General features: G+C 57.8%; 112 protein-coding genes, 1 tRNA gene and 1 pseudogene (2 of these 114 running past the window's edge). 61 read left to right on the forward strand and 53 right to left on the reverse strand.

The annotated features are described in order from the left end of the window. Both ACPOL_RS27405 and ACPOL_RS27410 read left to right on the forward strand, forming a co-directional pair. On the forward strand, positions 1-74 hold the 3' portion of the coding sequence (locus ACPOL_RS27405; protein WP_114209867.1) for a peptidylprolyl isomerase. 691 nt of this gene lie to the left of the window's left edge; only the last 74 of its 765 coding nucleotides appear in the window; its start codon lies off the left edge, out of view; it ends in the stop codon at positions 72-74. A 20-nt stretch (positions 75-94) separates the two neighbouring features. After that, on the forward strand, positions 95-625 hold the full coding sequence (locus tag ACPOL_RS27410; protein WP_114209868.1) for a peptidylprolyl isomerase: 531 nt from the start codon (positions 95-97) through the stop codon (positions 623-625). Positions 626-769: 144 nt separating this feature from the next. Here the strand turns inward: ACPOL_RS27410 and mdh are convergent, their stop codons facing one another. Together mdh and ACPOL_RS27420 are read right to left on the reverse strand one after the other, a co-directional pair. Beyond that, a complete protein-coding gene (gene mdh, locus ACPOL_RS27415; protein WP_114209869.1) occupies positions 770-1,696 on the reverse strand; it encodes a malate dehydrogenase in 927 nt (308 codons plus the stop codon). Between the two features lie 39 nt (positions 1,697-1,735). After that, on the reverse strand, positions 1,736-3,136 hold the full coding sequence (locus ACPOL_RS27420) for an NADP-dependent isocitrate dehydrogenase (protein ID WP_114209870.1): 1,401 nt from the start codon (positions 3,134-3,136) through the stop codon (positions 1,736-1,738). Positions 3,137-3,388: 252 nt separating this feature from the next. Here ACPOL_RS27420 and ACPOL_RS27425 point away from each other — a divergent pair, with 252 nt between their 5' ends. After that, entirely contained in the window at positions 3,389-5,431 is a 2,043-nt protein-coding gene (locus ACPOL_RS27425) for a beta-N-acetylhexosaminidase (protein ID WP_114209871.1), read from the forward strand. Continuing rightward, a complete protein-coding gene (locus ACPOL_RS27430) occupies positions 5,428-6,552 on the forward strand; it encodes a Gfo/Idh/MocA family protein (protein ID WP_236657075.1) in 1,125 nt (374 codons plus the stop codon). Before ACPOL_RS27425 ends, ACPOL_RS27430 begins: the two co-directional genes overlap by 4 nt. Here the strand turns inward: ACPOL_RS27430 and ACPOL_RS27435 are convergent. Further along, positions 6,533-7,156 (reverse strand): HAD family hydrolase, encoded by a 624-nt coding sequence (locus ACPOL_RS27435; RefSeq protein ID WP_114209872.1) that lies wholly within the window; start codon positions 7,154-7,156, stop codon positions 6,533-6,535. The two genes, ACPOL_RS27430 and ACPOL_RS27435, sit on opposite strands and share 20 nt — an antisense overlap. Before the next feature lie 176 nt (positions 7,157-7,332). Between ACPOL_RS27435 and ACPOL_RS27440 the strand changes: the two genes are divergently transcribed. From ACPOL_RS27440 to ACPOL_RS27450, 3 genes are all read left to right on the forward strand, one after another. Continuing rightward, positions 7,333-8,190 carry an SCO family protein gene (locus tag ACPOL_RS27440; protein ID WP_114209873.1) on the forward strand — a complete coding sequence of 286 codons (858 nt, stop codon included), beginning with the start codon at positions 7,333-7,335 and terminating at the stop codon, positions 8,188-8,190. 70 nt (positions 8,191-8,260) lie between these two features. Next, a complete protein-coding gene (locus tag ACPOL_RS27445; RefSeq protein WP_114209874.1) occupies positions 8,261-8,629 on the forward strand; it encodes a GerW family sporulation protein in 369 nt (122 codons plus the stop codon). A gap of 246 nt (positions 8,630-8,875) precedes the next feature. Beyond that, a complete protein-coding gene (locus tag ACPOL_RS27450) occupies positions 8,876-9,679 on the forward strand; it encodes a MerR family transcriptional regulator (protein ID WP_114209875.1) in 804 nt (267 codons plus the stop codon). 75 nt (positions 9,680-9,754) lie between these two features. Here ACPOL_RS27450 and ACPOL_RS27455 read toward each other — a convergent pair whose 3' ends face one another. The 4 genes from ACPOL_RS27455 to ACPOL_RS27470 form a co-directional block, all read right to left on the reverse strand. Next, entirely contained in the window at positions 9,755-11,101 is a 1,347-nt protein-coding gene (locus ACPOL_RS27455; protein WP_114209876.1) for a BON domain-containing protein, read from the reverse strand. Positions 11,102-11,240: 139 nt separating this feature from the next. Then, a complete protein-coding gene (locus ACPOL_RS27460) occupies positions 11,241-12,728 on the reverse strand; it encodes a phosphoglucomutase/phosphomannomutase family protein (RefSeq protein ID WP_114209877.1) in 1,488 nt (495 codons plus the stop codon). A gap of 213 nt (positions 12,729-12,941) precedes the next feature. After that, positions 12,942-14,060 carry a mannose-1-phosphate guanylyltransferase gene (locus ACPOL_RS27465; protein WP_114211112.1) on the reverse strand — a complete coding sequence of 373 codons (1,119 nt, stop codon included), beginning with the start codon at positions 14,058-14,060 and terminating at the stop codon, positions 12,942-12,944. A 47-nt stretch (positions 14,061-14,107) separates the two neighbouring features. After that, positions 14,108-15,094: a type I phosphomannose isomerase catalytic subunit gene (locus ACPOL_RS27470; RefSeq protein WP_114209878.1), complete on the reverse strand. Its 987-nt coding sequence runs from the start codon at positions 15,092-15,094 to the stop codon at positions 14,108-14,110. A 195-nt stretch (positions 15,095-15,289) separates the two neighbouring features. Here ACPOL_RS27470 and ACPOL_RS33260 point away from each other — a divergent pair, with 195 nt between their 5' ends. Beyond that, the gene (locus ACPOL_RS33260; protein WP_150133150.1) at positions 15,290-15,748 is read left to right on the forward strand and encodes a hypothetical protein; all 459 of its coding nucleotides are present in this window, start codon (positions 15,290-15,292) and stop codon (positions 15,746-15,748) included. Here ACPOL_RS33260 and ACPOL_RS27480 read toward each other — a convergent pair. Further along, positions 15,740-16,600 (reverse strand): ABC transporter ATP-binding protein, encoded by an 861-nt coding sequence (locus ACPOL_RS27480; RefSeq protein ID WP_338026721.1) that lies wholly within the window; start codon positions 16,598-16,600, stop codon positions 15,740-15,742. The two genes, ACPOL_RS33260 and ACPOL_RS27480, sit on opposite strands and share 9 nt — an antisense overlap. A 193-nt stretch (positions 16,601-16,793) precedes the next feature. Here ACPOL_RS27480 and argJ point away from each other — a divergent pair, with 193 nt between their 5' ends. The 8 genes from argJ to ACPOL_RS27520 all read left to right on the forward strand — a co-directional run bounded on the left by argJ (position 16,794) and on the right by ACPOL_RS27520 (position 26,319). Continuing rightward, positions 16,794-18,017 carry a bifunctional glutamate N-acetyltransferase/amino-acid acetyltransferase ArgJ gene (argJ, locus tag ACPOL_RS27485; RefSeq protein WP_114209880.1) on the forward strand — a complete coding sequence of 408 codons (1,224 nt, stop codon included), beginning with the start codon at positions 16,794-16,796 and terminating at the stop codon, positions 18,015-18,017. Between the two features lie 219 nt (positions 18,018-18,236). Further along, positions 18,237-19,124 (forward strand): thiamine pyrophosphate-dependent enzyme, encoded by an 888-nt coding sequence (locus ACPOL_RS27490; protein ID WP_114209881.1) that lies wholly within the window; start codon positions 18,237-18,239, stop codon positions 19,122-19,124. Between the two features lie 183 nt (positions 19,125-19,307). Beyond that, a complete protein-coding gene (locus tag ACPOL_RS27495; RefSeq protein WP_236657076.1) occupies positions 19,308-21,164 on the forward strand; it encodes a capsule assembly Wzi family protein in 1,857 nt (618 codons plus the stop codon). Between the two features lie 105 nt (positions 21,165-21,269). Then, entirely contained in the window at positions 21,270-22,085 is an 816-nt protein-coding gene (locus tag ACPOL_RS27500; protein WP_114209882.1) for an alpha/beta hydrolase, read from the forward strand. 165 nt (positions 22,086-22,250) lie between these two features. Further along, the gene (locus ACPOL_RS27505) at positions 22,251-23,318 is read left to right on the forward strand and encodes a serine hydrolase (RefSeq protein WP_114209883.1); all 1,068 of its coding nucleotides are present in this window, start codon (positions 22,251-22,253) and stop codon (positions 23,316-23,318) included. Between the two features lie 114 nt (positions 23,319-23,432). Continuing rightward, on the forward strand, positions 23,433-23,765 hold the full coding sequence (locus tag ACPOL_RS27510) for an ArsR/SmtB family transcription factor (protein ID WP_114209884.1): 333 nt from the start codon (positions 23,433-23,435) through the stop codon (positions 23,763-23,765). After that, entirely contained in the window at positions 23,762-24,271 is a 510-nt protein-coding gene (locus tag ACPOL_RS27515; RefSeq protein WP_161557591.1) for an SRPBCC family protein, read from the forward strand. Before ACPOL_RS27510 ends, ACPOL_RS27515 begins: the two co-directional genes overlap by 4 nt. 287 nt (positions 24,272-24,558) lie before the next feature. After that, complete coding sequence (locus ACPOL_RS27520) at positions 24,559-26,319, forward strand: GMC oxidoreductase (protein WP_114209886.1); 1,761 nt, start codon at positions 24,559-24,561, stop codon at positions 26,317-26,319. 73 nt (positions 26,320-26,392) lie between these two features. Here ACPOL_RS27520 and ACPOL_RS27525 read toward each other — a convergent pair whose 3' ends face one another. Beyond that, positions 26,393-28,060: an alpha-keto acid decarboxylase family protein gene (locus tag ACPOL_RS27525; protein ID WP_236657077.1), complete on the reverse strand. Its 1,668-nt coding sequence runs from the start codon at positions 28,058-28,060 to the stop codon at positions 26,393-26,395. Positions 28,061-28,507: 447 nt separating this feature from the next. Then, positions 28,508-29,065, reverse strand: coding sequence for a TetR/AcrR family transcriptional regulator (locus tag ACPOL_RS27535; protein WP_236657078.1), 558 nt, complete (start codon positions 29,063-29,065; stop codon positions 28,508-28,510). Between the two features lie 498 nt (positions 29,066-29,563). Between ACPOL_RS27535 and ACPOL_RS27540 the strand changes: the two genes are divergently transcribed. The 7 genes from ACPOL_RS27540 to ACPOL_RS27575 all read left to right on the forward strand — a co-directional run bounded on the left by ACPOL_RS27540 (position 29,564) and on the right by ACPOL_RS27575 (position 39,611). Then, positions 29,564-30,205 carry a class I SAM-dependent methyltransferase gene (locus ACPOL_RS27540; protein ID WP_114209889.1) on the forward strand — a complete coding sequence of 214 codons (642 nt, stop codon included), beginning with the start codon at positions 29,564-29,566 and terminating at the stop codon, positions 30,203-30,205. A 1,399-nt stretch (positions 30,206-31,604) separates the two neighbouring features. Beyond that, a complete protein-coding gene (locus tag ACPOL_RS27550; protein WP_114209891.1) occupies positions 31,605-32,273 on the forward strand; it encodes a bifunctional 4-hydroxy-2-oxoglutarate aldolase/2-dehydro-3-deoxy-phosphogluconate aldolase in 669 nt (222 codons plus the stop codon). Positions 32,274-32,379: 106 nt separating this feature from the next. Further along, positions 32,380-33,633: a TolC family protein gene (locus ACPOL_RS27555; protein WP_114209892.1), complete on the forward strand. Its 1,254-nt coding sequence runs from the start codon at positions 32,380-32,382 to the stop codon at positions 33,631-33,633. Next, positions 33,630-34,706 carry an efflux RND transporter periplasmic adaptor subunit gene (locus ACPOL_RS27560; RefSeq protein ID WP_114209893.1) on the forward strand — a complete coding sequence of 359 codons (1,077 nt, stop codon included), beginning with the start codon at positions 33,630-33,632 and terminating at the stop codon, positions 34,704-34,706. Before ACPOL_RS27555 ends, ACPOL_RS27560 begins: the two co-directional genes overlap by 4 nt. Before the next feature lie 2 nt (positions 34,707-34,708). After that, complete coding sequence (locus ACPOL_RS27565) at positions 34,709-37,804, forward strand: efflux RND transporter permease subunit (RefSeq protein ID WP_114209894.1); 3,096 nt, start codon at positions 34,709-34,711, stop codon at positions 37,802-37,804. 365 nt (positions 37,805-38,169) lie between these two features. Next, positions 38,170-38,709, forward strand: a complete 540-nt coding sequence (locus ACPOL_RS27570; RefSeq protein ID WP_161557592.1) for a GNAT family N-acetyltransferase — start codon at positions 38,170-38,172, stop codon at positions 38,707-38,709. Between the two features lie 452 nt (positions 38,710-39,161). Next, a complete protein-coding gene (locus ACPOL_RS27575; RefSeq protein WP_161557593.1) occupies positions 39,162-39,611 on the forward strand; it encodes a DsrE family protein in 450 nt (149 codons plus the stop codon). A 207-nt stretch (positions 39,612-39,818) separates the two neighbouring features. On the opposite strand, the gene ACPOL_RS36595 is transcribed toward ACPOL_RS27575, so the two are convergent. The 4 genes from ACPOL_RS36595 to ACPOL_RS27595 all read right to left on the reverse strand — a co-directional run bounded on the left by ACPOL_RS36595 (position 39,819) and on the right by ACPOL_RS27595 (position 43,085). Continuing rightward, on the reverse strand, positions 39,819-40,469 hold the full coding sequence (locus tag ACPOL_RS36595; RefSeq protein WP_114209897.1) for an RNA polymerase sigma factor: 651 nt from the start codon (positions 40,467-40,469) through the stop codon (positions 39,819-39,821). Positions 40,470-40,567: 98 nt separating this feature from the next. Next, positions 40,568-41,977 (reverse strand): dihydrolipoyl dehydrogenase family protein, encoded by a 1,410-nt coding sequence (locus ACPOL_RS27585; RefSeq protein ID WP_114209898.1) that lies wholly within the window; start codon positions 41,975-41,977, stop codon positions 40,568-40,570. A 28-nt stretch (positions 41,978-42,005) separates the two neighbouring features. After that, positions 42,006-42,734, reverse strand: coding sequence for an alpha/beta fold hydrolase (locus ACPOL_RS27590; protein WP_114209899.1), 729 nt, complete (start codon positions 42,732-42,734; stop codon positions 42,006-42,008). Positions 42,735-42,791: 57 nt separating this feature from the next. Continuing rightward, on the reverse strand, positions 42,792-43,085 hold the full coding sequence (locus tag ACPOL_RS27595; protein WP_150133151.1) for a hypothetical protein: 294 nt from the start codon (positions 43,083-43,085) through the stop codon (positions 42,792-42,794). 142 nt (positions 43,086-43,227) lie between these two features. Between ACPOL_RS27595 and ACPOL_RS33740 the strand changes: the two genes are divergently transcribed. The 4 genes from ACPOL_RS33740 (at position 43,228) to ACPOL_RS27610 (ending at position 45,544) form a co-directional block, all read left to right on the forward strand. Beyond that, complete coding sequence (locus ACPOL_RS33740) at positions 43,228-43,383, forward strand: hypothetical protein (protein WP_161557594.1); 156 nt, start codon at positions 43,228-43,230, stop codon at positions 43,381-43,383. 413 nt (positions 43,384-43,796) lie between these two features. Further along, complete coding sequence (locus ACPOL_RS33745; RefSeq protein WP_161557595.1) at positions 43,797-44,210, forward strand: hypothetical protein; 414 nt, start codon at positions 43,797-43,799, stop codon at positions 44,208-44,210. A gap of 91 nt (positions 44,211-44,301) precedes the next feature. Next, the gene (locus ACPOL_RS33750) at positions 44,302-44,754 is read left to right on the forward strand and encodes a response regulator (RefSeq protein ID WP_161557596.1); all 453 of its coding nucleotides are present in this window, start codon (positions 44,302-44,304) and stop codon (positions 44,752-44,754) included. A 490-nt stretch (positions 44,755-45,244) separates the two neighbouring features. Continuing rightward, positions 45,245-45,544 (forward strand): putative quinol monooxygenase, encoded by a 300-nt coding sequence (locus ACPOL_RS27610; protein WP_114211116.1) that lies wholly within the window; start codon positions 45,245-45,247, stop codon positions 45,542-45,544. 550 nt (positions 45,545-46,094) lie between these two features. On the opposite strand, the gene ACPOL_RS27620 is transcribed toward ACPOL_RS27610, so the two are convergent. Together ACPOL_RS27620 and ACPOL_RS36600 are read right to left on the reverse strand one after the other, a co-directional pair. Beyond that, the gene (locus ACPOL_RS27620) at positions 46,095-47,015 is read right to left on the reverse strand and encodes an MBL fold metallo-hydrolase (RefSeq protein ID WP_114209904.1); all 921 of its coding nucleotides are present in this window, start codon (positions 47,013-47,015) and stop codon (positions 46,095-46,097) included. Positions 47,016-47,488: 473 nt separating this feature from the next. Beyond that, on the reverse strand, positions 47,489-47,599 hold the full coding sequence (locus ACPOL_RS36600; protein ID WP_114211117.1) for a helix-turn-helix domain-containing protein: 111 nt from the start codon (positions 47,597-47,599) through the stop codon (positions 47,489-47,491). A gap of 126 nt (positions 47,600-47,725) precedes the next feature. On the opposite strand from ACPOL_RS36600, the gene ACPOL_RS27630 reads away from it, so the two are divergent. After that, the gene (locus ACPOL_RS27630; RefSeq protein WP_161557597.1) at positions 47,726-48,016 is read left to right on the forward strand and encodes an N-terminal phage integrase SAM-like domain-containing protein; all 291 of its coding nucleotides are present in this window, start codon (positions 47,726-47,728) and stop codon (positions 48,014-48,016) included. 228 nt (positions 48,017-48,244) lie between these two features. Further along, positions 48,245-48,532 (forward strand): annotated as a pseudogene (locus tag ACPOL_RS36605) (tyrosine-type recombinase/integrase); the annotation flags it as partial. 100 nt (positions 48,533-48,632) lie between these two features. Here ACPOL_RS36605 and ACPOL_RS27645 read toward each other — a convergent pair. The 4 genes from ACPOL_RS27645 to ACPOL_RS27660 all read right to left on the reverse strand — a co-directional run bounded on the left by ACPOL_RS27645 (position 48,633) and on the right by ACPOL_RS27660 (position 50,083). Beyond that, a tRNA-Glu gene (locus ACPOL_RS27645) sits at positions 48,633-48,709 on the reverse strand. A gap of 112 nt (positions 48,710-48,821) precedes the next feature. Then, on the reverse strand, positions 48,822-49,097 hold the full coding sequence (locus ACPOL_RS35570; protein ID WP_114209907.1) for a DUF507 family protein: 276 nt from the start codon (positions 49,095-49,097) through the stop codon (positions 48,822-48,824). Further along, positions 49,094-49,372 (reverse strand): DUF507 family protein, encoded by a 279-nt coding sequence (locus ACPOL_RS35575; protein WP_114209908.1) that lies wholly within the window; start codon positions 49,370-49,372, stop codon positions 49,094-49,096. The genes ACPOL_RS35570 and ACPOL_RS35575 overlap by 4 nt, the downstream gene beginning before the upstream one ends. A gap of 48 nt (positions 49,373-49,420) precedes the next feature. Continuing rightward, entirely contained in the window at positions 49,421-50,083 is a 663-nt protein-coding gene (locus tag ACPOL_RS27660; RefSeq protein WP_236657597.1) for a (2Fe-2S) ferredoxin domain-containing protein, read from the reverse strand. A gap of 3 nt (positions 50,084-50,086) precedes the next feature. Here ACPOL_RS27660 and ACPOL_RS27665 point away from each other — a divergent pair, with 3 nt between their 5' ends. Both ACPOL_RS27665 and recJ read left to right on the forward strand, forming a co-directional pair. Beyond that, positions 50,087-50,500: a hypothetical protein gene (locus tag ACPOL_RS27665; protein WP_338026722.1), complete on the forward strand. Its 414-nt coding sequence runs from the start codon at positions 50,087-50,089 to the stop codon at positions 50,498-50,500. Next, on the forward strand, positions 50,500-52,413 hold the full coding sequence (recJ, locus tag ACPOL_RS27670; protein ID WP_114209910.1) for a single-stranded-DNA-specific exonuclease RecJ: 1,914 nt from the start codon (positions 50,500-50,502) through the stop codon (positions 52,411-52,413). Before ACPOL_RS27665 ends, recJ begins: the two co-directional genes overlap by 1 nt. A 206-nt stretch (positions 52,414-52,619) precedes the next feature. On the opposite strand, the gene ACPOL_RS27675 is transcribed toward recJ, so the two are convergent. Then, positions 52,620-53,075, reverse strand: a complete 456-nt coding sequence (locus ACPOL_RS27675; RefSeq protein WP_114209911.1) for a hypothetical protein — start codon at positions 53,073-53,075, stop codon at positions 52,620-52,622. A 296-nt stretch (positions 53,076-53,371) separates the two neighbouring features. Next, on the reverse strand, positions 53,372-55,294 hold the full coding sequence (locus ACPOL_RS27680; RefSeq protein ID WP_114209912.1) for a M61 family metallopeptidase: 1,923 nt from the start codon (positions 55,292-55,294) through the stop codon (positions 53,372-53,374). 354 nt (positions 55,295-55,648) lie between these two features. Between ACPOL_RS27680 and ACPOL_RS27685 the strand changes: the two genes are divergently transcribed. The 4 genes from ACPOL_RS27685 to ACPOL_RS27700 all read left to right on the forward strand — a co-directional run bounded on the left by ACPOL_RS27685 (position 55,649) and on the right by ACPOL_RS27700 (position 58,499). After that, positions 55,649-56,200: an ATP-binding protein gene (locus ACPOL_RS27685; protein ID WP_236657079.1), complete on the forward strand. Its 552-nt coding sequence runs from the start codon at positions 55,649-55,651 to the stop codon at positions 56,198-56,200. A 67-nt stretch (positions 56,201-56,267) separates the two neighbouring features. After that, on the forward strand, positions 56,268-56,615 hold the full coding sequence (locus ACPOL_RS27690; RefSeq protein ID WP_114209913.1) for an STAS domain-containing protein: 348 nt from the start codon (positions 56,268-56,270) through the stop codon (positions 56,613-56,615). A gap of 180 nt (positions 56,616-56,795) precedes the next feature. Next, entirely contained in the window at positions 56,796-57,668 is an 873-nt protein-coding gene (locus ACPOL_RS27695; RefSeq protein ID WP_114211120.1) for a Nif3-like dinuclear metal center hexameric protein, read from the forward strand. A gap of 66 nt (positions 57,669-57,734) precedes the next feature. After that, positions 57,735-58,499 carry an ion channel gene (locus tag ACPOL_RS27700; RefSeq protein ID WP_114209914.1) on the forward strand — a complete coding sequence of 255 codons (765 nt, stop codon included), beginning with the start codon at positions 57,735-57,737 and terminating at the stop codon, positions 58,497-58,499. 22 nt (positions 58,500-58,521) lie between these two features. Here ACPOL_RS27700 and ACPOL_RS27705 read toward each other — a convergent pair whose 3' ends face one another. Continuing rightward, positions 58,522-59,724, reverse strand: a complete 1,203-nt coding sequence (locus tag ACPOL_RS27705) for a threonine synthase (RefSeq protein ID WP_114211121.1) — start codon at positions 59,722-59,724, stop codon at positions 58,522-58,524. Positions 59,725-59,912: 188 nt separating this feature from the next. Between ACPOL_RS27705 and ACPOL_RS27710 the strand changes: the two genes are divergently transcribed. After that, entirely contained in the window at positions 59,913-61,262 is a 1,350-nt protein-coding gene (locus tag ACPOL_RS27710; RefSeq protein WP_338026723.1) for a dicarboxylate/amino acid:cation symporter, read from the forward strand. An 85-nt stretch (positions 61,263-61,347) separates the two neighbouring features. Beyond that, entirely contained in the window at positions 61,348-61,653 is a 306-nt protein-coding gene (locus ACPOL_RS27715; RefSeq protein WP_201758983.1) for a GIY-YIG nuclease family protein, read from the forward strand. Between the two features lie 314 nt (positions 61,654-61,967). Here the strand turns inward: ACPOL_RS27715 and pgi are convergent, their stop codons facing one another. Continuing rightward, positions 61,968-63,587, reverse strand: coding sequence for a glucose-6-phosphate isomerase (gene pgi / locus ACPOL_RS27720; RefSeq protein ID WP_114209916.1), 1,620 nt, complete (start codon positions 63,585-63,587; stop codon positions 61,968-61,970). Positions 63,588-63,783: 196 nt separating this feature from the next. Beyond that, positions 63,784-65,310 (reverse strand): phosphomethylpyrimidine synthase ThiC, encoded by a 1,527-nt coding sequence (thiC, locus tag ACPOL_RS27725; protein ID WP_414633324.1) that lies wholly within the window; start codon positions 65,308-65,310, stop codon positions 63,784-63,786. A gap of 222 nt (positions 65,311-65,532) precedes the next feature. Here thiC and ACPOL_RS27730 point away from each other — a divergent pair, with 222 nt between their 5' ends. The 15 genes from ACPOL_RS27730 to ACPOL_RS27800 all read left to right on the forward strand — a co-directional run bounded on the left by ACPOL_RS27730 (position 65,533) and on the right by ACPOL_RS27800 (position 81,753). Continuing rightward, the gene (locus ACPOL_RS27730; protein ID WP_114211124.1) at positions 65,533-66,006 is read left to right on the forward strand and encodes a cytochrome c maturation protein CcmE; all 474 of its coding nucleotides are present in this window, start codon (positions 65,533-65,535) and stop codon (positions 66,004-66,006) included. A gap of 70 nt (positions 66,007-66,076) precedes the next feature. Beyond that, positions 66,077-66,742 (forward strand): ABC transporter ATP-binding protein, encoded by a 666-nt coding sequence (locus tag ACPOL_RS27735; protein ID WP_114209917.1) that lies wholly within the window; start codon positions 66,077-66,079, stop codon positions 66,740-66,742. Then, on the forward strand, positions 66,739-67,236 hold the full coding sequence (locus tag ACPOL_RS27740) for an aminoacyl-tRNA deacylase (RefSeq protein WP_114209918.1): 498 nt from the start codon (positions 66,739-66,741) through the stop codon (positions 67,234-67,236). Before ACPOL_RS27735 ends, ACPOL_RS27740 begins: the two co-directional genes overlap by 4 nt. After that, positions 67,233-67,904: a heme exporter protein CcmB gene (locus ACPOL_RS27745; RefSeq protein ID WP_114209919.1), complete on the forward strand. Its 672-nt coding sequence runs from the start codon at positions 67,233-67,235 to the stop codon at positions 67,902-67,904. The genes ACPOL_RS27740 and ACPOL_RS27745 overlap by 4 nt, the downstream gene beginning before the upstream one ends. A 170-nt stretch (positions 67,905-68,074) precedes the next feature. After that, entirely contained in the window at positions 68,075-68,407 is a 333-nt protein-coding gene (locus ACPOL_RS27750) for a hypothetical protein (protein WP_114209920.1), read from the forward strand. A 132-nt stretch (positions 68,408-68,539) separates the two neighbouring features. After that, positions 68,540-69,250: a ribulose-phosphate 3-epimerase gene (gene rpe / locus ACPOL_RS27755; protein WP_114209921.1), complete on the forward strand. Its 711-nt coding sequence runs from the start codon at positions 68,540-68,542 to the stop codon at positions 69,248-69,250. 80 nt (positions 69,251-69,330) lie between these two features. After that, positions 69,331-70,947 carry an outer membrane protein assembly factor BamD gene (locus ACPOL_RS27760; RefSeq protein ID WP_114209922.1) on the forward strand — a complete coding sequence of 539 codons (1,617 nt, stop codon included), beginning with the start codon at positions 69,331-69,333 and terminating at the stop codon, positions 70,945-70,947. Positions 70,948-71,078: 131 nt separating this feature from the next. Beyond that, the gene (locus ACPOL_RS27765) at positions 71,079-73,847 is read left to right on the forward strand and encodes a valine--tRNA ligase (RefSeq protein ID WP_114209923.1); all 2,769 of its coding nucleotides are present in this window, start codon (positions 71,079-71,081) and stop codon (positions 73,845-73,847) included. Positions 73,848-73,855: 8 nt separating this feature from the next. Then, entirely contained in the window at positions 73,856-74,740 is an 885-nt protein-coding gene (nadC, locus tag ACPOL_RS27770; protein ID WP_114209925.1) for a carboxylating nicotinate-nucleotide diphosphorylase, read from the forward strand. An 83-nt stretch (positions 74,741-74,823) separates the two neighbouring features. Next, entirely contained in the window at positions 74,824-75,639 is an 816-nt protein-coding gene (locus ACPOL_RS27775; protein ID WP_114209926.1) for a biotin--[acetyl-CoA-carboxylase] ligase, read from the forward strand. 12 nt (positions 75,640-75,651) lie between these two features. Next, positions 75,652-76,491 (forward strand): type III pantothenate kinase, encoded by an 840-nt coding sequence (locus ACPOL_RS27780; protein ID WP_114209928.1) that lies wholly within the window; start codon positions 75,652-75,654, stop codon positions 76,489-76,491. Between the two features lie 2 nt (positions 76,492-76,493). Further along, positions 76,494-77,207: a hypothetical protein gene (locus ACPOL_RS27785; RefSeq protein WP_114209931.1), complete on the forward strand. Its 714-nt coding sequence runs from the start codon at positions 76,494-76,496 to the stop codon at positions 77,205-77,207. Between the two features lie 10 nt (positions 77,208-77,217). Continuing rightward, positions 77,218-78,531, forward strand: coding sequence for a 23S rRNA (uracil(1939)-C(5))-methyltransferase RlmD (gene rlmD, locus ACPOL_RS27790; protein WP_114209932.1), 1,314 nt, complete (start codon positions 77,218-77,220; stop codon positions 78,529-78,531). Positions 78,532-78,558: 27 nt separating this feature from the next. After that, positions 78,559-81,282 (forward strand): ComEC/Rec2 family competence protein, encoded by a 2,724-nt coding sequence (locus ACPOL_RS27795; RefSeq protein ID WP_114209933.1) that lies wholly within the window; start codon positions 78,559-78,561, stop codon positions 81,280-81,282. A gap of 159 nt (positions 81,283-81,441) precedes the next feature. Further along, positions 81,442-81,753, forward strand: a complete 312-nt coding sequence (locus ACPOL_RS27800; protein WP_236657080.1) for a hypothetical protein — start codon at positions 81,442-81,444, stop codon at positions 81,751-81,753. Between the two features lie 17 nt (positions 81,754-81,770). On the opposite strand, the gene ACPOL_RS27805 is transcribed toward ACPOL_RS27800, so the two are convergent. The 5 genes from ACPOL_RS27805 to ACPOL_RS27825 all read right to left on the reverse strand — a co-directional run bounded on the left by ACPOL_RS27805 (position 81,771) and on the right by ACPOL_RS27825 (position 86,727). After that, on the reverse strand, positions 81,771-82,499 hold the full coding sequence (locus tag ACPOL_RS27805; RefSeq protein ID WP_114211126.1) for a DUF3108 domain-containing protein: 729 nt from the start codon (positions 82,497-82,499) through the stop codon (positions 81,771-81,773). A gap of 157 nt (positions 82,500-82,656) precedes the next feature. Further along, complete coding sequence (locus tag ACPOL_RS27810; protein ID WP_236657081.1) at positions 82,657-83,211, reverse strand: methyltransferase family protein; 555 nt, start codon at positions 83,209-83,211, stop codon at positions 82,657-82,659. Then, positions 83,201-84,277 (reverse strand): glycosyltransferase family 9 protein, encoded by a 1,077-nt coding sequence (locus ACPOL_RS27815; protein ID WP_236657082.1) that lies wholly within the window; start codon positions 84,275-84,277, stop codon positions 83,201-83,203. The genes ACPOL_RS27810 and ACPOL_RS27815 overlap by 11 nt, the downstream gene beginning before the upstream one ends. 4 nt (positions 84,278-84,281) lie before the next feature. Then, a complete protein-coding gene (gene lpxK, locus ACPOL_RS27820) occupies positions 84,282-85,388 on the reverse strand; it encodes a tetraacyldisaccharide 4'-kinase (RefSeq protein ID WP_236657083.1) in 1,107 nt (368 codons plus the stop codon). A gap of 28 nt (positions 85,389-85,416) precedes the next feature. Further along, complete coding sequence (locus tag ACPOL_RS27825; RefSeq protein WP_236657084.1) at positions 85,417-86,727, reverse strand: 3-deoxy-D-manno-octulosonic acid transferase; 1,311 nt, start codon at positions 86,725-86,727, stop codon at positions 85,417-85,419. A gap of 77 nt (positions 86,728-86,804) precedes the next feature. Between ACPOL_RS27825 and ACPOL_RS27830 the strand changes: the two genes are divergently transcribed. Continuing rightward, the gene (locus tag ACPOL_RS27830; RefSeq protein ID WP_114209937.1) at positions 86,805-87,479 is read left to right on the forward strand and encodes a hypothetical protein; all 675 of its coding nucleotides are present in this window, start codon (positions 86,805-86,807) and stop codon (positions 87,477-87,479) included. 45 nt (positions 87,480-87,524) lie between these two features. Here the strand turns inward: ACPOL_RS27830 and ACPOL_RS27835 are convergent, their stop codons facing one another. The 5 genes from ACPOL_RS27835 to ACPOL_RS27855 all read right to left on the reverse strand — a co-directional run bounded on the left by ACPOL_RS27835 (position 87,525) and on the right by ACPOL_RS27855 (position 90,646). Beyond that, entirely contained in the window at positions 87,525-88,205 is a 681-nt protein-coding gene (locus ACPOL_RS27835; RefSeq protein WP_114209938.1) for a 7-carboxy-7-deazaguanine synthase QueE, read from the reverse strand. A 7-nt stretch (positions 88,206-88,212) separates the two neighbouring features. Beyond that, positions 88,213-88,590, reverse strand: coding sequence for a 6-carboxytetrahydropterin synthase QueD (queD, locus tag ACPOL_RS27840; protein ID WP_114209939.1), 378 nt, complete (start codon positions 88,588-88,590; stop codon positions 88,213-88,215). A 268-nt stretch (positions 88,591-88,858) separates the two neighbouring features. After that, a complete protein-coding gene (locus tag ACPOL_RS27845) occupies positions 88,859-89,377 on the reverse strand; it encodes a Spy/CpxP family protein refolding chaperone (RefSeq protein WP_161557599.1) in 519 nt (172 codons plus the stop codon). Between the two features lie 64 nt (positions 89,378-89,441). After that, entirely contained in the window at positions 89,442-90,047 is a 606-nt protein-coding gene (locus ACPOL_RS27850; protein ID WP_114209943.1) for a hypothetical protein, read from the reverse strand. After that, positions 90,044-90,646, reverse strand: a complete 603-nt coding sequence (locus ACPOL_RS27855) for an RNA polymerase sigma factor (protein ID WP_236657085.1) — start codon at positions 90,644-90,646, stop codon at positions 90,044-90,046. The genes ACPOL_RS27850 and ACPOL_RS27855 overlap by 4 nt, the downstream gene beginning before the upstream one ends. 198 nt (positions 90,647-90,844) lie before the next feature. Between ACPOL_RS27855 and ACPOL_RS27865 the strand changes: the two genes are divergently transcribed. Next, positions 90,845-92,230, forward strand: coding sequence for an MFS transporter (locus ACPOL_RS27865; protein ID WP_114209947.1), 1,386 nt, complete (start codon positions 90,845-90,847; stop codon positions 92,228-92,230). 42 nt (positions 92,231-92,272) lie between these two features. Here the strand turns inward: ACPOL_RS27865 and ACPOL_RS27870 are convergent, their stop codons facing one another. Next, positions 92,273-93,907, reverse strand: coding sequence for a lipase maturation factor family protein (locus ACPOL_RS27870; protein WP_114209949.1), 1,635 nt, complete (start codon positions 93,905-93,907; stop codon positions 92,273-92,275). A gap of 37 nt (positions 93,908-93,944) precedes the next feature. Further along, entirely contained in the window at positions 93,945-95,258 is a 1,314-nt protein-coding gene (locus tag ACPOL_RS27875) for an acyltransferase family protein (RefSeq protein ID WP_114209951.1), read from the reverse strand. Between ACPOL_RS27875 and ribH the strand changes: the two genes are divergently transcribed. From ribH to ACPOL_RS27900, 5 genes are all read left to right on the forward strand, one after another. Further along, positions 95,245-96,108, forward strand: coding sequence for a 6,7-dimethyl-8-ribityllumazine synthase (ribH, locus tag ACPOL_RS27880; protein WP_114209954.1), 864 nt, complete (start codon positions 95,245-95,247; stop codon positions 96,106-96,108). The genes ACPOL_RS27875 and ribH overlap by 14 nt on opposite strands. Next, complete coding sequence (gene nusB, locus ACPOL_RS27885; RefSeq protein WP_114209956.1) at positions 96,105-96,536, forward strand: transcription antitermination factor NusB; 432 nt, start codon at positions 96,105-96,107, stop codon at positions 96,534-96,536. The genes ribH and nusB overlap by 4 nt, the downstream gene beginning before the upstream one ends. Positions 96,537-96,579: 43 nt before the next feature. After that, complete coding sequence (locus ACPOL_RS27890; protein ID WP_114209959.1) at positions 96,580-97,362, forward strand: enoyl-CoA hydratase/isomerase family protein; 783 nt, start codon at positions 96,580-96,582, stop codon at positions 97,360-97,362. A 1-nt stretch (position 97,363) separates the two neighbouring features. Further along, a complete protein-coding gene (locus ACPOL_RS27895) occupies positions 97,364-98,032 on the forward strand; it encodes a hypothetical protein (RefSeq protein ID WP_114209961.1) in 669 nt (222 codons plus the stop codon). Between the two features lie 199 nt (positions 98,033-98,231). Further along, entirely contained in the window at positions 98,232-101,192 is a 2,961-nt protein-coding gene (locus ACPOL_RS27900) for an FAD-binding and (Fe-S)-binding domain-containing protein (RefSeq protein ID WP_114209964.1), read from the forward strand. Here ACPOL_RS27900 and ACPOL_RS27905 read toward each other — a convergent pair whose 3' ends face one another. The 10 genes from ACPOL_RS27905 to hisI all read right to left on the reverse strand — a co-directional run bounded on the left by ACPOL_RS27905 (position 101,193) and on the right by hisI (position 109,977). Further along, on the reverse strand, positions 101,193-101,978 hold the full coding sequence (locus ACPOL_RS27905; protein ID WP_114209966.1) for a hypothetical protein: 786 nt from the start codon (positions 101,976-101,978) through the stop codon (positions 101,193-101,195). Positions 101,979-102,049: 71 nt separating this feature from the next. After that, positions 102,050-103,225, reverse strand: a complete 1,176-nt coding sequence (locus tag ACPOL_RS27910) for a pyridoxal phosphate-dependent aminotransferase (protein WP_114209968.1) — start codon at positions 103,223-103,225, stop codon at positions 102,050-102,052. Between the two features lie 374 nt (positions 103,226-103,599). Continuing rightward, positions 103,600-104,301 (reverse strand): 1-(5-phosphoribosyl)-5-[(5-phosphoribosylamino)methylideneamino]imidazole-4-carboxamide isomerase, encoded by a 702-nt coding sequence (locus tag ACPOL_RS27915; protein ID WP_114209970.1) that lies wholly within the window; start codon positions 104,299-104,301, stop codon positions 103,600-103,602. Then, positions 104,295-105,074, reverse strand: a complete 780-nt coding sequence (gene hisF, locus ACPOL_RS27920; protein ID WP_114209972.1) for an imidazole glycerol phosphate synthase subunit HisF — start codon at positions 105,072-105,074, stop codon at positions 104,295-104,297. The genes ACPOL_RS27915 and hisF overlap by 7 nt, the downstream gene beginning before the upstream one ends. Before the next feature lie 4 nt (positions 105,075-105,078). Then, positions 105,079-105,690, reverse strand: coding sequence for an imidazole glycerol phosphate synthase subunit HisH (hisH, locus tag ACPOL_RS27925; RefSeq protein ID WP_114209975.1), 612 nt, complete (start codon positions 105,688-105,690; stop codon positions 105,079-105,081). Then, positions 105,687-106,319, reverse strand: a complete 633-nt coding sequence (gene hisB, locus ACPOL_RS27930; protein WP_114209978.1) for an imidazoleglycerol-phosphate dehydratase HisB — start codon at positions 106,317-106,319, stop codon at positions 105,687-105,689. The genes hisH and hisB overlap by 4 nt, the downstream gene beginning before the upstream one ends. After that, positions 106,316-107,434: a histidinol-phosphate transaminase gene (gene hisC / locus ACPOL_RS27935; RefSeq protein ID WP_236657087.1), complete on the reverse strand. Its 1,119-nt coding sequence runs from the start codon at positions 107,432-107,434 to the stop codon at positions 106,316-106,318. The genes hisB and hisC overlap by 4 nt, the downstream gene beginning before the upstream one ends. Further along, positions 107,427-108,728 carry a histidinol dehydrogenase gene (gene hisD / locus ACPOL_RS27940; protein ID WP_114209984.1) on the reverse strand — a complete coding sequence of 434 codons (1,302 nt, stop codon included), beginning with the start codon at positions 108,726-108,728 and terminating at the stop codon, positions 107,427-107,429. Before hisD ends, hisC begins: the two co-directional genes overlap by 8 nt. Next, a complete protein-coding gene (gene hisG / locus ACPOL_RS27945) occupies positions 108,728-109,603 on the reverse strand; it encodes an ATP phosphoribosyltransferase (RefSeq protein ID WP_114209986.1) in 876 nt (291 codons plus the stop codon). The genes hisD and hisG overlap by 1 nt, the downstream gene beginning before the upstream one ends. Further along, the gene (hisI, locus tag ACPOL_RS27950; RefSeq protein ID WP_114209990.1) at positions 109,600-109,977 is read right to left on the reverse strand and encodes a phosphoribosyl-AMP cyclohydrolase; all 378 of its coding nucleotides are present in this window, start codon (positions 109,975-109,977) and stop codon (positions 109,600-109,602) included. Before hisI ends, hisG begins: the two co-directional genes overlap by 4 nt. A 344-nt stretch (positions 109,978-110,321) precedes the next feature. Between hisI and ACPOL_RS27955 the strand changes: the two genes are divergently transcribed. Then, entirely contained in the window at positions 110,322-110,522 is a 201-nt protein-coding gene (locus tag ACPOL_RS27955) for a hypothetical protein (protein WP_114209993.1), read from the forward strand. Positions 110,523-110,623: 101 nt separating this feature from the next. Beyond that, positions 110,624-111,097: a YraN family protein gene (locus tag ACPOL_RS27960; RefSeq protein ID WP_114209995.1), complete on the forward strand. Its 474-nt coding sequence runs from the start codon at positions 110,624-110,626 to the stop codon at positions 111,095-111,097. On the opposite strand, the gene iscX is transcribed toward ACPOL_RS27960, so the two are convergent. The 6 genes from iscX to iscU all read right to left on the reverse strand — a co-directional run. Then, entirely contained in the window at positions 111,091-111,309 is a 219-nt protein-coding gene (gene iscX / locus ACPOL_RS27965) for a Fe-S cluster assembly protein IscX (RefSeq protein ID WP_414633325.1), read from the reverse strand. The two genes, ACPOL_RS27960 and iscX, sit on opposite strands and share 7 nt — an antisense overlap. A gap of 30 nt (positions 111,310-111,339) precedes the next feature. Further along, positions 111,340-111,768 carry a 2Fe-2S iron-sulfur cluster-binding protein gene (locus tag ACPOL_RS27970; protein ID WP_114209999.1) on the reverse strand — a complete coding sequence of 143 codons (429 nt, stop codon included), beginning with the start codon at positions 111,766-111,768 and terminating at the stop codon, positions 111,340-111,342. A 66-nt stretch (positions 111,769-111,834) separates the two neighbouring features. After that, positions 111,835-113,778, reverse strand: a complete 1,944-nt coding sequence (gene hscA, locus ACPOL_RS27975; protein WP_114210002.1) for a Fe-S protein assembly chaperone HscA — start codon at positions 113,776-113,778, stop codon at positions 111,835-111,837. 30 nt (positions 113,779-113,808) lie between these two features. Continuing rightward, positions 113,809-114,543 (reverse strand): Fe-S protein assembly co-chaperone HscB, encoded by a 735-nt coding sequence (hscB, locus tag ACPOL_RS27980; protein WP_114210005.1) that lies wholly within the window; start codon positions 114,541-114,543, stop codon positions 113,809-113,811. After that, positions 114,540-114,923, reverse strand: a complete 384-nt coding sequence (locus ACPOL_RS27985) for a HesB/IscA family protein (protein WP_114210007.1) — start codon at positions 114,921-114,923, stop codon at positions 114,540-114,542. The genes hscB and ACPOL_RS27985 overlap by 4 nt, the downstream gene beginning before the upstream one ends. A gap of 91 nt (positions 114,924-115,014) precedes the next feature. Continuing rightward, positions 115,015-115,343: the 3' portion of a Fe-S cluster assembly scaffold IscU gene (gene iscU, locus ACPOL_RS27990; protein WP_114210009.1), read on the reverse strand. It continues 94 nt past the right edge of the window; only the last 329 of its 423 coding nucleotides appear in the window; the start codon falls outside the window, past its right edge — the gene reads right to left on this strand; the stop codon is at positions 115,015-115,017.

The following is a 115,343-nucleotide window of genomic DNA, read 5'->3' on the forward strand; positions in this document are numbered from 1 at the left end:
AACCGCTTCCTCCACTGCCGGCCGCATCCACAACTCAATCCTCTTCGCCGTCGGCCACGCCCAAAACCAATTAGAGACTTAGCAGGAGAAACAGATGTCCCTTACTCCCGGAACTTACGCTGTCTTCAATACCACGGAAGGCAAGATCACCACCAAGCTTTTCCCTGAACAGGCACCGAAAACGGTCGCCAACTTTATCGAGCTCGCGGAAGGAACCAAGGACTGGGTTCATCCGACCGGCGGTAAGAAGAGTGGTGAAAAGTTGTATGACGGCACGATCTTCCATCGCGTCATTCCGAACTTCATGATTCAAGGTGGAGACCCGATCGGCGTCGGCACCGGTGGCCCAGGCTACCGCTTCGAGGACGAGACCAAAGGATCGCCGCATAAGTTCGATAAGCCGGGCAAGCTCGCGATGGCGAACGCCGGCCCGAATACCAATGGTTCTCAATTCTTCATCACCGTCGCGAATACGGATTGGCTGACCGGGAAGCACACCATCTTCGGCGAAGTGGTGGAGGGACAGGACGTTGTGGAGAAGATCTCTAATGTCGCCAGAAATGGCCAGGACAAACCGCATAAGCCGGTCGTGATCGAGAGCCTGGTGATCGAGCGGATCGCTTAGAGTTCTTTTCCATTTACGAATAGAAGAAAAGTAAGTGGAACCTGGTTGGGCTTGCCCGCCCTACCCCAGTTTGACTCAATTAGAAGACAAAGCCCGCTGAACAAGCGGGCTTTGTGCTGCAGGCTTGTACGCTCGACTAGTCGTCTAGACGCCAATCACGGCGCAGAGTTCCTTCACGGCATCGGCGCTCTTTTGCAGGGCGGACTGTTCTTCGGCAGTTAGCTTGATTTCAATGATTTGTTCGAGACCTCGCGACCCTAATTTGCAAGGCACGCCGACATAGAGGCCGTCGATGCCGTATTCTCCCTGGAGATAAGCGGCGCACGGCAGGATTTTCTTCTTGTCTTTGAGAATAGCTTCAACCATCTCGACGGCCGCCGCCGACGGAGCATAGTAGGCGCTGCCCGTCTTCAGATACTTCACGATCTCCGCGCCCCCATCGCGAGTGCGCTGCACCAGCCTTTCGATCGTCGCCGCATCGAGGAGATCGGTGATCGGTATGCCTGCCACTGTCGAATACCTGGGTAGCGGAACCATGGTGTCTCCATGGCCGCCGAGGACGAAAGCAGTCACGTTCTCGACCGAGACCTTCAATTCTTCGGCAATGAAGGTGCGGAAGCGCGCTGAATCCAGCACCCCAGCCATGCCAATTACACGTTCGCGATTGAAGCCCGCCTGCTTGAATGCCGCCTGCGCCATAGCGTCCAGCGGGTTCGAGACAATGATCAAAATACATTCGGGCGAATGCGCAACCACCTTGCCGACGACATCGGACATGATCTTGTAATTCGTGTTCAACAAATCGTCTCGGCTCATGCCTGGCTTGCGCGGAATGCCAGCCGTGATTACGACGATGTCCGAGTTGGCGGTATCCGCGTAATCATTCGAACCAAGAATATGGCTATCACGCTTCTCAATCGGCATCGCTTCAAGCAGATCAAGGCCTTTGCCTTGTGGAACGCCTTCGACAACATCAATCAGGACGACGTCCGCTAACTCCTTCGAAGCAATCCAGTGTGCCGCGGTCGCACCGACATTTCCCGCGCCAACGATTGTTACTTTCTTCCGCATACTTCTCCTTCTAGATATCGCTTATGCCTGAACGGCCACTCACATGTTCTCAATCATTCTTGTTGCGAATTCGCTGGTCTTGGCCTTGGTCGCCCCTTGCATCTGGCGTTCGAAGTCGTAGGTCACGAACTTCTGCTGGATGGTCTTTTCCAGCGAGGACTCAATCAGCTTCGCAGCCTCGCCCCAACCGAGAAACTCAAACATCATCACTCCGGAAAGCAAGACCGATCCCGGATTGATCACATCCTTGTCGGCATACTTTGGCGCGGTGCCGTGAGTCGCCTCGAAGACCGCGTAGCCGTCGCCGATGTTGGCTCCAGGAGCGATGCCAAGTCCGCCGACCTGGGCCGCGGCTGCGTCCGAAATATAATCGCCGTTCAGATTGGGCGCGGCGAGAACGCTGTAGTCTTCAGGACGAATAATAATTTGCTGAAAGATCGAATCGGCGATCCGGTCATTGATCAGGAGTTTCTGCTTCCATTTGCCGTTGCCATGGGTAGCGCCGATCGTCTCGAGCACGTGCTTCACTTCGGCGTAGAGTTCTTTACGAAAGTCGTCGGAGCCGAACTCGAGTCCGGGCTCGATCAAGGCGGCGTTCTGCTCGACGCTGAGGTCGGCATTCGCATCCTTGTTGCCGAGGATCCAGCTCTCTCGCTCGGTGACGACGGAATCACGGAACTCGTCGACCGCGACCTCGTATCCCCATTCACGAAAAGCGCCTTCGGTAAACTTCTGGATATTTCCCTTGTGGACCAGCGTCACGGTCTTCCGTCCGGACTCAAGCGCGTGTTTGATGGCGTAGCGAACCAGCCGCTTGGTTCCGAAGATGGAGATAGGCTTGATGCCAACCCCCGAATCCTCACGGACGCGCTTCTTGGTGTTTTTCAGCAGGTCCTTGTTGAGGAAATCGATGATGCGCTTGGCATCTTCGGTTCCCTGTTTGAACTCGATGCCGGCGTAAACGTCTTCGGTGTTCTCTCGGAATAGAACGATGTCGAGCTTCTCCGGATGTTTTACCGGGCTCGGAACGCCGGAGTAATACTTCACCGGCCGGACGCAGGCATATAAATCGAGAATCTGCCGAAGCGCCACATTCAATGAGCGAATGCCGCCGCCGACGGGGGTTGTGAGTGGCCCTTTGATCGAGACGCGGAGGTCGCGCGCCGCGTTCACTGATTCATCCGGAAGCCATGTTCCGAATTGCCGATAGGCCTTCTCTCCTGCGTAGATCTCGTACCACTTCACGGAGCGCTTGCCGCCGTAAGCCTTTTCGACCGCTGCATCGAAGACCCGCTGCGAAGCACGCCAAATGTCGCGGCCCGTTCCATCGCCTTCGATGAATGGAATGATCGGATGATTGGGTATTTGGAACTTGCCGCCGGCGTACTGGATGGCCTCGCCGCCTTCCGGCAAAGGGAAACCGTTATAACTGTTTTGCATGAATCGGGATGTCTCCGAAAAGAGAGGATTTGGCCAGCAAAAGCAGAACAGTTCGAGGCTAACATCTGTCCCTGATCTCTGCCAATGAAGGGTGCTAGATGGTGGCTCGTCCGGAGCGGACGGCGAGCCCCACATCGGTCAACGCTGGATCCAGTTCACTTTCGCGCAGCTGCCACTTACTCCAGCAAAATTCCATTTATACTCGGGAGTTCCTGATAAATCGAACTCTTACCCCCTGAAGGTGGCGCTCATTTGAAGCATTTTTCACTGCTGGCCTCGACTGCTCTCGCTCTCATGCTGACTTCTCACCTGGCGATCGCCGCTACCGAACTCCCCGCATTGATGCCGCTGCCTTCGACGATCAGCCAGGGCGATGGGAGTTTCCCGTTGACGGCCAGTTTCACGGTTGCGTATGCGACCCCGCCCGATGAGCGGCTGACTGCTGCAGTGAACAGGACGCTGACGCGGATGCAATACAGCTCAGGCGTCGCGTTGGCGCATGCGGCAGTAGTCCCGTCCGCGGGAAGTTTGACCATCAGCGTCAGTGGGCCTGATGCCGCCGTGCAAGGTGTCGACGACGATGAGTCCTATCACCTGGCGGTGACCGCACAAGGCATCCAACTCGCCTCAACAACGGTCGTTGGCGCGTTGCACGGCCTCGAAACGCTTCTGCAACTCGCAACATTTCGCGACGGCCACGCCATTATTCCTGCGGTGACTATCGATGATCAGCCGCGCTTTCGTTGGCGCGGCCTGATGATCGATGTCGCCCGTCACTTCGAGCCGGTCGAGGTCATCAAGCGCAATCTCGATGCTATGGCATTGGTGAAGCTGAATGTCTTTCACTGGCATTTGAGCGACGATCAGGGTTTCCGCGCCGAGAGCAAGCGCTTTCCGAAGTTGACCGCAGAGGGCTCGCATGGCGAGTTCTACACGCAGGAGGAGATGCGCGAGGTTGTCGCCTATGCCCACGCACGAGGCATTCGGGTGGTGCCGGAGTTCGATATGCCAGGCCACACATTAAGCTGGCAAGTTGCCTATCCGGATATTGGCAGCACCTCCGGACCGTTCTCGCTTCCCGACCGGTTCGGCATTCATGATGAGGCTCTCGATCCTACTCGCGAGAGCACTTACAAGTTCCTTGATGCACTTGTCGGCGAGATGGCAGCGATCTTCCCGGATGCTTATTTCCATATCGGCGGGGATGAAAGTAATGGCAATGCCTGGCGGTCCAATCCGAAAATCGTCGCCTTTATGAAATCGCACGATATTAAGGATACTGACGCCTTGCAGGTGTACTTCAATAGCAAGCTGCTGAAGATCGTCGCCAAGCATGGCAAGCACATGATCGGCTGGGATGAAGTCTTTACTCCCGGATTGCCGAAGGACATCGTGATCGAATCGTGGCGAGGCCAGGAGTCGCTCTCGAAGGCAGCCGCACAAGGGTATCAGGGCATTCTCGCCGCACCCTACTATCTCGACGGGATGGCCACGGCGGAAAAGCATTTCCTCGCTGACCCGGTTCCAGCCGACACCCAGTTAACGCCGGAGCAACAGAAGAGCGTGCTCGGCGGCGAAGTGGCAATGTGGGCCGAGCAGATCAATCCGCAAACCATCGACTCGCGTATCTGGCCGCGGGCAGCGGCTATCGCCGAACGATTCTGGTCCCCGCAGAGCGATCGCGATGTCGAAAGCATGTATACGCGGTTGTGGCCGGTTTCCTTGCAGCTGGAGACAGTTGGCTTGACCCACATCTCCGGCCCGCAGAAGATGCTGCGGAACCTCGCGCAGTCGCAACAGCCGGCCGATCTGGACACACTCGCATCAGTTCTCGAACCGGTCAGCTTTCATGAACGGTACCAGGGACAACATACCGATGCGCGAACCCCGCTCGACCGGCTAGTCGACGCCGTGGTGCCCGATCCGCCTTCGCGATTTGAGATGTCGCGGTCGGTCAATGAAGCGCTGGCCGACGGAGCAGCGGCAGGGTCAGCGCGAGAAGTATTGCGGCAACGTTTTCAGTCTTGGGTGGATGCGGCAGCGACACTGAATACGCTGATAAGCCTATCGCCCAGAATGGCCGACGCCGCCCCCAGGGTGCAGCAGCTTGCTCAGCTTGGCCAAACAGGCTTGCAGGCCCTCAAGGCGCTCCCCGGCAAGACCGCGCCTGCTGGCTGGAGGGAACAGCAGACGCAAATCATCAACGAAGCAGCCAAGTCCGTCGCGCTCACTCGCTTCACTTTCCTACTATCCCTTCAGAAACTCGTTGATGCAGCGGGAGGCGCAATCCAGTGACATTCCTTTCAATCCGTCGAAGAATATGCCTTTCCGCGATCGCGGCGGTGGGCCTCTCACTCCCCGCCGTTGCACAATCCACCACTCCCCTGCAGGTAGCGGTCGTCGGCCTTGAACATGGCCATGTGGCCGGCTTCCTGCACGATCTGCCGCATCATCCTGAAGTTCAACTCGTAGCTATCGTTGAGCCCGACGCCTCGCTCTCGGCCAAGTACGAAGCCCAATACAAGCTCGACGCTTCGATCTTCTATACGAATACGGACGCGATGATCGCGGCTCGGCACCCGCAGGCGCTGCTTGTCTATACCAGCATCGCCGGCCATCGAAAGGCGATCGAAGACGCTGCCCGCAACCACCTCACCGTCATGGTCGAGAAGCCGCTCACCATGTCTCTGGCCGACGCCATCGCCATTCGGGAAGCCGCGCGGAAAGCGAACATTCAGGTGCTGGTGAACTATGAAACGACCTGGTATTCCAGCAATCGCGCCGTGTATGAACTAATCCAACAGGGCAAACTTGGCGATCTGCGCAAGGTGGTCATTCACGACGGCCATGAGGGCCCAAAAGAAATTGGTGTTCAGCCAGAGTTCCTGAAATGGCTCAAAGACCCGGAAAAGAATGGTGAAGGCGCGCTCTACGACTTCGGCTGCTATGGAGCCGATCTGATGACCTGGTGGATGCATGGAGAAGCGCCGATTTCGGTGACCGCCGTCGGTCAGACCGACAAACCGGCAATTTATGGCAACGTCTACGATGACGCCACCATTATTTTGCGCTACCGCACCGCCCAGGCGGTTCTAATGCCGTCATGGGACTGGTCTTTCGCGCGTAAGGATTCAGAGGTCTACGGAGTGAAAGGTTATGCGATTACCGTAGGCCCCAGCCACCTGAAGCTCCGTTTTGCCGGAGAGGCGGACGAGACTTCTTCTGAGGCACCGCCTTTGAATCCTCCGGACGATAGTTCCATGCACTATCTGGAGGCGGTTGTCAGCGGCCAGCTTACCCCGAAAGGCGACCTGACCGCGCTCGACACGAATATGGTCGTAATGCAAATACTCGACGCAACCCGCGAGTCGGCGAAGACTGGAAAGACTATCGCTCTCAAGCCCCTGCCGCAGTGACCGAGACAGCTTTCGCTCTCTCCCACGGTTGGGGAATTTTCACGGACGCCATTCCCGCCGCAGTCGCCGCCTGGATGCCAATCTCCGTATCCTCAAAGACCAGGCAGTCCTCTGGAGCGATGCCAAGCCTCTTTGCGGCAGTGAGATATGGCTCGGGATGCGGCTTACTGTTCTGATAATCCTCCGCGCAGACCAGCGTCTCAAAGCGATCGAGGATTCCCAGAGTATTTAGCGACCTGGTCACCGAATCGCGGGTTCCGCCGGAAACGACGGCGAACGGAATTTTGCCATAGCTGGCATCGATATGCTCGATCACCTCGGGAACTGCCTCAAGCTGGTGGATGATCTCGTAGTAGTAGTCTTCCTTCTGGAGCGCGACAGCAGAGGGCGACATATCGAGACCCTGTTGCGTATTTAGCATCGCAACAATCTCTTCGGTCGGCATTCCGCCCAGCGAATAATGCGTGCGCTCACTGAACTCGCAGCCGTGTTCGGCGAAGATCCGCTTCCAGGCAAGGTAATGCAACGGCATCGAATCGACGATCGTTCCATCACAATCGAAGAGGTAGGCTTTGAATGGGCCTTCAGGCAGTTTCAGTGTCATAGGCTTATTTTCTCAAATGTGGATCCGGCAAACATCTTAGCTGTATATCTGACCCTCGAGATGAAGCGGCTTTGACTCGCCACAATTCCGACGCTTCAACTGGTCAGTAGCTTGACTGGTGAAATCAAGCGAGGCTGGACCATCCTCCGAACGCGGTATCCTGAAGAGTGAAGCAAATGCTACAGTTCGTTGCTGTATTTGTGGTCTGCACCTTTGGGCTCGGCACCGCCTACTCTCAGCAATACGCCGCTGATCGGAAGGCACTCGGCTCAGCGGCGCAGAATGCTCCCGAGTACCTCAAGCACGCCGGCATTGACCAGAACCTGAACCACCCCCTGCCCCTAGCCGACCGTTTCGCCGACGAGAGCGGCGTAGACATGCCGCTCGGGCACTATTTCGGCAAGCATCCAGCCATGCTGGCGCTGGTCTACTTCAAATGCAGAATGCTCTGCCCGCAGGTCTTGCGGGGCATGGCCGCCTCCCTGAAACAGACAGGATTTCATCCCGGACACGAATACAACATCATCGTTGCCAGCATCGATCCCAGCGACACTCCCGCCGATGCTACCCAGGCGAAACAGGAGTTCCTGCAAAAGCTGGGTGTCCCAGCCACTGATCCCGCCGCTGCCAGCATCCATTTCCTGACCGGCCCGCAGGCATCTATCAATGATCTTGCTGCGGCCACCGGTTTCCACTACATCAGGGTTCCCGGTCCAGACGGACAGATGAACCAGTTCGCTCATTCCAGCGTGATCATGATCGCGACACCAGATGGCCGGATGTCGAAGTACCTCAACGGCATCGACTACCAGCCGCGCGACGTTCGCCTGGCGCTGATCGAAGCCAGCAACGAACACATCGGTACGGCAACCGACGCGGTGCTGCTCTATTGCTGCAACTACACGCCTAGCGAAGGGCGCTATACTGTCTCCGTCTTGAGGATCATGGGATTAGCGGCCATGGGATCGGTACTGGCGCTGGGCACGGTAATATTCTTGCTGGGCAAAAAGCCAGCCTCGCAGCGTGCTTCCTGACGCCTTCTTTCGTTTTCTCGCTGACGGGGAAACTACACGGGTTGAGCTCATTGTTGTTTAGAGGTTTGAAATGGAATCAGACTCTTCCAAGTTCTTAGAACCTACCCGTGCCGAGGATGTCCTTCTTTCCTTAGGCGAGAGGCTGGCATTGACCGCCAGTGCGAGCAACGTATACGGAAATCCCATCCAGGCATACGACCGCACGATCATACCGGTCGCCAAGTTCGGATATGGTCTTGGAGCAACCTCGGGCGGCCGTGACGGCGAGAACGTTGGCGGCGGCAGCGGCGGCGGCGGAGTGGGCGCCAAGCCCGCGGGCTACCTTGAGATTAGCGAAGCAGGCACCCGCTATGTGGCCTTCTCTACGCCGCGGCAGGTGCTCCTTGCCGCCGTTGCCGGGTTAGCAGCCGGCTATCTGCTCGCCCGTCTCCGGAGCTGACCGAGATGGTGATGAACTATGGGAATGAATCGCTCGATTCCTGTAAGCTCCCTTGCGATGGAAAGTATCCCGGTATCGCATCGAGAATAGTCTGAGGTTGAAGGCGCTACGAGAAAGAAGCTGAACCGATTTTGGTTTGTCCCCAAAGCGCCATAGGAGAGTTCTGCGGGCTGCCAAGCCCTCGAAATAGTTTTTGACTCTCCCCTTATTTGACTCTCCCCTTAGAGGAGGCCTTACAACCACCTCATGCTCAGAATCGGCGATTTCTCCAGCCTCTCGCAGGTCTCCATCAAGACCCTCCGCTACTACGATGAGCAGGGATTGCTCCCACCGGCTAGTGTCGATGGCGTCACCGGCTACCGATATTATGCCGTTGCGCAACTGCCTCGCCTGCACCGCATTCTGGCGCTTCGTGACCTCGGTTTCTCGCTCGACCAGATCGCAAGCATCCTGAATGACGGCATCGGCGCGGAGCAGCTGCGAGGGATGCTGCTCCTCCGGCAGGCGGAGCAGCAGGCGAGAGTGGAGGAAGAGCAGGCACGCCTGGCGCGGCTGCAAGCACAACTGAGCCTTATAGAAAAGGAGCAGGACATGACCAATGAAGTGGTAATCAAACAAGTTCCCGCACAGTGGATTGGATCGGTGCGCGAGACCATCCCCAACTACCCCGCAGTCGGACGGCTCTACGGCGAAGTCGCGGAAGCGCTGCCACCCGGATCCTTTGGTATAAGCCTCGCCATCTGGCACGATCGCGAACATCGTGATAAAGATGTGGATGCCGAGGCCGGCTTCTTGCTGAAAGAGCCAATCACGGCTTCGGGTCGGGTTCGAGTGCATGAACTGCCGCCAGCCACGGTAGCCAGCACACTTCATCATGGCGCCTACAACCGCCTGTCCGAAGCCTATGACGCTCTATTGCGTTGGCTTGGCACCAGCGGGTATAGCGTCGTTGCGCCGGTGCGGGAGCTTTACCTGCAGATGTCGCGGCCAGTGCGTATGGATGACGAATCGTACATCACCGAGATCCAGTTGCCCGTAGCGAAGGCCTAAACAGACGGACGCCCAACAAGGCGATAGGGAGCCACGGTGGCTCCCTATCGGCAACAAGGATCAACGACGAAACGGTTAGTACCGGTAGTAGTAATACGGGTAGTACGCCGCCGGGTAACGATAGGGGTAGTAGTACCCCGGAGGCGGCGGAGGCGGATAGTACCCATACGGGTACGGACCGCGAGGGCGCAACTGCGGCTGTTGCGGATATGTGCTTGAGGCGAGCCGCTGAGCTTCCTGCGGAGACACTGGCGTCACCGTTACCGGAGCAGTGAGGTGGAAATTGACGACTGCCTCTGCAGGCAGGTACATGCGCGGGCCGGTGGTCGCGGCGGAGGCGCCGGCGCCGACTGCACCACCAACTCCAGCGCCGATCGCGGCGCCAGTACCACGTCCAGCGATGCCACCGATGATCGCACCTAGCGCAGCGCCGCCGATGGTATTTCCAGCGGTATACCCAGCCTTACCCGGGCCCTGCCCATTCCAGGTGTCGGTAGGCAATGGATAGGATTGCCCGCCGAGGTTTACGCTCGTCAACTGCAGGGATAGACCCTGCTTGCCGGCAAGGTCACCCTGGTTGGATTTCGTCGCCACGACTCTGCCGGTAATGACCGCGCCCCGCGGGATCACCAGAACATTGCCCTGGTAGATATCAGCAGCTAGCGTCGCTTGGAAGACCTGGCCGGGCTGCACCTTAGTGGCGTCCAAGGGCTCACTGGTTCTGACCTGGAGGAGTGTCCCCGACGGCACTGTCACCGGACCAGACGGAGCCTGGGGCGCATAATTTGGCTGCTGCTGTCCGTAAGACTGTTGTCCATACTGCTGCTGCGGCGGGTACGGCTGCTGCGACGGATATTGCTGCTGTTGCGACGGATATTGCTGTTGTTGCCCCGCTTGAGGAGGCGGCATCGGTTGCTGCTGATCTTGTTGCTGCTGGGCCTGATTCTGATCGTCTCCTGCGGCTGGCGGTCCGGCCGGAGCCAGGTTTTGCTGTGCCGGGTCGTAGTTCGGGTCCTGCTGCTGGCTGGCATTTGGATCGGCTGCCTGAGCGTCAGCCGAAGCCGGAGCCGCATCGCCAATGGTCAGGTTGTTCGTAACTGACCGTACACCGTTGACCCGGTAGACCAGCGACTCGGCAAGTTCCTTCGATGCCGCGTCCCTGACATGCCCGGAGATCGTGACGTCGCCTTCCACCGTCGCCGCGGTAATTGCCTGACCTTTCAAAGCAGCCGAATTAGATATGGCATAGGCCACATCACTCTGAATGTCGGCATCGGCACGGCTAGCGGCCTGTGCCGGTTGCCCCCATGCCTGAGGAGTAGCCACTGCGGCAGTAAGCCCGGTCGACAGCATCGCCGCCAGAGCCAGTCGCGCGCTCAGGCGCGTGAAATTGAATTCTTGGTTAACCCGTTCGCCCAACATAGTTTCTCTCCGAAATCCCTACTGCGACGCTCTGTCTGTTCTTCACGTCCAACTACATCTTTATAGACGTGCGAGGCGGCTTTGAGCGTCACTGAAGTAAACCCACGGGAGAGAAAAAAGTTATGGTGTTCCCTTTCGGTCAGGGCTTGCTTGAGAGAACAAAATCCTTCCCTGCCTGCAGTACCCGGGAGACCGACTCTGTGGAGCACGATTCGGAATAGACCCGGAGCAAAGGCTCGGTGCCAGAGGCACGAAGCAATAGCCAGGTCTCGGCCGGGTTTGACTTGCCTCGAGCCTCGGGATTGTCGAGAAAGAACTTGACCCCGTCCAGGGTTGAGGTCCGCAGTACTTTCATCCCGGCGATCGAGTCCACGCCTGCCAGCGCCCGGGCAATGGCGGCATTCTTGATGGCATCGTCGATGTGCAAGTCGATCCGGCCATACTGATGTTCGCCATACTCGGCCTGCAGGCTGGCAACCAGCTGGCCGAGGGTCTGCTTTTCTTCGGCCATGATGTTGGCCAACAGGAGGCAGTTCAGCAAGCCATCGCGTTCCGGCAGGTGCCGCTTGATGCCGATGCCGCCCGACTCTTCCCCGCCGATCAGAATGTCCTTGTCGGGCTCGAGCATGAGGTCGGCCACGAATTTAAACCCGATCCCATGTTCATAGAGTTTGCGACCGTGTTTCGCGCAGATGCGATCGATCATGCTGGTGGTGTTGAAGGCCCGGGTAACATCGCCGGGCCATTTCTTGCGCTCCAGCAGCCAGCGAAGAAGAATCGAGAATATCTTGTGAGGATCGACAAAGTTGCCATGCTCGTCGACCGCACCAAGCCGGTCGGCATCCCCATCGGTCGCGAGTCCAGCCTGGCACTGCTCGGCGACCACCGTGTCCTCGAGAGCGCGGATGTGGGGTTCGATCGGCTCCGGGTTAATGCCGGGGAACAGCGGGTTCACTTCCCCGCGAATCTCGACCAGATCCACGCCTAGCGGCTCGAGAATTCCCGCGATGACGCCGCGTCCGGAACCATACATGCAATCAACGGCAAACTTCAGCCCGGACTTTGCAATCAGGGCGAGGTCGGCGAAGTTAGAGATCGCGTGAACGTAAGGGGTCTGGAAATCGACTTCGGTAATGGCAGCCGGTTCTGCAACTGGGCGAATGGGCTTGCCGAGATAGCTCGCGATTTCCGTCATGATCGCGGGACTTCCGGAACCCCCGTAAGCCGCCTTGTATTTCACCCCGTTCCACTGCGCCGGATTGTGGCTTGACGTAATCATGATGCCGCCCGCGGCGCCACGATGGAGCACCGCATAGGAGAGCGCCGGCGTTGGTGTATACCGGTCGGCGAGAGAGACCGCAATTCCCATTGCAGCCAAGACTTTTGCAGCCGCCATGGCGAAGTCACGAGAAGCAAAGCGGGTGTCATACCCGATGCAGATGCCCTTTGAAGCATCCTCTTTTTCCAGAATGTAGCTGCCGATGGCTGCGGCGGCGATACGGACATTCTCAAAGGTAAAGTCTTCAGCAATGACACCGCGCCAGCCGTCCGTACCGAACTTGATGGGTGTCGCCGGAGGTTGCGTTTCCGCAGAATGTGATCCCAAGATCTGTGTTGAAGAAGCCATGCGTCATTCTCTCCTGAAATAGTCAACTACTGCCGGGAAAGTCCAAGATCTCTGCTGGACGAAGCTGCAGGGGCAATGAGCAGCAGTGTGCTACCGGTAACCGCGCGGGCAGACAAAGCACGGTTCGTCATGACTCGATTTCTTCGCAAAAGCTGAGTTGAGCGCTGTCCCTAGAGGAAACTGTCCGAGACCAACTGTCTTAGACCAACTGTCCTAGACCAACTCCGTCTTTCCAACGCTCGTCAGGTGTTTGACCACCTTGCCAACGTCCTGCGAATTGCTTCGCGTCGTGATGAGGATCGCATCCTCAGTTTCCACCACAACAAGATCCTTGACTCCTACGAGGGCGACGAACTTCTTCGGGCTGAACACGTAGTTGCCGGTAGCATTTACCGCAAGACTATCGGCTGTCTGAACTACGTTGTTGTCCGCATCGGTATGGGCGCCTTTGGCGAAAGTGTGATCGTACAGTGTGGTCCACGAGCCCAGGTCGTTCCAACCAAAATCAGCTGGAAAGCAGAAAATATTCGATTGGCCCTCACCTTTGGCCGATCGAGGTTCCAGTACAGCGACATCGACGCTGACGTTTTCACATTGAGGATAGAGCTCTTCGAACGTGCTCTCGAAGTCGGGTGTCCCGAAGGCCGCTGCTATCTTCTCGAGAATCTTCGCAGTGCTGGGAAGATGTTCACGAATGGCTTCGGCAAGGGTACGAGCGCTCCAGATGAAGATGCCGCTGTTCCAGTAGTAATTCCCTGCCGCCAGAAACGCGGTGGCACGCTCGAGGTCGGGCTTCTCGGTAAACCGGCGAACTCGCATGGCGCCGGTAGCATCGGGGGCGCCGGTTTCCACATAGCCATACCCGGTTTCCGGGCGAGTCGGAGTAACGCCCAGAACAACGATGTTTTCTCCCGTTGCTGCCAGTTGAATGGCCCGCGTCAGCGTCTCGACGAAAGCAGGTTCATCGCCGATAACGTGGTCAGCCGGAAACATGCCTAGCACGGCATGCGGCGACTCCCGCTCAAGCAGAAAGGCGGCTAGACCAGCAGCAGGGGCCGTATTTCGTGCCGCCGGTTCGCTCAGAATCTGCTCAGCGGGCAGGCCGCTTAGCTGATCAACGATGGTGTCTGAAAGCAAACTGTTCGTAATTACCCAGAATTTGTCTGCGGCAGCCAGCGGGGCCAGCCGGTCAACCGTCTGCTGAATCATGCTGCGGTCGCCGTCGAGGACCAGCACCTGTTTGGCGCGAGCGCGGCGGCTGAGAGGCCAGAACCGGGTGCCACTGCCCCCAGCCAGAATGATCGGGCGAAATTCCGTGTTCGCTTTCGTCAAGTCGTTCGGCTCCAAGTCAGAATGGTTAGCGATGCTCTTCGTTTCTACTACGATTCATCGCCGAGTTGAGGAACGATGCGGATAATTTCCGCCCGGTCTCTCGGCTCCAGACTCCAGCCGGATGCATTTGCTGGAACGATCGCGATCTGGCAACGATTCAGCGAAATTGGCTCGGCGCCAGCAACCTTCAGGTTGGCTGCTCCATCGGCGACAAAAAAGATCTGTACGCGATCGCGAAAGGGGCTTTCGAAGTCCGCTACCTTAGGGATAGACCCAGCCGCGTCCAGAGCAAACCGATCGAGCCGAAAGTATGGCTTGTCGATCAACTTAACGTGACCATTCTCGTTGACCGGCTTGATTTTTCCTGCTCCGGTCAGGAGGTTCATAGCCTCCATGGAACGGTCCAGATGCAACTCTCGCGGGCGGCCATAATCGTACATGCGGTAGGTCAGATCCGAATTCTGCTGGGTCTCGAGCAGCACCACACCAGGACCAATAGCATGGACGGTTCCGGCATCCACAAAGATCATGTCCTGCTTCACGACCGGCAGCCACTCCAGGAGATCTTCAAGGGTTGAATCTTCAATCGCACTGCGTACTTTTTCGGGCGGAACTCCGGGCTTGATGCCCAAAGCAACTTGCGCGCCAGGTTGGGCGTCGAGCGCATACCAGCACTCCGTTTTCCCGCGAGGGTCTCCATACTTTTGTGCCATGTCGTCGTCAGGATGCACCTGGACGCTGAGTTTCTCCTTCGGGAACAGGACTTTGACCAGCAGCGGAAACGCGCCTGTCGCGAACTGCTCGCCAAGCACCGCCGGACCGTAGTCGCTGACAATTTCACTCAGCGGCTTGCCCGACAAAGGACCTGTCTCGGCGGTGCACTGGTCCCCGGTAAGCCACACCTCGCCGATCGGCTCACCACTGGTTTGGAAGTCGAACCAGGGGGAAAGATCGTGGAACCCCCAGATACGGGTGCGAAAGTATGGGGCGACCCGGAAAGGCGCGACTGACTGTTCTTGTTTTGGCGGAGTCACAAACCAATTTAAGCATTTTCAGCAGGCTGGGTCGAGAGTCAAGCTTCTCGTGCCCGCCCGAATCGGATGATCCGAGGTTGTAGCTTGTCCAAGGGAAGACTCCGAACTGCTTGTCGATCCAACCGCAGGGGTCGGCGCCGCAGACCCGAACGCCAATCAAGTTGCGCGCACCGACGTAGAGCAAGCCCTGCAAAAATGGGGGCGCCTTATGCCCGTACAAATAGGATTTCCAGCCGATCTGATTGTCTTGGTCCGCAAGAGCAACGGGAAGATGGTCCAACCCACAATCGGCGGCACGCCTGCAACCGGAGTTCCTCCCGTGAACGTGGGCTCGACTACGACCCCGACGCAGACTACGACGCGGGCAGGCAGGCGTTGCCAGCGGGGGACCAACCGTCCAATCCTCAACCTCAGATCGAAGCCGGCCCGACCGAGGATACGTTCGTCGTGTATCGCGAAAATAAGGATGACCCGAACTGGTCGCCACTTGATGCGCCGGCGGTGTGGCGATACATGGCCAGGAATGCTCTGGAATCGCCATCCGTCCCTGCAGTGGATGCTTTTCGGAAAGCGATCGCAGAGTCGGAGAAGCAGCTGGCCTCCAATCCGTGGCTGCCAAATTTCCTGGCTACACTCCTCTCCCTTTCACCATGAGTGGAAATAGCCGTGCCGGACGGTGAGATCGAGATCGACGCCAAAGAGTTCGCTCAACGTTTCGCGGGTGATCAGTTCCTCCTTCGCGCCGTCGGCATAGATCCTGCCGGCTTTCATGAGGATCACTCGATCAATCTCGGGGAGAATGTCGGCCAGATGGTGCGTGATCATCAGGATGCCGGTTCCCTGCCGGGCGACATGCCGCAAGGCTTCGCGCAGTTCACGCTGCGCGGCGATATCGAGCGCATTCGAGGGTTCATCGAGCAGCAACATCTGGGGGCGATGCACCAACGCGCGAGCGATCATGATGCGGCGCTGCTCGCCGGCGGACATTTGGCCGACGAACTTGGCTGCCAGGTGCTCCGCCTGCATCAACTCCAACGCTTCCGAGGCCGCCACGCGCATGTCGTCGGTCACCTGCAGGTTAGGCCAAAGTGTCGAGGCGGAAAAGAAGCCGGAGACGACGACGTCTCGTCCTACAGTCAACGGCGTTCGCTCCCCCGGAAGATCCGCCGAGACGACGCCCAAACGGCGCCTCAACTGCGAAACGTCCCAGCGCTCACGGCCAAAGAGTCGAAGGACGGTTTGCGGTTGCACGATGGGGTAGCATTCGCAAGTCAGCGTTTTGATGAGCGTGGACTTGCCGCATCCGTTCGGCCCAAGAATCGCCACATGCTCGCCGAGCCCGATTTCAAGGCTGACGTCATGCAGGACGATGGTCTCGCCGCGGGCCACTTCCACATGCTGCATGGTCAGGAAGGTTACCGCCTCCTGCTGTCTGATCCCCGCCTGAATGCGACCCGATTTCTCCTTCGGCGGCATTGTTTTCGCCAACGCCTTTTTGGCCTTCAAGGATTCTGCCCTTTGCACTTAGATTTGAAATTTCTTTCGAAGTTCACGGCTTCGATAGCAGGACTAGTCGAGCCTTTTCTTCCATTTTGCTGCACTTCTTCGTAACTTTCCTGACCCACTCTTCCTCACTTCCCTGCCCCACTCTTTCCCAGTACCGCAACCCTCGCTATCTATTGATACAGTAAAGTTTGCGATGATTTCTTCCCCCCATATACCCGACTTTCTGCTTCCATCCGGATTTCAATTCACTGCCGTCTCTGCGGGCATCAAGCCCAGCGGGAAGCCCGACTTTGCCATCGTAGTCGCCGACGAAGCAGCCTCTGCGGCTGCCATGTTCACGAGCAACCGCGTGACCGCGGCGCCGCTGACGGTGGGACGCGAACATTTGCGGTCTTCCGGAGGGCGGGTGAAGGTCGTGGTCGTCAATGCTGGGAATGCGAATTGCGCCACCGGCGAAGCGGGTGTGGCAGTCTGCCGCGAGGTCTGCGCGCGAGCGTCGGCGACATTCGGTGGCGAGACGATGGAGGTATTTCCGTCGTCAACCGGCATCATCGGCGTCCCTTTACCCGGAGATAAATTGATCGCCGCGCTTCCCCTGGCGAAGAGCGATTTGGGCAGAACCAGCGGCCATTTCGACCGGTTCGCGCATGCCATTCTCACCACCGATACGCGACGCAAGGTAAGTGCCCGCCACTTTACTACTGCAGATGGCCAGCAGGTCAAGATTGTAGGTGTCTGCAAAGGCGCGGGCATGATCCATCCGCAATTGGTGCCTCACGCCACCATGCTCGCTTACATTTTCACCGATGCTGTTATTGCTCCCGAAGCATTGCAGGCACTTCTAGGCGAAGCAGTTGAAAGCAGCTTTAATCGAATCTCAATCGATGGCGATACCTCTACCAACGACACAGTCCTGTTGCTAGCTTCAGGGGCCGGGGGGGTGACGGTCGATGCAACCCACGCCGAATTTCGAGAGGCGCTGTACGCCGTCGCTACCGATCTTGCGAAACAAATCGTCGCCGATGGGGAGGGCGTCACCCACGTCATCGAGCTTCAGATTGAAGGAGCAACAAGCGACGCTGAAGCTCTCAAGGTGGCCAAAGCGATCGCGCATTCGCCGTTGGTGAAGACGGCCTGGGCTGGAACCGATCCGAACTGGGGCCGCATTCTCGCGGCGATCGGCTACTCCGGCGTCCACATCGACCCCGATCGCGTGAGCATCTGGTTCGGCGAGCATGAGATCTGCCGGAACGGCGGGCGCTCCGCCAGCTTCGACGAAGCAGCCGCCCATACCTACATCAGCCAACCCGAGTTTCGAGTGCGCATCGATCTCGGTGCCGGGCATGGATCCTGCCGCTTCTGGACCTGCGACTTAACTGCGGAATACGTAAGAATCAATGCCAGCTATTCGACCTGACGGGGACGCTCGAAGCCGACCCAAAAAAGTACGCCATCGAAAGAAAGCCAAGTCCTGATGGCATACGGAGAGATTCGCACCTCCCCACACGCAACGCCGCGAATTGCATAGATTTGGGCACGGAGATGCTGAAAGCTCAAAGAAGTTTGCAGCAGCATTCAAGCCGGTCTCGCACCGGCAGTGATTTACGACTTTGATCCTCGAGGGACAACACTACGGATGGCCACCAAAAGTAAGTCAGGGACGGTGACGACGACACCTCCATCGAAGGGCGCCTCGCTCATCAGTGATGCCAAGCTGAGACAGTTGCACGCGATGATGCTCCGGTGCCGGATGCTCGAAGGGTCGGCGCGCCGCTGGCGAGTCCGTCACGAAGACGGCAGAAGAGTTCCCTTGCCGAAAGCTTTCTGGTTGCGCGGTCGGGAGGCGACGCTGGTTGGGTCAGCTATCGATCTTCGCCGCGACGACTGGATCGGTACTTCGCAACCAAGTTTGCTGCCTGCCTTGATCAGGGGGGTTCCGCTCGTAGAAATTTTCTCTGGTGAGATTTCTGACCAACTGTCTCACCGGATCATCCCGGCAGCGGTCCCGAAATCGAGAGCGCTGCTCGACGCTGCTGCTGGCATCGCCTTGGGGATGCAGGCCGGTAATCGCGGCAGCGTGGTCATGGTCTTCTCGCTTGCCGATCGTGCTGAGGTTCTTGCCCATCGAGCCTTGAGCTATGCCGCGGACCATCAGCTTCCATTGATTGTGGTCTCGGTAAGCGCAGCTGCCAGGGACAAACGTGGCCCCCAGAGGAGTAGAGATGCCGCCTATCCCATCATTCCGGTCGACGGGGATGATGTCATTGCCATGTATCGCGTCGCCTTCGAATCCATTCATAAGGCGCGGCACAGCGGCGGCCCGACGCTCATCGAAGCGATCTCCTCGAGAACCTCGGGGCGAACAAAGCCGAATGCTATCCGACCGGAAGACCCGATCGTCAAGCTTGAAGGTTTCATGGCCGCTAAGAATCTATTCTCAGCGAAGTTGACGCAGCAAATCACTGCTAAATTCGACCAAGAGATCGCCCTCTCGATGAACACGGACGAGGCAAGAGCGAGATGACGGCAGCGGCGGCCGACTTCGATGCTGGATAGAGCTCAGGATATGAAAAAACGAGCATCGAAAAGGCTTCGCCGCCGAGCGGTATTAAACTGAAAGAGGTTTGCGCCGGGCCACGGCTGCTTTTCCAGGGGCAGGAGCCGATCATCCGCTTGCCTCTATTGTTCATATTTCCCTGAGGTGCATTTGAGCATCCGTATCCCGCGTTCCTTCTTTGCTGCAGGCAGCATACTTCTGCTGGGCCTGGCGGCAAACGCCCAGAATGCCGCGCTCCCCGCCGGACCGGATTTCCATTTCGTCGACTTGGCGGCCGTTAACTCAGCCCCCGTCTCTGAGCTCAGCCCGATGCTGGCGGAGGCGGATCCCGCAGGGCAAGCCGCGCCTGCAAGCACACCGGCTGCTCCGGCACGTTACCTTTCGCGTTCCGGATCCACTTACATTCCGGTCGACAGTTGGATCTATCCTGCCATCCTTCGGCTGTATTCCAAAGGGTTCGTCAGCTCTGCGTTCCTTGGCATGCGTCCCTGGACGCGGTTGAGCGTCGAGCACATTCTCGAACTCTCTGCCGACCAGATCAATGACAGCAGCGACGACGATGCGCGCGAGACGTTTGCCGCGCTGCAGAAGGAGATGGACTCGGACCTGGACGCCATCGCCGATGCGCCTCACGGCCTCGCAACGCTGGAGTCTGTTTATACGCGGCCCTTAGGAATTGCCGGAACTCCACTGCGGGACAGCTTCCATGTTGGCCAGACCATCATCAACGACTATGGCCGGCCCTACGAGTCCGGCTTTAATAACATCACCGGTTTCAGCAGCCGCGCGGCCGCGGGCAGGTTCTCCCTCTACTTCCGGGGCGAATACCAGCATGCGCCCTCCGCGACGGGTTATTCGATACCCGTGTCTCAGACGCTGTCGGCTGTGGACATCGTTCCATACGGCGCGAACCAGGCAACGATTCCGCAAGGCCCGATTGGTTCAGTCAACAGCTTTCGCATCGTCGAAGCCGATCTTGCTTACCATCTCATCGGCCATGAGATTTCCTTTGGCAAGACGGACGCATGGCTCGGTCCCGGGCAGGGCGGGGCCTTCGCCTGGAGCAACAATGCGGAGAACATTTACACCTTCCGCATCGATCGCGTCGAGCCCTTGCGCATTCCGGGCTTTGCCAAGCTTTTCGGGCCGATCCGGTATGAATTCTTTGTTGGCAGCCTAAAAGGGCATACCGAGCCGAACGACCCCTGGGTGCATGTCGAGAAGATCTCTCTCAAACCTACGCCAAACTTCGAACTTGGCTTTGAGCGGACGGTCATCTGGGGCGGAAAAGGCCACGTGCCTATCACGATTCATACCTTCCTCAGGAGCTTCTTCAGCACCGCGAGCGTTAACGGCTCGACGAAATTCAGCAGGGACGATCCCGGGGCCCGCTTCAGCTCCTTCGACTTCAATTACCGCTTGCCCTACTTGCGCAATTGGCTGACCCTGATCGCCGATTCCGAGGCCCATGACGACATCAATCCCATCGACGCTCCTCGCCGGGCCGCCTTTCGGACAGGGCTCTATCTCTCTCACGTCCCCGGGGTCCCGAAGCTGGACTTTCGCGTCGAGGTGGTCTCTACCGATCCCGATCAGGCGCGCAGCGTCGGTGGCAGATTCATGTACTGGGAGGCGGTGCAGGTGCAGGGCTACACCAATAAAGGCAACATTACGGGTGATTGGATCGGGCGCGAAGCCAAGGGAGGGCAGGCATGGCTGACCTATCATCTCAGCCCCGATGAGTGGGTTCAGATCAACTACCGGAACGCGAAAGCAGCGAAGGATTTCATTCCCGGCTCGACTGGACCCGCTCCAGTCGAGGGAGGCACGACCCAGAACATCTTCGGAGTCGACGCGGTGAAGCGCTTCGGCGAGGACCTCGAGGTCCACGCCTGGTTGCAGTACGAGCGCTGGAATGTGCCTCTCTTAAAGCCTGGCGTTCAAAACGACACCACGGCGGCCGTACAGTTCACCTGGTATCCGCAGAAGCGGCAAAAGAGTTTTTAGAGCAGAAGTATTGCACTTCTGCTCTGAGCATCGCCATTCAGGAAAGTCAGGGATCTTATAGGCACCCCGCTTTTACCCCTTTCCTGACGCGAGGTCGCAGACGGTATGACGGGTGCCCGCGAGCTTCTCCACAAACTTCTTTTTACCATCGTTCTGACTTCCACGAGCCGGGTGCTTCTCGGCTGGGATCGGCTCTTCGGCAGACTACGGCGGATTCGATTGGCCGCAAAATCCGAAGGGAATGTCTCCCGGATCAGTTTTCCCAGCGGGAGCAGCCTTATCGATGCCACTCTGGTACGGCCTATGAACTGCCCGGAAGACGCTGGGTTGCTGATTTGTCATGGGATAGGGGAGACCGTGGAACATTGGTTCGGCGTCCAGCAACTGCTTGCCGCCAACGGAGTTGCTTCGCTTGTCTTCGATTACTCGGGATACGGGCGCAGTTCCGGCTTGATCGGTGCTCGCCGATGCGAGCAGGATGCAGTCGCTGCCTTCACCCGCCTGCAGGAGCTTCTGCCACTCCTCCCGATCTCGATATTGGGATTCTCGCTGGGAAGCGGTATCGCCGCCGCTATCCTGCACCATGTACCAGTGCGCCGCCTTGTCCTTTGTGCCGCCTTTACTTCGTTCCGAGAGGCTGCATGGAAGGTCGGCTTCCCGGCGAGTCTTGGCTTCCTGGTTCCGGATCTCTGGCGCACTATCGAGGCGCTGCGCTGCTGCAGCGTCCCGGTGCTTCTGGTCCAAGGGGAGAAGGACCAGCTTTTTCCGGTGCAAATGGCTATCGATCTGAAGAACGCCTGCGCTTTGCATGCAGATCTTGTGGTTGTGCCGAAGCTCTCCCATGCGGATCCCTATTATCACCCCGAGCTGTCTTATTGGGGATCGATCGTGTCTAAGTTCCTGCTTGAGAAGGATCGGTAACGCCAGGAAAATCTACAAGTCAGGTTATCCAGTCCGAAAGCTATACAACATGCAATCCCTGCCCCGGCGCGAGACCTTAGGGCCTTCCGCCAAATTCCTTGGTATTGCCGGCGTTGAAAGTTCACTCAATCCTGGGGAACGGGTATAGGCTTGTGTCGAGTTCGTATGCGTTCGCTCGTAGCGGCGAACCACACCCATGCACAATCAAGCGAGGCGATGATGAATCATTCAAGAAGGAATTTCCTCGCGGCTGCTGCTGCCGTCGCTGCTGCCGCTCCGCTGACAACTTCAACAGCCCACGCTTGGGAGAATGACACGTCATGCGCGGAGCTGGTGCGCTGTTTCGAAGATTTGCCCGGCGACAAATCGCTGAAGATCTTCGCGCCTGCAGTAAAGGGCAAGGAACAGATTCTGATTGAGTCCAATGCAAGCAAAATGCTGTTTGTCGCGAGCGCCATCAAGACATTTGTCCTTTGCGAGGCGCTTCGCCAGGCGGACGGTCCGGACGTCGTGAGCAAGATCACGCAAACCCCGCTGGCGCTCGACGACACCGTCTGGTCCTTCGGCAGCCCGACCTTCGACCCGCCCAACCTTACGGGCGTCGTCTCCGAGCGCACGGCCCTTGAAGCGATGATCACCCGGAGCGATAACACGGCCACCGATATGATGTTCAAGCTGGCCGGCGCCAAGAAGGTGCGCAGGTTCATCGCCTCAGCAGGCCTGAAGAATACCCTGGTTCCAGACAGCACACGGGCGCTGACCGCTTATGTGTTCGGCGCAAGCAATTACCTGACGATCACCTGGGACCAACTGAATGAGTTGGTCAAGAGCGGAAAGAAACCAGAGCACCCATTTCTGAATGACGTCGAGACGCTGGCCTCTTCAGCGGACGACTTCGTTTCCTACTATTCCCGGGCACTGCAGGGCGAGTTTTTCAAGCATGGCGAGACGTTGGACGAGTTCCGCCGCATTTTGACTCTGTGCGAATACATCTATCTCATCCCTCTGCCGCTCGGCATGAGCGTCTATGCCAAGAGCGGCAACGCCGATTTTCCCCATTTCCACGTGCGTTCGATCGCGGGTGGTCTCTATGTGGACGGGCGGTGGGCGTATTTTGCTTTCGCGATCAACTGGTATGCCGCCGACCCGGACGATCCGGCGACCGTGCAGGCTTTCTTTTCCATCATCCATCAGACGCTCACTTACGTAAGGGACAAGCTGTCGAGGCGATGAGCTGAAAGCCTTATCAGGTTTCTTGCTTACCCAGGCGCCACCATCATAGGATCGCTAAAAGTTATTTAACCGAATGGTTGACAGTAGTGCTCGTTCGGGCGTACATTCAACCGTATGGTTAAGTCTTCAGCAGTGCGGCTCGACTCTATTTTTCATGCACTCGCCGATCCCACCCGGCGCCAGATTCTTCGCGGCCTGGCGTCGTATGAGAAGACGGTGGGGGAGATAGCGCGTCCGCACAAGATGTCGCTCGCCGCGGTCTCGAAGCACCTCAAGGTGCTGGAGAGCGCGGAGCTCATCGCGCGTGAGCGCAGAGGGAGCTTTCAAATCGTGAGGCTCAAAGCACAATCGCTCAAACCGGCGGAGGAATGGATTGCATTCTATTCGCGCTATTGGAACCAGCAGTTCGACAAACTCGAGAACTACCTCGAAGGAGAAGGCAAATGAGTACAACGCAAATGCAGTATGCCGGGGCCGCGGCCGAGTTGGCCGAGGAGCCGTTGTCCATCTACATCAGCCGCACATTCCGCGCTCCGCGGCAGCGCGTCTTCGAGGCTTGGACCAGGCCCGAGCAGATGCTGAAGTGGCGAGGCCCCGAGGGCTGGGAGGTGCTCGAGGCGCAATCCGATTCGCGGCCCGGCGGAGAGCATCGCGTCGTCGTGCGCGGCACTCCTAAGCCGAGGTCCGAGGCCGACCGCCCGGTCGAGGTAACCGGCGCTTCGTGGGGCACCTATCTCGATATTGAGCCGTATTCGCTGGTGCGTTTCACCTGGCGCGCCGATTGGGCTCCAGACGAGGAGAGTGTGGTGACGGTGCGGCTCAGCGACTCCCAAGACGGCGGCACACTCATGGACTTTACCCACGATAAGTTCCTCACCCCGCAATCTGCACAAGGACACAACCAGGGCTGGAGCAGCGCATTCAACAAGCTGACCAAGTTCCTGGAAGGATAACTGGCACACCCTAAGGACGCGGCGGAATTCTCGAATACCGCCGCGCCGCTCAGCAGAATCTACAGGTGAGCGCAATGCAGGAGGCTCTTCCCTGAATTTAGTAACGCCGAATGGGAATCGAACAGTCCTCTTCGCAGCTTATTGTGAGATGAGTAGCTTTGCAGAGTTCCGCTTGACTGCTTTGTCTTCATCTCCCGAGTCAGGGTGTGCCAATCACTTCTGCAAACTGAACGACAAAAATAATCGGATGTTTTCAGGATGGCCGTTTTCTCCTACATCCTAGGACTATGTCTATTCAGTACGACGCGATTGTCATCGGCACAGGAGCTGGCGGCGGGACGCTCGCTCTACACCTGGCAAGGGCCGGCAAAAACATCCTCATTTTAGAGCGCGGACCGTTCATGCCGCAGGAAAAGCTGAACTGGGATACCCAGGCAGTCTTCCTGAACAATCGCTATCACACGAAAGAGGTCTGGCAGGATAAGGACGGTAAGGACCTGCATCCTCAGCAGGCCTATTATGTCGGCGGCCAGACGAAGGTTTACGGTGCGGCCATGTTTCGCATGCGTGCCGAGGACTTCGGATTTATTCAGCACAAAGGTGGCATCTCGCCCGCTTGGCCGATTTCTTACGCCGACCTCGAGCCCTACTATACACGCGCGGAAGAGCTCTTCCATGTCCACGGCGATCTCGGCACCGCACCAAGTGTCTCCGGCGGCTTCGGATCGTCCTTTGATCCGACAGAGCCATTTCATTCCAGGAAATATCCATACCCCGCTTTCTCGAATGAACCGCGTATGCAAAGCATCGAGGACGACGTTCGCAAGCTCGGCATCCATACGTTTCCCATACCGCTTGGCTTGAAGCGGAACGAAGCCGATCCGCTCGCTTCCCAATGCGTTCGCTGCGATACCTGCGACGGCTACCCATGCCTCGTACATGCGAAATCCGACGCAGACATCAACTGCATCCGGCAGATTCTGCACTTGCCGAACGTCACCTTGATGACCAACTCCCGAGTGACTCGTTTGCTCACCAATGCGGACGGCACATCAGTCACAGCGGTCGAGGTCATTCACTCGGGTTCGGGCAAGACCTATGGAAGCGCTCCGGCGCCAAGTGAGACAAATGCGCCACCAGCATCGAAGCAGGGGAACTCCGCCACGTACACCGCTGGATTCTTTGCAGTTTGTGCCGGCGCAATCAACTCCGCAGTGATTCTGCTCGCTTCTGCGAACGACAAACATCCGGCCGGACTCGCTAATAGCTCCGATCAGGTCGGACGCAATTTCATGTATCACCAGGCAGATGCTTTGCTCGCGCTTTCGACAGAACGCAATGAAGACTCCTACATGAAGACCTGGGGAACCAATGACTTCTACATCAAGGACACAGATCCTGCCTACCCGTATCCGCTGGGACAGGTTCAGCCAGTAGGCAGTTTTCATTTCGAGATGATGAAGGGAGATGCGCCGCCGCTTACCCCAGGGTTCGTGCTCGAGGGGATGAAACATCACGCCGTGCCATGGTGGCTCACCACGGAAGACCTTCCGGCTGCCGACAACCGGGTCACGCTGCACAATGCTACGCCGCTCTCGGTCGAGAGCACGCAGCCGGGACTTGTCGGCGCCCATCCTTCCGGAGACACAGGACGAACGAATGAATCAGAGCCAGTAAACGACGCCGCACCGCATCGGATTCAGCTTTCCTATACGCCGAACAATGTGGAGTCGTTCGACCGCCTGAAAGACCGCTGGGTCGACGTTCTGAAGAAGGCAGGCCACGCCACGACACACGTTCCGCTGCACGCCTACTTCAAAAAACGCATTCCGCTCGAAGGCATTGGCCACCAAAACGGCACCTGCCGGATGGGGAACGATCCTGCAACCAGTGTGCTGGATGCAAATTGCAAAGCACACGATCTCGACAATCTTTATGTTGCGGATGCGTCTTGTTTCGTCTCCGCCAGCGCCGTAAATCCATCACTGACGATCATCGCCAATGCCATTCGTGTCTCCGACCATTTGCTCCAGGAGCGACTTCGCTAAAAGTCTTGAGCTAACGCCTTGTTCTTCCCGGACTGACGATGGCCCGCGGTCGTGAGGGGTCGAGACCCGCGGATCATGCTTCAACTCCCGCATCGGAAAAGTTGAATTCGGCTACTCGTTGTAGGAAGCGACTGAGCGGTTGAGCCGCATCAAGCCGCGGCAAGATCACCTCAATGAACTGGAGCGTGTCATTCCCGGCAGTTGAATTGAGCGCCTCATGAACTTCGTTATTTGTGCGCACCGTCTTCACTGCGCACCCTCCAGAGGGAGAAAATACGCGCGGCAATAGCGGGTAGTCCCACGGCTGAAGGTCGTTGTACACGGATCCGGCGCCATAGATCAACCTCTCGATCGTATAACCGTCGTTATTCAGGAGAAAGATAATCGGCTTGAGACCCAGGCGAAAGAGAGTAGACAGTTCTTGCACACTCATCTGGAGACCACCATCGCCGACGAACAAGAGGACCCGTCGACTGGGGGCGGCACAACAGGCGCCAAGGCACGCGGGAACACCGTAGCCAAGCGCCGACCAGATCGGTTGCCCCAGGAAGTTCGTTTGCTCCGGAAAGTCCAACTGAGAGCAGGCAAAAAACGCCGTGCCGGTGTCTGAAACGATGATGTCGCCAGGCTTCAAGAACGTCTGAATGAGCTGCCAGAAGCTGTCCTGATTGACGCTGGCACTATCCGCATAGGTGGATCTATGAGGTGGCAGCGCGTGATCAACCCGATTGAACCTCCTGATGCTCGTCTCACCCGCTTCCGTTATCCGCTCCAAAACTTGAGCGACACGGATGTTATCGAAGAAAAAATTATCCCCCGCTACGTGGTCTGATTGAACATCAATCAAGTTCTGCTTTCGAAGATTTTGACTGAACAGACCGGTCGCAACATCTGTAAAGCGTGCTCCGATGCAGATCAAGCAGTCTGCTCCCTCGACCGCATCCAGAACGTCCGGCGACGAGGCAGCCCCTCGATAAATTCCGATGACGTTTGGATGACTCTCGGGAATCAGGCCCTTAGCAGGAATCAAATAGGCAATTGGGAGGCCGCGTCGTTCTGCAAGCGACAAAGCCATCTCAAGCAGCTTGAAGCGGCCTATGTCGGCGTCGACGAGGATCGCGGGCTTGTGGGCCCGGTTCAGTCTTTCCGTGATGGTCTCGACGGCAAGCGCCGTAGCCGCCGCATCGCCTACGGTGTCGAGATTGAGAGATTGAGGGCGTCTTCCGATCTCCGCTCCAGCCACATCCGATGGGATTTGAAGGTAAACTGGCCGGCTCTTGGACACACAAGCGAGCAGCACCCGGTCAATTTCTTCACCGGCATTAGCAGGCGTGAGAAGTGCCTGCGCTACGGTGAAGTTCCGGTAGCAGTTGAGCATGTTGCTATAGTTGCCATCTGCCATGGTGTGATGGATTAACGCACCGTTCTCGACCGCCCGCAGCGGTGGCGTACCGTTGATGCACACGATGGGCACCTTCTCTGCGTAGGCGCCGGCAACTCCAGCAAGAGCGGAGAGCTCCCCCACACCGTAAGTCGTAACGAGGGCCGACATCCCTCGAACGCGCGCGTATCCGTCTGCCGCATAGGAAGCATTCAGCTCGTTGCAGCAGCCTACAAATGTAAACTCACCAGCGGTCGTTACCTGTTCGAGGAGCGAGAGGTTGAAGTCTCCAGGGACGCCGAAGACGTGGTCGACGCCTAACTCTTGCAGGCGAACCATAATGTATTCAGTAACAGTCATCTCTAGACCTTTCTCCCGATTACGACAGCTGGCAATCTTCAGGCACCCGGCATCGTGGCGCGGCCAAGTGTCCGTCCGTGACATCTCGGGTGGGGAAAAACCCAACCACACTAGTCTACGTGCGCGGCGGCGGATTCCAATACTCGCAACAGAAGCGTAGCCGGCACCCAACGAAGTGATCAGCGATCGGTTGCTGTCACGAACAGCTTTCTATAGATTTCAACATTCTGGCGCCGCCCTTTATTCCCGCTTTCTCTTGGAAGAAGACCACGTGAATAGGGTCGCTGGATGTCCTCGAGCGCCACATACTCCTCCGCAGATGGATGAGCAAAAGCCTTTGGTAGTTCCCTCGTGCTGCAGATATGTCTCGCTTCGTCCCCCTATCAGCTATGTCACGCCGGGTAATCAGGGTGACGGTCTGAAACCGTACTGCAGCCGCAGTCTGGATCACCGGTTTTCATCCTGGGAAGTGAAGAGCTCGACGAGGGCCCTCACGCGCTCCTTCTGACGGCTGCGCGGAAATCGTTTGGTTCTTGTGAGCTCGGCGATACCGTGAAGGGCCGCCCAAAACAGTTCCGATAGAACCTCTGGCTTCGAGCCCTGCCCCTGGAATAACTCCAGGAGCTGCGAAAAGGCGAATCGCATCTCCGGAGGAGTAGCCGCTTCGTCGAATGGCACACTCAGGCCGAGCGAAAACATGACTTCATACAATGCTGTTGAAGACGCGGCGAACTCCAGATACGTAGCCGCTACCGTTTCAACCGTACTTCCACGTTTAACCCGTTTCCGTGCCTTCTCCAAAGCCACGCCTAACTCCTGAAAACCTTCGATCGCAACTGCGGCGAGTATTCCTTCGCGGCTTCCAAAGTGAGCGTACAGGACAGGTTGGCTGTATGAAATTTCGTCGGAGAGCCGCCGAACGGTTACGTTGGCCCATCCTTCAAGCTCCGCGATTCGTCTGGCCGCACTGATGATCTGTGCTCGCCTGGCCTGTTTGTCACGCAATTTTCGTTCTGCAATCCGGCTAGCTGCCACGGTCGTCGCCATTGATAGAAATTATAGCGCCGCTTGAAACCAGGGCGAATAAAAGATTGTCCTGAATGATGACGCGCTGTGCGTAATAAAGAGCAAAGGCGATGGGTCCCACTCCACCAGAGAAGACAGCTTTCGATCTCTATATGAAGTTATTGCAGCCCCCGCGACCATAAGTACATAAATCACAAATGATGGCTGCCATCGCTCTAGTCAAATCAATAAACTCAACTTTCAACTCATATCGAATGTGTAGTGTTTATAGGATCTCGGATCAGTTTACATCCATTTATCTCATTGTCGGTTAAGTAATGCATCTCCCGCGTAGTATTTACACCCATCTGCGTGTAAGTATTCAGACGTTATTTTCGTCGCTTCGTGCTTGACGCGTCGCGACCCATGACATAACGTGTAGCACACCGGAACCCAGGTGAAAGAACAGTACTTCACACACAAAAAGGAGAACATGCCATGCTAGAAATTCTCAATGCTAAGCGAGTAGGTTCGTCGTACTTCAGAAGCAAGAGGATCGCCCTCTGCTACAAAAAAATGGGAATCAATTCGTCCACAACTGTCTTAGATGTCGGCGGGGGAGAATACTTTTGGCGATTAGTCAAAGATCTTGGCTTGCCGTTCCCGGCGCGGGTTGTAATCTTGAACAATACTGAGCGGCGAGGGAATCCGCCAGAAGGATGCACCTGGATAACAGCAGATGCGTCTAACATGCCATTTGAAGACGGCCAGTTTGACTTGGCATTTTCAAATTCGGTGATTGAACATCTGGGCACTATCCCGCAACAATGCGCGATGGCATCAGAGATACGCCGGGTCGCTAAACGATACTGGGTTCAAACACCCGATCCCCGCTTTCCTGTGGAGCCGCATTACAGCACGCCATTTATCCACTGGCTCCCCAAGCCTATCCGCCGCTATGCCCTTCGGCTTTCAGTATGGGCCTTAGTGAAGCGACCCTCGCGCCAGAAAGTTGAGGACATGTTAGCGGAAATTCGGCTGATCCCGCGCGGAGAGTTGCGAATAATGTTCCCTAACTCGACTATTTTAGTAGAGCGATTCGCAGGCTTACCAAAGTCGCTCATCGCCTTCAGCTCTTGAAGCAACCACAAACGCTCTATACCGACGGACTTGTTTTGTTGATTCATTTATAAGATCTGTGCTTCCTCAAGGCTGAACAAACTTAGATGATTTAACCTTCACTAAGCGACATGACCTTGTAATAACACAGTCTTAGTTGGAACTCCGGGAGTTTCTTCATAGTTCGCCGATGTTACCGATTGTGAAGAGCAGCCGCCGCTTGGCGACGACCAGCCCGATGTTCAATGAGTTCACCCCCCACCGCTCGCCTGCCCTACTCTAAGCCCATCACATCCTCCACGAAGGCAGCGCCTGGATATCCGTGAATACGGCACCGAAAATTCCAAAACTGCTGACCGTCCTGGCCGCAGTGGAAGCCCACTAACAGCTTCTCGATGAAGTCTGAGCCGCAACTCTCACGCTGCAAGACCGGATCTTGGTACCGGCTCGGCTGGCTTTAATAGCCCAGAGACTTGGGCTGATCCTCATGCGACACGCATGTGCGAGCGGGATGCGTACGCAGGGCGCCGACATTCACACCGTCGCTCAACTCCTCGGCCACAAGGATCTGCGAATGGCCGCGCTATCAACATCTGTCGGCGGGCTTCCTTGGGGATGCGGTGGGAAGGCGGATTCGATCTTTGGGGACCGGCGAAACTCACCGCTAAAATCGTGAAAACGACATTTGGTAGCGTCAACGGGGATCAAACCCGTACTCTCCGCCTTGAGAGGGCATTTTAACGTACTTTGGACTACTTTGCATGGATAGGTAAGGATTCGCTACTTGCCGCTCAGGCGGTTGTAATGATGGAGGATCCCACCTTGCTTGGGTTTGCATTGGTTCGCACCTCGTTATCACCTCTGGAGTCCCCACAGCGTCCCCGGAAAAACACTGGTATTTTCACGTCGCCGGGTTCTGGGTCGAGGGTCGTGTTTACCCGTCGCGAAATCTAGACTGAAGCTGTCGTCGGCTGCAAGTCCCGCCGTGAGATGACTTTTCCATTATTCTTCCCAGACGTGCCGTCTCCCGATCAGGTGCCTATCAAACATTACTCCGCTGTGCGAGCCGCCGGGCATTCATACCAAACGAGCTCGCTATCAGGGTGAACTGACTTTGCGGTCAAGATGTAGTTTTGTTTGTCAACGATTCGATCTGAACTTAAACAACTTGCTGCACGCGGCCTGGATGAATGCAATGGGCTGATCGCAACATCTATTACTCGACTCATGATTATTACGCGAGCGCGATAGCCTTCACGGCAGATTAGGCCGTGAAGAAATGCCGGCCAGCACGCTTCCTTAATTTGCTGTTTTTCGCGATGATGGAGTGCGCGATCAAGCTGTTGATTCAGGCTAGTTGAAGCGGAATTCCATTTGAGAACCGTGACCGAGCGGTACGCAAGAGAGGCTAGTGGGGCAAATGAAGAGAGAAAGAGTTCGGGCAAAAATCGAGGAGATCGGAATCGTACCTGCGGTGCGAGTGTCGAAGGCCGAGCTCGCGCTGTTCGCAGCGGAAACAATAAACGACGCCGGCATTCCAATTGCAGAGATCACCATGACTGTTCCAGGCGCGGTCGAGGTGATCGCCCAGTTAGCACTAAGACATCCGGATTTCGTTGTGGGTGCGGGCACCGTTCTGGATACGGAGACCGCGAGCCGCTGCCTAGATGCTGGCGCACGCTTCCTGACCAGTCCCGGTCTGATTCCAGAGGTAGTGGAATTCGCCCGGAAGAAGGATGTGGTCGTCATTCCCGGCACTCTGACGCCATCAGAAGTGATTGCAGCATGGAAGGCGGGAGCCGATTTCGTAAAGGTCTTTCCCTGCGAACCAGTTGGAGGGCATAAGTACATCCGAGCCCTCAAAGTGCCTCTGCCGCAAATACCGTTGATCGCATCTGGAGGCGTCGATCAGGTTACAGCGCAAAAATTCATTCTGGCTGGTGCTTCCGCGTTGGGGATTGGAGCTGAACTGCTGCCGTTGGAGGCACTCCAGCTCCGTGAGGAAACCTGGATACGTGAGCTAGCTCGGAGGTTCACGGGTATGGTGCAAGATGCGCGAGCCCAGATTAAGGAACGTGCGCATGAATAGATTCCGCCGGCGGTACACTGGTTTGGATGGGTGACATGTATCGCACGTCCTATTTAAATTCTTTACGATTTCTCGGCGATGAAGACGCTGCTTTGACAGCGGTGCTATGACCAGTGGCCGATTCGGAAGCCTGGTCATCCTGCTCTCACTGGCCCTTGGCGGCTTTGCCCTCCGTGCCCAGACGGCGCCTGCCCCTTTGACCCTGGAACAGGCTCTCGCGTTGGCCCGCACCAGGAATCCTTCTTTGCTTTCGGGGCGGCAGCACGTCACCGCCACCCGAGCCAGCGAGGTGACAGCAGGTTTTCGGCAGAATCCCAGCTTTACGCTTTCCGGCGCCGACGTTTCGTTGCCGGCCAACAACCCCGCCAATCCGTATTCTTATACCGCGAACGTCTCTCGGCTGTTCGAGCGCGGCGAGAAACGGCGGTGGCGTCTCGACGTCGCCCGCGCTGCGACCGATGTTACGCAGAGCCAGTATGGGGATACGGAGCGCCAGACTATCTTGCAGGTGAAACAAGCCTTCACCAACATGCTGGCCGCTAAAGCCGCACTCAAGATCGCAGGCGATAACCTGGCCAGCTACAGTAGGACAGTGGACCTGAGCAAAGCACGACTGAATGCCGGAGACATAAGCGCCACCGACTTCGATCGCATCGACTTGCAGCTCGCGGAGTTCGAAGCCGATACCAACGCTGCAAAGCTGGATCTCATTCAGGCGAGCGACCAGCTTCAATTGCTGCTGGGCATCGCAAGGTCTACCACCACTTTTGACATTACCGGCACCCTCGACCCTCCCGCTCTGACTCAGACCTTGGAGCAGATGGAGCAATCCGCGCTGGCAGCGCGTCCCGACTATCAGGCTGCGGTGCAGTCGGTGCGCGTGGCCGACGCCAGCATTCACTTGGCTGATGCCGAGGGGACCACGGACCCCACCGTCGGCGGCGAATACGAGCGCACCGCGACCTACAACAGCGCGGGATTTCAAATATCCATCCCGCTGCGCGTCTTCGATCGCAACCAGGGTGAGAAAGAACGCACCCGTTATGAAGCACAGGCGAGCCGCTTTGCGGAGACGGCCGCACGCAACCAGGTGATCAATGACGTCGATCAAGCATGGGCAGGCTATGAAGCCGCTGTCGAGATGGCTACGCGCTACAACAACCACTTCGTCGCCGAAGCGCAGCGGGTCCGGGACAATCTTGAATACAGCTATCGCCACGGAGGCACGACGCTGCTCGACTACCTCGACGCTCTGCGCGATTACCGCCAAGTCAATCTGGGCGCTTTGACGGCCAACCAGCAGGTCTGGCTTAGCATTCATCAACTCAGCTTTGCTGCCGCCACGGAGATATTGCCATGAAATGGCGCACACTAGCCGTAGCTGTCGCATCCCCTCTTTTCTTTCTTGCGGGCTGCAAACACGAGGAGTCCCCGACCGAAGGGTCCGCACAAGTGCAGAGTGTCATCGAGACAATCACCGTCCATCCTCAACCTGTCTCCAATCAGCTGTTGCTGGCTGCACATGTCATGGCCAACCCCACCTCTGTTGTTCACCTATTCCCTCCAATCAGCGGACGCGTTGTGGCGCTCAAGGTTTTGCCGGGCCAGGAAGTCATCAAAGGACAAGAGCTCGGCATGCTACAGAGCAGCAATGCAGCGCAGGCACGATCGGACTTTGAGAAAGCGAAGATTGAAGCCGCGCGCGCGGATCTCCAATTGCAGCGTGGTAAGGAGCTCCTGCAGCATGAAGTCCTGGCCCAACGCGACTACGATGACCTCAAAGCCCTCGACGATGCCGACCACGCCGAGCTGAATCGAGCTCGGCAGGCGCTCGTGATGCTCGGCTTCTCTGAAGACTCTACGTCGGATGTGATTCCAATCCGCTCCCCGATAACCGGAGTCGTTCTTGATGTCGGCACGGGCACGGGCGAGCTGCAGCGCTCTCTCGATAACGCCACGGCAATCGCCACTATTGCGGACATCAATCCGATCTGGGTGGTAGGCGATCTCTATCCGCGCGATCTGGCGTCGGTCAAAGTCGGCCAGCCGGTGGATGTGACCGTAACCGGATATCCGGGACAGGTATACCACCGCGTCATCGACAACATCTCCGACGCCGTCGATCCCGCGACGTTGACGTTGAAAGTACGTATTGTGCTGCCAAATTCGGGGCACAAGCTCAAGCCGCAAATGTATGCCACAATCGCGGTGACCAATCAGAAAGGCAACGCCATTGTCGTTCCATCCACAGCGGTGATTCAGAATGGCAAGGCTACTTTCGTCTTTGTCCAGAGTTCACCTGGCAAGTATGTACGCCGGGATGTCACACTCGGCGCGGTCCACGACACCACCGACGAAATTATCCACGGGCTTGAGGACGGCGACAAGGTCGTATCTACCGGAGCCGAGTTGCTGCGCGAGTCGGAGGACTAGTCATGGACGGGTTCATCCGCGCACTCTTGCGTTACCGGAACGTCGTGTTGATTTTGTTCCTCGCGTCGCTGGCGGTGGGGGCGTTCGCTTTCTTTCGGCTGGACATCGAAGCGTATCCCGATCCGTCCCCGCCAATGGTCGAGTTCATCACGCAGAATCCATCGTGGTCGGCTGAAGAGATGGAGCAGCAGGTAACGATTCCGCTCGAGGCCGGACTGAACGGGACGCCGAAGCTCGAACAGATCCGCTCCATCAGCATCTTCGGCCTCAGCGATGTGAAGATGTATTTCACCTTCGACAGCGACTACTTTACCGATCGCCAGGAAGCTCTGAACCGTTTGCAGTCAGTGAACCTTCCAAGCAGCTTACAGCCGCAGCTCTCGCCCGAGTCTCCGGTCGGCGAGATTTACCGTTATGAGCTGACCGGGCCGGGTTATTCACTCAACGAACTGAAGGCCACGCAGGACTGGCTGCTCGTGCGCGAGATGAAGCAGGTGCCAGGCATCCTCGACGTCGCGATTTTTGGCGGAACTACGCGCCAATACCAGGCGGAAGTGGACCCAAGTAAACTGAGGGGATTGGGCGTCACCATGACGCAAGTCGTCACCGCAGTTCAGAACAGCAACGCCAACGCGGGCGGAAACTACCTCTCGCTGGGTGCCCAAAGCGTGAACGTCCGCGGCATAGGACTGCTGCGCTCGCTCACGGATATGAGCAATATCGTAGTCGCCGAACGCAATGGCACCCCCGTTTTGCTGGGCGATGTAGCCACGTTGAAAGAAGGCCATGAGCCCCGTCTGGGTATTGTTGGTAGAAACGAGAATCCAGACATTGTCGAGGGCATCGTGCTGCTCCAGAAAGGCGGAAATTCTCTGCCTGCACTGGCGGGGCTGCGCCAGAAGATTCATGACCTGAACACCGGTAACCTCTTGCCGCCAGGCATGCAGATTAAGACTATCTACGATCGCACCAGGCTGATCAAAACCACCACAACCACCGTCCGGCACGTCATTATTTTTGGGTTGATTCTAGTCACCCTCGTCCTGCTGAGCATGCTCGGCGATATACGCATCACCCTCATTGCGGCCATCACCATTCCCTTCGCCGTTCTCTTCGCCTTCGCCATGATGGTGCTCACCAATCAGTCGGCAAACCTGATCTCAATCGGGGCGATCGACTTTGGCATCCTTGTCGAGTCCTCGATCGTCGTGCTCGAGAGCGTCCATCGCAGAATTTCCCGCCACATCGAAGTAGACGACATCGGGGAGCTCATCACCGAAGGGGTCAGCGATGCGGCGAAACCCGTGCTCTTCGCCACGCTTATCATCCTGGTGGCCTTCATTCCGCTCTTTACCATGCAGGGAGTTCCAGGCAAGATTTTTGCGCCGATGTCAGTAACCTACGGCTTCGCGCTGACCGGCGCACTGATCTTTGCGCTCGTATTTGCGCCTGTCCTGGGCTCCTTTGCGGTTCCAAAGAGACGCACGCGGGAGGAGGCTGGGGAAACCCGCCTCAGCGCGTTCCTAAGGAAGTACTATGAGCGTTCACTAAAAAATGCCTTGCGTTTCAGTAAGATCACGTGGACCATCGGGATCGGAGCGCTGGTCGCGGCCTTTGTGCTCTTCAAGTTCGTAGGCGGGGAGTTCATGCCCCCGCTGGAAGAGGGTAATTTGTGGATACGAGCCACCATGCAGCAGGACATCTCCTTCCAGCAATCGGCAGACATCGCCAATGGGATTCGCGTCATCCTGCGCAGCTACCCGGAGATAAGCCAGGTGCTCTCGCAGATGGGGCGCCCCGACGACGGCACCGACGTAAGCACTTTTAACAACGCCGAATTCCTCGCCGACCTCAAACCGGCCGGACAATGGCGTCCGCAATTCCACGGAAGCAAAGATGAACTGATCAGCGCCATTCAGAAGGATTTCGAGCGCTACCCCGGCATTGACTTTAATTTTTCACAGACCATCCAGGACAACGTCGAAGAAGCCATGTCCGGCGTGAAAGGCGAGAATTCCTTGAAGTTGTTCGGCAAGGACTTTGACCAATTGACTCGCCTTGCTGATCAGATTCAAGCAATCATGGGCAAGGTTCCAGGGATTACCGATGTCGGAGTCTTCAATGTTACCGGTCAGCCCAGTCTCCTCGTATCCATTGACAGAACCAAGGCCGCCCGCTTCGGTCTTCAGCCCCAGGATGTGAACAACGTCGTTCAAGCAGCGGTCGGTGGCGCACCCATTACCCAGATCATCGATGGGGACAGACGCTTCGATTTCGCGGTCCGGTATTCGCCTGAATTCCGCGACACGCCCGACGCCATCAGTAAAATCCTCATCTCCACTCCCGATGGCAATCAGGTGCCACTCAGTGCCGTGGCCGATGTCGACCTGCGAAACGGGGCTTTCACGATCTATCACGAAGGCGGCCGCCGCTACATCCCAATCAAGTTCAGCGTGAGGGGACGCGACCTCGCCAGCGCAATTCAGGACCTTCAGCAGCAGTTGACCGCCAAGGTAAAACTACCCACCGGCTACGACTACACCTGGGCGGGCGAGTTCGACAGCCTTCGCAAAGAGCAAAAACGGCTTGCGATCATCATTCCCGTGAGTGTGCTGATCATCCTCGTCCTGCTTTACGTTCAGTTCCGGACCTGGACCGATGCCTTCATCATCGTAGGCACGCTTCCGTTTGCCGCCATTGGCGGCGTGTTTACTTTGTTCTTCACCCACACCTCCTTCAGCATCTCGGCGGCGGTTGGATTCACGTCGCTTACCGGCGTCGCAACGCTAGGTGCGGTCGTCTTTCTCTCGGGAATCCGTCGCGCCCAGGAAGAGGATGGCCCTGTAGCCGGACTGACCATGGGCTGCCTCGACGAGATGCGCCCGGTCGTAATGGCATGCTTTGCCGCTGGTCTCGGACTGCTACCCGCAGCCGTCGCTACCGGCATCGGCGCACAAACCCAGCAGCCCCTGGCGCGGGTGGTCGTCGGCGGCATGGTGACTACGCTGCTGGCCATCTTGTTTATTATTCCACTGTTGGCACGGCGGTCCGATCGAGACGAGGAGCAACGACGCGAACTCGCCGGGCCCACTTCATAACTTGGCGAATCATTCGTCTCCGTAAATGAGTGGTGACCCAGTGTCTTGGCGCACGCTGGTCGGCGACGAATCTCTCGACGACGCCTCACCGCCGAGTCACTCATCGCTTTGCTGTATGGCTTGCGGCTATGAGGCAGGATGCGACCCCTCGCTTCAGGGCTCGATTGGCTCTCCCCGTTTCCTCATTGATATGAATGGCCTTGAACTGCCAACGATGGGAGTTCCTAGTCAAGGAAATTGAGGCTGCGATGAAGAAGAACACGGAGTCGAATCGGCACGCAAACTGAAAAGGAATGGAGCGTTGGCTTACTCAGCGTTTCTTCATGCGGGCGAGCCAAACACATATCATTCAAACGAGACCTGATATGGATGTGACTATAAAAGATCAGTCGGTCGAAATCATGCTTGCAACTCCGGGACAGCAGCCAGTCCTCTCGAACCTCTACCAGCTTTACATTCACGACTTCACCGACTTCGTAGAGCGACCGCTCGGAATCGACGGCAGATTTGACTACGACCCGCTCCCGCCATATTGGAGGGATCCAGATCGGTTCCCATTCATCGTTTGGGTTGATGGGAAATTGGGGGGCTTCGCACTCGTTAAAAGGGGATCCGGTTTCTCAGGCGATCGTGAAGTATGGGACATGGCTGACTTCTTCATCGTTCGTGGCGTACGGGGAAAAGGAGTCGGCTATAAGGTAGCAAAGAGACTTTGGCGTCAATTTCCTGGCCGATGGGAAGTTCGTGTCATGGCGAACAACGTGCCAGCCCAAAAGTTTTGGGCGAAGGCAATCTCCCGGTTTCAAGGCAAGTCCGCTGAGGCCGAACTTGTCACAAAGGGGAAAGAGACTCGCTATCTTTTCCTGTTCGATTCCAAAGCAAACCTGCTCGACGAGCCGCAGTAAAACAGATCCAGCCATTCCAACAACGTAGCTCTTACCCACTGCTTTGGTCGAGCTTGAGCGCCTGGAGCGTAACTTCCCGCGTCGGGATTAAGATTGGGCGCCTCAGGTTGACCCTTACTGCCGGCGAATTCGAGTGCCATGCTCACCGCAGGTTCACCCCTAAAGACCCGCTCAGGTCACTGGCATCCCGTTTCGCACCCGGTCAACCGCTTTGGCCCACCCAAGAGCTTTCAATCTCATATATTTACCGCACTAGCGCGTACATTGGTTGTCGAGAAAGTCTTGAATCCGTTCGGGCCGACTGCTTTGGCGGGTAAGATCTCCCAACGCATCAGCACAATCACGGAGCGGATTCGTTAACAGAACAAATGAAATGTGAGTGCGTTATCGGTATTCTTTCAGTAACTCGACCGACCAAATGGTATACTTCGGCTTCTTTCTTGGGAGGTCTCATGGTACGTCGGTCATTTTTTCGTCAACTCGTCGCGTTACCTTTTGCTGGAGTAGCGTCTTCGTTTGGTCAAGGAACTCCGCATAAGTCCCTGAACATCATGATGAAAAGTGCCTGGGGGTCGGATGATCCGACCAAGGCGGCGTTTCCGTTTCTTCACGGCCTCGCGCTTTCCGAGGCGGGCCATTCCGTGCAGATCTTCCTGCTTGGCGAATCGGTCTCACTGATGCGGAAATCACTTGCCGGGGCAGTCGTGCCGGTGGGCTGGCCACCGCTAGAGCAAACCATGACGAAGGTTGCTGAAAGACATGTCCAAATCTATGCCTGCGGCGCCTGCAGCCGTGCGCGAGGGGTCTTGCAAATGGACCTGGATCAGTGGGGGGCAAAGTTCGGCAATCCGGCGATCTTCGTCTCGCTCGTCGAATGGGCTGATCGCGTCATTACGGAATAGTTCCTTGCTGCGCAAGCTTTATCGGCAATATGGATCGTCTATGCCAAGCCGCCCCGGCTCAACCAGGCTTCTTCCGCGAAAGTGCCTGCTATCGCAACGCCCACGCCGTGGAATTGTCGCCATTGCCATGGCCTCGCCCGTCGCGTCAAATTCAGCCGGTCCGCCCGCCTCAGCCGTTTTGCATCGGCATTGGCGTCCAGTGGAGTGTCAGTCCGGCTTGAACTTCATTTGAGTCTCCTGAGCGACCCCGTTTCGCTTTGCCATTGTTTGTCGCAATCTAGATCGAGCACGATGCAGTCGAGATTTGACTGCTGGTTCTGAAAGACCTATGGCGGTTGCGATCTCCCGGATACTAGCCTCTTGGTGAAATCGACTACCTATAATTCCGCGTAGAGACGCAGGCAAAACGCTGATGGCATGAAGTAGAGCGTGATGTTGCTCAGCGGCCGATACGAGATCTTCTGGAGAAGGAGAGTCCGTAGCCACATCCATCAAGAAGCTTTCTTCCGATTCGATGGGGAACGTCAAGAGACGATTGATCCCACTTCGCCTGCGACGCAGTTGCATCAATGCGAAGTTAATCCCAATACGGTTAAGCCACGTCGAAAACGTGCTCGTCTGTTTGAAGAAAGGGAGATTGATGAAGGCCTTGATCAAGCTCTCTTGAACGACATCCTCTGCATCCTCTGTGTTGTGGAGTATTCGCATCACAGTGCGAAAGACCTGCCTAGAATGTCGTCGGCATAGCTCCTGATATGCGTCACCGTCACCCTGCAGAGCAGCGCTAATCAGCGTGGTTTCGCCCGCGCGAACGCTCTCCCGCATCGGTAGAAATCCGGGTGTTGTCTTATCCTCCATGCGCTTCCTCACTAGTGCAGCCGATGGCAAAGTTGTGATGAATAGAGACCGTCTCCGTCGAGCCGAGGCGGTATTGATTCAAACATGCGTCGTGCTGGTTAGGACGATGTCGGGACTGAAGAAAACAGTGAGCCTAATCCTTCAGCGAACGTTGGGTGGGCAATCATCAGATCGCGGAGTGCGGTGTAAGGGAGGCCTCCGAGCATAGTGATCTGCACGCAAGTCATGACGTCGCCTGCGCCTTGACCAAACATCGAGAATCCCAGGATGCGGTCAGTCCGACATTCGACCAGGCACTTCATGAAACCTCGGGTTTCCATTACGCTCTGCGCTCTCAAGACCTCCGCCATAGGGATCTTGAATAGGCGGTAGTCAAAACCTTTCGCCACAGCTTCCTTTTCGCTGAGTCCGACTCTTGCGAACTCAGGGTCTGTGAAGAGGCAGAACGGCACCTGCCTTCCTGTGGTGGTGCGTTCACCCCCCAGCAGATTGTCATGGACAACGCGAAAGTCGTCGACGCTTACGTGGGTAAATCGAGGGCTTCCGGCGACCTCACCGACAGCCCAGACTCCCGGAGCTGTCGTCCGCAACCGATCGTCAACTTTGACGAAGCCCTCATGGCTAAGTTCGATACCCGCAGTTTCGAGTCCAATGTCTCTGGTATTCGGCATCCTTCCGGCTGCAACTAATAGGTGTGTCCCCGCGATCGCCATGGGGCTACCAAGAACCTCGACATGGAGTAGCACAGATTTCCCTGAGACCCCAGAGACGCCATTGATTTTCGCATTGAGGACAAGTTCAATGCCTTCTTCAATAAGAAGAGAATGCAATCCTTCAACGACGTCTTCATCCTCATGGTGGAGAACGTGACTATTGTGGTCAATCACCGTGACTCTGCTACCGAGCCTGCGCATAGCCTGCGCAAATTCCAGCCCAACATAGCCGGCACCCAAGATCACGAGATGTTCTGGTAATACGTCCAGCTCGAGTGCCTCAACATGAGTGAGGGGCCGCGCAGTGAGCATGCCTGGGATGTGGTCATCGATTTTCGCATGCGTTCCGGTACCGATGATGACGTTTTCTCCGCGTAGCATTCGCGTCGTGCCATCGTTGAGTTCGACCTTAAGTGTCTTCGCCGCCGTGAACGCCCCTGATCCCATGATCAGTTCCGCGCCGCTTCCCTTGTACAACGCGAGATGGGCATCGACGAGACCTTTGACCATCGTTCGCTTCCGATCTGTCACGCGCGGCATCTCTACGGCAAAGCCATCAGAACAAGCCGAGCGAAACACTCCACTTCGACGGGCATCGGACACAATTTGAGCGGTATGGATCAAGTTCTTGCTGGGCAAGCACGCGATGTTCGGACACGATCCTCCAACATATTTCCGTTCAATGACTGCGACTCTTTTTCCGCTTCCTGCAAATGTCCATGCCAGCAGCTTCGAGCCAGCGCCGCTCCCTAAAATGACGAGGTCGTAATCCTCAATCTGGGTCTGAGACTCCATCGCTTTTGTCCTCCAAGATGATCCTTCATTAGTTCGAGACTGCACGGGCCGCCTGTTCGATTGCATCAGCCACAACGTCCGGGTGGGAGACAGTTACGGCATGCGAGGAATCGACTTCAAGTACATGAGCATGGGCGCGATCTGCTTCGAATTTCTGCTCTTCGAGGGGTATCGCGAGATCCCGGAGGGTTCTGACCTGCCAGCTTGGCTTGGTTTCCCAACCGGCGACCGTCACTTTCTGATTTAAGGCAGCTAGATTCATAGGGCGTTGAGTGATGAACATGAGTGCGGCGTCACTGTCGGGTACATCTGCGGCGACGTTGTTGTTAAACTTGTCAGCTTGGTAGAGCAGATATGTGCCATTCGTTCCGTCGGGGAGCATATAGTTAACCGGTTCGACCGACGTCGGGAATGTGCTGTCAGGAAAGCGTTCGAGCAGATCGGTTGCGGCTTCCCCGGGCGCTGGCATGATAGCGGCGGCGTATACCAGGGCTTTGACCTTGGGGTCCTCTGCGCCAGCCTGGGTAATTACAGCTCCGCCGTAGGAGTGAGCCGCCAAGATGATGGAACCTTGAATTCTATTCAACACGCTTCGCAGGTACGCTGTGTCGACTGCCACTCCGAGTAGCGGATTTGCGAAGGCAATGACAGGAAAGCCCTCACGCCGAAGCCGCGGGATCACGCCACTCCAGATCGACGAATCTTCGAAGGCCCCGTGTACGAGAACAATGGTGGGCCTTTGCCCATGAGATTCCATGATGAATTTATCTCCGTAGTCTTGATACGTTTGTGCTGCTGTAGGGAAAAAGCTGGCTCACGCGTTGGTTCTGCTCTCGGCAAGCATCGCCGTTTGACCGTGATAGCTGATGAAGTAAAGCGAAACGCCGAAAGACATTACATCCTTGAACAGAGAAAGCCCTAGGCTATTCATGGAGTGCAACCCTTTACACTCGATCGTCGCTCCCGGCGTGGAAAGCAGCATGGTGCCGGTGACGAAGTAGATCGGCGTCGTTATAAGGGCTCCAACCAGACACGTTGATAGGCGAGTGAGCGGAACGTTAGCCACCAACTCATCGTGTAACTTCTGACGGGAGGACGTACCCTTCATATCCACCTTCTTTGTTTGCTCCTTATTGCCTGCCGGTCGGGCTCTCTCAAGCGCATTGCTCGCCGTCACCTTGACAAACGAAGAGAAGACCTTTTCGGACTCGTGCGTTTAAACAATGCAATTGGCAGACCATTGGTCGCGAATGTCTGTTTTATCCGACAGGATCCTGCTTCTCTTCAAAATTACCCAGTTAGTTGGAGGGGGCGACGAGATCGATCTGAGGTCGAAGCGCCGGAACCGCGACAACTTCCTGACAGTGACAGGATTTCGTCTCGTCACGGATGGTCACCTCGCATAGTGGGAGGGACCTGCCAGGTGTGCCGCGCCGGCTAATCAAGGCGGTCTGGTAAAGCTCAGCTAAATCATCCTCGAAAGGGATATGCCAAAACGCCGATGCGGTAACCGTTTGGAGTCGAAATACTGTCTTTGGCGAATTTTCGGCCGTGCTTTTGACGTAAAAAGCTCTGATCAACTGCGCGGCGAGAAACGGTTCAGAACTAGATGGTGAGGCCGTTTGCTTCACTATCCAAGGTGCCGTTTGCGATGGTCGCCTGAGTGCAGTGGTGTATGCGTCTGTCGCGAGAACGTTAAGGTAGAACCGAAAGCACAGCGGTGGGTAAATCGATCATGTCTATGCTCCAATCTCAGTACAAAGCTGTTCGCTCACTTACGGCTTCGTTGGGAGTGAATCTATCGGTCGAAGATCAGACGATGCAAGCGCCTCCCGAAACAAACTCGATGAAGTGGCGACAAGCTATGCCGACCGGGTTCCTCGAGAACTTCGTCTTGCGGCCCTATCTCTTCGACCACGGCATCTATGAAGAGAAACTACAGCAATTCTTTACAAGCTATTACCACTCGCTGAACGGCGGGACTCCACGGGAATATCTGCAGAGGTCATTGTCCCGGCCGTCTCTTCAAGAAATTCGGGACTTTCGAGCGCACCTAGATGAAGAGGTAGATCAGCTGCTTGAAAGTGACGTCGACTCGCAAGTTGATGCCTGTGGCATTTTGCGAGGTATTAACGCGAACAGCGTCATCAGCGCTTGCTTCGGCGAATACGAAGCATCTGTTTTTCTCAAAGCCTCTCCGACCGACGTACGAAGAACCGTGGCTTCCGGTTGAACCGACCCGGCTTGCTAAGTGGCTCAGTGCGAGGGTGGTCTTGCGGAGGTCGGGCGCTCCTATTTGTCCTATGAACCCCCGACCATCATCGATGAAATGGAACGCCTTTAATGCTGTTGGTTCAGGGGAGTTGGGTATGCTGGTTCAGTCCGGAACGAGAACATCTCATCGAATACTGTGCGTCGACGACGAGGTCGTTGCCACAACACTACGAGCCGAAATCCTTCGCGAACACGGTTACTCGGTCAGTCTGTTTCATTGCCCTTTTAAGGCACTTGAAAGTGATCTTTCTGCAGTGGACCTTGCGCTACTCGACTTTCACATGCCGGGGATGAATGGCCGCGAACTCCTACTGCGCATGCGGGCCTTCGGTGTGCCGTATCCAATACTTCTATTAACAGGATGCTTAGAACTACTCTCCTACGAAGATCGTGTGCTTTTCTCGCGATGCTTAGACAAGGGAAAGCCCGTTCAAGATTTACTCGACAGCATCTGGAAGTTCCTGGACCCCGATGAAACGCCAGATTGGGGATGCCGCAAATGATCGTGGCCAATATGAACTCTTCCGCCGCGGCAATTGAACTGCTTCAGCCCGAACGTATCGAAGCCTTGCGAACCCTTCTCCGAATGAGCCGCAACAGAGAGAGGGATGATTGTCATTTGACAATGATCCCTCCTTTCCCGACACGCATGTAGATTCGCCCGAACATGAATGTGCACGACCCTCCCGCATGGTCGCGACAGAGATGTCGCGGCGATTTTGCCACTGACGGAATTCAGATGTTAATTCGTCTCGCTGATGGGAACGCTTTTACGAAGTGAGCAGAGGAGTGAGCGTTAGCAAAGGAGCTTTCGTGACAGATCGCCAATTGTGACAATGTGCATCTTTGGAACTTGAAGTGCAACTCGTCTCGGCATGGTAGCCCACAGCGGCTTCTATTCTCGAACGCACCATGGTATCTATCCGTTCTCTGACGAACCGAAAGGTCGGATATCACAAAGTTCTGCTAACACCTACAAAGGAGAATGTCCAAGTGGCAAAGTTTGCGTTCCATGTTGAGTTGAAGGCCAAACCCGGAAAAGAATCAGCGGTCGAAGCATTTCTGAAGCAGGGTGCCGTGATGGCAGGTGCAGAACCCGGACTGGCGAGCTGGTATGGGCTGAAAGAAGAAGACAAGCCAGGAGTATATCGGATAGTCGATACCTTCAACGATGAAGTCGGCCGCGACGAACACCTGGAGGGCGAGCTTGCGAAGGCGCTGATGGCAAAGGCTCAAGAACTGTTTTCTGAGGCTCCTAAGATCCAACGGCTCAACATAGTTGCTGAAAAGTGATTGAGACTTGTTTTTCCATGGTAGCGTTCTACTCGCGCTACCCGAATTCTCATAAGACACACTAGACGAAAGAACTCACTCGGTGAGCGGTAAGGCTTGTAGGCGTTGTGCGAGGTGTAAGCTATCTCCCCATACGTCAAGACAGTTCTTGCTCTTTGATGTTCGCGATCGGGAGGAGCATCGTGACGTCAAATGCCTTCGACGAAAAGCCTGATGCCAGAGTGAGAGGGAAGGCTGGGTTTGCGAGAGCCGTGCGGGTCACGAAGCGGTTCCCTTGGCATGTCGCTCCAGCGTGCATCAGCGGGGCGATGGCTACAGCACCATGTCTCTTAATTCCCTTAACAATCGGCTCCCACGCTTCTGCTTGAGCTTTATCAGTGATGCCTCGCTGGTGGTGATAGGTCTGCGAGAACGCTATAGATGCTCCCAATTTGGACATGGTCGAAAACGGAGTTGCCGCTAAATGCTGTGCTCATGTTCACCTCTGCGTCGTTGCATATCGGGTAGGCCATGGCCCGATATGCAGTCGCTGTCTCTAATCTGTTTGGAACTACTCAGTTGTGTTCTCTCGAAGATGACTGTAAGCAGCCGGAACGTTGACCGTCCTGTGTGCCCATTCGAAGAGGCTATAGTCGCCGTAGTGAGCCATCGCAACTGCATCCTGAGTTTCCTCTGCGGAGCGTCCCTCATCGATCGCTCTTCGCACCGAGCCGTCAAGTTCACGAAGATAGTTGAGAGGAAAGTCAATGTCCGACGGGCGCATGGGCTTGCCGTGTCCGGGAATGATGGTCGCATCCTCGGGAAGGAATGCCTTCACGCGACTTAGAGTTTCAATCGTGTCGTGATGCCGGCCTTCCAGGAGCCAGGGGAGAGCGGGAGAAGGTGCTTGAATCATGTTGCCCACCCATAGCACTTTGGCATCGGGTACCCAAACAACGAGGTCGCCCGGTGTTTGGGCGAAGCCGAGATGCCGAACTTCGACCTTTCGACCCCCCAAATCAATTGTGATCATTTCGGGGACCACGACGTCAGCGCTGCGTGAGTGAACCCGTTCGATGCCTTTACCTCTGCCCATCAGGCCGAGCATGAAAGTGCGGTCCTCTTCAAAATGTTCATCCATGTACCGCTTGGTGGCGGGATGCTGAACGACGACCGTACTCTCCGGGAAGACATAATTGCCGTACGCGTGATCTCCGTGATAGCTCGTGTTTACAAGAAACCGAATGGGCTTGCTTGTTTTCTTCCGCACAAGACCAATGAGCTGCGAAGCGAGATCGCCATTCAGCATGGATTCGATCACCAGAACCGCCCGCTCCCCGATCACGAACCCTGCTGTCGTGGCCACGTGGTCTTTGTCGAAGACGTCGTCTGGCAGTACCGCTAAGACACCAGGAGATAGTTCCTTCGACGTTAGGTTTACAAGAGAGGCATCCCACGGAGGTGTAGCTGCTCGATCATTGTCGTTGCTCATTGTTGTTTCTCCTATCGTCATGGTTTCTGCTCATGGATCGCGCCGAGCTTTGTCGTTCGGCTAGCTCGCGGGCAGTTGGTCGGTCAGCTCACAGTCCAGGAGAATAGCCCCGGTACGATGCCTTCTCGCAGGTTAGTGCAATTCCTTTCGATCCCGCCGCTGATCTGGGTGCCGCCCAATCTGAATCCGTAACGCTCTGGCCTAACGGCTCATCTTCCGGTCATCGCCGAGATAGATAGACCAAGACACTCGTGAGCGTCATGCTGCAAGCGAATGGCCAACTTACACGCTGGCGGGAGCAATCGAACTAAGCCGCGTAACATATACGAACGAAGCACGTTACTGAACGTGAGGACAGAACACGGCCTGTCGGTTCCGACGGATTGATGACAGCATTTCGCCACTGACGGCGTCCCGTCGCGGGCCGCCGCCGGGCAGCAGTTCGATAGGGGGCCAAGCCTTCCGGCTGAGATTCAAGCGGTTCGGATATGTACAGGGCGGCCGATGCCCAATTGTTGCATCCTGTAGACGAGCGAGGTGCGATTCATATCAAGGCGCTTAGCAGCGCCACTTCTCCCGCCTATGACCCACTCGCGCGTCCGTGAGCGCGCAAGATGTTATCCCTTTCTAGTTCTCTGAGCCAGACGGCACGGATTAGAGCCTGGACAGTGGTTGATGGCTGGCGAAGACGAAGCGGCAGGATGGACGAGATGGTGACGAAGGGATATGCCGAGCCGGTGAAAGCGTCCTTCGCTTCCCTGCTACCGCACTACCTGAAGCACCAGAAGCCAAGGCTGAGACAGCGCAGCTATGAACGAACATCAGGCATTGTCGAGAACCAATTACGTCCATTCTTTGGCTCGATGCCGATGGCCAGCATTCGCAGAGCGGAGATCCAGGAGTATGTGACAGAGCGTGCAGGGCAAATCTCGGCCGGCGGCGTCACAAAGGAGCTGAATGTCCTCAAACACCTGCTGGGCTTGGCCTTGAATGGAAATTGATTCTGGTGAATCCGGCAGTGAAGATCAAAGCGCCCAGTGTGCCCGCTGGTCGACTTCGCTATCTGCAGCCTACGGAATTACGAGCGTTGCTTGTAGATTGCCCTGATTGGCTCCGACCGATCGCGGGCCTGGCGGCCTTTACTGCCATGCGACGGGCCGAAGTACTAAGTCTTCGCTGGCGCGACGTGGACATCAACGGGTCGCGCATTCCGTTACCGCAAACGAAGAATGGCGACGGTCGCACGTGTACCTAAATCAATTAGCCGCCAACGTACTCAAGAGCCATGGACCACTAGCGTGCACCCGACAGATAGGGTGATTGCGCTCGCCGAAGACTGCACTCCCGACAACGTCAGCAAGGGATTCGCGACCGTCTGCCGTCGGCTGGAGATCGACGACTTCAGATTCCACGACCCGAGACACACGGCTGCGAGCTGGATGCGTATGCAGGGCGCCGACATTCACACCGTTGCTCAACTCCTCGGCCACAAGGAACTGCGAATGGCGGCGCGCTATCAACAACTGTCGCGGGCTTCCTTGGGGGATGCGGTGGGAAGGCTGGATTCGATCTTGGGGAACCGGCGAAACTCACCGCTTCAAGCGGGAAAACGACATTTGGTAGCGTCAACGGGGATCGAACCCGTACTCTCCGCCTTGAGAGGGCGGCGTGTTAACCAGTTACACCATGACGCCACAGAAGCCGAGTGGCTTTGACTGTTCAAGTATATCAACGGTTGGTGTCGAAGCGAAATCGGTATCGGATGCCCCCGAGACCAACGGCTGAATACCCGGACTTCTTAGTTCTCTATATACCCAGCTTCTTCACTTCTTCGTTGTAGTACTTCCGGTACAGAATGTCCCACTCCTGGCTGCCTTCCTGGATGATCCGCCGTTGCGAGGCGATCTTCTGCTTGGCCGCCTGGTCGATTTTCAATTCGGCGAGCAGCAGGGTTTCGAGCGCCTTGCGCGCCTCCTGGCGGATGGTATTGCGGTCCTCCAGAAAGTCGGCCTCATCGGTCTCAGCGAGGGTATCGGCGACGACGTGAGCGAGCTTGTTCAACTTGTCGCGCGTGATCCTCATAGGACCGCCTTATACTTGCGCGCCAGTTCAATCTTGACCTTCTTGAACATCTCCATGTAGCTGGCGCCGCTTCGCCGCATGTCGTCCTGGTAGGCGTCAAGAATCACCCGCACCTCTTCGTTGATGCGGTCCTCCAGAGAGAGCTCTTCGATCAGGCCCTGGGTGACGCGGTCTTCGACCTTCTTCAGGTTTTCGGTGTGGATCATCTTCGCGTCGACCAAATGTTTTACCGTCTGACGAGCCAGATATCCGACATACTCTCTAGAAAAAATCATTGATCCAATTGGGAATATAGCACACCGAAGGGCTTAGCTCAGAAGGCGTTACCGCCCCGATGGGCCGTCTGACGGGGCTCCGGAAGCTGGGGAAACCATGGCGGGCCGATGCCGGCAGGAAGGGGTATTGAGACACTCGGATGCCAATCGCAACCTCTCGACCGGCCGGCCATGGCGAAGATGCTCTTCCACAATCTCATCGAGGTCCTCGGGCTGGACGAACCCGTACCAGACCTGCTCGGGATAAACCACAATCGTCGGGCCGTGCTCACACTGCTCCAAGCACCCGGATTTGTTGACCCGCAGGACGCCGGGGAGCTTGGCGGCTTTCAGCTTGTCCTTCAGCAGGGAGTGCAACTCGCCCCTGCCGTCCGGACTGCAGGATGGACGGGCCGCGCCCGGCTCGCGGCGATTGGTGCATACGAAGATGTGCCGGTCGAATTCAGGCAATGGCGACTCCTCTCGAACTGAGCTAAACATATCACCAGGAACCAATGCATTCTGAGCATGAGGACCACTGCGGGACCGAGGCGGACGATTGCCAGCGATAGATGCCTTCCGAATGACGGCCGCGGCGAACCCATGATGGCGAAAGTGGGCAAATTGCTGGTCGCTACCCATTGCTAAATCTGCGACAATACCTTCTTGACGATGCAACCGGACAATCTGCTTTCCCTCAAAGACGACATGGTGGCCTTCATCGAAGGCCACGGCATGCGGCGTTTTCCCGGCTTTGCCGGAGATGATGTGCCCACGATCCTCTGGGAGGACGACTCCAATCCCGACAGCTGGAAAGATTTCGTCGAGATGGCCAAGACTGCCTCGGCTTCGTTTCTCACCATGAGCGAAGTCATTCTGGAAAAAGAAGACCTCGAGATTCTCATCGAGCACCTCGGCGATCAGGATTTCTCTGCCGAAGACGGATCCGACGTTCATGACGTGGAGTTCCTCGTCAGCTATGTCGGCAAGCTCGGCTACATTCAACTCGGCTTTGCCCACCAGGGGGTGGTGTATATCCACGAGAATTCGACCCCCTGGTATGACCGCTATCAGCAGATGCTGGAAGCGGTGGAGTCGTTCAGCGACATTCTTTTAGAAACCGGCGGCGACGAAGACGAAGAGTCGTGATGTCACCAGTAGCCCCCTCAATTTCACCAGTAGCCCCCTCATTGCCCGTTTCAGTCCCGCCGGGTATTGTCCCCGCTTCGACCCTGCCGCGAAGAGTGCGTTGGGTCGTGCCGCCGACTGACATCGATGCGGCCCGGGAGCTCGCGCAAAGCGCCGGCATCCCAGTGGTGCTGGCTCAGCTTTTACGGCTGCGCGGCGTCCACTCCCCGGAGGCAGCGGAGCGGTTTCTGAACGTCAGCTTCGATCACCTCCACGATCCCTACAGCATGGCCGGGATGACGGTGGCGGTGGCGCGGGTCAAGGCGGCGATCGCCCGCCGCGAGCCGATCCTGATCTACGGCGATTATGACGTTGATGGGACGGTGGCCGTGGTCCTGCTCAAGACGGCAATCGAAATGATCGCGGGCCCGGGACGGAGTGACGTCCGCTTCCACGTGCCTCACCGGCTCCGCGAGGGTTACGGCATGAAGAGCGAGGTGGTCGAAGCCGCCGTGGCCGCCGGTGCCCGTCTCGTGATCAGCGTCGACACTGGAATTCGGGCTTTTGCAGCAGCCGAAGCAGCCGCCAGTCTCGGCATCGACCTGATTGTCACGGACCATCATCTGCCGGATCTCGGCCGAGGACTGCCACCGGCAATTGCGGTGCTCAACCCCAATCAGCAGGACTGCCAATATGCGTGCAAGCATCTCTGCGGCGCGGGTGTGGCCTTCAAGCTGGCCCAGGCACTGCTTGAGGCCCATGACCGGGTGAGAGCGCGGGAAAAGATCCTGCCATCCTTCCTGAAGATGCTGGCGATTGCCACCATCGCGGATGCGGTTCCGCTGCTCGGCGAGAACCGGGCGATTGCGGCTCTCGGCATCGAGCAGCTCGGCCGCCCGGCACACCCGGGGCTTCGGGCGCTGCTGGAGCTGGCGAAGCTCGACCCCGTGCAGCGCCGTCTCACCTCGACCGACATCGCCTTCCGGCTGGCCCCACGCATCAATGCCGCCGGGCGCATGGATATCGCGTCCGAGGTAGTTGAGATGTTCACCACCCGCGACTCCCAGCGCGCCCGCTTCCTGGCAGAGAAGCTTGATCGCCTGAACTCCGATCGCCGCAACACCGAGGCCGGCATTCTCGACAAGATCGAAGCCCAGCTTAAGCAAGATCCTCGGCTTCGGGAAGGCCCCTGCATTGTGCTCGACGGAGAGGGCTGGCATCGCGGGGTGATTGGCATCCTTGCCTCGCGGGTCGTCGAGCAGACGGGACGCCCGGCAATCGTGATTACTCACGAGGCAGACGTCGGCGCTGCGGGCGGCGACAACGCAGGGGAGGCTGAGGCGCATGGATCGGGACGCTCCATTCCTGGCTTTCATCTTCTTCAGGCCATCGAGAGCTGCCACGAACTCTTCACTCGCTTCGGAGGCCATGCTCACGCGGTCGGTTTCTCGTTGCCATCCAGCCGGGTGCCGGAATTGCGCCAGCGCCTCACTGACTATGCCGGCATTCATCTGAGGCAGGAGGACCTGGAGCCCATGCTGCTGTGCGATGCTTATTTGCCGCTCGACCAGATCACTCCAGAACTCTATGCATGCCTGCAGCGCCTTCACCCTACCGGCATGAACAACGAAGATCCGCGCTTTGTCGCTACCAACGTAAAAGTGGTGGGACAGCCCCGCATCCTGAAGGAGCTTCATGTCAAACTGCAGTTGGCTCGAGGCCCGGGCGAAGGTGCCATACCCGCTCTCGCCTGGCGCTGGGCCGGCAGGCTTGCGGCGATGGGAGTCGGCGACGGCGCCTTGCTGGATGTGGTCTACCGGCTTCGCCACAACCAGCATCCCGACTTCGGGGGCGTTGAATTGGAAATCGAAGACCTTCGGCTCGCGGAGGCCGCGGCGGTGCAGAGTTCGCATCCGCCACACTCCTCGGCTTAGAAAGGCAGCGTTGCCGCGGGTATCTGGGAAGGGCTGCTCTGCCTTCACTTAGAGCATTTAAGCTTCTAGAGCCCCGTGTCTGAAGTTCCATTCGAGAATTGACGACAGGGACGTAGCGCCTATCCCTGAAAACGCAAATCCTTCGCTCGCAGCTGGATAAGGGAAGATCGTTTCTCGAAGCTCAGCCTCCGGAAGACCAATGGAGGCTACAACACCCGCGCGATAATCGCAGAGGCCGAATCGATCCGCCGCTCCGCGCCATCGCGGTTCTGGATGGCCGCCGGGTCGCTCTCCGCACCGCTGACATCGTTATGCGCGGCCCGCAATAGATCGGCCACTTGATGAAAGCGTCCCGCGGGTGGCAAGTTCCGATTGGATGGGGGGACGTCTTGCAGGGCCTTTCCATCGGCGCCAGCCGAGTTCTTCAGGTCGTTAATGGCATGCTCTATTTCGTTGAGGGCCTGCGCCGCCGCCTGTGCATGCACCGGATTGCCAAAGTTGGTCTGCAGCAGGCTGCGTGCTTCCCGCAGGTTGCGCAGTGCATGAAGATAAGCTGGATGGTGTCCGGGCATCTGGGCGGGCGCGCTCGCCCCGGCTCCTGCAAAGACTAGTCCACACACGACGATCCATTGAATGAGTGGGTTTGCTTTCGTCTTGATCATGGGTCTTACCATTCCTTTGTCGGGCTGTTAGTTGCCTGTCTGGCTGTTAGCTGCCGGTCCAAGGTGCATGCTGCAACCGACGCGATTGTACTGCCCGGCCACCGGCCATTCTGGGCCGGGAGCAAGACTCCTTTCCCGGGCCAAAGGTCCAGGACAATGATTACGCTTGAACACTGGAGATCGTGGCCGCAATTATAGAGCAGAAGTCCAGCTACTGTAATGCGCGCCGCCGCCCCATCGTTTCGGAACCCGGTTGCCCTGCGAAAGTCTCTATGTTTCTGCTGTCGGTGAATCCGCTATCGGGCTGCAGAAATTCTCCGCAGCGGCAGCAGAATGTCGTCCAGGGCCAGGTACGCACCGGGGATAGGTTCTAGGTGGGGATAGCGCAATCCCTGGTGATAGTCGAGTCGAATGACCTTGTAATAACCGGTATTGGCGACAATTAATTCAATGGGGTTGGAGTTTGCCTTGGCGTCGGCAATTGCATTCTTCAGCACTTCACCCGAGTACTGCCTGCCGTTCACAGCGATGATGTTCATCCCTGGACCAAGGCCGGCTTTATCCGCGGGGGAATCGACCAGCACGTCGCCGATCTTGCCGCCATCGTCGCCTCGGCCATTGGTGTTTACCGTCATCCCAATCGACCACCAGAGGTTTGTGGCGCCGTTGACTAGGTCCGTGGCTTGGGTGAAGTCATTGGGCCGGTCGGTATAGACAATCCGGTAACCGCCGTTTTCGATGCCGGCCAGCGGAGCATGATTCGCCTTCGACCTTAATCGCTCATTCAGGAAGGACGCCCAATCGAAAGGGACAATCGCATTCAAGCTGTTGACTACATCTTCAAAGGTGTAGGTCACTACCTTTGGCGGGGTGTCGCCGCCAAGCCCGAGAAACGACGCGCAGAAGTCGTTAAGGCTTTTCTTGTTCTTACTCTGCTTGCGGATGGTAGTGTCGACCTCCAGCCAGATCAGCTGTCCTTCGTCGTAGTAGTCAACGCTCCGGCGCCAGTTGTCCCATTCATCCACAGTCTCATAGAGAGTCTGGGCCGCGGTCGCGGTGTCCTGCAGATCGCGCCAGGTGCGGCCCGGCCTGAGGTCGAAGGTGGCCGCACTCTGGGCGAGGGCGTCGCGGTACTGAGCGGCTGTTTCGATGCCGCTCCGCGCTGCCAGCACATCCCCGAGATACTGGGTCAGGCCCTCATAGACCCAAAGAAGATTTCCCCGCATTGGGCTCTCATAGTTGCCAGTCGCCAAACCTGCCGGGCGACGATATTTGCCGTTCCAGGAATGAGTGAATTCATGCGGCAGCAGATCTGCCGATACCAGTGCCAGGTTGTCGTCGATGTAGGTCCGTTCGGCCGCGCGGTCGTCGCTCGATTCATGGTGCTCCAGGCCGAAGTGCGCCACCTGATCGCTGAGCGTGACCAGGAAGTGATAGCCCCGATAGTGTCTCGACTTGTAAAGAGCGCCGGTTTCCCGCACCAGATTATCCAGGGCAGCAAGCGCTTCCGGCTTCAGTTGGAGATCCTCAGGCCCATCTGCAGCCAGATCGAGATAATGCTTTGGACTCACTTCCGGCGCCAGCGGAACTTCGCGAAAGTACTTTCCCGTCAGCAGCGGTGAATCGACTAATTGTTCGAGCGATACCGGTTCGAAGTGCACCGTGCCGTTGTCGTCGGAGGCTTTGCTGAGCGCCGTTCCATACTGCCATCCCTGCGGCATGCGCGCCGACGGCTGGAACTGGATCGCCTCGGCCTGCTTCCCTTGCGGATAGAGCACCACTTGGTTCCAATTCACTATCGCGAGGTTCGCCGATGTAGAGGCGCCGGCCGAAGAACCGGTCGCAGGCGCGGTAGCGAGAAAGTCAAGCTTGACGTCGAGCGTCGTCACCCCAGCTGGCACGGTCAGGTGGAAGGCGAACATATTGACGTCGTCTCGCTGCCAGGCGAGATCCTGGCCGTTGGCAGCAATGAAGAGACCCGCCAGATTATCGACCGTCCCGCTGGGTTCATGCTCCCCGGGTATCCATTTTGGATAGAGCAGGGTGAGCGGACCCGGCTCCACGGGGATGGAAAGCCGCGCATGAAGAATCCGGCGGGGAGCATCGGTGACATCGACGGTGACTTGAATGGGCAAGGGGGTCTGTGCAGAAAGGAAGCAGGAAGAAGCAGCGACGCCAAACAGAAGGGTAGAACGAAGAAGCAGCGACTTTCTGTTCATGACTCTCCTGAAAACAACTGCTAAGTCTAACGGAAGGAGAGGAAACACACCTGCCAGACCCGGAGGTCCTTGCGGCATCATTGCGTCATGCTGGCAGTTTTGACTGCCTCATGGGAGAGAGTTTCACGCGAGGCAAGCGCCGCACCCGGCCGTGGCCACTGGCCAGGACGAGGTGAGGGTGGCTAGAAGTCAAGGTGGCGACTAGAGGAGCGCTATCAGTTCGAGCTGCTGCCCTGGGGCCAATGCCAAAGTTTTGTGAGGCGCGTTGGTGCGCTCGACCCGGGTGCTTGCGCTGGCGGTTGACCATCATGAGTGATTGAGATTTGCTGAGAGGGCGGTAAGGAAGAAGGAAGTTTGTTCGAACTGGCTGCAAAGCTTGACATTGCCGCCTTGTGCAAGCACACTTCGGGAATGCGAAACAAGCCTGCTCGGCTTTGTTTCATGGCAGCGCCCGAGGGTCAGCGATTGAAGGAATCACAGGCAAGCCGGATCACATATACGCTCGAGTCCTCGCTGGATAGCGTGAACCGGGTCGAGCAGACAGCTGAAGAACTCGCGAAAAAGGCGGGCGTCGAAGAGGATGAGGTTTACCGCATCGCGATGGCGGTGCGGGAGGCAGCCGTGAATGCTGTCCTTCATGGCAATTCCTACGACCCGCAGAAGCACATTACCGCCTCTTTTGAGAACACGGGTAGCGATCTGATTATTCGCATCGCCGACCAGGGAGTCGGTCTCGATCCCGACACTCTTCCCGATCCTTTGGCCCCCGAAAATCTTCTGCGCGGCTCCGGCCGCGGCATCTTCCTTATCCGCTCCTTTATGGATGAGGTACATTTCAAGTTGCTAAATCCAGGCACAGAACTTACCCTGATCAAGCATTTGGGCGCGGAACATGCGGCGGAATGAAAGCCTCAGTTGTTTCTGAAAAATTCTCTTCATTCTTTAGTTTAGACATTCAAGGAGGACCTTCTAAGTGAGCCTAAAACTCAGTACCCGTCAGGTCGACGGTATTACCATTCTCGATTTAAGCGGTCGCATCACGCTCGGCGAGGGCAGCGTCCAGTTGCGCGACGCGGTCCGCGACCTGCTGTCTAAGGGTTCCAAGCATATCCTGCTCAACCTTGGCGACGTAAACTACATCGACAGCTCGGGTATCGGCGAACTCGTCAGCGCTTACACCACCGTACGCAATCAAGGCGGAGAGCTCAAATTGCTCAATCTGACCAAGAAGGTCCATGACCTGCTTCAAATCACCAAGCTCTACACCGTCTTCGACGTGAAGGACGACGAAGCGACTGCGATTGCTTCTTTTACCAAGTAAGACGAACTCTGAGAGCACCCCCTGAGGCTGCCGAACTCCCGGCAGCCTCTTCTCGTCTAGGTGGCGGCTCGATGCTGCCCGAAGGCGCTGTCGCTTCGATCTATCTGATCAGTAAATTTTTGCCGTAACGATGCACTCCGATTCGGAAAATGGCGGGGCCTTCCAACGATGAAGAAGACGATGCGATTACCGGCCCGATGCCTTGGCCTGGTCCTGTTAGCCGCTAACCTGACCGCTCCTGCCCAGCAATTAACCGCTCGGCAGGTGATCGAACGGATCAAGCAGGCGACCGGAGCCGAATCCCCGGCGCAGACCGTCGACACGTTCAAAGGGGGCGACCCGGAAGAAAAAGTTACCGGCATCGCCACCACCTTTCTCGACACCTATGCTGTCTTGCAGCAGGCCGCAGCCGATGGGCATAACCTCATCATCACCCATGAACCCACCTTCTACACGCACACCGACGACAAAAGCATCCTCGGGAACGATCCGGTGCAGGCGCAGAAAGAAGCCTTCGTCCGCGACCATCACCTGGTGGTCTGGCGCTTTCACGACCTGTGGCACCTGCGCAATCCTGACGGAATTCTGGAGGGAGTGACGGCAAAGCTCGGCTGGGAGCAGTTCCAGGTTCCGGGACAGCCGCATCTGTTCAAGCTTCCCCAACAGACGCTTGGCGATCTGGAGACAAACCTGAAACAGCAACTCGGAGCGGAATTGTTTCGCGTGGTTGGCGACCGGAAGATGCAAGTAAGCCGGGTGGCGCTCTTGCCGGGAGCTTCCGGCGAAGTCAAGCAGGTCGAGTTCCTCGAACGCGATGATGTCGAGGTGCTGGTCGCTGGCGAAGCAGCCGAGTGGGAGACGGTCGAGTACGCCCGCGACGCAATCGCCGAAGGCCGTCATAAGGCCTTGATTCTGGTGGGACACGAGGTCTCAGAAGAACCTGGCATGGAGTATTGCGCCAAGTGGCTTCAAGGCTTGTTCCCAGGGGTGCCAGTCGAGTTTCTGAAAGCGGGCAGTCCCTTCGCGGCTGTTCCTGCGCATGGCTCGCGCTGACCAAAACGCTGGTTGCTGCTCGGACAATGTTTTAGTATCAGCACCAGAAATCACGGTGCTCTCTTGATGCAAAATCGCGCGCGCCTGTTCCTGCAGTCGAGGCACGTAGACACGCTCACCACGCGGAAGTTCTTTCTGCTCTTCATCTTCTTGCTCGGCAGTCTGGTTCTTTATCCGCTCGCCGGCGACAACGGATCCCGGTATTACCTCTTCCGCTTCCTTAGTACTGTGGTCATTCTGCTGAGTGTCTACGCGGTCAGCTTCCGTCGCAGTCTGGTGGTGTTCGCTGTCGTGCTTGCTGTCCCTGCCCTGCTGCAGCACACCGTGATGTTCCACCGGATCGATGCCAATTGGCTGTCGATTATCAGGATCGGTCTGAGCTTCACCTTTGACGTCTTTATCGTCGTCGTGATCTTTCGCCGCGTCTTTGCCCACCAACAGCCCGACGCTGAGACCATCTTTGGCGCGTTGTGTATCTATTTGCTGGTGGGCTTCAGCTTCGCCAGTGTCTTCGGGCTCATCTCCGACTTCCGTCCGCACGCGTTCTACCTCGATCCCTTAACCAACCGGCATCTGGTTCCGGACCGCTTCGACTTCGTCTACTACAGCTTTGGAACGATGACGTCGCTGGGCGCTGCGGGAATCACCCCAGTTTCACCAGAGGCCCGGTCGCTCACGGTCATCGAATCCATCCTCGGCATCCTCTACCTGGCGGTACTGATCTCGAGGTTGATGGATTCCTATCGCAAGCGCCCGACTTCCCTCTCGGCCTCGAGCCGAGAGGAAGAAAGGCGAACTGACGCCGCACTCCCGACTGACTCAGCGCCATAGATGAGAGTTGACTAATCCTCATTCAGCTTTGCGGATCGCGTTTCAGTCCCATCGCTTCGGCGGTGACATCGGTATACTTCAATCCGGCGCCAGTATTGAATAACACCACGCGATCGGAAGCTTGCAGAAAACCATCCGCAATCAGGCGATCGTAGGCCGCAGTCGCAGCCGCGCCCTCCGGGGAGAGAAATATTCCTTCGTTGCGCGCCCAATCGAGAATGGACGTTAAGATCACCTCATCGCTGAGCGCCAGGGCGATGCCTTCCGACTCCCGCAGAATGTCCAGCATGATGGCGTCGCCGTAGGGCTTGGGTACCCGCAAGCCGGAAGCAAAGGTCGCCGCATCCTTCCACATCTCGCTGGCCTTCTCCCCGGCCTCAAAAGCCCGAGCCACTGGCGCGCAGCCGGATGCTTGCACCGCAATCATCTTCGGTCGTTTGCCCGGCTTGACCCAGCCGAGTTCCTCGAGCTCACCGAAGGCCTTCCACATGCCGATCAAGCCAACGCCGCCGCCAGTGGGATAAAAGACCGCGTCGGGATACTCCCAGCCAAGCTGCTCAACCAGTTCATACCCCATCGTCTTTTTGCCCTCGACGCGAAACGGCTCCTTCAGCGTCGAGACGTCGAACCAGCCTTCGGCTGCCTTGCGCTCGGCGACGATTCGTCCGCAGTCGGAGATCAGCCCGTTAACGAGCGTGACGTTCGCTCCATAAGCAACGGCTTCGACGTAGTTCGCGAATGGAACATCGCGTGGCATGAAGATGTGGGCCTCCATGCCCGCAGCGGCGGCGTAGGCAGCCAGTGCGCCTGCCGCGTTGCCCGCCGACGGCACGGCCAGCTTGCGCAAACCGTAGTGGCGCGCCATGGTAACGGCCAGGGCTAGCCCGCGCGCCTTGAAGGTACCGGTAGGATTCGCGCCCTCTTCCTTCAGGTACACGTTCGGATAGCGTTTGCTCCGCAGCATCGGGGTCCAACCCTCGCCCAGAGTGATCGGCTCGACATCGGGCAACACAGCGCGATAGCGCCACATGCCCGGCCATGGGTTAGCTGGTGTGCCTTCCGCAATCGCGGCCCCGGGCAACGATCCGCGCAGGGCGGAAAAGTCATATCGGACATACAGCGAGCCTGCCGGTGGAGTCGGACAGACCGGGCAGAGGGTTTGCGGGGTTTCAGCGGAGATATGAGAGTGGCAACGGGAACATTCTAAATAGGCGATCGATGTCATAGGGGGAAGAGAGGCCACCGTAACGACGCAAAGGCGCTCTCCTTTATAGTAAGGGATGTAGCGGAGTCTTACCTGCTGCTTGGCGCATAAGCGGATGACGATCAAGAAGACAATGGGGAGAAAGTAGGGTTGCCTGACTTGGCTGATCGCTCTCAATCGCCAATCATGCCTTCGAGGCTGCCCGCCTGGTGACGATCAGGGTTGTCGTTGAGCTCCTGCGTATCGCTGCCCTCACCTTCGCAGCCGGATACGCCATCCGCCGCCGCAACATGACAATCTGGATCCTCTGGTCTATGTTTGCCGGCATCGAACTTGGGCTGGATGCACCATCGTTCGCGCTCCAGCTTCACGTCTTCAGCGACATCTTTCTGCGGCTGATCAAAGCCATCGTCGCGCCATTGATTCTCGGTACGCTTATCTCCGGGATCGGCTCACATGGCAGCCTCAAAGAAGTGGGCCGGCTCGGCATCAAGTCGTTGATCTACTTTGAAGTCCTCACTACGATTGCGCTGCTGGTCGGACTGGCCGCCATCAACATCAGCCGCGCTGGCGTTGGTCTGCAAGTGCCTGCCTCGGCGAACAACAAGAACGCTGGACTGGCGCTCCCCGTGCAGCAGACTTCTCCGCAATCTATACCTAAGTGGGACCAGTTCCTGCTCCATGTTTTTCCAGAGAATATCGCCAAGTCGATCGCAGAGAACGAAATCCTGCAGGTGGTTGTCTTTGCCGTTCTCTTCGGACTGGCTTTGACTCGCCTGCCGGATGAGAGCCGGTTGCCGATGCTGACCGTGGCGCAGTCGTTCACTAAGGCGATGTTCCAGTTCACCAACCTGGTCATGTTCGTGTCGCCGCTAGCGGTTGGTGCCGCGCTCGCCTACACCATCGCCCACTCTGGATCGGGCGCAATCCTCGGGCTTGCCAAACTTGTCGCAACGCTCTACGGCGCTCTCGTCGCTTTCATTCTGGTGGGGATGCTACCTGCAGCGCTGATCGCGCGAGTGCCCATCCGCCGCTTTCTCGCTGCAGTGGCCGAGCCCGCCTTTCTCGCCTTTTCAACCTCGACCTCCGAAGCAGCGCTCCCGATTGCCATGGAGAACATGGAAGCTCTCGGAGTTCCCGAAAACATCGTCGCCTTCGTCATCCCCACCGGCTATAGTTTCAACCTCGACGGCACGGCGATCTATCTCGCGCTGGCCTCGGTTTTCGTGGCCCAGGCCGGGGGCATTCATCTTGGATGGAAAACGCAGCTGGTGATGCTGGCAACCTTGGTGCTCACCAGCAAAGGCGTCGCCGGAGTGCCTCGAGCCAGTCTCGTTGTACTGATGGCAACGGCCGCGAGCTTTCGCCTTCCGGTCGAACCGATCGTGCTCATCCTGGGAGTCGACGCCTTAATGGACATGGGCCGGACAGCCATCAACGTGACTGGGAATTGCCTAGCAAGCGTGGTGGTGGCAAGGTGGGAGGGCAAATTCGCTCCGTCCAGCACTCGGTCGGCCTTAACAGATGTAAACCCTCCGCAGGAATGTCATCCTGAGTGAAGCGAAGGATCTGCGGTTTGCGTAAATCGCGCCGCAGGCGCATCCTTCATCTCACTCCCCAATGCCAAGAAGCTATTTCACTTACATGGTGGCCAGCCGCTCCCACACCCTCTACGTCGGAGTCACCAGCAATATGGAACAACGCATCTGGCAACACAGGAACAAGGAATACGAAGGCGTCTCGGCAAGGTACAACTGCAATCGCCTGGTCTGCTTTGAGCAGTACAGCAACGCGGGGACGGCCATTGCTCGCGAGAAGGAACTGAAGGGCTGGCGTAGGGCAAGGAAGATCGAGCTAATTGCAATATCCAACCCAACGTGGGTGGATCTTAGCGAAGGTTGGGGTCAGCCAATAAATTCAACCGCAGCTCCTTCGCTTGGCTCAGGATGACATTTGTTGTGTTGATTTGCAGAATCGTGTTGTGTCTATTCGCGGAATTATGTCGTATTGATCGTGGAGTCGGCTGACTTTCATACCCGCTTCGCGACAGGGAAACTAGAATGATATCTCTTCTAAAAGATAAGCCCGTAAACAATACTGTCATCCTGAGCGAAGCGAAGGATCTGCGGTTTGTCTAAAAATCCGGCCGAAGGCCAACATTATAAAGTACCTCCGAACTTTCAACCACAGGGACACGTTAAGCAGAAACTCCCCAAGTTTGAGCGAACTCATTCTTAGCGCCTTCACGCGGTCCCGGGGGTTCACTACTTCAACTTCCGGTACCGCTCAATCAACGCCGTAGTCGAACTATCATGCTTCAGTGGAGCCTTCGCATCTTCGATCTCGCCAAGGATCCTCTGCGCCAGGACCTTGCCTAATTCCACACCCCATTGATCGAAGGAATCGATCTGCCAGATCGCGCCCTGAGTAAAGACGGAATGCTCATACAAAGCAACCAGCTTGCCCAGCGTCTTCGGATCAAGTTCTTCCGCGAGGATCGTGTTCGATGGGCGGTTGCCTTCGAAGACCCGGTGCGGTACCAGCCAGTCGGGCGTTCCCTCGGCCTTGACCTGCTCGGGAGTTTTCCCAAAGGCAAGCGCCTCGGTTTGCGCAAAAACATTCGCCAGCAGGATGTCGTGATGGCGGCCGAGCGGCGTGATCGCCTTCACGAACGCGATAAAGTCGGCAGGGATGAGCCGCGTTCCCTGGTGAATGAGCTGGTAAAAGGAGTGCTGCCCATTGGTGCCCGGCTCACCCCAGTAGATCGGACCGGTATCGTAGTTGACGTGTTCCCCAGCTAAGGTGACATGCTTGCCGTTGCTCTCCATCGTCAGCTGCTGCAGGTAGGCGGGAAAGCGCTTGAGGTAGTTCTCGTAAGGAAGGATCGCTACCGTCTGCGCACCGAAAAAGTCGTTGTACCAGACAGCGAGCAGGCCAAGCAGGACAGGCAGGTTCTTCTCGAACGGAGCAGTGCGGAAATGCTCGTCGATTTCGTGGAAGCCAGCCAGCAGCGCACGGAAATTCTCCGGCCCGATGGCGAGCATCGTCGACAGACCGATCGCCGAATCCATCGAATACCGGCCGCCGACCCAGTCCCAGAAGCCGAACATGTTCGCCGTATCGATGCCGAAGGCCTTGACCTTTTCGCTGTTGGTCGAAACCGCAACGAAGTGCTTGGCGATCGCGGACTCATCACCTCCAAGACCCTTGAGCGCCCACTCGCGCGCCGAGTTGGCGTTGGTCATGGTCTCGAGCGTGGTGAAGGTCTTCGACGAGATGATGAAGAGCGTTTCGTCAGGATTGAGGTCGACGGTGGCTTCAACAAAATCCGCGCCATCGACGTTCGAGACAAAGCGGAAGATCTTCGCACGGTCGCTGTAATGTTTAAGCGCCTCGTAGGCCATAACCGGGCCGAGATCAGAGCCGCCGATACCGATGTTGATGATGTTCTTGATCGGCTTGCCGGTGTGCCCCTTCCATTCTCCACTGCGAACGCGATCGCTGAAGGCAGCCATCTTGTCGAGAACTTCATGGACCGCGGGAACCACATCCTCGCCATCGACTAAAATCTTCTCGTCTTTGGGCGCGCGCAGCGCTACGTGCAGAACTGCCCGCTTCTCGGTGATGTTGATTTTTTCGCCGGCGAACATGGCGTCCCGGCGCGCCTTGACCCCCGACTCCTCCGCCAACTGCAGCAGCAGCTTCACCGTCTCATCGGTAATCCGGTTCTTCGAGTAGTCGAGGAAGATTCCAGCAGCCTCAACCGAAAACTTCTCCGCCCGCTGCGGATCTTTATCAAACAATTCGCGAAGGTGGATCGGTGCGATCTGCTTGTGGTGGTCGCTTAAGGCCTTCCAGGCCGAAAGTTCGTTCAAGGCTGCCATCTCATATTCTCCTCGGTATAAAGCACCAATCGCTTCATAGCTGACCGCACCTTAGCTGACTTGCTTCGTAGCTGACCGCGCTTTAGCTGACTTGCTTTTTAGCTAACCGCTCTTTAGCTGACTTGCTTTTTAGCTAGCCGCTCTCTAGCTAACTTAGCTCTTTAGCTAGCTGCGCTTCAGCTAACTCCCTGACCCGCTAGTTCTTCGCGCTCAAAACACTCGCCTGCAGATTCACCAACTCCGTCAAGTCCTTCTTCACCAAGCCATGTTCCTTTGCATTAAACTCATCCACCTTACTCGACCAGTTCATCGAGCAGAACTTCGGGCCGCACATCGAGCAGAAAGCCGCTTCCTTGTAGTAATCATCAGGCAGCGTCTCGTCGTGCATCGCCCGCGCCGTCTCCGGATCGAGCGAGAGCGCGAACTGCTTCTCCCAGTCGAAAGTGTAGCGGGCATAGCTGATGGCGTCGTCGCGGTCGCGCGCGCCTGGCCGATGGCGGGCGACGTCCGCGGCATGGGCCGCGATCTTGTAGGCGATCATCCCGTCCTTCACGTCCTTTTCGTTCGGCAAACCAAGGTGCTCTTTGGGAGTCACATAGCAAAGCATCGAAGCACCATGCCAGCCGATGATCGCCGCACCAATCGCAGACGTGATGTGGTCGTAGCCGGGAGCGATATCGATCACTAGCGGCCCCAGAGTATAGAACGGCGCCCCGTAGCAAAGCTCGATTTCCTTATCGACCTGCTCCTTGATTTTGTCGAGCGGCACATGCCCCGGCCCCTCAATCATCACCTGCACGTCCGACTCCCAGGCCTTCTTTGTCAACTCGCCCAGTGTCTTGAGCTCGGCGAACTGCGCATCGTCGCTCGCGTCCGCGATCGATCCGGGGCGCAGCCCGTCCCCCAGCGAATAGCTCACGTCATACTTCGCCATCACCTTGGTGATGCGGTCGAAATTCTCATAGAGAAAATTTTGCTTATGGTGATGGGTCATCCACTGCGCCAGGATCGCCCCGCCGCGGCTCACGATACCGGTAATGCGCTTGGCCACCATCGGCACATATTGGATCAGCACCCCGGCATGTACGGTGAAGTAGTCGACGCCCTGCTGCGCCTGCTCCTCGATCACCTCAAGATAGACATCAATATTCAGGTCCTCAACCCGCTTCACCCGATTGAGCGCCTCATAGATCGGCACCGTGCCGATCGGCACCGGCGAATGACGCAGGATCGTGTCCCGGATCTCCGGGATATCGCCGCCGGTGGACAAGTCCATCACCGTGTCGGCGCCGTACTGCACCGCCATATGCAGCTTGCGCAGCTCTTCATCGATATTTGAAGTGATGGCGGAGTTGCCAATGTTGGCATTCACCTTGCAGCGGGTGGCGATGCCGATCCCCATCGGCTCGAGCTCCGGATGATTGATGTTGGCTGGAATGATCAGCCGCCCTGCGGCAATTTCATCCCGAACCAGCGCGGCGTCAATCTCCTCCCGCTCAGCGACGAAGGCCATCTCTTCAGTGATCTTGCCCTGCCGCGCAAAGTGCATCTGCGACACATTCGTATCGCCGGTGCGCGCCACTTCGGCCTTGCGATTCACGATCCACTCCGCCCGCGGCCTCAAAATCTCGTTCGTGGGATTGTTCGTGGAATCCACTCTGCTGCTGCCATTCAAACTCATATTCACCTCGGAATCGTCTGCGTCTTGCCGTGTGATCGTCACGCCGTCTCGTCTTAATGCCTTGGATGTTCGCTGTCTCGATATGAGTGCGATTATATCTAGGAAATTCCCGCGTCCCTGAACCCCGCCTCTTTCGTCTCAGGCGAAAGTGACCGTGCTCAGATGGAAGCATGTCCTCGGCCGGGCTGATTATTGTGCCGGGACGGAAACAACGACGTCGAAAGAGAACCCAAACAGCGCCCGCTGCGCTTACAATGGACTGGTATGAAGTCCGGAAAACAGGCTCTCCGCATCACCATCGCTGTTGTAGTCATCGTGGGCACAATCGGCTATCTCGCGCTTAGCGGAGTCAAGGCTAATAAAAGCTACTACGTCACCATTTCGGAGCTCCACGGGATGGGAGGCGACGCCTACACCCGCCATCTGCGGGTCGCCGGCAACGTTGCCCCCGGCAGCATCGAACATTCCGGCACGACTGCCCAGTTCGTTCTCGTCGAGAACAACAACCGCCTTAAGGTCGACTACAAAGGGACTGAGCCGCCGCCTGACACCTTTAAAGACAACGCCCAGGCGCTCGCCATCGGCACCTACGGCCGCGACGGCGTCTTCCACGCCACGGCGCTTCAAGCGAAATGCGCCTCGAAATATGCGCCCAAGCCAGGCGAGACTCCAGGCATGTCGCCCGCTCCCGCTGCAGCGAAGACGGCGTCTTTAGGGGCCGCTCCGCTCAGTCGCTGAGGCGAACAGTTTTCGCGAAAGGCGCTGCGTTCCACGATGGCCGCTCTGCCGACTCGCTATACTCCTTGAAGTGCCCGGCATCCAGCCCCAGATCGTTCAGCTAACCGGCGTCTCCCGTCTTTACGGAACCTTCGCCGCGCTCCGCCAAATCACGATCGGTTTTGATTCCGGTCGCTGCTCTCTACTTCTGGGTGAAAACGGCGCCGGCAAATCGACGCTGCTCCGCACCATCGCCGGCCTGCTTCGACCGACTTTTGGCGAAATCCTTGTCTTCGGAGCCGCTCCATCCGATGGCCGTGACCGGATCGGCTACATGAGCCACGCACCGATGCTCTACGACGAGCTCACCGGGCTTGAAAACCTGCGCTACTTCGCCAGCCTCTACCGCACCCGGCCTTGCCTCGAGCCCAAAGCAGCGATGCAGGCAACCGGCCTGGACCCGGCGCTCGCTCGGCCCATCAGCCAGTATTCGCAGGGCATGCGGCAACGCGCTTCGCTGGCCAGAGTCCTGCTGCCGCAGCCCGAGCTTCTGCTTCTCGATGAGCCCTTTTCGAATATGGACGCAGCCAGCGCCAGGCAGATGCTCGACCTGCTGAGCAACCTCCGCTCCCAGGGCAAGACCATCATCCTCACTACCCATCAGCGCGAACTGGCCGCACCCCTGGCCGACGAATTCATTACGATGCAGGCCGGAGCGGTGATCGCGGTCGAGCAAGCCGCCGGAGCGACCGTTTGAAACCTCCAGCCAAAACCAAGACCAATGCCGCCCGTTATCTTGATTCGCTCGGCATCGCCTACGAACTGCGCGAGTACGAACTTGGCGAGGAGGAGTTTTCCGCGGTTGCCGTCGCCCACAAGATTGGCATGCCGCCGGAACAGGTTTTTAAGACCCTGCTCTGCGCGACCCACGAACGCGATCATCTCTTCGCCATCGTTCCCGGGAACGTCGAACTCGACTTCAAAAAGCTCGCCCAGGCAGCCTGCACGCGCAAGGCCGAAATGGCACCGATCAAAGATGTTCTTCCCCTGACCGGCTACGTCCGCGGCGGAGTGACGGTCTTTGGCGCGAAAAAGGCCTTCCCCGTAATCATCGACGAGACCCTCGAACTCTTCGACCGAATCTCCGTCTCCGCCGGGGCCCGCGGGGTTCAACTGATCCTCGCGCCCACCGACTACCTCAGGGCCGCGGAGTCCTTGGGCTCGACCAAGCTCGCCGACCTCTCCAAATGAACCGCCCCTACGTTCTCACCCACCTCATCCGCGATCTCCGCATCGAGTGGCGCTCGAAAGACGCGATCAACTCGATGCTCTTCTTCGCATTGATCATCGTTGTGCTGTTCTCGCTGGCCTTCGACCCGACTCGAGAAGTCTCCCGCCAGATCGCCGGCGGCATCCTCTCGGTCGCCACCATGTTCGCCTCGGTCACCGCCCTTAACCAGACCTGGGCCCGCGAAATTCGCAACAACGTCCTCGATGCCCAACGCATGGCCCCGGCTCCCGCCTCGGCGCTCTTCCTGGCGAAAGTCCTGGTGAACTTCTTTTTTGTCACCATCGTTCAGCTGGTGCTCGCGCCCTTGTTCATCATCTTCTACAACCTGCGCTCGGTCGGCCCCGCATGGCCGCTGCTCCTGGTGCTGCCGCTCGGCACCTGGGCGCTGCTCGTGAACGGGACATTCTTTGCCGCACTTTCGATCCGCACCCGCAATCGCGAACTGCTGCTTCCGCTCATTCTCTTCCCCATCTACATTCCGGCGCTGCTCGCCATGGTGCTGGCCACCACCGGCATCCTCACTGGAGAAGCTGACCCCACGCTCTGGATCAAGTTCCTCGCCGGCTACGACGTGATCTTTACGACCGTCGGACTGCTGCTGTTTGAAACCGTGATTCAGGCGGAGTAGCGACCGAGACGGAGGACGATCCGGGCACGGGCCTCCATGGAGTTCTCTCTAGCCGCGGAGGACAGCCTATGCGGCGGAATCACGGAGCCCAACCCCTTTCAGAGTGCCGCCCACCAGTTCTATACTTGAGGCAGAAAGTTCCCTGACGGCAATTCTGCCCGGAGGGAGGCTTGACCGTGTTCCGCGAACTCGCCAAAGCCGTCGCCCTGATCCTCAGTATTGTGTCGATCTATGCCTTGCTTGGCAGCGCCTTCTTCGTTCCAGGAAGCCCTTGGCAGTATAGGCTGGCAGGAGCGGTCGAAACCCTGGCCATGTGCGCCTGTGTCTGCTTCGCGAGTGGACTGCTTTTCAGTATCAGCGAGCGATCGGAACCCCCGGTGACGCGAACTCTGCCGGTCCAGCTCTTTTATTGGGCCTTGGCTGGAACGGTGCTGATGTTCCTGCTCTCCCGTTATCTTGAGGTCTACTACATTCCGTTGATCTGGAAGAACCAGCCATACTAAGGCAACGTGACGCATCGGTGACGCGCCAGGAAATTATTGCGACACGAACCGGGTCGAATCGGGAGACCCGCCATCCTCTGCTCCCGATTTCTCGCGGCATCCAACTGATAAACTTCCCCCAGGAGTCACGCCATGGTTGAAGTCCTTCCCTCCATTCTTTCTGCTGACTTTGCCCATCTCGCCGATGAGGTCGCCGCTGCCGAACGGGGTGGCGCCAAGATCATTCATGTAGACGTGATGGACGGCCATTTCGTGCCCAACATTACGCTTGGCCCTCCGGTCGTGAAATCGCTTCGCAAGGCCACCAAACTCACCCTGGATTGCCACTTGATGATCGAGAATCCGGATCAATTTATTCCCGACTTTGCCGAGGCCGGGGCCAATTGGGTGAGCGTGCATTACGAGGCGTGCCGGCACCTGCATCGCACCCTCGAGCACATCCGCGAGCATGGCATGGAGCCGGCGGTCGTCATCAACCCCGCGACCCGCGTCAACTTCCTCATCGACGTGCTTCCCATGGTTCACCATGTGCTGGTCATGAGCGTGAATCCAGGCTTCGGCGGACAGAAGTTTATTCCTTTCGCCTTGGACAAAATCCGGCGGCTGAAGGAGCTTCGCGAAGAATACCGGCTGAACTTCCATATCGAGGTCGATGGCGGTGTCGATCACGAAACCATCGCCTCGGTCGTCGAAGCCGGGGCCGACCTGCTGGTGGCGGGAAATGCGGTTTACGGTAAAGGCGATGGCGAAACCGGCACCCGCGAGCTCACCCTGGCAGCACTGACTGCGGCCGGACAAGCCCGCGAGGCGAAGAAGCCTGAAGCTGTTGGCAAAGCCAGCTAGCAGCACAGCAATTTGAGGCAGGAGCATAGCAAACCGCGGGCTCCATGCAATAGACTGAAGTGTAGTTGTTTTGAGGTGTTATGCAGCGTCTCCTACTCCGCATTTCCGGCGCCCTGCTGCTTACGGCGCTAGTGGCTCCCGCACACGGCGAAATTTTCGGCAAGAAAAAGTCAGGCAGCAAGCCCAACACGAGCAATCCGCTCGCTAACCTCGACTCCAAGCAACCGGATAAGGAGTTGTACGACAAGGCGATGGTCGCGCTCAAGAAAGGCCGCTACGACGTCTGCCGCCTTGACCTGCAAACCCTGTTGAATACCTATCCCGACTCGGAATATCAGATGCGCGCCAAGTTGGCGGTCGGCGACAGCTGGTTCAAAGAGGGCGGCTCCGCGGCGTACACCCAGGCGGAATCGGAGTACAAGGATTTCATCACCTTCTTCCCCAATGTCCCCGAAGCCGCCGAGGCGCAGATGCGCGTAGCCGACATTTACTACATGCAGATGGAGAAGCCCGACCGGGACTATACCAACGTGCAGCGTGCCGAGCAGGAATACCGGCAGATGATCAACCAGTTCCCTGATTCGACCTTGATCCCGCGGGCCCAGCAGCATCTACGCGATGTTCAGGAAGTCCTCGCCCAGCGCGAATATCAGATCGGCACTTTCTATGAAAGTCACGAAAACTGGGCCGCCAGCATCGCCCGCCTCCAGACCGTCGCTGACAGCTATCCGCTTTTCAGCCACAGCGACCTGAACCTGATCGCGCTCGGCGACGCTTTTGCCGCCGAGGCGCGGGCTACGCAGGCATTCAAAATGCCTGAAGGCCCGAAAGAACAGCTCATCCGCATCTACAATGACCAGGCCGCCGCCGCCTATAGCCGGGTAGTCACCAAATACGCCATGGCGCCGCACGTTGAGGACGCCAAAGACCGTCTGCTCGCCCTCGGTCATCCGGTCCCCGAGCCCACCAAGGAAGAGCTCGCCGAGAGTCAGGCTGAAGAAGAGAGCCGCGTACCGGTAAAACTGTCACAACGCGCAGTTCTGCTCTTCACCAAGGCGCCATCCACAGTTGCGGCCGCCCACGTCGGTCAGCCGACGATGGTCGATCCTCCTGCAACCTACGCGCCCCAGGTAAGCAAAGCGACCATGGCTGCCTTCAATGCGGTGATCGCCGGCAAGACCCCCGCAGCCCCCGTCCAGGCCGCATCGACTGATATCCAGAACGGCACCGCGCCGCCACGGAGCGATCAGCCGGCGCCCGCGCCCCGCCTTGAAGATGTTCCCAATAGCGGCGGCACCGGGGTTGGCGCTGAGATCGTGACGCCTTCCAATAACGGCACCAGCGCGGCTCCGCCGACCGATGCGAATCCTCCCGCCGCTGCACCGGCAAATCCGCCGAACGGCGCCGCCTCGCCGGCCGTAGTCAACGGGGCGCCGGTTCCGACGGCCGTCCCTGACAATGGCGGCCTCCGTGCCGTGGGCCCAACGGATACGACCACGCTCCCTGCGGTCGATAAGCCGGCCGAAGCGCCCTCCCAGGTCAACGACGTCAAGGCAGCTCCGGCAGTAGTCACCACCGGAACTACCTCGGCAGCCGCCGCCTCCAAGAAAGGCGACCGCGGCAAGTTCGATCCCAAGGACGAATCATCGAGCAAGCACAAGAAAAAGAAAGGCCTGGACAAGCTGAACCCGTTCTAAAAGATGGCGGGTATGCGTTGAAAAAGGCCGCTTAATGCGGCCTTTTTTGCAGGGGGAGGCGACCGGTTCCCAGGCCAACTTTCATGCTGCCCATGCTATCGTCAAAGGTACCAGCAGAAAGAAGTAGCGATATGCCACGCGAACTACCCAAAGCCTACGACCCCGCCGCCATAGAAGATCGCTGGGCGGAATACTGGGTACAAGAGCAGCTTTTTGATACCAGGGCAGAGCGCTTTGAGCGTTCCGCAGCAAGATCGTCGACCGCAGCGCACCCCTTCACGATTCTCCTGCCTCCACCGAATGTGACCGGCCGCCTGCACATGGGCCATATGCTGAACCAGACGGAGATGGACATCCTCACCCGTTGGCGCCGCATGCGGGGCGATCTCGCCCTGTGGGTTCCCGGTACCGACCACGCCGGCATCGCCACCCAGATGATGGTCGAAAGGCAGCTGAAGGCCGAAGGCAAATCCCGCCAGCAACTCGGCCGCGAAGCCTTCCTCGAACGCGTCTGGCAATGGAAACAGCTCTACGGCGGCGCCATCCTCGACCAGATGAAGCGCCTCGGCGTGAGCGTCGACTGGTCGCGCGAATACTTCACCATGGACGAGAACCTCTCTGTCGCGGTGAAAGAGGCCTTCGTACGTCTGCATGAACAGGGGCTGATCTATCGCGGCGCATACATCGTCAACTGGTGCCCAGGCTGCCAGACCGCCATCTCCGACGTTGAAGTCGTCCACGAAGAGCAAAAGAGCAGCCTTTGGGAAATCCGGTATGAAGTCATCGAGGAGCCAGGGACATACCTGACGATCGCCACGACACGCCCGGAGACGATGCTGGGCGATACCGCCGTCGCTGTCCATCCACTCGACGAGCGTTACCTGCACCTGCATGGCAAGCGGCTGCGGCTGCCATTATTAGGTCGCGAAATCCCAGTAATAACGGATGATTATGTGAGCCGCGACTTCGGGACGGGGGCGGTCAAGATCACGCCCGCTCACGATCCCAATGATTTCGTCATCGGCCAACGCCATGGATTGCCGTCCATCAACGTGATGGATGAGACCGCCCATATCAACGAGAACGGCGGAGTTTATGCCGGGCTTGATCGCTACGAAGCTCGCGCCAGGATTGTCGCCGACCTCGAAGCGCACGGATTTCTTGTCTCGATCAAAGAGCACACCAACAATGTGGGCCGCTGCGACCGTTCGAAGGACGTCGTCGAGCCGCGCCTGTCCACGCAGTGGTTCGTCAAGATCCAGCCGCTCGCCGACCAGGCCATCGCCGCTGTAGAGCAGGGCTACATCCATTTCACCCCTGACCAGTACCGCAAGACTTACATGGAGTGGATGCGCAACATCCACGACTGGTGTATCTCCCGGCAGCTCTGGTGGGGGCATCGCATTCCCGCCTGGCATTGCTTGACATGCAAGCAGATCACCGTCGCCCGCGACACCCCGAGCTCCTGTCAACACTGCGCTAGCATTCACATCACCCAGGAAACCGATGTTCTCGACACCTGGTTTTCGTCGGGCCTGCTGCCTTTTACTGTCTTCGGATGGCCACAATCGACTGCCGACCTAGCCACTTTCTATCCGACCCAGCTGCTCGTCACTGGCTTTGACATACTCTTCTTCTGGGTGGCCAGAATGATCATGCTCGGCTGTCACTTCATGAGCGACATGCCGATGCCCGACGGCTCTGAGCGGACTTTGAAAGATGCGGTTCCCTTCCGCCAGGTCTACATTCACGCCCTGGTCCGCGACGCGGACCGCCAGAAGATGTCGAAGACCAAGGGCAACGTCGTCGACCCGATCGAGATCGTCCAGCGCTTCGGCACCGATGCCGTCAGGTTCACGCTCGCGGCGATGGCGTCGCCGGGTACTGACATCGCCTTCAGCGAAGCTCGGACTGAAGGCTACCGCGCTTTCGCCAATAAGATCTGGAACTCGGCCCGTCTGGTCTTTACAAACATGAATCGCGCCGCCGAAGTTGGCTTGACCGTCGATCCCTCCCGGCTGCTTACCGACCCGGTGCTTGGGCCATCCAGCCCGATCGAGGCTCGCTGGATCGTCTCCCGGCTTAACACAGCCGCGGCCGAGGTGAACCAGGCGCTTGCCGAATACCGCTTTCACGAGGCAGCCAACATCATCTACCAGTTCTTCTGGGGAGAGTTCTGCGACTGGTATCTGGAGATCGTGAAGCTGCGCCTCGACTTTGGGGAGAACGCCGATAAAACTGCGACGCAGTCCGCGCTCGCCACGCTGATTGGCGTCTTCGAGTCGGCGCTTCGGCTGCTTTCGCCTTTCATGCCATTTATCACCGAAGAGATCTGGCACGCGCTCTACAATCAGCAGGCCCCCGCCGCTTCGATCGCGCTGACTCGTTATCCACAGCCGGTGGCCGAACACATCGATCCAGAAACTGAACGGCAAATGAAGCTGTTGCAAGAAGTAATCGTGACCCTTCGAGCCTTGCGGAAAGACTTGGAGGTGCCCGAGCGCGAACTGGTCGCGGCTTATTTCCTGTCCTCTGAGAACATCGACCGGCTGCTCATCGACAACGCCGACGTCATTCAAAAATTGGCGCGCATCTCCTCCATCGACACCGAAACGATATGGAAGCTGCCCTCAACCAACACCCGCACCGCTCCAGACTTTACCGTGGGGGTGAAATACGAAAAGCAGATCGACGTCGCCGCGGAACGTGACCGGCTTACGAAGAAACTTGAGCAGTATGAGAAGGGCCTTGCCAGCGCGGAGCGTCAGCTCGGCAACGCAGCGTTCCTCGCGAAGGCCCCCGAGCATATCGTCGCCGGACTCAAGAAACAGGCTGCCGAAATGGCGGTTCTTCGGCAGGAAACCGTCGCCGCTCTCGATAGCCTTGCAGCTCAGGTCTAATCACATTTATGGATTGGAAAAGCAAACGCGTCGAAGCCCTGCTCGAACAAGCCTTGCGCGAAGACAAGGCCAGCAAAGACGCAACCACCGCCATCACCATCGACCCCAAGCTGCGCGCCTCGGGTGTCCTCGTCGCCCGGCAGGATTGCATCCTCGCTGGAGTCGGATGCATTCCCCGGTTCCTTGAGATCTTCTCCGAACTGGACAAAAAACAGTCCGGGCGCTATGAAGTCATCAGCCATCCGGAGATATTCGATGGCGTGCGGCTCAGGGCTGGTCAGGCAATCGCCGTGATCCGTCACAATGCCCGCGTAATTCTGGCCTGCGAACGAGTAATCCTGAACCTGCTGCAGCACATGAGCGGCATCGCTACCTTGACCCGGCGCTATGTCGACGAAGTCAAGGGCACCAGGGTGAAGATACTCGACACCCGCAAGACGATGCCTGGAATGCGGCTCCTCGATAAATATGCCGTGCGCTGCGGTGGCGGCGAGAACCACCGCCTCGATCTCTCCGATGGCATTCTCATCAAGCAGAATCACATCGCGCTCGCCGGCGGTCTCCAGCGCACGCTGGCCAAAGCCCTGGAAAATCGCGAACCGGGGCGGACCGTTCAGATAGAAGTTCGCAATCTCGACGAACTCAATCTTGCGCTCGATGGCGGCGCTGAGGCGGTCCTCTTCGACTGCATGAGTCCCGCCGACCTCAAGAAGGCCGTTGGCATTGTGCGCGCACGCGGTTTGACCATTCCGCTCGAAGCCGCCGGCGGGATCACGCTCGAGAGTATCCGCAAATACGCGCTTACCGGAGTCGATTCCATCTCGGTGGGAGCGCTGACGCATTCCGCCCCCGCCGTCGACATGAGCATGAAAATCACCGCAGAGATTTATTAATCAGGACCTTTGCGGAGTGAGCGAAATCGGGTGCCCCATGTCTTGTATTTGAGAGATGGGATTTCACCTCGAATCGACCAAGAATGATTCCACCAAGAACCTTTGAAGATCCCTTCGATATCCCCGCATTAGACAGTGCCCTGAAAAGCACTCCCTTCTCCGGCAATCTCCGCTATTTTCCAACCATCCACTCCACCAACACCCTCGCCATGCAGGAGGCCGAAGCCGGAGCACCCGAGGGCATGGTCTATTTTGCCGACGAACAAACCGCCGGGCGTGGCCGCGGGGCGCACTCCTGGCAATCCCCGCCCGGCTCCGGCCTTTATGTCAGTATTTTGCTTCGTCCTCGGATTGCGCCCGCGGATGTTCTCTGGCTTTCGCTCGCAGCCGGTCTTGCAGTTCGAGAAGCAGTACATCAAACCACCTCGCTCAAAGCCGATCTTCGCTGGCCCAACGACCTGCTCTTCGGCCGACGGAAATTTTGTGGCATCCTCACGGAACTCAATGCCGAAGTCACCCGAGTTCGCCATCTGGTGATCGGCATCGGCATCAACGTCCACCAGGAAGGCTTTCCCGAAGAGCTTCGCCCACTCGCTACCTCCTTGCAAATTGAAACCGGCAAACACTGGCCCCGCCAGGAACTTCTTGTCGCCCTGCTGAAGGCCATCTCGCGCGAAAGCCACGCTCTCACCAACAGCACCGGCCTTGGCGAAGCCACCCAAAGCATTCTCAATCGCCTGGAAACATCCTCCAGTTGGATCCGCGGCAAGCGCGTCCAGGTCGAAGAAGGCGGTGGCTACACCGGCACCACGGCTGGTCTTGACCGGCGCGGCTTTCTTCTTGTTCAAACAGCGAATGGTCTCCAGACCGTGCTTTCCGGCGGAGTGCGCGAGCTTTAGAATAGGAAGCTCATGCTGTTCGCCCTCGATGTCGGCAATACCAACACCGTCCTCGCGCTCTATAACCTGGAGCTGGATCGTCCCGGCGATCTGGTGGCAAATTGGCGCGTCACAACTCAAAAAACCCAGACCGCCGACGAATTCGGCGTACTCATCTTGAGCCTGTTGTCCCTGCACAAGATCGACCCGGCGGCGGTCACCGGGGTCATCATCTCTTCCGTCGTGCCGCCGCTCGACTCGACCCTGCGCCGCGTCTCCGAACGCTACTTCAAAATCAAACCGCTGTTCGTCGAGCCAGGCATTAAGACCGGGATGCCGCTGCTCATCGACAATCCTGCGGAACTGGGCGCCGATCGGGTCGCCAACGGAGTCGCGGCTTTCGAGCGCTACGGCGGCCCTTGCGTCGTGGTCGATTTCGGCACCGCGACCAGCTTCGACGTGGTCTCCGAAAAAGGGGAATTCCTCGGTGGGGTCATCGCTCCCGGCCTTGGCATCTCCGCCGACGCGCTTTTCTCGCACGCCGCGAGACTGGCGCGCGTCAACATCAAAAAGCCGGCAAAAGCCATCGGCACCAATACCGTCACCAACCTGCAGAGCGGAATCTTTTATGGGTACATCGGACTGGTTGACGGCATTCTTGAAAGAGTCATCGACGAACTGAGGGCGACCTCGAACAGCGCTCCGAAGGTGATTGCCACTGGCGGCTTAGCCAATCTGATTGCCGACGACTCGAAGTACATCACCGGCGTCGATCATTTGCTCACGCTCGACGGTCTGCGTCTCATTTATCAAAGAAATCTTACCCAGAAGCACGCACCGCGAGCCAGGCGGATGAAGGAAACAGCAAGCTAGCAGTGCAAAATTATTACAACTACTTCACTGAGATCGAGGAGCACTTTCAACGCCGGCGTGGCTCCCTGCTCATGCTTTCAACCCTCGATTGGGCGCTGATCGAGGTTTGGCGGGAAGCTGCCGTGCCGCTCCCTGCCGTGCTCCGCGGCATCGACGCGGCCTTTGACAAGCACGATGCCCGCAAGGCGACAGCAAAGACCCGCGTCCGTCGCATCAACGGTCTCGCGTGGTGCACTCAAGAGGTGATGAAGGCGGTCGACGAGATGCAGGAGGCCGCGATCGGCGCATCGACAGAAAATAACCCGGCCAGCGCCGCTCCCGGCCTTGAACACGAGCGCATCGCCGCCCACCTCGAGAGCTGCGCTCATATCCTGCGCGAGGCAAACCTCATTGGCATCGCCCAGGAGACGGCCTCGCTGTCGGCTGCGCGTCTTGAAGAGCTGGCCGTGGAATCACGAACCACGCCGGCGAACCTGGAGTCTCTGGAGCGAACCCTCACCGTCATGGAAGAGAAACTCTTCGCCGCCCTCACCGCGACCACATCCGACGCAGACCTGGTCGGGATGCGCGAACAAGCTGCTCGCGAACTCGCGCCCTATCGCGGCCGGATGAAGACTGTTCAAATTCGACAGATCGAGCAGCAGTTTCTCCATAAGCGTCTGCTCGAAAGATGGAGGCTGCCACGTTTGAGCCTCTTCTACATGAGCCAGGCTTGAGGCAGCGGCCATGAAACTGCGCATCGACAAAGCAATTTACGGTGGCTCCAGCCTAGCCCGCGTCGGGGATACCGAAGCTGGGCTTGCCGGAAAGGCTGTCTTTATCCCATTTACCCTTCCCGGAGAACTGGTAGAGGCCCGCTTCGCCGAAGATAAACGCAGCTTTATTCAAGCAGAAGTCGAGGGAGTTCTCGAACCATCATTGCTCCGGACGACCGCCGCGTGCCCCTACTTCGGCGAATGCGGAGGATGCAATTATCAGCACGCCGTCTATGCCCATCAGTTGGAGATGAAGACATCCATCCTGCGCGAAACTCTCGAGCGCGCGCGCCTGCCGAACATTCCAACCATCTACTCGGTAAGCGGTAAGTCGTGGCATTACCGGAACCGCATCCGTCTGCATCTTCAGGCGAACCCATTCCAACTCTGCTATCGCGAGCGCCGCTCGCACCAACTGCTCCCCATCGCGCAATGTCCTATCGCCGCGCCGCTCCTTGAAAAAGCAATTACCGTAGTTACAGAAGCGGGAGCTTCCCTCAAACTGGAAAGCTTCTGCGAGGAGATCGAGTTTTTTACTGCCAGCGACGAATACTCGCTGCTGCTTTCCTTTTATTCGAACGGAAGCGCCCGCGATTTGCCGGCGAGACTTAGAGCGATATCCGAAGCGCTGCAAAAGCATCTCCCCCAACTCAAGGGGACCGGTCTCTTCGTTGCGCGAGGGAGACACCAGCCGGCGAGCCTCACCGCGAATTGGGGAGAGCGGTCTCTCACGTATAACGCGGCAGATTTTGGCTATCAGGTGAGCCTCGGCTCCTTCTTTCAGGTCAATCGATTCCTGGTGGACGCCCTCACCGACCTGGCTACCCTTGGCCGAAAGGGCCGCCTCGCTTGGGACCTTTACGCGGGCGTGGGCCTCTTCTCTCGTGCACTGACCCATAGCTTCGAACGAGTCATCGCCGTCGAAGCATCGCCGAACTCCGCCGTGGATCTGCGTCGCAACCTGGAAAACACCTCTAACCGGATCATCCAGGCGACGACCCTCGATTTCCTGCGTAAACAGAAACCGGCTTCCGCCAAGTCTTCGACGCCTCCAGACCTCGTCGTCGTTGATCCACCCCGCGCCGGACTCGGATCAGCCATAACCTCGCTGCTCAGCGGTATCGAGCCGACTTGCATCGTCTACGTCTCGTGCGATCCATCGACGCTGTCCCGCGACCTCTTCGCGCTGCTACAATCCGGCTACGACCTCCGGACAATCACGATGGTGGATATGTTTCCCCAGACCTTCCACCTGGAAAGCGTCTCCGTGCTCACGCGGAGATGACTCGCTTGCCCGCGGACGCTGGTATGTATGTCCACCATCATTGCGCCGCGCCGAACACCGCCCAGGAATCAAGCGGCGACGCTCGCCAAGCCAGGCATTCATGGCACTGAGCGGCTGAACTTTCAAATCGCGCCATCGCTCTTTGCTGCGGTCTGCTTCGCTATAGGGATCTTGCTCAGCCGGCTCACCTACCAGCCACCCCCGTTAGCATTGCTGACGATCATCTTGGCAGCGGCCGTCGCCAGGTTCTCGGCCCGCTTCGCTAATCGCCTGGCGCTTGCCCCGGCGTGCCTCGCCTGGTTGACTGCCGGCCTTTTCTGTGCGGAGATCCATCCTTACCCGCCGCCGCAAACAGCCCTACTCTCCTACGCATCCAGGAGTCCGCACCTGCTGCGAGGCGAGGTCATCCGCGCCGGGCCAGTCCGGACGACTGACTCTATCGCGCCCTTTGCCACGCACGCGGTTCGGGAGAAATCGCAGACGCTCGACCTGAAACTGCATTCGATTGGAGAACCTTCCGGGGCGCCTCGCCCGGTCGCGGGAGGAATCAGGCTCACTCTATACTCCAACGGAGTCGAAGCATTTTTGCCGCTCCAGTGCGGCGATATCGTAACTCCCCTCGCAGCCATCCATGCTCCGGAACGGTACAACGATCCGGGTGTTTGGGATTCGACCGCCTATCTCCTGCAACAAGGAATCGGCGCTACCGCAAGTGGCAAGGCTGCAGAGGCCAGGACCGTCGCCCGTGCCGGACATCCGTCGCTGACCTGCCGGCTCAAGGCGCTCCAGCAAGCCGCCAGCGAAAAGATCATGAGCTTTGCCGATCAAGATGCGGCTCCGGCAATGGGGCTCCCTCCGTTCTTCCGTCTCACCGCAGAAGACGCCTCTATGCTTGCCGCCATGATCACTGGCGACCGCACCTGGCTCCAGCGCCGAACTCGCATCGGCTTTGAACGAACCGGTTCCTTCCACCTGCTGGTGGTTTCGGGCCTCCATCTGGCGATCTTCGCCGGAATCATCTTCTGGCTCGCCCAGCGCCTCAGTCTCCCGCGGGTGTGGAGTTCGCTGCTGACCGTTGCCGCAGCCCTCGCCTATGCCGTATTTACCGGCTTCGGCCAGCCCGTCCAGCGCTCCTTCTGGATGGTCACACTCTACCTGCTGGGTCGTCTTCTATGGAGACAACGTAGCGCCCTCAACGCCATCGGATTTGCCGCAGTCTGCCTGCTCGCCGCGAATCCGCCCAGCCTCTTTGAGGCCGGCTTTCAGATGACGCTGCTCTCGGTTGTCGCAATCGCGGGAATCGCCGCTCCCCTCGCGGAGCGCGCCCTGGCTCCCTACCTGCGCGCGACGCAGCGCCTGTCGCTGGTGGCGATCGATCCGGCTCTGCCCCCTAAGATCGCGCAGTTCCGGGTCAGTCTTCGACTGCTGGCCGCACATCTCAAGCCACTGATCGGAAGCGGGCTGGCCTCGAGCCTGCCGGCATTTCTCATCCGTACCCTGCTCCGTGTTGGGGAACTCCTGCTCGTCTCGATTGTCGTCGAAGTAGTCATGTCGCTTCCCATGGCGACCTATTTTCATCGGGTCACCATCCTCGCACTTCCAGTCAACTTCCTGATCGTGCCCTTTCTCGGATTGCTCTTGCCCTCGGCACTTCTGACCTTTGTCGCGCTGCTGGTTTCTACCCGGTTCGCCGTGATACCCGCGGCGCTTACTGCGGCCTTGCTGCACACCGTGACGAAACTCATTCATGTCTTCTCGGCAATGCGCGGCAGCGACCTGCGCATACCCGGACCCTCGACCGCGGCGATTGCCATCTTTGTGCTCCTGATTGCCGTCGTTGTCGTTGCCGCTCGACTACGCCGCCTGGCCGTTCCGATCTGCATTGCAGCGATGACGCTGATGGCGGCCGCCGTGCTCTTTCCCCGCCCGGTCGAGCGCCATGCCGGGGTCCTTGAAGTCACCGCCATCGATGTCGGCCAGGGTGATTCCCTGCTCATCGTCACACCCGATGGCAAAACCTTGCTCGTCGATGCAGGAGGCTCTCCCTTTGGGCCGCCGCCCGGCGTGGCCAATTTTGATATCGGAGAAGAAGTTGTGTCCGCGTACTTATGGTCCCGTGGCATCCGCCGCCTCGACGCGGTCGCGCTCACGCATGCACATGCCGACCACATCGGCGGCATGCCTGCCGTGCTCGCCAACTTTCGCCCGCGGGAAATTTGGATCGGCAACAATCCCCACTCTGAGGCTTACGATTTGTTCCTCGCCCAAGGCGAGGCGGTGGGATCGCTCGTGCGCCACCACACCGCAGGAGATCATTTCACCTTCGGCACGATGGATGTAACGACTCTAGCGCCTAATATCGACTACCATCCGGGACCAGCCCCTACCAACAACGACTCCCTTGTCCTGAGGATTCAGTATGGCCACACTTCAGCGTTGCTCGAGGGGGATGCCGAAGCCCCCAGCGAAGATCGAATGGTCCACGAAGGAGGTCTCCGTTCCGACGTGCTCAAGGTTGGCCATCACGGGAGCCGGACCTCGACGACGCCGTCGTTTCTGGCTGCCGTCGACCCCGCTTATGCGGTGATCTCAGTGGGCAGCCGCAATCTCTACGGGCATCCTCGCCTCGAAACACTGAATGAACTGGAAGCAGGCCAAATTCACACTTACCGTACTGATGCGCTGGGACTGACGATGTTCTACCTTGACGGGAGTCGGGTCCTGCCGGCGCCGATGCCAGCTTCGCATTAAGAGTGCGGATCAAGACAGGTACCGTTGGGCAGGTATTTTGGAACATCTTTTTGTTCTCTCAGCGAGCTTTCCAGTATACGATTCGCTCAAAGCAGCCGATGATTCCCTCCTGGGGGCCATCTCCATCCGGGAACAAGGCCGCTCCGTGGAGGAAACTGGATGGCATCAGAAAGCCACAATCCGAGTGCGAATGCAGAATCCCTGAACCCGAACGCCGCCAACCTGAATGCCTCGGGCCGCGAGGAAGAACTCGAGGAGCGACGGAAGATTCGCCGCCTTCAACTCATGATGGACATGGTCATGTCGGTGATCGGCCAGGACCCAAACCTGACCATCGACGAAGCCGCTGAGATGGTTGCGGACAGCCAACGCGCCGCGCTCGCCATGTTTCCTGACAAGGAACTCGCCTTCAATATTCTCTACAAGCCTCGATTGCAGCGCCTCATGCGCGAGCGCTACCGAATCCAATAAAGTCGCTTCCGCAAAACCTATTTCTGGTCAATACTGGAGAGCCGCATCGTCAAGGTCCCCCAGAACAGTCGCGCGCGCATCTGCACCGGGATGTGCCGCGCATCATCCGTATACCAGATCCAGATCTCCCCTTTGTTCTTAACCACCCCGGAAGTAGCCACTGGCTGCACCCGGATCGTCTGATATGTCCCGGAAGGAGTCTTCACCTCTTCGTGGGAGAGCGGCTTGATCGCGACGGACAGAGTATGCAGAGCGTCAGCTAACGGCATCTGGAAGCTCTGGCCCATTTGGATTGGCTGCGAGGCAGCATAGAAAATCGCCGAGAGAAGATCGGTCACGCAGCCTGGGATCGCCGCCTCTTCATGCTTGCTGATCCCCGAAACTAGATTCTTTTCAGTCTGCGTGGATTTATGCTGCCCATAATCGAATTTGAGATCAGTATTGACCTGCCGTCGGCCCTCGATGATCTGCTTGCTGAAGCCGTAAGAGCAGCCGGTCTTGAGGTCAAAGGTCGACTGATACTTGTCACTCACCCGGAAGAGCAAGTTCAGTGACTGAATCGTCTCCCCTGACCCGGTGATCCGCATAGTAGAGCCTTGTTGCTCCAGGTGAATGCTCGCCGTGCCTGCGGGAAAGACCCGCCAGTCGACGGTATAGTTCAGCGTCTCTCTCGCCGGAAAGCTATAGCTCGATAGGGGAGGAGCCAGTGCCGGCAATGCGGTTTGTCCCTGAATTGCCTCGACCATCCAGCCGGCCGTCACCAGGAGCAGTGTTGCGGGTTTAATGAAGTTTCGGTAGATCGCGAATTCTCCTCACTCGGGTCGTCCCGGACCATCTGTTCCTGCACGCTCGACCGCCTCTTGCACCCAATGCCCTGCGTAAATTCCCAGTGCCCTGCTTAATCTAACGATGGAAGTAAATGCGGAACGCGAGCGCTGCATAAATGGCGACTGTGCCTAATAGCGCATTGTACTCGCGGTGTTGCAGATACAGGTCACGAGAGAACCGGCCAGACTCGCCTGACGGCGCAGGCCCAGGTGTCACTCTCGGCAGCAACCGGGGGACTCGCCGCGCGTATTCCCTGAACTCGGGGAAATGGCTGGATAGGAATTCTTCCTCCGAGCGGATCGTCGGCGCATAGATGACAGCAAATAAGATAGCGAGAGCAAGGAAGATCCACACGCTGCGCGACGCGCCGGCAAATCCGAACGCGATCAGCATGGAACCCAGATAAAGCGGATTCCGCGTATAGGCGTACGGCCCGGAGACGGCAAGTTCGGCGTTCTTCTTTACGTACCCTGAGGCATACCCTCGCAGCCACACACCCGGAACCACCACCCACAAGCTCCACGTAAGCGATAGCCAGGTTGGCCGCGCCAGCCAAAGGAACAGCGCGGCCACGACAAACCCCATCGGAACCCGAATGCGCCGCGCGATCCTGCCCCAATCACCTGCCACGGCCGGCCCCCTGTTCCTTGAGCAACTCTGCGGCAGCCGCCACCACGTCATCCGGCATAATGGTCAGCAGTCCTGATTCCGGCTCGCTGCGGCGACTGTGATCGCGCTTGCTTTCAGGATGACGCAGCACCTTGAACGAGCAGCCAAATGGTCCATTGCGCGCCGGATCGGTCGGACCGAAGATGCCGACAACCGGCTTCCCGAGGGCACACGCAAGATGCAAAGGACCCGTGTCCCCGGCGATCGTCAAGGACGCCTTGCGCGTCAGTTCGATCAACTCACCCATAGTCGGATTGATCGGTACAGCCGCTCCGCCGCTGGCGGCTGCCAATTCTGCAGCCAATTCCACTTCTTCCGGCCCGGCATTGATCACGACGCCGAACCCCATGCGGGCAAGCTGTTTGGCCACTGATCCATATCTCTCCGCCGGCCAGCGTTTCGCCCCCCATCCTGCACCAGGATTCATGATCACGAACGGAGAGCTTACATGCCGGGCCAACAAACGCGCGACCCAATCTTCGGCTGCCGTGTCCTGCGGCAAGAGTGGTGGAACTCCAGATAACTTTTCGCCTGCGATGGCCTCGAGCACTTCGGTCGCCTGTTCGATAACATGCCGCCCAGTCGTCGCAACTCGCTCGCGAAAGAATCGCCGCGCTGCGCGTTCCCGCGGCTGGTCCTCGCCGATCATACGATTCGCAGCCGCCCAGCGACCGATCACAGCGGAACGGACTGCGCCCTGCAAGTCGACACAAACATCGTAGTTTGCCTGGCGCAATTCCATTCGAACCCGCCGTATGTCGCGCAGCGTGGACGGAGAAAGTGGTCGCCTGCCCCAACTCTTCGCATCGACGAGATGAAGGCGATCGACCAGCGGCATAGCTCCATCTCGTATTGAACTCCCGGAGTCCGCCCGAAACAGCGCCTGCCATCGGGGCTCAACCGCCCAGCCCAAATACCACTCGGGATGAGCTTGCCGCAGCGCGGTCGCCGCCGGAAGAGCATGAAGAATGTCGCCCATGGCTCCCAGCCGGACGATCAGGACACGAAGCTTGCGTTCAGCGCACAATCTTCTATTTTCTCATGCGACCCGCGCCGGACTCTGGCGGTAAGCGACTCTCTAGCGACAAGTCAATCGAGGCTGCCAGCTGCCGGGTAACCGCCGTCTCGTCCCTCAATTCCAACTTCAGCGCCGCAACGTGGACCGGGGCGATCTCCTCGAGCACCGCCAGCATCGCTCGATTCAGCTTCACTGCATCTTTTTCAGTGATGACAAACGCCTCGGCGCGTACCTGTTTTGCTACTCTCGCAATCTCCGCCATGTCCTCACCCTGATAGTCATGATGGTCAGGAAAAGTGATGGTCAACTCGAGATTGACGTCTAGGGCGTTGAGGGAGGAGAAGAATTCTTCTGGCCGTGCAATGCCGCAGAAAGCCACGACTCGTTGCAGAGACCCCGCCATGTTCTTGGGAAGCGCGAGCGACCTTTGCATCAACCACACCGGGGCGGCGATGCCAAGACGTCGAAGCTCGGCTTCGAAGGCTGCATCTTCCTCGCGCAGCACCACGAAATGCGCGCGTTGTAGAGCGCCCAGAGGCTCCCGCAGCCGTCCCGCGGGCAGCAGCCGTTCCGCAAAGTCACTCCGGTGCAGCACCACAATGTCGACATTGCGCGCCAGCTGACGATGCTGAAATCCGTCGTCTAAGAGATGAAGATGATCTCCTGCGACGAAGCGGACCGCCCCCTCTCGATCGCTATCGTTCTGCTCAAGATGCGGCCGCTTGTGGCGCTCACTCGACTGGTCCTCTCTCGCGGCATCAGATTCGGCAATTAATCCGGCCTCATACCGGCTTGCTCCCACAAACACCGGGCATCCGGTCCGGCGGGCAATGAGCAGCGGCTCGTCGCCGAACCGCCCCGCGTCTCCTGTTGGATCAACCTGTTGCGCCTTGCTCGACCTGCGTCCGTATCCGCGGGAAAGTACATCGACGACGACATGTTCGGCTGAAAGTAGCTCCGCCAGACGAATGGTGAGCGGCGTCTTTCCCGAGCCACCCACCGAGAGGTTGCCGACACTGATCACCGGCCATCGCAGCCGATGCGCTTTGAGCCATCGTCGCTGATAGGCCTCATTCTTGGCCGCAACGGCAGCCCCATAAACCGGTGCAAGCGGAGCCAACCAGCCAAGCTTCAACTTTCGCCTTTCGTCATTTTCGCTCTCCTGTCATTTGCAGCACAGCCAGGAGCGCGCTCACGGCGCGGTCGGTTGCGCCCGCCTGCGCAGCAAAGACCTCGCCTCCCCGGGCGCCCATCGCCGTTAACGAAGCAGGATTTTCCAGGACATCCATAATGTACGCACTCACCGCCACGGGATTGACAATGCTGATTGCGTGTCGCGCTCGTAGCTTGTCGACGATCTCGCGAAAGTTCTCATAGTGCGGGCCCATCAGAATCGGCACGCCGAACTGCGCGGGTTCGAGCGGATTATGGCCTCCCGCTGGAACCAGGCTTCCACCCACAAACGCCACCTTCGCCACGCCATACACAGAAGCCAGCTCTCCGATCGAATCCAGCAACAGAATAGAGCCCGGAGCCAATTCCTGGCTGCCGCGGGTCATCCACTGCGATCGCGATTCCCAGGATATCCCGCTCTGCTCCAACAACTCCGCGACCGCAGCAAAGCGCTCCGGATGACGAGGCGCGAGCAACATTCGCAGTTCCGGATGGCGGGCAATGAGGACCGGCCAGGCTTGTAGCAATAACTGCTCTTCCCCTTCAAGCGTGCTTCCACAGACGAACAATTCTGCGCCGGCCGGCAACGCCGCCCGAAGCGCAACCGCGACGGGCGCATCCGCGACCGCTCGAACGTCGTACTTCAAGTTGCCGCCATACCGAACACGCTCCGCCGGAGCTCCAATCCTTTGAAGCCGCAATACGTCCTCCTCACTCTGAGCGAGGACCAACGACAACTGGGCGAGAATTCGCCGCCAAAGTAATCGAAGTCGCAGATATTTAGGATAAGAGCGGTTAGAGATTCTCGCATTCACGACCGCTACCGGGATGTGGCTCCTACGGCATTCCCACAACATGCGCGGCCAAAACTCCGTCTCCGCGAGCACCAACAGCTGCGGCTTCAAAGCACGCAGGTACGGCCGCACCGCAAAGGCAAAATCCAGCGGATAGTAGAAAACGTCGCCGGTGCCAAATCGCTCCCGCGCCAGCGACTGCCCGGTCTTTGTGGTCGTCGACACTACGATCCGGTATCCGGCAGCGCGCCTTCGAAGCTCCCGAACCAGCCCACTCACGGCGATGGCCTCGCCCACCGAGACCGCATGGATCCAGATGACAGGTCGCGTATCGCCGGCTGAAAGCAGCCTCGCCGGAACTCTGCCCAGCCGCTCGCGCAATCCATCGCGATATTTGTCTGTCGTGGCCAGCTTCCAAAGCCACCATGGTGCGCTGATCCCCAACACCACCAGCCACGCGAAGCTGTAAAGAACCATCAGCAGATGTTTCACTCCAAAAAAATCGTGCGCATATCTTGAAACAGGAACGCTCGCTCGCGAATCCCGCTTTGCGAAAGTCTTAATCGAAGATGATAATCGTCCCCGTGACCCGTCGTTTTCTGAAGCTCTTTCTTGTTAGCAGCTTTTTTCTCCTCGGCCTCGAGCTCGCGACCGCCGAGCATGCTCCGCCGCCGGCTACCGCCGCCTCAACCTACCCCGCCTTCGACGCGCACGCTGAGGAACACGTCACCATTGCCGCCGACCCGTACAACACGAAAGATAAGGCAAGTTGCTTCCGCCTCGACTACTTGAAACTTGGCTTTCTGCCGATCCGAATCATCGTCACTAACGACGGAGACAAGCCCATCAGCCTTGAGCAGGCGCGCATCAATTTCATCACCGCCGATGGCGGCAAAATCGCTGCCGCAGAACCCGATGACGTGGAGCGCCGCGCAACCAATCTCAAGAATCCGTCGAACGGCGTCAGACTTCCGATTCCTGGACTGACCGGCAAACCCAAGTCCAAAGATCCCAAGATCGAGGCCGACTTCCATGAGTTCGAATACCAGGCTATCGTGGTCGAGCCCCACACCACGCGCGCCGGATTCCTCTTCTACGACATCGACGGGCTGAATAATCCGCTCAAAGGCGCCAAGCTCTATCTGCGACGCCTCCAGTCCGCGGACGGAAAGGACCTGTTCTACTTCGAAATCCCTTTCGACAAATATTTAGCAGGGTCTGCCGAAACCAAGAAGTCCAACTGAGGGTGTCCTTCTAGACGCCTCTCTCTTTCGGACGCCTTTCCCTTTTCAAACGCCTTTTTTGGACGGCTCCCAGACGAATTTGTGGATTTGCAAACTGAGCCTGGCCTCAACTCCGTCCGCCATCATCCACTCCACCAGGATTCGGGGATCAAGCAGGCAATTCTCTGCGGTCCGCACCGGCGACGGAGTTTTGGTGAAAGCAGGCGAGAACAACACCGAGCCGACTCTCTGCTCCAACTCCTGGGCCCGCACAAACTGCAGCGCGAATTCATAGTCGCTCCGGTCGCTGATGACGAACTTCACCTCGTCCCGGTTGGTCAGGGCGGAGAGGTTTTCCATGCGAAATGTCCCGCCCTCCCCCGATCCGGGGCACTTCACATCCACAATCTTGTGGACCTCTTCGGGTACACTCTGCAGCGGACGTTCCCCGCTGGTCTCGATCATCAGCTCATACCCTGCAGCCAGGAGCCGTTGCATGAGCGGAACCAGCTCCCGCTGTTGCAGCATCGGCTCCCCGCCGGTGAACTCCACCAGCCGTACCGGCGCCAGCTTCTCCACCTCTGCCACTACTTCATCCTCGGTGAGCTTATAACCGCCTTTAAAGGTGTATTCCGAATCGCACCATGAGCAGCGCAGATTGCAACCGGCCAGACGGACGAAGATGCACGGCCGTCCGGCGAAGCTGGACTCTCCTTGAACAGATTTATAGATTTCGATGAGATACAAAGTGATCCTACTCGTAGTATTTCGCGAAGCTGGTATCGGTCTCGTACACCGTGCAGTCCTTCACCCGCACCCGGCCTTTGGTCATCTCCGCCAGCTGACGATTCGTCTCCTCGAAGAAATATCGCGCAAGATTCTCAGCAGAAGGATTGATCTCCGTGAAGGGCTCCAGATCGTTGATCATCTGGTGGTCGAGCCGGTCGACCACCGGGCGCATCACGTGCTTGAGGTCCTTGAAATCCAGGAGCAATCCGGCATGATCGAGAGTTGCGCCTTGCAACGTGACCAACACCTTGTAATTATGCCCATGCGGGTTCTCGCACTTACCTTTGTAGTTGCGCAGGTAATGTCCGGAGGAAAAGCCCGCCTCTACTGTGACCTCGTACATGCCACTCCTTGCAGGGAAGTTACTAGTCAGAATCAGCTGGATTGCGAGCGTCGAGATCGAAGCAACCACTCGATCTTCGAAGAAAGATTCGCCCGGAGTGGAGCACTTTTCGCAATTGCCGTGAAAGTGTCCTTAGCCCGCGTGAGCGGCCCCGATCCTTTTCTATTGTAACTTTTCTGTGTGAGCTCGCGCCCAAGGCAGGAAACGGGCAAAAAAGAGCGCCTTTGCCGGATAAGCCAAAGGCGCTTCGCTCGCTACTGCAAACTTTTTATTCCGGTCCTTCGGGGCCGCCGTGTCCCGGTCCTCCGGCGGCCATGCGTTCGGCACGCGCCGCCTTCAACTTTGTCCATTGGTCGGGGGTTAACACCTGCCGGACCGACAACAGCATTCGCGCATTGGCTTTTTCCAACTCTGCCCGGGCCTGGGCGACCTTATCAATCTGCGCCAGAATCTTCCCCTCGTCAGGAGCATCGGCTGAGATCAGCGGATCCAGAATCGCCTCTTCCTTTTGGAGAGATGCATGCAAATCGATCAGTTTCAAACGGCTCTGCTGAAAGATGTCGTCCATCTTCTGCTTCTGGTCATTCCCTAGATTCAGGTCCTTCGCTACCTCGGGATTGTCCCACCACCGACCCATCGGCCCGTGCCCCGGGCCTCCATGGCCGTGAAAGGCCCGCTCCATGGGGGGCCGATTCGCTTGCATGGGAGGCGGCGGAGCGCCGCTATCCTGTGCCCGAGCAACCCCCCCCCAGCATCCCGCCAGCATCACCACGGCAGCTAACAACATCCGCCTCGTCCGCGTCCCGCTCCGCATTGTTTCAGTCCTGCAATGTTCGTTCATCTCTGTCCTGTTAATCGGGAATGCTTTCTTTCGCCTGACCCGCGTGGGCCCTCGGAGTGGATTTTCCAGGCGATCTCCTGGGCATAGTCCCTGCACTTGAATCCACTACCCCTGCACTTGACTTCCCTAGGCTTGAACTCCCTGCACTTGACTCCCACGACACCAGGTCGGTCAATGGGGCCAATGCATCCGGTACCGCTTCTGAGACCTCTTGATCCACCTGCTCCATCAGGACCGTATCGGAGGGCGCTGCAAGACCAGCCTGGAGCGGTGCGGAGGCCGGGTGAAATGCCGCCGGCGACACCAGCAGAGCAGCTAACACGGCAAGCGCAAATGCCAGACTGAGTGCCGGCGCCCAATTCATGAAACTCAACCGCTCGCGCACCGTAAGCGAAGTCTCGGTCTCCCGGATCGGCTTACTCTCCTGAGCCTCGCTCCAGTCCATCACTGCAGTCCGGAATGCAACCAGAGGCTCCTTGATCCCGGCCAGCTGCGCTTGACAGTTCCGGCATTGCCGCAGATGTTCCTCCGCCTCGAGCCACGACCCTTCCACCAATAATCTTGAGATCTCGTTCGAGGTAAGATGCTTCTCCATCCTCGACATATCTAATGTCATTGCGCATCCTCCTTTCCCGCCAAAACCCGTGTCCTGACGGTATTCAGCGCTCGGTAAAGATGAGACTTCACCGTACTTTCCTTCATGCCCATTACTGCCGCGATTTCGAGAAGCTCCATCTCTTCGACAAACCGGAGGACGAACACCTCGCGCTGCATCTTTGATAACTTTTCCACCGCCGCCCAGACGGATTTTAATCGCTCCCGCGCCAGCAGTCCGGTCTCGGCCGAGGCGCTCGGATGGGCCAGAAATTCAGTAACTTCGGCCACGTCGATCGCGGAGCTCTGGGCTCGTTTCCAGAACTGAAACTGCTTACTCCGCGCGTAGTCCCGGACCAGATTCACCGCGATCTGCATAAGCCAGGTGCTGAGACTGCACTCGCCGCGAAAGCTCTCCCGCGCCCGGTAAGCTTTCAAAAAGCACTCTTGCGTGATGGTCTCCGCTGCGTCCCGGTCCCGCACCGCAAACATGGCATACCGAAGAATGCGGCCCCGGTAGATCCGCATGACTCCTTCAATATCGTCGAGTCCAAGCGTTGCCTTGACCTCGACAGACGAGTCGGCCCTCACTGCCATCTGGTTTACAGCGGCGTAACTCATTCTTCTATGTAGACGACGTCTTGGCTTCGGAGTCTACATCCCGCCGCAAAATCCTTGAGCAGCCACTGCCCGCAGTCGCTAAATTGCATAAGGTTGCGCAAATTCACACCAGGTTCATCCGCCAGTAACAATGGCAACCATCCACCAAAAGGGCTGAGTGATCGAGGCTCCCCAGTTTCTAGACCCAGAGGAATAATCGTGGCCACTTCTTCAGCAACTGCCGACTTCCAGGCTATGGATGATGCGAAACCGTCCGCTACTCATTGGAAGATCATGTGGATCTCCGGAATGGGATTCTTTACTGATGCCTATGACCTCTTCATCATCGGCGTCGTCATGGCCATCCTCAAGAAACAATGGCATGTCTCTCACCTGGATGAAAGCCTGGTCGAATCCACAGCCTTGCTCGCCTCGGCCATAGGTGCGTTGCTCTTCGGCCGGGTGGCCGATATGCTCGGCCGCAAGCGCATCTACGGCGTCGAAGTATTGGTCCTCGCTGCCGGAGCCATCGCCTGCGCCTTCTCGCCCAATATTTACTGGCTGATCGCGCTCCGTTTCATCCTCGGTATCGGAATTGGTGGGGATTACCCGGTCAGCGCGACCATCATGAGTGAATACGCTGGGAAGAGCTCACGGGGCATGCTCGTATCGCTGGTCTTTGCCATGCAGGCCGCCGGGCTGATCGTCGGTCCGTTATTCGCTTCGGCTCTGCTGGCAACGCCCCTCTCGCAGAATATTATCTGGCGCATTCTGGTAGGCTTTGGCGCCGTGCCTGCCCTGGCCGTCTACTGGCAGCGCCGCGGCATGAAAGAATCGCCGCGCTACCTCAAGGCTGCAGGCAAGAAGGAAGATGGCTCCGATGAAAAAAGCGGCCCGGGCAACAAGAATACTTCAGGCGATGAAGAATCTCCGAAGGCAAAAAGCGACTTCTCGAGCGGCTTCAGCTCGCTCTTCGGAGATCCCAAGTTGAGGATTCGCCTGATTGGCGCCAGCCTCGCCTGGTTCCTGATGGACTTTGCCTATTACGGGAACACGGTCTCTAGCCCGCTCGTGTTGGGCGCGCTGGGAGGAAATGACTCGCTGATCAAGAAGACCCTCACTCAGTTAGGCATCTTCGCTGTTTTTGCCGCGCCTGGATATGCAATTGCGGCGTTGACCATGGACAAGCTTGGGCGGAAATTTATCCAGAACCTGGGATTCTTCATGATGGCTGCCGCGTTTTCCGCAATGGCTTTTGTGCCGGGCCTGGAGAAAAAGGCTGTACCGTTCCTGATCATCTACGGGATCAGCTTCTTCTTCACCGAATTCGGCCCCAACTCGACGACCTTTGTTTATCCCTCAGAGATCTTTCCCGTCGAACAACGCACCACCGGGCACGGCATCGCCTCCGCCATGGGCAAGTTGGGCGGCTTTGTGGGGGTCTTCCTCTTTCCCATCTTCATGCACTGGAAAGGTTTGCTCGCGGCTGAATCGGCAGCGGCAACCGTGTGTGTGCTTGGTCTGATTGTCACTTCCACGATGCTGCCGGAGACCAAGGGCAAGAGTCTGGAAGAGCTCAGCGAGCCGAGCAGCAAATCTGCCTGAAGACGGATCCCGAAGACGAACAATGACAGTAGCGTTCCGTGCTCACTCGTGGCGAGGTAAAGTACCTGGCCATGCAATCGCCTCGAATTTGCCATCGGCTCCGCGCGACAATGTCGGAGAGTACTGGCCCAGGAGCTGCCGGCGCCACCAGTTTCCCGTCGTCCCCTTCTCTCGGATTGAAGTAAACCAGTACTGCCAAAGGACCGCGCGCACATAGCGTGGAGGGGTCTGAGCAAATGGATTACTTCTGAAGAGCTCCAGGACATCGGGATCGTTGTCAAGCAGCCTCTCCTGGGTAAGCGGAACGATCTGGTTCTGCTCCCAGTCGCCAAGCGAGGCGAACCATAGATTCCAATCGAAGCGCGGCTGGTACGGGGCATAGATACGCGGCCGCTCATTAAGCGCCTGGGGCTTATAGCGGAAGGGATATTCGATCCAGCTCAGGTTGTCGTCTGAGCCTTGAAATTCGATCTCGTAGCGCCCGCGTGTCATCACCGCGAAGAGCCCGTATTGGTTAGAAATGCGGAATGGGTCCAATGCGCGAATGGGCGTGTCCGGCAGCGAAACCGTGCGGAACGGCATGTTAATCAACTCCGCAGTGGTGTTATACGCAATCCATCCCAATACGACTGCGCTCAGGGCAACCCGCAGCGCCTTGAAGTGGGCCCCGACGCTACGACTGGGCTCTCCCAAATGGTCGTCTGGATCTGCCTGGATGGGGACAGAAACGATGGAAGCAAGAACCTTCTTTAGCGGAGCTGGAAGCCAGCGGCGGCAGATCCCGCGAGCGCAGCGCTGCAGAATCCGGTTGTCCAGCAGGAGGAAACCTAGCGCCAGTACCAGATAGTTCAAAAACGCATAGTTGCCAGTGAGAATGACACCCAACTCCCATGGAGTCACAATCAGAAAGCAAACCAGGCGGCCCCGCTTCGAGAAAAAGAGCAGGAGCACCACCCCCAGCTCGAGGAAGAGCGTCCCGCCCGTCATGAACGCATGGAACCAGTGCGGCAGGTGTTCCACCCACCAGCCGATCCAGGTCGGCAGCGGGCTGTTCTGGTAGTACTCGTCCATGGCGGTAAAGTCGCGCCATTGTCGGTCCCCGCTGAGCAACTTGACTAATCCCGACTCGAAGTAGATCCGGAACCACTCCCATAACAACAAGAACAAACTCGCTCGCGCTGGTGGATGGCTCCAAGCCCAACCAGGCCGAAGTCCAGGCGGAGCAAAAAAGCAGGTCAGGAATCCGGCCTCCAGCAACATGCCGTCGGATTGGTAGCTCGAAAAATCGCCGGCGGCGGCAACAAAGGACAGAAAACAAACAAAGCAGATGAAGAAGCACAACCGCGGCCAAAGGTTTAGGAATGCCAGGATCGATGCCAGCAGGCCGATCCACATTGTCGCCATCAGCCAGTGCGAGTTGGTTGAAAGCCAAAACAGCGTCGGCGCATACCAATAGCGCAGAGGGCCCATCATCCGTGCGACTTCCGAGAGATACCGTTGAGCCGGCAGGATGCCCTGAGGTCCAATCAAACCCTTGATCTGATAGAGCAGCGAGAAGAAAGCTGAGAAATAAATTCCAGCGAGAGCACGCAGGAAAATCCAGCGCCCAATCAGGCAGTGGCGGGGCCCGTTGCTGGAATCGAAGAGCCAACCCGCCACTTGCCCGGACCGCTCCATGCCAGTTGGACATGCCTCCCATCGAAAGAGTTGTTTGCTAAACGATCTCTCGCACGCCCGGTAGCCGCACCAACGGATCCGAGAACAGCCAGCATGCGGCGCAAGCCAGCGCCCCAACCACGCCGAACTTGAGCAGCGCGGGCGCAGCCCAGCGGTGAAGCAACAACGCAATTCCCACCAAGATGGGCGGATGGATGATATAGACCGCGTATGCGCGGCGATTCAGCCAGTTCCAGAAAGGCGATGGCCGATTCATCCGTTCCCGGAAAACGAGCAGCCAGGCCGCAATCAGACCCCAGGCTACGAAAGGCTCCCAGAAAGCATAAAGGATCGCAGTCCAGGAGAAACCTCCGGAAAAATTGGAATTTCCTCGACCGTTCACGGATTGCGCTATAACAATGCCAATGGGCAGGCAGGGCCACGCCAGGATCGCAGCTACGACCCAGGGGCGTACGTCTTTCCAACTTAGCTGCTTGAGCCAGTCCTGACGCCAGGCGGCAATTCCGACTGCAAAAAGGAAGATGTATCCCGCGAAATACCCGAGTTGCAGGCCAAAGATATTGACCCCTACGGGAACAAACCGGCGAATCGCAAGTGCAGCAATCGCGGTCGCCAGCGCGCTCGCCAGCCACCAGCGGGAGCCTGGAACCGGCTTCGGAACGCGTTGTTTTCCGGAAGAAGATGGTCCCGCGGCCAATCGCCAGCCGCAGTACGCCAAGCTAAAAATCAGCAACGCTTCAGCAAACCAGAGTGGACCGTTGATGACGCGACGGTGCCGAAAGAGATAGACGATGGTCGGCCAGAAGCCGTGGCCCTGCGCCCAGGTGACTATCGCCGCTGTGGCCGGCCCAAGAATGAGAATAAAAGCAAGAAGCGGCAAACCCAGGCGCAAGAAGCGGTCCGCGATAAATCGCCGGTAGCCCTTCCGATCCAAGGAGCCAGGCGTGAAAAAGCCGGCCAGGAGGAAGAAGAATCCCATGAAATACGCCTGATTGGTGGCGCAGAACAGAGTAAACAACAAGCTCGATGGCGCGCCGGATGGCTCGATCTCGCGCCAGAACCATCCCCCAGGGCCGCCGTAGGTGATCGCCGTATGATGCAGAATTACCAGCGCGGTCATCACGCTTCGCAGACGGTCGATATAGAAGTCCCGCTGTGCCATCGGCTGCAACATGAGCCATGATAGCCGCGAGGTCCGGGAAATGGCTTCCGGAAAGTTACCGGGCAAGTCGCACAATTCAACCTGATATGGATTGGCTTGCAGGAATCCGGCACCCCGGTCAGCCGGATCCGGCGCATCACTGGTAAGCTGGACTAGCGATAAATAAAGGTTTGCAATGATCAAAGGCATCACCCTCGTACGGCCGGCCGTTACTTCCGAGGCGATCGACGAGTTAACGAGTTTTTTTTCTGCCCTCGGCTTTGAGCCCGGCCGTGGATGGCAACTGGACGGCAGTCGTGGCGTTCCATTCCTGGCCCCTCTAGGAAACGTCGAATTCGTGGAAGGCCAGCTGCCTGCCACGCCTGAAATCCTGATCGAAGTTACCGGGCTGGAATCCATCTATCAGGTAGCCAAAGGCTGGCTGGCGGATCGAACCAACGAACCCAAGCTGACCGAAATCATCGAAACTTCCTGGAAGTCCCGATCCTTTAACGTGGAACCCGTTCCCGGTCACAGCTTCGCATTCTGGGAGTGGTCGGAGCCTCTGCGCGGGAAGCCCATTGCCATTGAAGGCGACCTTTCCGCGGCGGGAATGAGTTTCGCGATCGTCGTCGCGCGCTGGAATGCAGTGATTACCGATCGGCTGCTCGAAGGCTCACTCGATGCGCTGCATCGCAGTGGCGCAGCCAAATCCGACATTGAGATTGTCCGCGTTCCCGGCGCCTGGGAAGTCCCCTCCGCCGCCCGCGCGCTCGCAGAGTCTGGAGAATATGACGCGATCATCACTCTAGCGTGTCTCATCCGCGGCGAGACTGCCCACTACGAAGCCATTTACAACGAGGTCTCGCGCGGCATCGGTCAATCCCAACAAGAGACCGGAGTTCCACACGCCTTTGGCGTATTGACTTGCGAGACGCTCGAGCAGGCGTTGAATCGCGCTGGCATCAAGGCCGGCAATAAGGGATTTGAATCGGCCATCGCCGCAATTGAGATGGTGTCGATCCACCGCAAGCTGAAGCCATCCGAGGCAGCCAAGTGAGTTCCTCAGGCAAACGCCGCAAGTCCAGAGAACTCGCCATGCAAATGCTCTTTCAGGGAGACATCGGCAAGCAAACGCCGGAACAAGTGCAGCATTCCTTCTGGGATGCGCGCTCCGATGCCGATCTCGATCCCGACACTCGCGGCTTCGCCGAAGACATCTTCCGAGTTGCGAGCGTCCGTGAAGCAGAGATCGATTCATTGATTGAGCAGCATTCCGCGAATTGGAGGTTGACAAGGATGCCGGCGGTCGACCGGAACGTGCTGCGCGCCGCCGTGGCAGAGATGCTCGGCTTCCCGGCGACTCCAGCCCCGATCATTATCAATGAGTCTCTTGAGGTGGCTCGGCGCTACTCCGCCCCCGAGTCCATCAACTTTCTCAACGGAGTGCTCGACGCGATCGCCAAATCTCGCGTTAAAAGCAGCTAAGCGCTGGTAGATTTGAATCTCGCGTCGCGAAGTAAGGTGTTTCATGAGCTTCCAAAATCTCCTCTTTGACATCCGTGAACCGCTGGCGATCCTCACCCTCAATCGTCCCAAGGTGCACAATGCGTTGAATCATGCCCTTTTTACAGAGCTTGAAAATGCTTTCACTGAACTCGCTGCCAGCGAGAGCATCCGCGCAATCCTGATCACCGGTGCGGGAGAAAAAGCCTTTGCTGCCGGAGCCGACATCCAGGAACTGGCGCAGCTCTCCGCCATGGGAGGTCAACAGCTCGCAGCCCGTGGCCAGCGCATCTTCGACTTGATCGAAAACTGTGGCAAGCCGGTAATCGCTTGCATCAATGGCTTCGCTCTTGGGGGCGGCTGCGAACTTGCATTGGCCTGCACCCTTCGCCTCGCGAGTGAGACAGCCAGGCTGGGACAGCCCGAAGTGAAGCTTGGCCTGTTGCCCGGCTATGGTGGTTCGCAGCGGCTTCCGCGTCTGATCGGCAAGGGAGCGGCGCTCAAACTCCTGCTTACCGGAGAGAGCGTGACCGCCGCAGAGGCTTACCGCCTCGGCTTGGTCGATGAGGTTCTCCCGCCCGGCGAATTGCTTCCTCGCGCCGAACAATTGGCTCTCTCCATCGCCGCCAACGCGCCGCTTGCCCTGCGCCATACCTTGGCCGCCGTGCACGGCGGATTTGATCTCCCGCTCCGTCAAGCATTGGAGCTGGAAGCGTCGCTTTTTGGACTCTGTTGCGCGACCGAAGACAAAGCCGAGGGTACCCGCGCCTTTCTCGAAAAACGCACTGCAGTCTGGAAGAACCGCTAGGATGAGTAGCCCTTGGCCGGCTGCGGTGGCTGATGAGGTGCGCAGCGCATCCAGCGAAGAACCCTCGCGCGGCCAGTTCGGGCACTGGCTTGATATGCTTGGCGATGTGCGACAGGGCCTACACACATCGACCATAGCCGGATTTGTGCTCGCGGGGATCATCGCAGGATGCTCGAAGCCCACTGCTCCACCTGACGATGCTGCCGCTGCGGCGCACCAACAGGCGCAATCCGCGCAGCAAGCGAAAGAAACCGCCCGCCTCGAGATTGATCAAATTCCGCCTCCGGCGAAGAGCCGTTATCTTGCAGTGCATACCCGGGAGAGCTGGGCCAATCCGTTTCTGACCGTAGGCCGCGATTCCATTCGGGTGCGGGTGATCCTGCCCGACCCCAACCCCGGCGCCTACGGAACCGGCACCATGCTCCGGCCCGCCGATGCCCGGAAGCAGGAACTCGATGTCCGGCTTGGAGATCTGCCGAACGCGCTCTCCGCGGTGCCATCCGGCGCCTGGCCCTATGGACGAGTCGTCGCTCTCGAAGAAACCCCGGTAACCACCCGGGCCGATCGCCCCCAGGTGCGGCGCAACATCGAAGCGACCATCCAGATCTTGAATGACCTGGGCGTCGTGGTCGATGAATGGACTGGCCCCGGTGGCAGCTTGCTGCGCTAAGCCAGGAGCGCCTTGCTTCTCTGAAGGAAAGCGCTAAGGCGTATAAGCCGAAGCACCAGGTCTGAAGACGAGCAATGGAGAGTTATGTGTCAGAGATCGTCTCTCCTGCATTCTCCGGAAAACGCGGAGAGACGAGACGCTCCACATTCGCGTCCGTCTACTTCTGCGCCATCGGCGATTGGGCTGCTACCATCTTTTCGTGACAACCACTTCGGCAGCCTTCACCATTCTGAAGCAATCGCACCATGCTCATGAGGCCTTCACAGACTCTCACCAACTCGAGCTGCTTCTTAAGCGGGCAGTACGGGGCGAAGTGCGTTTCGATGATGGTTCGCGAGCGCTGTACGCGACCGACGCGTCCAACTACCGGCAGGTTCCTATTGGACTCGTTGTGCCACGCGATGCAGCCGACGTCGAAGCCACGGTCGCCGCGTGCCGGGCAGTCGGCGCACCCATTCTCGCTCGAGGCGGAGGCACGAGCCTCGCTGGCCAATGCTGCAATGTCGCAGTGGTCATCGATTTCTCGAAGTACCTGAACCAGATAGTGGAGCTGGACCCGGCAGCGAAGCTTGCTAGTGTCCAACCAGGAATCGTCCTCGACCGCGTCCGTGACGCCGCCGAGTTGCATCAACTCACGTTTGCACCCGACCCCGCGACTCACAGCCGGTGCACCATCGGCGGCATGATCGGCAATAACTCCTGCGGAGTGCACGGCCTGCTCGGTGGGAAGACCGTCGACAATATCGAGTCTCTCGACGTGCTTCTTTACGACGGAACCCGCCTCACTGTTGGGGCAACCGGCGAGGAGGAGCTTCATTCGATCGTGGCAGCCGGCGGCCGGCGCGGCCAGATCTATTCGCAACTAGCCAAGTTGCGCAATCGGTATGGGTCGCTCATCCGCCAGCGCTTTCCGCCCATCCCCAGGCGAGTCTCTGGCTATAACCTGGATGACCTGCTGCCCGAGAATGGCTTTCATATCGCTCGTTCTCTGGTCGGTAGCGAAGGCACCTGTGTCACCGTCCTCGGCGCAAACCTCCGCCTCACCGATTCACCACCGCATCGAAGGCTCGTGGCTCTTGGATTTCCAGATCCATTTATCGCCGCCGACCATGTGCCGTTAGTGCTTGAACACAAGCCGATCGGTCTGGAAGGTTTCGACGGCATGCTGGTCGATTTCATGCTGCGGAAGAAGCTGGCCGTCGACGACGTAGTCTTGCTGCCTTCCGGCATGGGGCACCTGCTGGTCGAGCTGGGCGCATGGTCGGCCGAAGAAGTCGAAGGACAGGTCGCAGCCCTGATGAGCGCGACCCGGCAAATGCCAGTCATCCCCACCGCCCGGGCCTATTCGCCCGACGAAGCACGCCGTGTCTGGCATGTGCGCGAGTCGGCGTTAGGTGCAACTGTCTACGTTCCCGGGGAGCCCCACGGCTGGGAAGGCTGGGAGGATGCTGCCGTGCCGCCCGCGCAGCTCGGGCGCTACCTCCGGGAGATCTTTGGCCTTATGCAGAAGTATGGCTATCGGAGCCCGATGTATGGTCATTTCGGACAAGGCTGCGTCCATTTGCGGATCAACTTCGATCTGGAGAGTGAAGCCGGCATTTTCAAGTTCCGGGAATTCCTCGATCGCGCCGCCGACATCGTGCTGGCCCATGGAGGTTCTCTTTCCGGCGAACATGGCGATGGTCAGGCGCGGGCCGCCTTGCTGCCAAAAATGTTCGGCCCCGAACTCATGCAGGCGTTCCGCGAGTTCAAGGCCATCTGGGACCCTGATAACAAGATGAATCCCGGAAAGCTGGTCGATCCTGTCGCTGTCTATGAGCCGCAGGAAAATCTTAGACTCGGCGCCGGGTATCACTCGCATGACCGCGAAACCTATTTCCGTTTTCCGGACGACGATGGCTCGCTCTCGCTGGCCACGCTGCGCTGTGTCGGGGTCGGTGCATGTCGCAAGCAGGATGCCGGCACGATGTGTCCCAGCTATATGGCGACCCGCGAAGAACGCCACTCCACCCGCGGGCGTGCCCATCTGCTCTGGGAAGTGCTCGAAGGCAACATCCTCAAGGATGGATGGAAAAACGAAGAAGTGCGGGAGGCCCTCGACCTCTGCCTTTCCTGCAAAGCCTGCAAATCCGAGTGCCCGGTCAACGTGGATGTAGCGACTTACAAGTCAGAATTTCTAGCCCATTATTACCAGGGACGCTTTCACCCGCTGCGAGACTATCTCTTCGGGTTCATGGATCGGTGGGCCGCATTAGCAGCAGTGCTGCCGGGAGTCACACCGCGGCTCGCGAATTTCACAATGCAGGCTCCTATCGTTGGCAGCCTGATCAAGCAGATTGGAGGCATCGCCCAACAGCGCACCCTGCCGAAGTTTGCCTCCTCCAGCTTTCAAAGCACAACCGCGAAAAGACGCGCCGGCGAGCAGAATCTGCCCAAGGTAATGCTGTGGCCGGACACCTGGAACAACAATTTTTATCCGCCTGCGTTAAGGGCCGCACAGCAGGTTCTCACCGCTGCAGGCTTCGACGTGGAGGTGCCGCGAGGACATATTTGCTGTGGGCGGCCGCTCTATGATTTCGGCTTTCTGAGTCAAGCGCGGCGCTATCTCATCAACGTGATGGCTGCACTTCGGCGCCAGATAGATGATGGCACACCGATCGTTGTTCTCGAACCAAGCTGCGCGAGCGTCTTTCGGGATGAGCTGGCAAATCTTTTCCCCTCGGATGAAAGGGCCACGCGTCTCCGCGAACAAGTTTTTCTGTTGAGCGAATTCCTGGTCCGCCATGCACCAGGCTTTACGCCACCCCAGACGCCTGAGAGGAGCTTGCTGGTCCACGGCCATTGCCACAACAAGTCGATCATGAAGATGGGAGACGAACTCTCTCTCTTACGAGCGACGGGATCGAAGGTGGAATACCTCGACTCCGGGTGCTGCGGCATGGCCGGCCCATTCGGCTTTGAGAAGGAGAAGTACTCAGTTTCTCAAACCCTTGGCGAACGCGTACTCATGCCGGCAGTCCGGAGTGCCGACCTGCGCACTTTCATCGTGAGTGATGGATTCAGTTGCAGAGAACAGATCGCCCAGAACTCAACCCGGCGGGCGATCCACTTCGCCGAGGCGATCTGTCCAACTCAGCAAGCGGCGAGGCACGACCGATAGCTAGAACTTGTTCCGAAAGACCTTTTGATTGATATCAGGCCAGAACTCTTTGGCGATGTTGGAGATGCCATCAATCCCGATCTGCGTCACCCACTTCTGTCCCGTCTTTGTCCACGTCCGGTCATGGCTGGGGTACCACGCATTCGACAATCCCGCGGCAGCGCCTGCCCCGACAATCTCGGACAAGTTGACGGTCTCATTAGCATTGTCAGTTCGGGTAATCCCAAGTCGGCTAAATGAATAGACAAGCCGCTTCCCGAATCCCCCCCGCCCGAGCGTGTAATATCGTGGGTCTTCCCGAGTCGCAACCGGCACGATGAATTCGGCGAAAGCATTCTCATTCACCGAGTCGGCAAAGCTATGCCAGTAGTACCGGCCGTAGCCCGCCGCCCCTTGATGGAACTCGGGATAGGACTTCTGCGCCTGCGCGATACCAGCCACGATGCCTACATAAATGAAGGACGAGTAGTCAAAACTATCCTGAAAGGCGAGCTTGAACTTCTGGCCGGGAGTCAGCGGAGGCAGCTTGGCGTCGACCGACACGGAACGAAAATTCGGGACGATAAAGAGAATACGCTTGGTCTGCTGGCCAGTGTTGGCCTCCGCGACCTTCTGGTCGCTGGCTTGGACCTGAGGTGTTGTCGCTGCCTGGGGAGCATCTGGTAAGTCCATCTCGTTTGTGGTGGTCGACGCGATCTCGGTACCCGTCTGTGCAGATGCGGGCGAAGCCGGGAACGTCAGAACGCAGCTTAGAAAAAAAGTAAACGCTGCTACTCGAAGAGCCATCCTATTATTCATATAGGCCTTAGACTCAGCAAGAGGGTTTCCGGTTCCTCAAAATCAAAGATTATGCCGGTTTATCGGCCGAGAAATCGCCTTAACGCCTCCAGCCCGCTTGTAATCGCATCCATCGAGATTCCGTAACCGAACCGCAGATGCCCCTCTCCCTGAGCGCCGAAGACGGTGCCGGGTATGGTAGCGACATGCGCCTGTTCCAGCAGGATCTCCGCGGCCTTGCGGCTCTGCTTATGGATCGATTGGACACGCGGAAAGGCGTAGAACGCGCCCTGCGGGAGTTCGCACTCCAGTCCCAGATCATTCAGGCCGGCGACCAGCAGATCGCGCCGTTCTTTATATTCCACACGCCGCTGCTCGAAGTAGCTCTCAGGGAGAGAAAGCGCCTCAAGCGCCGCCCACTGAGAAGGAGTGGACACGCCGTTCACTGAATAAAGCACTAATTTTCTGAGGCCGGTGATGAACGGCTCTTTGGCCGTCAGGTAGCCCAACCTCCAGCCCGTCATGCCGAAGCTTTTCGAAAACGTGTAAGTTGAGATCGTTCTCTCCGCCATTCCCGGCAGGCTGCCGATCGAGAAATGCTCGCCATCATAGACCAGGTCTTCGTATGCCTCATCCGCGATGACAATCAGGTCACGCTCCCGGGCAAAGGCGGCAACCTCCTCGGCCTCTTCCCTGCTGAACACAATGCCCGCGGGATTCTGAGGAGTGTTGTAGTAGATCGCGCGCGTATGCGGAGACGCCATCTTCTCAAGTGTCGCCGACAACCCGTTGCGCCTGGCGCTCGCTGTCGGCACCAGCAAGGGCCGCGCCAGTGCGCCGTTAATCATCTCGCGAATCGGGGTCCAGAACGGAGAAAACAGCAGTACATCATCGCCGGGGTCCAATACCGCTTGAAAGGCCGAGTAAAGCGCATGGGCTCCGCCGCTGGTGATCAGAACATCTTCGACATTCGCATCAAGATGATTCTTCGCCCTTAGCTTCTTCGCCAGCGCGGCGCGCAGCGGATCGATACCCGACGAAGGAGCATACCTGGTCTTGTTCTCGACCAAGGCACGCATCATCGCATATTTCACCGCGTCGGGTGTCTCAAAGAACGGCTCCCCGCCGTGAAACGCGTGGATGACCTCGCCTGTGCTGCGCAACTCCAGTACGCGATTCCGTACCCGGACGATGTCCGAAAAGCCAACTTCTTCCAGACGTTTCGCGACCCTCAATCCACCCTTGTTGCCTGCCATCCGAGGATGCTCCTTCAGCCAGCTCGTTTAATCACGCCAGTGGCTTCTCATGTTCATTGGCAAGTGGCAGTCTACGTTGCCTCGGAAGCGGATGCAATTTTAGGGTTGTACGCGATGAAGCACGGCGCGAAGGCTGCGCGTCCGGAGGAGCGCGTCGCTTTGGTCTTCATTTCCTGGTAACGATGCTCTATTCTCATGAAAATGCGCGCCGCGACGATTTGGCTTTGCCTTGGGATCTTATGGATGATCGATGCAGGCTTTGCCTTCCGCCGGCACGATTTACGCCAGGCTCTCGTTGCGGCTGTAGTGGCGGGCTGCTTTTTGATCACCAGCCTGTACTTTGCAGCACGGGGTAAGCAGCGAAGAGGCTGACTTCAAGCTGGTAAAGCTCCCGTATAGACTGCCATTCCCGCAACCGCGTCGACTTGGATCGCAGCCAGCGCTTCGATCTCCGCCATCTCACGGATTCCTCCAGCGACAATCAACTGCCGTTCCGTCAGCTCTCGCAAATTCCTGGCAACGGCGAAGGGAAAGCCTTGCATGGTCCCTTCCTTGTCGATGTGAGTGTAAAGGAAGGCGCCGCAGTAAGGCTCCAGCTCGTTGATCGCATCTTCCGGCGTCAGCTGCACCTGCTCCTTCCATCCCTTCACCGCAATCTTTCCCCGTTTGGTATCGATCCCGCAGACAATCCGTTCTTCGCCCACTGCGTGGCTCAATGCGCGCGCGAATTCAGTGTCAACCAGACTGCTTTGCCCCGAAGCACTGTCGGCATGCGAACGAAAGAGCGCAGAACCGACGATAACTCGCTTGGCGCCGCCCTGCAAAACTTCCAGGGCCTTCTGCACGCTCGATATTCCTCCACCGACCTGACACGGAAGCCGCTGCGAAATCCTTTCGATCAGCCCACGATTGTCCCCCTGGCGCATCGCCGCATCGAGATCGATGAGTTGCACCAGGGGATACTCCGCAAAGCGCTCGACCCAGTAATCAAAATCATCGAAAGCCAACTCCAGCTTTTCACCTTGAACAAGCTGCACGATCCGGCCGCCCATAAGATCGATCGAAGGAATCAGCACGGCAGCCTCACTGGAATTCCATGGGTAGCCAATTCGGTCTTCAACTCGCGCGCGCTTGATACCCCGAAATGGAAGATGCTGGCAGCTAAGGCTGCATCCGCGCGTCCTCCATCGAAGACCTCGGCGAAGTGGGCGGCGGTGCCTGCGCCGCCTGAAGCAATCACTGGAATCGAAACTGATTCGCTCACCATTGCGGTCAATTCGCAGTCAAAACCGTTCCGCATACCATCTGCATCCATTGAAGTAAGAAGGATCTCCCCGGCCCCTCGAGATTCCGCTTCACGCGCCCAATCCAGGACGCGCAGGCCTGTATTTTTCCGTCCGCCGGCGATGAAAACCTCTGCGCCTCGGACCGGATCGGCCCCGTCTGCGGCGCGCCGTGCGTCGATGGCAACGATGACCGCCTGAGCACCGAAGCTGCGGCCAATCTCCTCGATCAACTCCGGACGCGCCACCGCGGCAGAGTTGATGCTGATCTTATCCGCTCCCGCATCGAAGACCGCCGCTGCATCACGCAACTCGCGAATTCCCCCGCCCACCGTGAACGGAATAAATAGCCCTCGCGAAGCTCGCCTGACCGTCTCGATCAATGTGCCGCGCTCCTCGTGGGTCGCGGTGATGTCGAGCAGCACGATCTCGTCGGCGCCCGCTTCAGCATGAGCAACAGCAAGCGCAGCAGGATCGCCGGCATCGATAAGGTCCACAAACTGGATTCCCTTCACGACCCTCCCGTCTTTGACATCGAGGCACGCGATGATTCGCTTCGTTAACATCCGCTCACAATTCCAGGAAGTTTTTCAAGATCGTTAAACCAGCCTTACCGGATTTCTCAGGGTGAAATTGAACGCCCATGATATTGCCTGCCTCGACGGCGGCCGTGAATGGGCCTCCATAATTTGTAACAGCCACGGCATCTTCCTGCTGGCCGGCACGGTAAGAATGGGTAAAGTAAACATACGAGCCATCCGCCACTCCGGCCATCAGCCTCGATTGAGGACGCACCGAAAGCGAATTCCATCCGACATGCGGCACTTTCTCCGCAGTAACAAAGCGTTCGCAATGACCGCGGAGAAAGCCTCCGCCCGAAACTCCCGGCGCTTCGGTACTGCCTTCAAAGAGCCACTGCAATCCAACGCAAATGCCGAGGAAAGGAACACCATCCGCGATCCTGGAGCGCATGGCCGCGGTCAGTCCGCGGTCCGACAAAAATTGCGTCGCCGCGAAGTGGCCGACCCCCGGCAAAATGATCTTGGAGGCCTTCGCGACAACTTCAGGATCGGAAGTCACCTCCGGGGTCGCGCCCAGCGCAGTGACTGCCTTCACCACGGACGCGAGATTCCCGGCACGGTAGTCGACGATCGTCACGTTACTGGTGTTCGTCCGGATCATAACAACCCTTTGGTGCTCGGAAGCATATCGCCGAGTTGCTTATCGTGCGAACACGCGACTCGCAGCGCGCGTCCGAAAGCCTTGAAGAGCGCCTCGATTTTGTGATGGCTGGATCGTCCATACATGATCTTCAAGTGAACATTGGCGCGCGCTCCCTGTGCAAAGCCGTCGAAGAAGTCATCGACCAGCTCGCTTTGAAGATCCCCGACCAGCCTCGTCTTCACCCTGGTTTTCACGACCGACGCAATCCTGCCGCTCAAGTCGACAGCAGCAATGCCGAGGGTCTCATCCATGGGCATCAGAAAATAGCCAGCGCGCAAAATACCTTTCTTGTCCCCCAGGGCCTGATCGAATGCCTTACCTAGGGTGATGCCGACATCTTCAACGGTGTGATGTTGATCAACGTCCAGGTCGCCGTTGCACGTCAACGAAAGGTCGAACGCGCCGTGGCGGGTAAATAATTCAAGCATGTGATCGAAGAACCGAATGCCGGTATGAATGTCGTAGCGACCCTGCCCCTCGATCGTTAGGGCCAGAGTAATCTTCGTCTCGTTGGTATCCCGTTGGAGGGCTGCTGTGCGTTTGGAAACTGCAACCAGTTCCTCCGTCGAGGTCTTCTCTGCCGTCATGTGGTTGCGTCCTTCTCTTGCTGGGCCGTCGCATTCCAGCCGATCTCATCAAGGGATTCGATAAGCGCCTCAACGGCCGTCATCATCTGTGCGCCCGTCCCAACCGTGATCCGGACACAGCCATTACAACCCGGGTCGCTCGAACGGTCTCGCAGAAGAATTCCTCTCTGCCGCATCTGATCGACAAACTGCGCGTGCTTTGCACCGATCTTCACCAGCACGAAATTGGCCTCGCTCGTCCAATAGGGGACCTTCAATGCTTCCAACGCGGAAAAGAGCTCCGCACGTGCCGACAGGACCTCGCGAACATACCAGTCGAGATACTCCTTGTCGTCGAGTGCCGCGGGAAGGCAGGCCAAGGCAAGCGAGTTGACGCTATAAGGGGATGTTACTCGTCGCAGCCACCGCACACTCTCAACATCCCCGGCTAACATACCGATTCTCAATCCAGCTAAGCCATAGGCTTTCGAAAAGGTACGTGCCAGCAACAAGTTTGGGAAGCGTCCAATGAGATCGGCAACCGTGTTTCCAAAGAAGTGAAAATACGCTTCATCGACTAGTACAGCCGCCTGAGGCGCGTGCTCCACAATCTTCAGTATTTGCTCGCGAGTCGCCGTCTTGCCGGTTGGACTGTTTGGATTGGCAATGGCGATCAGCTTGGTTGCCGGTGTTACAGCGTTCAAGAGCCGCTCAAGGGGAAACTCAAAGTCGGCCGCAGCCTGCACCCCAACGACCTTGGCCTCGGTTGCCGATGCATAGACCTCATACATGGAGTAAGTCGGAATCGGCAAAAGTATCTCATCGCCGGCATCGAGGTAGGTCTCGCATAGGACATGAATCGCCTCGTCGACGCCATTGGTGAGCAGCACTTGTTCCGCGGCGAGCCCCAGATGTTCCGCCACCAGCCGCTCCACTGGTTCACGCTCCGGATACCGGGTCAGGTCGGAGGAACCGATCTCTCGCAATACCCTCAAGACCGCCGGCGAACACTCGAGTGTGTTCTCGTTGAAGTCGAGACGAAGCCCATTTCGATTGCCCAGCGGAGGATGATATTCCTTCATGCGGAGCACCGCCGCGCGCGGCTTAGGCGAAGTTGTCAGAGTAGACTCAGGCACCTGCTGACCTCCGTGATGAAGAGGTCTTACCTCTACCGATACTCCGCGAGCGAATAGCGTCAGCGTGACCATCAAGCCCCTCAGCCTCCGCAATTGCAATTGCAGAAGGGCCCAGCGACTTGAGCGCCGACCGGTTGTAGCTTTGTACCGTGATCAGTTTGATGAAGTCCATTACGCTCAGGCCGCCCCGCACGCGAGCTAGACCTCCAGTGGGGAGCGTATGGTTGGGCCCGGAAATATAGTCCCCCATGGGTTGGGTTGAGTAATCCCCGACGAAGACCGAGCCGGCATTGCGCACCCACGAAAGGTCCGCCTGGCTGTCCACAGTCAGATGTTCCGGAGCCAATCGATTGGTAATCGTTCGCGCCTCATCGAGAGAACCGGTGAGAAAGACGAAGCCGCGGGTATGGAGCGATTCCTTAGCGACCGGGTTCGATTTCGCGCGAGTTTTCACCTCATGGATGACCTCCGCCGCCAAAGAGGGCTGCGTGGTGACTAGAACGGCAAGCGCATGGGGATCATGTTCCGCCTGTGCGACCAGGTCAGCCGCAATGTACGCGGCATTCCCTTTATCGCTCGTCACCACGATCTCGGTCGGACCCGCAAGCATGTCGATCGCGCAGTCGAAGGCCACCAATCTCTTCGCAGTGGTTACGTACAGGTTTCCCGGCCCGACGATCTTATCCACGCGTGCGATCGTCTCCGTGCCATACGCCAGGACTGCGATGGCCTGCGCGCCTCCCATCTGGTAGAAGCAGTCGACCCCCAGCAGATGAGCCGCGGCAAGAGTCTCGCGAGCGGGATTTGGCGAGGCCACCACGATCCGCTCTACTCCCGCCACTTGTGCCGGAATCACCGTCATCAAAAGCGACGACGGTAGCGGATGGCGCCCGCTAGGGACATAGCAGCCGACGGCATCAATTGGACGAACAAGTTGTCCGGTGCTAAGCCCGGGTATTGGAGCGAGGCTCCACTTCCCCGGTAGCTGCCTCTCGGCAAAAGCTCGAATATTTTTCGCCGCTGTTTGAAGAGCACCGCGCACTGCTTCCGGCGTCTCGTTCCAGGCAAGCTGCATCTCGTCCGGCATGATTTGCAACTGCGACTGTGGCGAGACCCCGTCGAGTTGGGCGACCAGCCTGCGCAGCGCTCTGTCGCCGCTCTTGCGCACTTGACCAATGATCTTGCGCACCACCGGAGCAACCGACTCCGCGCTCGACTCCTGGCGTCCTTCCAGCGCCAGCAGAACGCGCTGCGCCTCGGCCTTCCCCCGTCCAGTTGTCCTGACCAGCTTCATTACAAAACGACCTTGTTTAAAGGATATTCAACGATACCAGTTGCGCCCGCCGCCTTGAGCTTCGGAATGACGACACGGACCACGTCTTCCTGGAGGATCGTGTTCACCGCAACCCAATCCGCATTCGAGAGCGTCGATATCGTTGGCGAGTTCAGGGCGGGAAGCACCGATATCACGGCGGCAAGATTTGCCTGTTGCACGTTCAGCATGAGTCCGACATGACCCTGAGCGGCGATCGCCGCATTCAGCATCAAGGCGAGACTGTCGACCTTCTCGCGCTTCCACTGATCCTGGTAGGCGGCCTTGTTGGCTATCAGGTGAGTTTCGCTCTCCATGACCGTATCGATAATGCGCAGCCGGTTCGCTTTCAAGGAGCTCCCGGTTTCGGTCACTTCAACGATCGCATCGGCAAGCGTCGGCGGCTTGACTTCTGTAGCTCCCCAGCTAAACTCGACCTTCACTGATACATTCTTGCTGGCGAAGTATCGCTTCGTCACTTCAACTAATTCGGTGGCGATCGTCAACCCGTCGAGGTCTTCAGCACGCTGATAAGTTGAGTCTTCGGGAACAGCGAGCACCCACCTTACCTTGCGATTGCTCTGCTTGGCATAGGTCAGGCTCGTGGCGCTGACGACGTCCAGCCCGCTCTCAACCACCCAATCGATCCCAGTCAACCCGGCATCAAGCACGCCATGCTCGACATAGCGCGCCATCTCCTGCGCGCGAATCAGCATGCACTCAATATCGTCATCATCGATCGAAGGGAAATAGGAACGGCCATTTGCATAGATATTCCAGCCGGCGCGCCCAAAAAGCGCAATCGTCGCATCCTGCAGGCTTCCTTTCGGGATGCCAAGTCTTAGCTTGCCGCTCATGCCTGCACCTCTGCTTGCTGTTCATCGCGGCTGACCCGAATCGGACGAGTGAAACAACTGACCGTGCCCTCGTGACAGACCAGGCCATCCCCCTCGACCTCCACGCGGAAGAGCAGCGTGTCCCGGTCGCAATCGGTCGACGCATCGACCACCCGGAGACGGTTGCCGCTGGTCTCTCCCTTCATCCACAGCTTTTTGCGCGTCCTGCTCCAGAAAGTAACAAATCCAGTCTCTAAGGTTTTCGCGTAGCTAATCTCATTGAGGAAGCCGACCATCAGCACCTCCAGTGTTTTCGCATCCTGCACGATCGCAGGAACTAGTCCGTCCATCTTTGCAAAATCGATGCAATTCGGTTCTATCGTCGTCGCTGTCATCGTCCATCCACTTCATTTTGGGAATGAAAAAGCCCGCCTTCGCTTTCGCGCCGGCGGGCTTTTACTGATCTCTTGGTTTGGGCTTATTCGTGCCCGGAAGAGTCCGCCGGCATGTTCGTCACATGGTGATGGAGAGAATGACGATGATGTGCGCGAATCTGCATCCTGTAGAAAACCTACAATGCGGCTCCATCATTGTCAAACGCCAGCTACAGAATCATCGCAAGCTACCGAAGATTGTCGCAAGGTCGAAAGTCATTCAATCTTCACGGCAAACTGTAGACCGTAGTTAGCAAGCTGTGGTGGGATGCTGTCTGGGGAATTCCCCACCTAGAGGATTCACAATGGCACACGAAGCGCACAAGAAAGCAGCAGAGCATCATACCGCCGCCGCAGAGCACCACAGCAAGGCGGCTGAACACCACGAGGCGGGCAACCACGAGCAGGGACATGAACACTCTGCCAAGGCGCACGAGCACTCGAGCGAAGCCCACAAGCACTCCACCGACGCGCACGCAAAATCCTCTGCCCACGCCGGGAAATAGCCCTCTCTAGATGAGTCGGCCCATGCGAACGAAATTCGCATGGGCCACCAAATTGATTGTTGCCATCTGCGCTGGTGAAGCAGAGAATACTCGCAACATTCATGCGAAATTTAAATTCTGAAGGTGCTTCTTCTTTCGAGCGGCTGCTATGCGCCCTCGACTTCTTCTCCGCCAGACTGGGACGAAAAAGGGCGACGCCCGCTCATCTACTGTTAGGAATTCGCGGAGAAGAAGCAGCCTTCTTTTATCTGCGCAACCGGGGATATGTCATCACCGCGCGATCGTGGCGATCCCATCGCTATGCCGGAGATATCGACCTGATCGGGTGGGACGAAGAGTGCCTCTGCTTCATTGAAGTGAAGACCAGAACGACGCGCAGCGTCGCCACTGCGGAGTCGGCGGTCGATCAGCACAAACGGAAAACTCTGCGCCGGATTGCGCGCCACTACTTGCGGCAACTCCCCGCTCCCCAAGCCATCCGGTTTGACGTGCTCTCAATCTATTTCGAAGCAGCGACGTTGCCTGACTTTATTCTTTTCGAGAATGCCTTCGGCTGGTCGGAAGAAATTTACTGAGCATCTTTATATTCCTCGTACCAGGCCATCTGTACTGATTCCAGCTTGGATTCGTTCGATTGCGCCGGGTCACCCCGGAAGCCATCCAGTTGGACTATATATTGCAGCAGGTCGGTAAAACGGACGGTAAGTGGATCGAGCTCCGGATACTTCTCCTGGAGCTGAATACCGATCTCTTCAGCATCTTCCCATCCGAACTCGTTCGTCATCATGATCTCCGCAAATCGTGTTTACCGGATCGCCTAATTCTCAGCGAGCGTCAGGGGCTTACCTTCAGATACGTAGTTACGGTTCCACTTAGGAATCTCTACGACGTAAGATCCCGGCTTGGTGATGACCGCCTGGCAGCCAAGGCGGGAATTCAATTGTGGATCGGCGGCCATATCGAGTCGATCGAGCTCATCATCGTCGGCGGCGCTCAGTCCATCAGCTCCCTCCTCGACCCAGATGTGACAAGTGGTGCAGGCACAAGAACCGCCGCAGGCATGGTCCAGAAAAATACCAAAATTTTCAGCGACATCGAGGAAGGACATGGGCTTGCCATGGTGGTCGTACGGAAGAGTCCCGTACTTGAACTCAACCGTGCGGCCTTCTGGTTGGAAGGTCACCCGCACCATATCATCGCCAGGTGGTTGAGTGAGATCAATCGGCTTATTAGAGGAATCGGTCATCTTATCGCTTTCCGTATAGGTTGCAAATGTAACTTGAGTGGCTTCATAACTCGTGACGCGTTGCAGTTATTCAAACTGCGCTTTGCCAAATGGATGCGGCGCGGTAGGGCCCTCTCCCAGGCCGCTTCCAGCTGCCTCCATCGTCTTTCCATGCAAGGCGTAGGCGACCGTGCTATCCATCATCAACTCCGCGAAACGATGCGTCGCTCGATCCAACGCAGATACCGCAGCCTGTATTAGCTTGAAGTCATCGCCATCCTTCAGGACCGAGAGCTCATCGCGAAGCAAGAATATCTGCTCGCGCTCTTCAGTCGTCAGTTGCTCCCATGCGGATTGCATCGGGGCCTTCGCAACCGCTGCCAGGATGGTGTTTGCCTCGTTCCTCGCTTCAATCAACTGCCGCTGTTCAATGTCCGATTCAGCGTAATCGAAGGATTCGAGGATCATCGATTCCACTTGCTCATCGGTCAACCCATACGTGGGCTTGACCTCGATCTCCGCCTGCTTGCCACTCCGCTGCTCGCGGGCCGAGACTTGCAGGATTCCATTCGCATCGATAAGAAATTTCACCTCGATCCGCGGCAGCCCCGCGCTCATCGGAGGAATTCCTTTCAGATCGAATCGGGCCAGCGATCTGCAGTCCTTGGCGAGTTCGCGTTCGCCCTGCACGACATGGATCGCGACATTCGTCTGACCCTCGACCCCGGTAGTGAAATGCTCAGTGGCCGAAGCAGGGATCGTTGAGTTGCGCTGGATGACCTTGGCGACGACTCCCCCTAATGCCTCGATGCCGAGCGACAGTGGAGTCACATCCAGTAGCAGCATGTTCTCGGTCGCCTGCGAACCGCGAGAGAGAATATTAGCCTGCACGGCGGCCCCAAGCGCAACCACCTCGTCCGGATTTAACTCGATATGCGGTTTCTTTCCGCGGGCGCTCAAGCCGAACAATTCATCCGTCAGAGCGCGCACCCTGGGGATACGGGTCGACCCTCCAACCAGCACCACTTCGTCGATCTGCTCCGCGCTGATCCCCGCATCTTTAAGCGCCTGCCTGCATGGATCCGCAGTCCGATCAAGGACAGGCTGGATGAGCAACTCAAATTGTGACCGCTCAATCTTCCGCTGATATCTTGCGCCACCCGGCAGCTCTACATTGAGAAGCGCTGCATCGTGCGTGGATAGTGCGATCTTAGCTTCGATGACCGCCTTGCGGATCGCTTGGACCGCCTCTCCACTGCCGCGCAGATCAATTTCCTGCTCACCATGTATGTCATCAAGCGCGATCGCAATCAGTAAATTATCGATATCATCGCCGCCGAGGTGAGTATCTCCATTGGTCGCCATGACCTCGAAGATCCCCTCATGTAATTTGAGGATGGATATATCGAAGGTACCGCCGCCAAGGTCATAGACAGCGACGATGCCGTCGTGCTGTCGATCAAGGCCGTAGGCTAGCGCGGCCGCAGTTGGCTCGTTCACCAATCGCAAAATATCAAGCCCGGCCATCCGGCCTGCATCTTTGGTCGCCTGACGCTGCGCATCGTTGAAGTAAGCCGGCACAGTCACAACTGCTTTGCTCACGGGCTCGCCGAAATACCGTTCTGCATTGCGTTTCAGCTGGCGGAGCACAAATGCCGAAATCTCCGATGGAGTGTAGTCGTTTTCGCCAACTCGAAGCCGCAACACCTCACCTGGCTGCATATTTGCCGCCAGGTGGAATGGAAAAAGCTTCAGCTCTTCCTGGATGTCCTCGAGCCCGCGGCCCATCAGTCGCTTGGCGGAGTAAACCACCCGTTCCGGCGCACTCGCCAGATACCTCGCCGCGCCGTTTCCGACGATGACCCGCTGGGTAGACGCTTCGGCGCTGTCTCTTTGGGGAATGGCCACAACCGAGGGGACCAGCGAAGAACCATCTTCGCCGGGAATTACCACCGGCTCCGCACCCTGCATATAGGCGACGAGCGAATTTGTGGTGCCTAAATCAATACCAATAACGCGTTCTTCTGCCATCTCTTCCTGTCTAAGAACTTTGCCCGAAAACTATGTCTCGATCGCCTCATCGACACTGTTCACGAGGTTGCGAATATATCGCCGCCGATCGAGCAACGCCGCAAGCTCCTCGCGAACCGCCGTTCGTCTTTGATCGTCGCCGCCGTCAAGCTCAGTGTCCCATTTCTCCCAGAGTCTCTCTAAAGACGAATTCGTCTCCCGCAGCTGGCCATCGAAGTTAGCTTTAGCCGCTAGCAGATCTTGCTGAAGCTGCGGATCGACGTCACCGGTTTGCTTGTTCATCCGCATCTCATCGAGCTGCATGTTGAGCTCAAATACTTCTTCAAGCAGGTCGGCCGGAATGCGGTCTTCTTTTCTTGGGCCGCCTTCATCCGTGCTCGGCGCGCCCTCTAGCTTGAGCAAGTACTCGGTCCGCCGAATCGGATCTTTCAACGTTCGATAGGCGTCGTTTACCAGCGAACTATTCTCGAGGCTCCACTCTTGTTCCTGCTGACTCGCTCGGGAGTAAACGTCGGGATGCAGCCGCCGGCTCAACCGATAAAATTCGCGTTCCAGAGAGGCGACATCTAGCCTCAGCTTTCGCGGCAGAGTGAAGACTTGAAAATAGTCAATGTCACTCGACAGCAATTGCACGCGGCCGCAGGATCCGCAAAATAACTCAGCTCCGTTCAAGGGTGTGGCGCAGGACCAGCAGACTCGATCGCCCCCTGCACCATGCTTGCTATCCGAACCCGCCGCGATCGTCGTCTTAGAAGAAGAGGTCATGCAGAAAAAGAAGAACCGCACCCGCAGGACTTGGTCGAGTTCGGGTTGATGAAGTTGAATCCCTGCCGCATCAGTGTTTCTTCGTAATCAAGAATCATCCCGTGAAGATAGATAAATGACTTCGGGTCGACAAAGATCCGGATGTCGTCAAACTGGTAAATACGATCGCGCTCCCGCGGCTGTGTGTCGAAGCGAATGTTGTAGGAAAGCCCCGAACAACCACCGCCGGTGATGCCGAGTCGAAGACCGCCTTCGACTGGCGAGACGTTCTCCTTTGCCATCGCGACCCGGATGCGCTTCAAAGCCCGCTCCGTAACCTGGATGCCCTTTTGGGCAGGCGCAACGTTCTCGGCATTGCGAATTGTCTCTGCTGCAATCATCCCGTTTCCGTTTCCTCTGACACTTATTAAAAGAAGGTCGGTAACTCGCAAGCCAACGACCTTCTCAAGGCATAGCCCAGCGAACGCAGACTTACTGCGCGGCAACCGCATGAACCGGAGCGCTTTCGGCCACGCCGTTTTTCTTCTTCCAGTCGCCAATTGCCGCGCGAATCGCATCTTCGGCAAGCACCGAGCAGTGGATCTTCACCGGGGGCAGCGCGAGTTCCTTGACGATGTCGGTGTTCTTGATCTGCATCGCTTCTTCCACCGTCTTACCCTTCACCCACTCCGTCGCGAGCGACGAAGACGCAATGGCCGACCCACAGCCGAAGGTCTTGAACTTGGCTTCCTCAATGATCTGGGTCTCCGGATTGACCTTGATCTGCAGACGCATCACGTCGCCGCACTCCGGAGCGCCAA

This window comes from Acidisarcina polymorpha, from assembly GCF_003330725.1.
Classification (GTDB): Bacteria; Acidobacteriota; Terriglobia; order Terriglobales; family Acidobacteriaceae; genus Acidisarcina; species Acidisarcina polymorpha.

Coding starts and splice junctions, on each gene's coding strand:
- ACPOL_RS27410 (WP_114209868.1), top strand. CDS start 95: ATGTCCCTTACTCCCGGAACTTACGCTGTCTTCAATACCACGGAAGGC.
- mdh (WP_114209869.1), bottom strand. CDS start 1,696: ATGCGGAAGAAAGTAACAATCGTTGGCGCGGGAAATGTCGGTGCGACC.
- ACPOL_RS27420 (WP_114209870.1), bottom strand. CDS start 3,136: ATGCAAAACAGTTATAACGGTTTCCCTTTGCCGGAAGGCGGCGAGGCC.
- ACPOL_RS27435 (WP_114209872.1), bottom strand. CDS start 7,156: ATGACACTGAAACTGCCTGAAGGCCCATTCAAAGCCTACCTCTTCGAT.
- ACPOL_RS27440 (WP_114209873.1), top strand. CDS start 7,333: ATGCTACAGTTCGTTGCTGTATTTGTGGTCTGCACCTTTGGGCTCGGC.
- ACPOL_RS27445 (WP_114209874.1), top strand. CDS start 8,261: ATGGAATCAGACTCTTCCAAGTTCTTAGAACCTACCCGTGCCGAGGAT.
- ACPOL_RS27450 (WP_114209875.1), top strand. CDS start 8,876: ATGCTCAGAATCGGCGATTTCTCCAGCCTCTCGCAGGTCTCCATCAAG.
- ACPOL_RS27455 (WP_114209876.1), bottom strand. CDS start 11,101: ATGTTGGGCGAACGGGTTAACCAAGAATTCAATTTCACGCGCCTGAGC.
- ACPOL_RS27460 (WP_114209877.1), bottom strand. CDS start 12,728: ATGGCTTCTTCAACACAGATCTTGGGATCACATTCTGCGGAAACGCAA.
- ACPOL_RS33260 (WP_150133150.1), top strand. CDS start 15,290: ATGGGGGCGCCTTATGCCCGTACAAATAGGATTTCCAGCCGATCTGAT.
- argJ (WP_114209880.1), top strand. CDS start 16,794: ATGATTTCTTCCCCCCATATACCCGACTTTCTGCTTCCATCCGGATTT.
- ACPOL_RS27490 (WP_114209881.1), top strand. CDS start 18,237: ATGGCCACCAAAAGTAAGTCAGGGACGGTGACGACGACACCTCCATCG.
- ACPOL_RS27500 (WP_114209882.1), top strand. CDS start 21,270: ATGACGGGTGCCCGCGAGCTTCTCCACAAACTTCTTTTTACCATCGTT.
- ACPOL_RS27505 (WP_114209883.1), top strand. CDS start 22,251: ATGCGTTCGCTCGTAGCGGCGAACCACACCCATGCACAATCAAGCGAG.
- ACPOL_RS27510 (WP_114209884.1), top strand. CDS start 23,433: ATGGTTAAGTCTTCAGCAGTGCGGCTCGACTCTATTTTTCATGCACTC.
- ACPOL_RS27515 (WP_161557591.1), top strand. CDS start 23,762: ATGAGTACAACGCAAATGCAGTATGCCGGGGCCGCGGCCGAGTTGGCC.
- ACPOL_RS27520 (WP_114209886.1), top strand. CDS start 24,559: ATGTCTATTCAGTACGACGCGATTGTCATCGGCACAGGAGCTGGCGGC.
- ACPOL_RS27525 (WP_236657077.1), bottom strand. CDS start 28,060: ATGACTGTTACTGAATACATTATGGTTCGCCTGCAAGAGTTAGGCGTC.
- ACPOL_RS27540 (WP_114209889.1), top strand. CDS start 29,564: ATGCTAGAAATTCTCAATGCTAAGCGAGTAGGTTCGTCGTACTTCAGA.
- ACPOL_RS27550 (WP_114209891.1), top strand. CDS start 31,605: ATGAAGAGAGAAAGAGTTCGGGCAAAAATCGAGGAGATCGGAATCGTA.
- ACPOL_RS27555 (WP_114209892.1), top strand. CDS start 32,380: ATGACCAGTGGCCGATTCGGAAGCCTGGTCATCCTGCTCTCACTGGCC.
- ACPOL_RS27560 (WP_114209893.1), top strand. CDS start 33,630: ATGAAATGGCGCACACTAGCCGTAGCTGTCGCATCCCCTCTTTTCTTT.
- ACPOL_RS27565 (WP_114209894.1), top strand. CDS start 34,709: ATGGACGGGTTCATCCGCGCACTCTTGCGTTACCGGAACGTCGTGTTG.
- ACPOL_RS27570 (WP_161557592.1), top strand. CDS start 38,170: ATGGATGTGACTATAAAAGATCAGTCGGTCGAAATCATGCTTGCAACT.
- ACPOL_RS27575 (WP_161557593.1), top strand. CDS start 39,162: ATGGTACGTCGGTCATTTTTTCGTCAACTCGTCGCGTTACCTTTTGCT.
- ACPOL_RS36595 (WP_114209897.1), bottom strand. CDS start 40,469: ATGGAGGATAAGACAACACCCGGATTTCTACCGATGCGGGAGAGCGTT.
- ACPOL_RS27585 (WP_114209898.1), bottom strand. CDS start 41,977: ATGGAGTCTCAGACCCAGATTGAGGATTACGACCTCGTCATTTTAGGG.
- ACPOL_RS27590 (WP_114209899.1), bottom strand. CDS start 42,734: ATGGAATCTCATGGGCAAAGGCCCACCATTGTTCTCGTACACGGGGCC.
- ACPOL_RS27595 (WP_150133151.1), bottom strand. CDS start 43,085: ATGAAGGGTACGTCCTCCCGTCAGAAGTTACACGATGAGTTGGTGGCT.
- ACPOL_RS33740 (WP_161557594.1), top strand. CDS start 43,228: ATGTCTGTTTTATCCGACAGGATCCTGCTTCTCTTCAAAATTACCCAG.
- ACPOL_RS33745 (WP_161557595.1), top strand. CDS start 43,797: ATGCAAGCGCCTCCCGAAACAAACTCGATGAAGTGGCGACAAGCTATG.
- ACPOL_RS33750 (WP_161557596.1), top strand. CDS start 44,302: ATGAAATGGAACGCCTTTAATGCTGTTGGTTCAGGGGAGTTGGGTATG.
- ACPOL_RS27620 (WP_114209904.1), bottom strand. CDS start 47,015: ATGAGCAACGACAATGATCGAGCAGCTACACCTCCGTGGGATGCCTCT.
- ACPOL_RS27630 (WP_161557597.1), top strand. CDS start 47,726: ATGGTGACGAAGGGATATGCCGAGCCGGTGAAAGCGTCCTTCGCTTCC.
- ACPOL_RS35570 (WP_114209907.1), bottom strand. CDS start 49,097: ATGAGGATCACGCGCGACAAGTTGAACAAGCTCGCTCACGTCGTCGCC.
- ACPOL_RS35575 (WP_114209908.1), bottom strand. CDS start 49,372: ATGATTTTTTCTAGAGAGTATGTCGGATATCTGGCTCGTCAGACGGTA.
- ACPOL_RS27665 (WP_338026722.1), top strand. CDS start 50,087: ATGCGGCGTTTTCCCGGCTTTGCCGGAGATGATGTGCCCACGATCCTC.
- recJ (WP_114209910.1), top strand. CDS start 50,500: ATGTCACCAGTAGCCCCCTCAATTTCACCAGTAGCCCCCTCATTGCCC.
- ACPOL_RS27675 (WP_114209911.1), bottom strand. CDS start 53,075: ATGATCAAGACGAAAGCAAACCCACTCATTCAATGGATCGTCGTGTGT.
- ACPOL_RS27680 (WP_114209912.1), bottom strand. CDS start 55,294: ATGAACAGAAAGTCGCTGCTTCTTCGTTCTACCCTTCTGTTTGGCGTC.
- ACPOL_RS27695 (WP_114211120.1), top strand. CDS start 56,796: ATGCGATTACCGGCCCGATGCCTTGGCCTGGTCCTGTTAGCCGCTAAC.
- ACPOL_RS27700 (WP_114209914.1), top strand. CDS start 57,735: ATGCAAAATCGCGCGCGCCTGTTCCTGCAGTCGAGGCACGTAGACACG.
- ACPOL_RS27705 (WP_114211121.1), bottom strand. CDS start 59,724: ATGACATCGATCGCCTATTTAGAATGTTCCCGTTGCCACTCTCATATC.
- ACPOL_RS27715 (WP_201758983.1), top strand. CDS start 61,348: ATGGTGGCCAGCCGCTCCCACACCCTCTACGTCGGAGTCACCAGCAAT.
- pgi (WP_114209916.1), bottom strand. CDS start 63,587: ATGGCAGCCTTGAACGAACTTTCGGCCTGGAAGGCCTTAAGCGACCAC.
- ACPOL_RS27730 (WP_114211124.1), top strand. CDS start 65,533: ATGAAGTCCGGAAAACAGGCTCTCCGCATCACCATCGCTGTTGTAGTC.
- ACPOL_RS27745 (WP_114209919.1), top strand. CDS start 67,233: ATGAACCGCCCCTACGTTCTCACCCACCTCATCCGCGATCTCCGCATC.
- rpe (WP_114209921.1), top strand. CDS start 68,540: ATGGTTGAAGTCCTTCCCTCCATTCTTTCTGCTGACTTTGCCCATCTC.
- ACPOL_RS27760 (WP_114209922.1), top strand. CDS start 69,331: ATGCAGCGTCTCCTACTCCGCATTTCCGGCGCCCTGCTGCTTACGGCG.
- ACPOL_RS27765 (WP_114209923.1), top strand. CDS start 71,079: ATGCCACGCGAACTACCCAAAGCCTACGACCCCGCCGCCATAGAAGAT.
- nadC (WP_114209925.1), top strand. CDS start 73,856: ATGGATTGGAAAAGCAAACGCGTCGAAGCCCTGCTCGAACAAGCCTTG.
- ACPOL_RS27775 (WP_114209926.1), top strand. CDS start 74,824: ATGATTCCACCAAGAACCTTTGAAGATCCCTTCGATATCCCCGCATTA.
- ACPOL_RS27780 (WP_114209928.1), top strand. CDS start 75,652: ATGCTGTTCGCCCTCGATGTCGGCAATACCAACACCGTCCTCGCGCTC.
- rlmD (WP_114209932.1), top strand. CDS start 77,218: ATGAAACTGCGCATCGACAAAGCAATTTACGGTGGCTCCAGCCTAGCC.
- ACPOL_RS27795 (WP_114209933.1), top strand. CDS start 78,559: ATGTCCACCATCATTGCGCCGCGCCGAACACCGCCCAGGAATCAAGCG.
- ACPOL_RS27800 (WP_236657080.1), top strand. CDS start 81,442: ATGGCATCAGAAAGCCACAATCCGAGTGCGAATGCAGAATCCCTGAAC.
- ACPOL_RS27805 (WP_114211126.1), bottom strand. CDS start 82,499: ATGGTCGAGGCAATTCAGGGACAAACCGCATTGCCGGCACTGGCTCCT.
- ACPOL_RS27830 (WP_114209937.1), top strand. CDS start 86,805: ATGATAATCGTCCCCGTGACCCGTCGTTTTCTGAAGCTCTTTCTTGTT.
- queD (WP_114209939.1), bottom strand. CDS start 88,590: ATGTACGAGGTCACAGTAGAGGCGGGCTTTTCCTCCGGACATTACCTG.
- ACPOL_RS27845 (WP_161557599.1), bottom strand. CDS start 89,377: ATGTTGTTAGCTGCCGTGGTGATGCTGGCGGGATGCTGGGGGGGGGTT.
- ACPOL_RS27850 (WP_114209943.1), bottom strand. CDS start 90,047: ATGACATTAGATATGTCGAGGATGGAGAAGCATCTTACCTCGAACGAG.
- ACPOL_RS27855 (WP_236657085.1), bottom strand. CDS start 90,646: ATGAGTTACGCCGCTGTAAACCAGATGGCAGTGAGGGCCGACTCGTCT.
- ACPOL_RS27870 (WP_114209949.1), bottom strand. CDS start 93,907: ATGGAGCGGTCCGGGCAAGTGGCGGGTTGGCTCTTCGATTCCAGCAAC.
- ribH (WP_114209954.1), top strand. CDS start 95,245: ATGATCAAAGGCATCACCCTCGTACGGCCGGCCGTTACTTCCGAGGCG.
- ACPOL_RS27875 (WP_114209951.1), bottom strand. CDS start 95,258: ATGCCTTTGATCATTGCAAACCTTTATTTATCGCTAGTCCAGCTTACC.
- ACPOL_RS27890 (WP_114209959.1), top strand. CDS start 96,580: ATGAGCTTCCAAAATCTCCTCTTTGACATCCGTGAACCGCTGGCGATC.
- ACPOL_RS27895 (WP_114209961.1), top strand. CDS start 97,364: ATGAGTAGCCCTTGGCCGGCTGCGGTGGCTGATGAGGTGCGCAGCGCA.
- ACPOL_RS27905 (WP_114209966.1), bottom strand. CDS start 101,978: ATGGCTCTTCGAGTAGCAGCGTTTACTTTTTTTCTAAGCTGCGTTCTG.
- ACPOL_RS27910 (WP_114209968.1), bottom strand. CDS start 103,225: ATGGCAGGCAACAAGGGTGGATTGAGGGTCGCGAAACGTCTGGAAGAA.
- hisF (WP_114209972.1), bottom strand. CDS start 105,074: ATGTTAACGAAGCGAATCATCGCGTGCCTCGATGTCAAAGACGGGAGG.
- hisH (WP_114209975.1), bottom strand. CDS start 105,690: ATGATCCGGACGAACACCAGTAACGTGACGATCGTCGACTACCGTGCC.
- hisB (WP_114209978.1), bottom strand. CDS start 106,319: ATGACGGCAGAGAAGACCTCGACGGAGGAACTGGTTGCAGTTTCCAAA.
- hisD (WP_114209984.1), bottom strand. CDS start 108,728: ATGAAGCTGGTCAGGACAACTGGACGGGGGAAGGCCGAGGCGCAGCGC.
- hisG (WP_114209986.1), bottom strand. CDS start 109,603: ATGAGCGGCAAGCTAAGACTTGGCATCCCGAAAGGAAGCCTGCAGGAT.
- hisI (WP_114209990.1), bottom strand. CDS start 109,977: ATGACAGCGACGACGATAGAACCGAATTGCATCGATTTTGCAAAGATG.
- ACPOL_RS27955 (WP_114209993.1), top strand. CDS start 110,322: ATGGCACACGAAGCGCACAAGAAAGCAGCAGAGCATCATACCGCCGCC.
- ACPOL_RS27960 (WP_114209995.1), top strand. CDS start 110,624: ATGCGAAATTTAAATTCTGAAGGTGCTTCTTCTTTCGAGCGGCTGCTA.
- iscX (WP_414633325.1), bottom strand. CDS start 111,309: ATGATGACGAACGAGTTCGGATGGGAAGATGCTGAAGAGATCGGTATT.
- ACPOL_RS27970 (WP_114209999.1), bottom strand. CDS start 111,768: ATGACCGATTCCTCTAATAAGCCGATTGATCTCACTCAACCACCTGGC.
- hscA (WP_114210002.1), bottom strand. CDS start 113,778: ATGGCAGAAGAACGCGTTATTGGTATTGATTTAGGCACCACAAATTCG.
- hscB (WP_114210005.1), bottom strand. CDS start 114,543: ATGACCTCTTCTTCTAAGACGACGATCGCGGCGGGTTCGGATAGCAAG.
- ACPOL_RS27985 (WP_114210007.1), bottom strand. CDS start 114,923: ATGATTGCAGCAGAGACAATTCGCAATGCCGAGAACGTTGCGCCTGCC.